The sequence below is a fragment of the Sphingopyxis panaciterrae genome (assembly GCF_011762125.1).
In the GTDB taxonomy this organism is placed as follows: domain Bacteria; phylum Pseudomonadota; class Alphaproteobacteria; order Sphingomonadales; family Sphingomonadaceae; genus Sphingopyxis; species Sphingopyxis panaciterrae.
On sequence record NZ_JAASQN010000002.1, the window covers coordinates 227,085 to 342,427 of the forward strand.

The 115,343-nt window shown below is 64.9% G+C and carries 95 protein-coding genes and 2 tRNA genes (2 of these 97 cut by a window edge); 30 read left to right on the forward strand and 67 right to left on the reverse strand.

What is annotated here, in order from left to right; translation table 11 throughout:
- On the forward strand, positions 1-251 hold the final stretch of the coding sequence (locus FHR22_RS08770) for an alpha/beta hydrolase family protein (RefSeq protein WP_166941208.1). It extends 628 nt beyond the left edge of the window; the window shows 251 of its 879 coding nt (coding positions 629-879); its start codon lies beyond the left edge, outside the window; it ends in the stop codon at positions 249-251.
- A 211-nt stretch (positions 252-462) separates the two neighbouring features.
- Here the strand turns inward: FHR22_RS08770 and FHR22_RS08775 are convergent, their stop codons facing one another.
- The 4 genes from FHR22_RS08775 to FHR22_RS08790 all read right to left on the reverse strand — a co-directional run bounded on the left by FHR22_RS08775 (position 463) and on the right by FHR22_RS08790 (position 3,792).
- Positions 463-1,806, reverse strand: coding sequence for a sensor histidine kinase (locus tag FHR22_RS08775; RefSeq protein WP_166941210.1), 1,344 nt, complete (start codon positions 1,804-1,806; stop codon positions 463-465).
- Positions 1,803-2,537 carry a response regulator gene (locus FHR22_RS08780; protein ID WP_166941212.1) on the reverse strand — a complete coding sequence of 245 codons (735 nt, stop codon included), beginning with the start codon at positions 2,535-2,537 and terminating at the stop codon, positions 1,803-1,805. Before FHR22_RS08780 ends, FHR22_RS08775 begins: the two co-directional genes overlap by 4 nt.
- Positions 2,538-2,670: 133 nt before the next feature.
- A complete protein-coding gene (locus tag FHR22_RS08785) occupies positions 2,671-3,297 on the reverse strand; it encodes a CREC-EF hand family protein (protein WP_341786586.1) in 627 nt (208 codons plus the stop codon).
- A 321-nt stretch (positions 3,298-3,618) separates the two neighbouring features.
- Complete coding sequence (locus FHR22_RS08790) at positions 3,619-3,792, reverse strand: DUF1328 domain-containing protein (protein ID WP_166941215.1); 174 nt, start codon at positions 3,790-3,792, stop codon at positions 3,619-3,621.
- Between the two features lie 232 nt (positions 3,793-4,024).
- On the opposite strand from FHR22_RS08790, the gene FHR22_RS08795 reads away from it, so the two are divergent.
- From FHR22_RS08795 to FHR22_RS08805, 3 genes are all read left to right on the forward strand, one after another.
- Positions 4,025-4,549 carry an FKBP-type peptidyl-prolyl cis-trans isomerase gene (locus FHR22_RS08795; RefSeq protein WP_166941217.1) on the forward strand — a complete coding sequence of 175 codons (525 nt, stop codon included), beginning with the start codon at positions 4,025-4,027 and terminating at the stop codon, positions 4,547-4,549.
- A gap of 509 nt (positions 4,550-5,058) precedes the next feature.
- Positions 5,059-7,209, forward strand: coding sequence for a prolyl oligopeptidase family serine peptidase (locus FHR22_RS08800; RefSeq protein ID WP_166941219.1), 2,151 nt, complete (start codon positions 5,059-5,061; stop codon positions 7,207-7,209).
- A gap of 37 nt (positions 7,210-7,246) precedes the next feature.
- Positions 7,247-8,689, forward strand: coding sequence for an amidohydrolase family protein (locus tag FHR22_RS08805; protein ID WP_166941221.1), 1,443 nt, complete (start codon positions 7,247-7,249; stop codon positions 8,687-8,689).
- Between the two features lie 238 nt (positions 8,690-8,927).
- Here the strand turns inward: FHR22_RS08805 and FHR22_RS08810 are convergent, their stop codons facing one another.
- Complete coding sequence (locus tag FHR22_RS08810; RefSeq protein WP_166941223.1) at positions 8,928-11,252, reverse strand: CDC48 family AAA ATPase; 2,325 nt, start codon at positions 11,250-11,252, stop codon at positions 8,928-8,930.
- Positions 11,253-11,413: 161 nt separating this feature from the next.
- Here FHR22_RS08810 and FHR22_RS08815 point away from each other — a divergent pair, with 161 nt between their 5' ends.
- Positions 11,414-12,292, forward strand: coding sequence for a LysR substrate-binding domain-containing protein (locus tag FHR22_RS08815; protein WP_166941225.1), 879 nt, complete (start codon positions 11,414-11,416; stop codon positions 12,290-12,292).
- Between the two features lie 54 nt (positions 12,293-12,346).
- On the opposite strand, the gene FHR22_RS08820 is transcribed toward FHR22_RS08815, so the two are convergent.
- A tRNA-Thr gene (locus FHR22_RS08820) sits at positions 12,347-12,421 on the reverse strand.
- Between the two features lie 117 nt (positions 12,422-12,538).
- Here FHR22_RS08820 and FHR22_RS22525 point away from each other — a divergent pair.
- A complete protein-coding gene (locus tag FHR22_RS22525) occupies positions 12,539-12,667 on the forward strand; it encodes a hypothetical protein (RefSeq protein WP_279588426.1) in 129 nt (42 codons plus the stop codon).
- Here FHR22_RS22525 and FHR22_RS08825 read toward each other — a convergent pair.
- Positions 12,657-12,971 carry a DUF1905 domain-containing protein gene (locus tag FHR22_RS08825; RefSeq protein ID WP_166941227.1) on the reverse strand — a complete coding sequence of 105 codons (315 nt, stop codon included), beginning with the start codon at positions 12,969-12,971 and terminating at the stop codon, positions 12,657-12,659. The two genes, FHR22_RS22525 and FHR22_RS08825, sit on opposite strands and share 11 nt — an antisense overlap.
- A gap of 5 nt (positions 12,972-12,976) precedes the next feature.
- On the reverse strand, positions 12,977-13,915 hold the full coding sequence (locus FHR22_RS08830; protein ID WP_166941229.1) for a peptidylprolyl isomerase: 939 nt from the start codon (positions 13,913-13,915) through the stop codon (positions 12,977-12,979).
- A gap of 74 nt (positions 13,916-13,989) precedes the next feature.
- Between FHR22_RS08830 and FHR22_RS08835 the strand changes: the two genes are divergently transcribed.
- A tRNA-Ser gene (locus FHR22_RS08835) sits at positions 13,990-14,080 on the forward strand.
- Positions 14,081-14,110: 30 nt separating this feature from the next.
- Here FHR22_RS08835 and FHR22_RS08840 read toward each other — a convergent pair.
- From FHR22_RS08840 to FHR22_RS08850, 3 genes are all read right to left on the reverse strand, one after another.
- On the reverse strand, positions 14,111-14,818 hold the full coding sequence (locus FHR22_RS08840; RefSeq protein ID WP_166941231.1) for a Crp/Fnr family transcriptional regulator: 708 nt from the start codon (positions 14,816-14,818) through the stop codon (positions 14,111-14,113).
- Positions 14,819-15,006: 188 nt separating this feature from the next.
- Entirely contained in the window at positions 15,007-16,329 is a 1,323-nt protein-coding gene (locus FHR22_RS08845) for a glycoside hydrolase family 130 protein (RefSeq protein ID WP_243853623.1), read from the reverse strand.
- Positions 16,295-18,616, reverse strand: a complete 2,322-nt coding sequence (locus FHR22_RS08850; RefSeq protein WP_166941233.1) for a glycosyltransferase family 4 protein — start codon at positions 18,614-18,616, stop codon at positions 16,295-16,297. Before FHR22_RS08850 ends, FHR22_RS08845 begins: the two co-directional genes overlap by 35 nt.
- Positions 18,617-18,960: 344 nt before the next feature.
- Here FHR22_RS08850 and FHR22_RS08855 point away from each other — a divergent pair, with 344 nt between their 5' ends.
- Positions 18,961-19,722 carry a histidine phosphatase family protein gene (locus FHR22_RS08855; RefSeq protein WP_166941235.1) on the forward strand — a complete coding sequence of 254 codons (762 nt, stop codon included), beginning with the start codon at positions 18,961-18,963 and terminating at the stop codon, positions 19,720-19,722.
- Positions 19,715-20,596: an NAD(P)H-hydrate dehydratase gene (locus tag FHR22_RS08860; RefSeq protein WP_341786587.1), complete on the forward strand. Its 882-nt coding sequence runs from the start codon at positions 19,715-19,717 to the stop codon at positions 20,594-20,596. The genes FHR22_RS08855 and FHR22_RS08860 overlap by 8 nt, the downstream gene beginning before the upstream one ends.
- Positions 20,597-20,832: 236 nt before the next feature.
- On the opposite strand, the gene FHR22_RS08865 is transcribed toward FHR22_RS08860, so the two are convergent.
- The 4 genes from FHR22_RS08865 to FHR22_RS08880 all read right to left on the reverse strand — a co-directional run bounded on the left by FHR22_RS08865 (position 20,833) and on the right by FHR22_RS08880 (position 24,108).
- Positions 20,833-21,423: a DUF1989 domain-containing protein gene (locus FHR22_RS08865; RefSeq protein WP_166941239.1), complete on the reverse strand. Its 591-nt coding sequence runs from the start codon at positions 21,421-21,423 to the stop codon at positions 20,833-20,835.
- Complete coding sequence (gene gntA / locus FHR22_RS08870) at positions 21,420-22,109, reverse strand: guanitoxin biosynthesis heme-dependent pre-guanitoxin N-hydroxylase GntA (RefSeq protein ID WP_166942571.1); 690 nt, start codon at positions 22,107-22,109, stop codon at positions 21,420-21,422. Before gntA ends, FHR22_RS08865 begins: the two co-directional genes overlap by 4 nt.
- An 80-nt stretch (positions 22,110-22,189) precedes the next feature.
- Positions 22,190-23,401, reverse strand: a complete 1,212-nt coding sequence (locus FHR22_RS08875; protein WP_166941241.1) for a family 1 glycosylhydrolase — start codon at positions 23,399-23,401, stop codon at positions 22,190-22,192.
- On the reverse strand, positions 23,398-24,108 hold the full coding sequence (locus FHR22_RS08880; protein ID WP_166941243.1) for a phytanoyl-CoA dioxygenase family protein: 711 nt from the start codon (positions 24,106-24,108) through the stop codon (positions 23,398-23,400). Before FHR22_RS08880 ends, FHR22_RS08875 begins: the two co-directional genes overlap by 4 nt.
- Positions 24,109-24,247: 139 nt before the next feature.
- Between FHR22_RS08880 and FHR22_RS08885 the strand changes: the two genes are divergently transcribed.
- The 8 genes from FHR22_RS08885 to FHR22_RS08920 all read left to right on the forward strand — a co-directional run bounded on the left by FHR22_RS08885 (position 24,248) and on the right by FHR22_RS08920 (position 34,749).
- Positions 24,248-26,473, forward strand: a complete 2,226-nt coding sequence (locus tag FHR22_RS08885; RefSeq protein ID WP_166941245.1) for a TonB-dependent receptor — start codon at positions 24,248-24,250, stop codon at positions 26,471-26,473.
- Positions 26,460-27,356 (forward strand): hypothetical protein, encoded by an 897-nt coding sequence (locus FHR22_RS08890; protein ID WP_166941247.1) that lies wholly within the window; start codon positions 26,460-26,462, stop codon positions 27,354-27,356. Before FHR22_RS08885 ends, FHR22_RS08890 begins: the two co-directional genes overlap by 14 nt.
- Positions 27,356-28,903 (forward strand): carboxylesterase/lipase family protein, encoded by a 1,548-nt coding sequence (locus FHR22_RS08895; RefSeq protein WP_166941249.1) that lies wholly within the window; start codon positions 27,356-27,358, stop codon positions 28,901-28,903. Before FHR22_RS08890 ends, FHR22_RS08895 begins: the two co-directional genes overlap by 1 nt.
- Complete coding sequence (locus tag FHR22_RS08900; protein ID WP_166941251.1) at positions 28,900-30,249, forward strand: MFS transporter; 1,350 nt, start codon at positions 28,900-28,902, stop codon at positions 30,247-30,249. The genes FHR22_RS08895 and FHR22_RS08900 overlap by 4 nt, the downstream gene beginning before the upstream one ends.
- A gap of 66 nt (positions 30,250-30,315) precedes the next feature.
- Entirely contained in the window at positions 30,316-31,122 is an 807-nt protein-coding gene (locus FHR22_RS08905; protein WP_166941253.1) for a phytanoyl-CoA dioxygenase family protein, read from the forward strand.
- Positions 31,119-31,937: a phytanoyl-CoA dioxygenase family protein gene (locus FHR22_RS08910; RefSeq protein WP_166941255.1), complete on the forward strand. Its 819-nt coding sequence runs from the start codon at positions 31,119-31,121 to the stop codon at positions 31,935-31,937. The genes FHR22_RS08905 and FHR22_RS08910 overlap by 4 nt, the downstream gene beginning before the upstream one ends.
- Complete coding sequence (locus FHR22_RS08915; RefSeq protein ID WP_166941257.1) at positions 31,934-32,803, forward strand: phytanoyl-CoA dioxygenase family protein; 870 nt, start codon at positions 31,934-31,936, stop codon at positions 32,801-32,803. Before FHR22_RS08910 ends, FHR22_RS08915 begins: the two co-directional genes overlap by 4 nt.
- Positions 32,800-34,749 carry a glycoside hydrolase family 5 protein gene (locus tag FHR22_RS08920; RefSeq protein WP_166941259.1) on the forward strand — a complete coding sequence of 650 codons (1,950 nt, stop codon included), beginning with the start codon at positions 32,800-32,802 and terminating at the stop codon, positions 34,747-34,749. Before FHR22_RS08915 ends, FHR22_RS08920 begins: the two co-directional genes overlap by 4 nt.
- On the opposite strand, the gene FHR22_RS08925 is transcribed toward FHR22_RS08920, so the two are convergent.
- The 5 genes from FHR22_RS08925 to FHR22_RS08945 all read right to left on the reverse strand — a co-directional run bounded on the left by FHR22_RS08925 (position 34,750) and on the right by FHR22_RS08945 (position 41,765).
- Entirely contained in the window at positions 34,750-35,526 is a 777-nt protein-coding gene (locus FHR22_RS08925) for a GntR family transcriptional regulator (RefSeq protein ID WP_166941261.1), read from the reverse strand.
- Between the two features lie 54 nt (positions 35,527-35,580).
- On the reverse strand, positions 35,581-37,134 hold the full coding sequence (locus FHR22_RS08930) for an AMP-binding protein (RefSeq protein ID WP_166941263.1): 1,554 nt from the start codon (positions 37,132-37,134) through the stop codon (positions 35,581-35,583).
- A 12-nt stretch (positions 37,135-37,146) separates the two neighbouring features.
- Complete coding sequence (locus FHR22_RS08935) at positions 37,147-38,271, reverse strand: DUF5938 domain-containing protein (RefSeq protein WP_166941265.1); 1,125 nt, start codon at positions 38,269-38,271, stop codon at positions 37,147-37,149.
- A gap of 32 nt (positions 38,272-38,303) precedes the next feature.
- The gene (locus FHR22_RS08940) at positions 38,304-39,074 is read right to left on the reverse strand and encodes an SDR family NAD(P)-dependent oxidoreductase (protein WP_166941267.1); all 771 of its coding nucleotides are present in this window, start codon (positions 39,072-39,074) and stop codon (positions 38,304-38,306) included.
- 78 nt (positions 39,075-39,152) lie between these two features.
- Positions 39,153-41,765 carry a TonB-dependent receptor gene (locus FHR22_RS08945; RefSeq protein WP_341786588.1) on the reverse strand — a complete coding sequence of 871 codons (2,613 nt, stop codon included), beginning with the start codon at positions 41,763-41,765 and terminating at the stop codon, positions 39,153-39,155.
- A 182-nt stretch (positions 41,766-41,947) separates the two neighbouring features.
- Here FHR22_RS08945 and FHR22_RS08950 point away from each other — a divergent pair, with 182 nt between their 5' ends.
- A complete protein-coding gene (locus FHR22_RS08950) occupies positions 41,948-44,626 on the forward strand; it encodes a winged helix-turn-helix domain-containing protein (RefSeq protein WP_166941269.1) in 2,679 nt (892 codons plus the stop codon).
- Position 44,627: 1 nt separating this feature from the next.
- Here FHR22_RS08950 and FHR22_RS08955 read toward each other — a convergent pair whose 3' ends face one another.
- The 11 genes from FHR22_RS08955 to FHR22_RS09005 form a co-directional block, all read right to left on the reverse strand.
- A complete protein-coding gene (locus FHR22_RS08955) occupies positions 44,628-45,725 on the reverse strand; it encodes an amidohydrolase family protein (protein ID WP_166941271.1) in 1,098 nt (365 codons plus the stop codon).
- A complete protein-coding gene (locus FHR22_RS08960) occupies positions 45,722-47,299 on the reverse strand; it encodes a serine hydrolase (protein ID WP_166941273.1) in 1,578 nt (525 codons plus the stop codon). The genes FHR22_RS08955 and FHR22_RS08960 overlap by 4 nt, the downstream gene beginning before the upstream one ends.
- Positions 47,296-48,435 (reverse strand): YkvI family membrane protein, encoded by a 1,140-nt coding sequence (locus tag FHR22_RS08965; RefSeq protein WP_166941275.1) that lies wholly within the window; start codon positions 48,433-48,435, stop codon positions 47,296-47,298. Before FHR22_RS08965 ends, FHR22_RS08960 begins: the two co-directional genes overlap by 4 nt.
- Entirely contained in the window at positions 48,432-49,472 is a 1,041-nt protein-coding gene (locus FHR22_RS08970) for an N-acetyltransferase DgcN family protein (RefSeq protein ID WP_166941277.1), read from the reverse strand. Before FHR22_RS08970 ends, FHR22_RS08965 begins: the two co-directional genes overlap by 4 nt.
- A gap of 20 nt (positions 49,473-49,492) precedes the next feature.
- Complete coding sequence (locus FHR22_RS08975) at positions 49,493-51,682, reverse strand: TonB-dependent receptor (protein ID WP_166941280.1); 2,190 nt, start codon at positions 51,680-51,682, stop codon at positions 49,493-49,495.
- The gene (locus tag FHR22_RS08980) at positions 51,679-52,830 is read right to left on the reverse strand and encodes a dipeptidase (RefSeq protein ID WP_166941282.1); all 1,152 of its coding nucleotides are present in this window, start codon (positions 52,828-52,830) and stop codon (positions 51,679-51,681) included. Before FHR22_RS08980 ends, FHR22_RS08975 begins: the two co-directional genes overlap by 4 nt.
- A 78-nt stretch (positions 52,831-52,908) precedes the next feature.
- Complete coding sequence (locus tag FHR22_RS08985; RefSeq protein ID WP_166941295.1) at positions 52,909-53,919, reverse strand: dipeptide epimerase; 1,011 nt, start codon at positions 53,917-53,919, stop codon at positions 52,909-52,911.
- Positions 53,919-55,898 carry a serine hydrolase domain-containing protein gene (locus FHR22_RS08990; RefSeq protein WP_166941297.1) on the reverse strand — a complete coding sequence of 660 codons (1,980 nt, stop codon included), beginning with the start codon at positions 55,896-55,898 and terminating at the stop codon, positions 53,919-53,921. Before FHR22_RS08990 ends, FHR22_RS08985 begins: the two co-directional genes overlap by 1 nt.
- Before the next feature lie 554 nt (positions 55,899-56,452).
- Positions 56,453-57,865, reverse strand: coding sequence for an efflux transporter outer membrane subunit (locus FHR22_RS08995; RefSeq protein ID WP_166942577.1), 1,413 nt, complete (start codon positions 57,863-57,865; stop codon positions 56,453-56,455).
- Positions 57,865-61,056 (reverse strand): multidrug efflux RND transporter permease subunit, encoded by a 3,192-nt coding sequence (locus tag FHR22_RS09000; RefSeq protein ID WP_166941299.1) that lies wholly within the window; start codon positions 61,054-61,056, stop codon positions 57,865-57,867. The genes FHR22_RS08995 and FHR22_RS09000 overlap by 1 nt, the downstream gene beginning before the upstream one ends.
- Positions 61,053-62,234 carry an efflux RND transporter periplasmic adaptor subunit gene (locus FHR22_RS09005; RefSeq protein ID WP_166941301.1) on the reverse strand — a complete coding sequence of 394 codons (1,182 nt, stop codon included), beginning with the start codon at positions 62,232-62,234 and terminating at the stop codon, positions 61,053-61,055. Before FHR22_RS09005 ends, FHR22_RS09000 begins: the two co-directional genes overlap by 4 nt.
- A gap of 156 nt (positions 62,235-62,390) precedes the next feature.
- Between FHR22_RS09005 and FHR22_RS09010 the strand changes: the two genes are divergently transcribed.
- On the forward strand, positions 62,391-62,975 hold the full coding sequence (locus FHR22_RS09010) for a TetR/AcrR family transcriptional regulator (protein ID WP_166941303.1): 585 nt from the start codon (positions 62,391-62,393) through the stop codon (positions 62,973-62,975).
- A 237-nt stretch (positions 62,976-63,212) separates the two neighbouring features.
- Here FHR22_RS09010 and FHR22_RS09015 read toward each other — a convergent pair whose 3' ends face one another.
- From FHR22_RS09015 to FHR22_RS09025, 3 genes are read right to left on the reverse strand one after another with little or no spacing between them, the layout of a single operon-like run.
- Positions 63,213-64,241, reverse strand: coding sequence for a pyridoxamine 5'-phosphate oxidase family protein (locus FHR22_RS09015; protein WP_166941305.1), 1,029 nt, complete (start codon positions 64,239-64,241; stop codon positions 63,213-63,215).
- The gene (locus FHR22_RS09020) at positions 64,238-64,627 is read right to left on the reverse strand and encodes a hypothetical protein (RefSeq protein ID WP_166941307.1); all 390 of its coding nucleotides are present in this window, start codon (positions 64,625-64,627) and stop codon (positions 64,238-64,240) included. Before FHR22_RS09020 ends, FHR22_RS09015 begins: the two co-directional genes overlap by 4 nt.
- Positions 64,624-65,310: a protein-S-isoprenylcysteine O-methyltransferase gene (locus tag FHR22_RS09025; protein ID WP_208417597.1), complete on the reverse strand. Its 687-nt coding sequence runs from the start codon at positions 65,308-65,310 to the stop codon at positions 64,624-64,626. Before FHR22_RS09025 ends, FHR22_RS09020 begins: the two co-directional genes overlap by 4 nt.
- Positions 65,311-65,733: 423 nt before the next feature.
- Between FHR22_RS09025 and FHR22_RS09030 the strand changes: the two genes are divergently transcribed.
- A complete protein-coding gene (locus tag FHR22_RS09030) occupies positions 65,734-66,879 on the forward strand; it encodes a GGDEF domain-containing protein (protein ID WP_166941309.1) in 1,146 nt (381 codons plus the stop codon).
- A 22-nt stretch (positions 66,880-66,901) separates the two neighbouring features.
- On the opposite strand, the gene FHR22_RS09035 is transcribed toward FHR22_RS09030, so the two are convergent.
- From FHR22_RS09035 to FHR22_RS09080, 10 genes are all read right to left on the reverse strand, one after another.
- On the reverse strand, positions 66,902-68,011 hold the full coding sequence (locus tag FHR22_RS09035; RefSeq protein WP_166941311.1) for an NAD(P)-dependent alcohol dehydrogenase: 1,110 nt from the start codon (positions 68,009-68,011) through the stop codon (positions 66,902-66,904).
- 15 nt (positions 68,012-68,026) lie between these two features.
- Positions 68,027-68,908, reverse strand: a complete 882-nt coding sequence (locus FHR22_RS09040) for a helix-turn-helix domain-containing protein (RefSeq protein ID WP_166941313.1) — start codon at positions 68,906-68,908, stop codon at positions 68,027-68,029.
- 3 nt (positions 68,909-68,911) lie between these two features.
- Positions 68,912-70,123, reverse strand: coding sequence for a cytochrome P450 (locus FHR22_RS09045; RefSeq protein WP_166941315.1), 1,212 nt, complete (start codon positions 70,121-70,123; stop codon positions 68,912-68,914).
- A 2-nt stretch (positions 70,124-70,125) separates the two neighbouring features.
- Positions 70,126-72,348, reverse strand: a complete 2,223-nt coding sequence (locus FHR22_RS09050) for a TonB-dependent receptor (protein ID WP_166941317.1) — start codon at positions 72,346-72,348, stop codon at positions 70,126-70,128.
- 125 nt (positions 72,349-72,473) lie between these two features.
- Positions 72,474-73,490: an aromatic ring-hydroxylating oxygenase subunit alpha gene (locus FHR22_RS09055; RefSeq protein WP_166941319.1), complete on the reverse strand. Its 1,017-nt coding sequence runs from the start codon at positions 73,488-73,490 to the stop codon at positions 72,474-72,476.
- The gene (locus FHR22_RS09060) at positions 73,487-74,650 is read right to left on the reverse strand and encodes an ATP-grasp domain-containing protein (RefSeq protein WP_166941321.1); all 1,164 of its coding nucleotides are present in this window, start codon (positions 74,648-74,650) and stop codon (positions 73,487-73,489) included. The genes FHR22_RS09055 and FHR22_RS09060 overlap by 4 nt, the downstream gene beginning before the upstream one ends.
- Positions 74,643-75,893: a cell division protein FtsA gene (locus tag FHR22_RS09065; protein ID WP_166941323.1), complete on the reverse strand. Its 1,251-nt coding sequence runs from the start codon at positions 75,891-75,893 to the stop codon at positions 74,643-74,645. Before FHR22_RS09065 ends, FHR22_RS09060 begins: the two co-directional genes overlap by 8 nt.
- Complete coding sequence (locus FHR22_RS09070) at positions 75,883-76,731, reverse strand: MBL fold metallo-hydrolase (RefSeq protein WP_166941325.1); 849 nt, start codon at positions 76,729-76,731, stop codon at positions 75,883-75,885. The genes FHR22_RS09065 and FHR22_RS09070 overlap by 11 nt, the downstream gene beginning before the upstream one ends.
- Positions 76,728-77,735, reverse strand: coding sequence for an NAD-dependent epimerase/dehydratase family protein (locus FHR22_RS09075; RefSeq protein ID WP_166941327.1), 1,008 nt, complete (start codon positions 77,733-77,735; stop codon positions 76,728-76,730). Before FHR22_RS09075 ends, FHR22_RS09070 begins: the two co-directional genes overlap by 4 nt.
- Positions 77,732-78,724: a 3-oxoacyl-[acyl-carrier-protein] synthase III C-terminal domain-containing protein gene (locus FHR22_RS09080; RefSeq protein WP_208417598.1), complete on the reverse strand. Its 993-nt coding sequence runs from the start codon at positions 78,722-78,724 to the stop codon at positions 77,732-77,734. Before FHR22_RS09080 ends, FHR22_RS09075 begins: the two co-directional genes overlap by 4 nt.
- A 102-nt stretch (positions 78,725-78,826) precedes the next feature.
- On the opposite strand from FHR22_RS09080, the gene FHR22_RS09085 reads away from it, so the two are divergent.
- Positions 78,827-79,501, forward strand: a complete 675-nt coding sequence (locus FHR22_RS09085; protein ID WP_166941331.1) for a TetR/AcrR family transcriptional regulator — start codon at positions 78,827-78,829, stop codon at positions 79,499-79,501.
- On the opposite strand, the gene FHR22_RS09090 is transcribed toward FHR22_RS09085, so the two are convergent.
- From FHR22_RS09090 to coxB, 19 genes are all read right to left on the reverse strand, one after another.
- Positions 79,455-80,759 (reverse strand): sugar MFS transporter, encoded by a 1,305-nt coding sequence (locus tag FHR22_RS09090; protein WP_166941333.1) that lies wholly within the window; start codon positions 80,757-80,759, stop codon positions 79,455-79,457. The two genes, FHR22_RS09085 and FHR22_RS09090, sit on opposite strands and share 47 nt — an antisense overlap.
- 66 nt (positions 80,760-80,825) lie before the next feature.
- Entirely contained in the window at positions 80,826-83,315 is a 2,490-nt protein-coding gene (locus FHR22_RS09095; protein WP_166941335.1) for a glycoside hydrolase family 3 protein, read from the reverse strand.
- A gap of 90 nt (positions 83,316-83,405) precedes the next feature.
- Positions 83,406-84,611 carry an MFS transporter gene (locus tag FHR22_RS09100; protein WP_166941337.1) on the reverse strand — a complete coding sequence of 402 codons (1,206 nt, stop codon included), beginning with the start codon at positions 84,609-84,611 and terminating at the stop codon, positions 83,406-83,408.
- The gene (locus tag FHR22_RS09105) at positions 84,604-85,668 is read right to left on the reverse strand and encodes a LacI family DNA-binding transcriptional regulator (RefSeq protein WP_166942584.1); all 1,065 of its coding nucleotides are present in this window, start codon (positions 85,666-85,668) and stop codon (positions 84,604-84,606) included. The genes FHR22_RS09100 and FHR22_RS09105 overlap by 8 nt, the downstream gene beginning before the upstream one ends.
- A 177-nt stretch (positions 85,669-85,845) precedes the next feature.
- On the reverse strand, positions 85,846-87,345 hold the full coding sequence (locus tag FHR22_RS09110) for a tryptophan halogenase family protein (RefSeq protein WP_166941339.1): 1,500 nt from the start codon (positions 87,343-87,345) through the stop codon (positions 85,846-85,848).
- Positions 87,342-88,373, reverse strand: coding sequence for a cupin-like domain-containing protein (locus tag FHR22_RS09115; RefSeq protein WP_166941341.1), 1,032 nt, complete (start codon positions 88,371-88,373; stop codon positions 87,342-87,344). The genes FHR22_RS09110 and FHR22_RS09115 overlap by 4 nt, the downstream gene beginning before the upstream one ends.
- Positions 88,366-89,085 (reverse strand): SapC family protein, encoded by a 720-nt coding sequence (locus FHR22_RS09120; RefSeq protein ID WP_166941343.1) that lies wholly within the window; start codon positions 89,083-89,085, stop codon positions 88,366-88,368. Before FHR22_RS09120 ends, FHR22_RS09115 begins: the two co-directional genes overlap by 8 nt.
- Positions 89,082-90,644: a tryptophan halogenase family protein gene (locus FHR22_RS09125; RefSeq protein ID WP_166941345.1), complete on the reverse strand. Its 1,563-nt coding sequence runs from the start codon at positions 90,642-90,644 to the stop codon at positions 89,082-89,084. Before FHR22_RS09125 ends, FHR22_RS09120 begins: the two co-directional genes overlap by 4 nt.
- A 106-nt stretch (positions 90,645-90,750) precedes the next feature.
- Positions 90,751-93,759: a TonB-dependent receptor gene (locus tag FHR22_RS09130; protein ID WP_166941347.1), complete on the reverse strand. Its 3,009-nt coding sequence runs from the start codon at positions 93,757-93,759 to the stop codon at positions 90,751-90,753.
- 170 nt (positions 93,760-93,929) lie between these two features.
- A complete protein-coding gene (locus FHR22_RS09135) occupies positions 93,930-94,820 on the reverse strand; it encodes a class I SAM-dependent methyltransferase (protein WP_341786590.1) in 891 nt (296 codons plus the stop codon).
- Entirely contained in the window at positions 94,813-96,210 is a 1,398-nt protein-coding gene (gene thrC, locus FHR22_RS09140) for a threonine synthase (RefSeq protein WP_166941351.1), read from the reverse strand. The genes FHR22_RS09135 and thrC overlap by 8 nt, the downstream gene beginning before the upstream one ends.
- A gap of 87 nt (positions 96,211-96,297) precedes the next feature.
- On the reverse strand, positions 96,298-96,942 hold the full coding sequence (locus tag FHR22_RS09145) for an SURF1 family protein (RefSeq protein ID WP_166941353.1): 645 nt from the start codon (positions 96,940-96,942) through the stop codon (positions 96,298-96,300).
- On the reverse strand, positions 96,935-97,330 hold the full coding sequence (locus tag FHR22_RS09150; RefSeq protein ID WP_243853624.1) for a DUF983 domain-containing protein: 396 nt from the start codon (positions 97,328-97,330) through the stop codon (positions 96,935-96,937). Before FHR22_RS09150 ends, FHR22_RS09145 begins: the two co-directional genes overlap by 8 nt.
- Position 97,331: 1 nt before the next feature.
- A complete protein-coding gene (locus FHR22_RS09155) occupies positions 97,332-98,207 on the reverse strand; it encodes a cytochrome c oxidase subunit 3 (RefSeq protein ID WP_166941357.1) in 876 nt (291 codons plus the stop codon).
- 80 nt (positions 98,208-98,287) lie between these two features.
- Positions 98,288-98,845 (reverse strand): cytochrome c oxidase assembly protein, encoded by a 558-nt coding sequence (locus FHR22_RS09160; RefSeq protein ID WP_166941359.1) that lies wholly within the window; start codon positions 98,843-98,845, stop codon positions 98,288-98,290.
- A complete protein-coding gene (locus FHR22_RS09165; protein ID WP_166941361.1) occupies positions 98,842-98,991 on the reverse strand; it encodes a hypothetical protein in 150 nt (49 codons plus the stop codon). Before FHR22_RS09165 ends, FHR22_RS09160 begins: the two co-directional genes overlap by 4 nt.
- Positions 98,988-99,899 (reverse strand): heme o synthase, encoded by a 912-nt coding sequence (locus FHR22_RS09170; protein WP_166941363.1) that lies wholly within the window; start codon positions 99,897-99,899, stop codon positions 98,988-98,990. The genes FHR22_RS09165 and FHR22_RS09170 overlap by 4 nt, the downstream gene beginning before the upstream one ends.
- A gap of 62 nt (positions 99,900-99,961) precedes the next feature.
- Positions 99,962-101,644, reverse strand: a complete 1,683-nt coding sequence (gene ctaD / locus FHR22_RS09175) for a cytochrome c oxidase subunit I (RefSeq protein WP_166941365.1) — start codon at positions 101,642-101,644, stop codon at positions 99,962-99,964.
- A gap of 16 nt (positions 101,645-101,660) precedes the next feature.
- A complete protein-coding gene (coxB, locus tag FHR22_RS09180) occupies positions 101,661-102,797 on the reverse strand; it encodes a cytochrome c oxidase subunit II (protein WP_166941367.1) in 1,137 nt (378 codons plus the stop codon).
- Positions 102,798-103,029: 232 nt separating this feature from the next.
- On the opposite strand from coxB, the gene pyrE reads away from it, so the two are divergent.
- From pyrE to FHR22_RS09205, 5 genes are read left to right on the forward strand one after another with little or no spacing between them, the layout of a single operon-like run.
- On the forward strand, positions 103,030-103,620 hold the full coding sequence (gene pyrE, locus FHR22_RS09185) for an orotate phosphoribosyltransferase (RefSeq protein WP_166941369.1): 591 nt from the start codon (positions 103,030-103,032) through the stop codon (positions 103,618-103,620).
- The gene (locus FHR22_RS09190; protein WP_243853625.1) at positions 103,617-104,381 is read left to right on the forward strand and encodes a pyridoxine 5'-phosphate synthase; all 765 of its coding nucleotides are present in this window, start codon (positions 103,617-103,619) and stop codon (positions 104,379-104,381) included. Before pyrE ends, FHR22_RS09190 begins: the two co-directional genes overlap by 4 nt.
- Positions 104,378-104,779 (forward strand): holo-ACP synthase, encoded by a 402-nt coding sequence (gene acpS, locus FHR22_RS09195; protein WP_166941372.1) that lies wholly within the window; start codon positions 104,378-104,380, stop codon positions 104,777-104,779. The genes FHR22_RS09190 and acpS overlap by 4 nt, the downstream gene beginning before the upstream one ends.
- 6 nt (positions 104,780-104,785) lie before the next feature.
- Positions 104,786-105,628, forward strand: coding sequence for a signal peptidase I (gene lepB / locus FHR22_RS09200; RefSeq protein WP_166941374.1), 843 nt, complete (start codon positions 104,786-104,788; stop codon positions 105,626-105,628).
- 12 nt (positions 105,629-105,640) lie between these two features.
- Positions 105,641-106,750 (forward strand): AI-2E family transporter, encoded by a 1,110-nt coding sequence (locus tag FHR22_RS09205; protein WP_166941376.1) that lies wholly within the window; start codon positions 105,641-105,643, stop codon positions 106,748-106,750.
- 32 nt (positions 106,751-106,782) lie between these two features.
- On the opposite strand, the gene FHR22_RS09210 is transcribed toward FHR22_RS09205, so the two are convergent.
- Positions 106,783-107,328 (reverse strand): FKBP-type peptidyl-prolyl cis-trans isomerase, encoded by a 546-nt coding sequence (locus FHR22_RS09210; protein ID WP_166941378.1) that lies wholly within the window; start codon positions 107,326-107,328, stop codon positions 106,783-106,785.
- Between the two features lie 499 nt (positions 107,329-107,827).
- On the reverse strand, positions 107,828-108,034 hold the full coding sequence (rpsU, locus tag FHR22_RS09215) for a 30S ribosomal protein S21 (RefSeq protein ID WP_003047635.1): 207 nt from the start codon (positions 108,032-108,034) through the stop codon (positions 107,828-107,830).
- A 273-nt stretch (positions 108,035-108,307) separates the two neighbouring features.
- Here rpsU and FHR22_RS09220 point away from each other — a divergent pair, with 273 nt between their 5' ends.
- The 3 genes from FHR22_RS09220 to FHR22_RS09230 all read left to right on the forward strand — a co-directional run bounded on the left by FHR22_RS09220 (position 108,308) and on the right by FHR22_RS09230 (position 110,714).
- The gene (locus tag FHR22_RS09220) at positions 108,308-109,072 is read left to right on the forward strand and encodes a class II aldolase/adducin family protein (protein WP_166941380.1); all 765 of its coding nucleotides are present in this window, start codon (positions 108,308-108,310) and stop codon (positions 109,070-109,072) included.
- Between the two features lie 27 nt (positions 109,073-109,099).
- Positions 109,100-109,645 carry a (2Fe-2S)-binding protein gene (locus FHR22_RS09225; protein ID WP_166941382.1) on the forward strand — a complete coding sequence of 182 codons (546 nt, stop codon included), beginning with the start codon at positions 109,100-109,102 and terminating at the stop codon, positions 109,643-109,645.
- A 112-nt stretch (positions 109,646-109,757) separates the two neighbouring features.
- Positions 109,758-110,714 (forward strand): RcnB family protein, encoded by a 957-nt coding sequence (locus tag FHR22_RS09230; protein ID WP_243853626.1) that lies wholly within the window; start codon positions 109,758-109,760, stop codon positions 110,712-110,714.
- 266 nt (positions 110,715-110,980) lie between these two features.
- Here the strand turns inward: FHR22_RS09230 and FHR22_RS09235 are convergent, their stop codons facing one another.
- Together FHR22_RS09235 and FHR22_RS09240 are read right to left on the reverse strand one after the other, a co-directional pair.
- Positions 110,981-113,374: a serine/threonine-protein kinase gene (locus tag FHR22_RS09235; protein WP_166941384.1), complete on the reverse strand. Its 2,394-nt coding sequence runs from the start codon at positions 113,372-113,374 to the stop codon at positions 110,981-110,983.
- Between the two features lie 56 nt (positions 113,375-113,430).
- A complete protein-coding gene (locus FHR22_RS09240; RefSeq protein ID WP_166941386.1) occupies positions 113,431-114,003 on the reverse strand; it encodes an ECF-type sigma factor in 573 nt (190 codons plus the stop codon).
- A 91-nt stretch (positions 114,004-114,094) separates the two neighbouring features.
- Here FHR22_RS09240 and FHR22_RS09245 point away from each other — a divergent pair, with 91 nt between their 5' ends.
- Positions 114,095-115,343: the 5' portion of a YadA family autotransporter adhesin gene (locus FHR22_RS09245; protein ID WP_166941388.1), read on the forward strand. 809 nt of this gene lie beyond the right edge of the window; 1,249 of the gene's 2,058 nt are visible here — the first part of the coding sequence; the start codon lies at positions 114,095-114,097; its stop codon lies beyond the right edge, outside the window.

Genomic DNA, 115,343 nt, shown 5'->3' on the forward strand with positions numbered 1-115,343 from the left:
TCATCGCCGGGAAGGACCGCTTCGATTTCGTGAAGGCCGCGCCGGAACTCGCGGCGACCAACCTCTTCATCCTGACGTCCGACGACGGTCTCGCGCCGATGAGCGACGCGCTGGCCAAGGCGATCAAGGCCGATGGCGGCGCGCGGTTGACGACCGCGCATGTCGCGACCGATCACAGCTGGTCGGACGCGCGCATTCGCCTGCAGACCGAGATATTGACCTGGCTGGCGACGCTCAAATCGGCCGGGTAAGCTACCTGCACGTTCAGCGGCAATGGCGGCTTTGGGGTGGTGAGCGGACGTTTCCACATCGACTAAACCGTCGCCCCCGCGAAGGCGGGGGCCGCTGGCAACCTTGCGCCAGGCCGACGGCGGCCCCCGCCTTCGCGGGGGCGACGGCTATAATTTATAGCCGCTTGCAGACATTCCTGCCGGATCCGCAACCGATCCAATCGCCAGCAAATTAAACCACCGGCAGCGCGATCACCGCATCGAGCCCGCCGCCATCCCGGTTGGCAAGCGTCAGCGTGCCCCCTTCCCCCTCGGCGATATCGCGCGCAATCGATAGGCCTAGTCCGGCCCCTCCGGTCGCGCGGTTGCGCGATTGCTCGCCGCGCGCGAACGGTTCGACGAGCGTCCTGATCTGCTCATCGGTCAGCCCCGGCCCGTCGTCCGACACGATGATCCGTGCCATGCCGTCCACCACGGCAATCGACAACCGCGCCCGCACGCCATAAGCCAGCGCATTGTCGACAAGGTTGCGCAGCGCGCGCCGCAGCAGCATCGGCCGCGCCATGACCGCGGCGTCCGCAATCTCGGCAAGGCCGGCATCCTTGCCCTGTTCGCCATAGTCGGCGGCCAGTTCACGGGCCAGCCCCGCCGCATCGATACGCTCCTGAATCTCGGTTCCCGCCCCCGACCGCGCAAGCGCCAATATGTCGGCGAGCATCGCGGTCATTTCCTCGATCGATGCAATCATCTTGTCGCGCAGCCGGTCGTCATCGACCTGCTCGACGCGCACGCGCAGGCTGGCGAGCGGGGTGCGCAGGTCGTGCCCTACCGCTCCGAGCATCCGGTCCTTGTCCGACAGCATCGTCGCGATCCGGGCGCGATAGGCGTTGAAGGCGCCGATCAGCTCGCGCACGTCGGACGGCCCCTCTTCCGCAAGCGGCGTCGCGTCGCGAAGCGCCGGATTGGAGCGCGCGGCGCGCGTCAGTTCGCGCAGCGGCCGCGCCGCGCGCCACCCGATCAGCACGATCGGAACGAGCAGCAGCAGGTACAGCGTCAGCGTCTGCCATATGAGAAAACCCTGCAGGCGATTGCCGCCGGCCTGGATACGGCTGCGGACCGCGAAATAGCGCTCGCCTACCTTGGCCGAAACAACGACCGTGCGACTGGGATAATCGGGTCGTTTCACACCCGGCCGCTGCGGCAGCACCCAGGCATCGACCGCCTCGGCCTTCAGATCGGCCTCATCCAGCAGGCCCGCGACATAGGCGGCCAGTTCGGGCATCCGCTTCGCGCCGGGCAGGACCGGCGGCGGCCGATCCGAAATCACCAGTTTCTGGACGCGTTCGCGGCGCGGCCGCTCTTCGTCATCGCGCCCCCGTAAGACGTCACCGCGCCGGTCGCGTTCGATCGCATCGATGATCCGCCCGGCCGCCATGCCGCCGCCATGCGCCAGCACCTGCTGCCGCTGCCCGCGTGCGAGCAATGTGAAGTTGATCGCCTGCGCGACGAACAGCATCAGCGCGACGGCGACGAAAAGCTGGCCGATCAGGCTGCGCGGCCACAGGCGAAAGCTCATGCCGCAGGCCCCATGCGCTTGACCTCGCACGCGAGCGTATAGCCGCCGCCCCACACGGTCTTGACGAGTTGCGGGTGCGCGGGGTTTTCCTCGATCTTCTTGCGCAGGCGGCTGATCAGATTGTCGATCGCGCGGTCGAAGATATCGGCCTCGCGCCCGCGCACGAGATCGAGCAGCCGGTCGCGGCTCATCACTTGCCGCGGGTGACGCACCAACGCGTGGAGCAGATGATATTCACCCGACGACAGCGCGACCTCCTGTCCCTCGCTGTCCACCAGCACGCGTTCGACCTCGCGCAGCACCCACGGCCCGAAAGCAAAGCTTGTCCCGCCCGGATCGAGCGCGCGGCCGCCCTGCTGCGTCCGGCGCAACACGGTGCGGATGCGCGCAACCAGTTCGCGCGGGTTGAACGGTTTGACGACATAATCGTCAGCGCCGATCTCCAGCCCGATGATCCGTTCAGTATCCTCGGCGCGCGCGGTCAACAGGATCACCGGAATGCTGCTCGTCTCGCGCAGGTGGCGGGTCAGCGAAAGCCCGTCCTCGCCCGGCATCATGATATCGCTGACGACCAGGTCGACCGACTGCGCGCGCAAGACCGAGCGCGCCTCGGCGGCGCTCGCGGCGTCGGTCACGGCAAAGCCCTGCGCTTCCAGATATTCGGAAAGCGGCTCGCGGATCGACGGTTCGTCGTCGATCAGCAGAATGCGCGGCGTGTCGCTGTCGGTCATCGTTTATCCGTCACATGATAGTTCGCCCACCGGTCCGACGGACCGGTGGGCGATAGCTGGCAGGGACCGGCAGCAAAGGCAATGCCGGGAGGGGGATGGCCTGTCGGTTCACCGCCGGCCCCTGCCAAATGGCTTATTCGCCGGCGGGAGGCGTCGCCGCCGCGCCGCGCTTGGCACGCCATTCGGCCGATTTCGCCTTCCACGCTTCGCGCTGCGCCTGGCGTTCCTCGGCGGTCACCTGACCATCCTTGTTGGCGTCGAGGCGGTCGAAACGCGCCAGCGCCGCGGTCTCGAACTCGGCCTGCGTGATCGCCTTGTCGCCATTGGCGTCGGCCTTCATCCAGCCGCCGCGCATGCCGTGGCCGCCGCGCTTGCCATGATGGCCGCGCATGCCGTCACGCTTGCCGTCGCCGGCTTCGCCAGCGGCAACGCGCTTTTCCTTGCGGTCGGCGCGCTTGGCGGCGCGATCGGCACCATGCTGGTCCCATTCGGCCTTGCTGACACTGCCATCCTTGTTGGCGTCGAGCGCGACAAAGCGCTTCGCCTGCATTTCGGCATGGCGCGCCGCGCGGTCGGTCGCGTCGATCTTGCCATCCTTGTTGGCGTCCATGCGGGCGAATTTCTGCGTCGCATGCGCCTGCGCCTCGGCGCGCGTCAGCACACCATTGGCATCGGCGTCACCCATCTTGCCACCCGGGGCGGCGAATGCGGGCGCAGCGACCAGCGCGGCACCCAGCGTCAAAATTGCGATTTTCTTCACGTAACGAACTCCTTGTCATGGGACCTCAAGGGGGAGATGCGGTCCCGATGACGCCCTTCTAGGCACCATTTGTCCCAAGCCGTTGCCGGATGAACGGAAAATTGTCGCAAAATGTCGCAAGATGGCAGCGCTGTTCATCCCGGCGCAAGCGCCCGGCACAGGGGAATGCCATATCCGCCAAAACGAGTAAGCCCCGTCGCATTTCTGCGGCGGGGCTCCCTGGGTCCGTCCGAAGACAGGACCGAAATCTACCCGGTCTTTCGATCAAGTAGACAGATGAAACGCGGCGGCTCCCGGATGGTTCCGGGAGCTCTGCAATCTTCAGCTGATTTTTTTCGCCGCCGCCGACCCGAGGATCAGGAACAGGACGACCAGCGCCAAGCCGACGAAGAACAGGATCTTGGCAATCCCGGCCGCCGCACCGGCTACGCCGCCAAAACCGAGGACCGCGGCAAGCAACGCGATCACGGCGAAGATCAAAGCCCATTTGAACATGTCGATTCTCCTTCACTGCGCGGAAGCGAGATGCGCGGAGCCGGCATCCGAAGCGGCGCGATTGCGCCGTTCCGGAAGGACATGCGGCCGGCAGCCGCTTCTCATTTCCCTATTTACTGAGTGCGATAGGTAAACGATGACCGGTGAGGAAAGTTCCTGCGAGCGCGAAATCGCGCTCGGCATCCGCGGCCCGTTCATGCATGAGGAGGCGGACGAAACAAACGGAGTGGATATGCGCGCGACATCTGTGCTTTCTGTGCTTGGCGTGATGCTGTCAGCAGCGAGCCTGACCCTGGCCTTTTCAGTGACCGCCACCGCTCAAGAGGCTGTGAAGCAAAAAGCCGGCCAGCCGGGCAGCACGGCGTGGCTGAACCGTCAGGCCGCGGCGCTCGCTGAACGCAATGCAGGAAGCGGCTGGCACATGACGCCCAGCGGCCTGCGCTGGCGCCGCGTTGCCGGCGACGGCAGCGGCGCCCGCCCCGGCCCGGCCGACATGGTCACTGTACATTATGTCGGCACCTTCACCGATGGCGAACCATTCGACAGCTCGGTAGCACGCGGCGAGCCCGCGACATTTCCGCTGGGCGGCGTGATCAAGGGTTGGCAGGAAGGCGTCGCGCTGATGGGCGTCGGCGACAAGGTCGAATTCGCCATTCCCTATCAGCTCGCTTATGGCGCCGGCGGCAAGGGACCGATCCCCGGCGGCGCAACGCTTCTGTTCACCGTCGAACTGCTCGCGATCGAGCCGGCTGTCTAGCGGGCACGGCCCTGCGCTCATGATTTGAAATGGAATAATACCCCATTTCGATCAAACCGGGCTCCCGAGCATAGCCCCGCGCGTTTTGATGGGCGCGCCCATCTTGATGGGCGGCCTGCAAATTGGCGGCAATTTCGGTCGCTGGCAAGGATCGGCCAAGAGCTGCGAGGACAGATGCCCCTTGAAGCCAATGTCTTTTTTTGGCTGGGCAGCCGGCGCGCGGCCTTGTCCGGTATGCAAATCCTTCGCGTCCATGCTGGTTGAACCGCGCGGCCGACAATCGAGACCAAGCTGCTATACCATTCCCGACACCGCGGTCACAGCCGCAGAAAGCCTCCCGGCACGTTGGGCTGGGCGGCTCGCATCCGCACGCAGCTTATGTGGCAGAACCCAACGCGATGGCCCGACGCCAGTCATTCCAGTTCAGAACAATATATGTCGAATTAAGAAGTGTCCGGCCTAGCGGCATTATGGGATATATTATACGATAATCTCATAAGGAGGGGAACATGGGGCGGACTTCCATTTTCATGACGGCGGTATCCGGGCTGATGCTGCTCGCGGCGCCGCAGGCGCATGCCGAGCCGGAGGCGCCCGCATATACTGCGTCGCCGATCACCTATCCCCCGACCCGGCGCGACGCCGTTGTCGAGGATCATTTCGGACAGAAGGTCGCGGACCCCTATCGCTGGCTCGAGAACGACGTCCGCACGGACAAGATGGTGGAAGCATGGATCGAAGCCGAGAACAAGGTCACCAATGCCTACCTTGAAACGCTGCCCGGCCGCGACGTGTTCGCGAAACGGCTGAAAGAGCTGTTCGACTTCGAAAGCTTCACCGTGCCGGTAAAAAAGGGTGGCCGCTATTTCTACCGGCGCAATTCGGGCCTTCAGAATCAGGCGGTGCTGTACGTCCGCGATAGCCTGAACGGCCCGGAGCGCGTGCTGATCGACCCCAACACATGGTCGAAGGACGGCGCTGATGCGCTGGCCGAACTTTCGGTATCGAGCGACGGCAAGCGCATCGCCTATGCCGTACAGGAAGGCGGCGGCGACAAACGCACCTTCCGCATACTCGACGTCGCCAGCGGGAAGACGCTGGCCGATGAGGTCAAATGGGCACGCTTCACCACGATCGAGTGGATGAAGGACGGATCGGGCTTCTTCTATTCGCGCTTTCCCGAGACGAAGGGGTTTCAGAGCGTCGCGCATAACCACAGCGTCTATTTCCACCGGGTCGGCACGCCGCAGTCGCAGGACCGGCTGATCCATGCCACCCCGGATGAACCCAAGACCGCACATTATGGAGGCATCACCGACGACGGGCGTTATCTGACGATTGTGTCCGACAATGGCTCGATTCAGCCGAAGCTGAGCGTGGTCGACCTGCAGAGCAAGGACTGGGCGGTCCGCCACATCGCCGGCGACTATCGCAGCAGCTGGTTCTATATCGGCAATGTCGACACCAAATTCTATATCGTGACCAGCGCGGGTGCGGAGCGATTCAAGCTGGTGTCGATGGATATCGCCGCAGCCAATCCGGTCGCGACCGACGTCGTGCCCGAACAGGCCGCCACGCTGAAATCCGGCAGGCTGGTAGGCGACACGCTGTTGCTGAGCTATCTGGTCGACGTAAAGTCCGAAGTTCGCCGTTTTGCGCTCGACGGCAAGCCGGCCGGCACCGTACCGCTGCCCGGCATGGGGGTCGCGGGCGAGATCAGCGGAAACCAGGGCGACCCGGAGAGCTTTTTCGAGTTCAGCAGCTTCAACCGGCCAAAGACCATCTACCGTTATGACGCGGCAACCAACAAGATAAGCGCCTGGGCAACCCCCAAGGTCGATGCCGATCTGGACAATATCCTCGTCGAGCAGCGTTTCTACCAGTCCAGGGATGGCACGCGCGTGCCGATGTTCGTGGTGCGGCGCAAGGATGTGACCGGGCCGGCGCCGACGATCCTGTATGGCTATGGCGGCTACTCGCTGGTCTTTCCGCCCGAATTCTCTCCCGAGAAGCTCGCCTGGGTCGAACAAGGCGGCATCTATGCGGTCGCACATATCCGCGGCGGCGGCGAATATGGTGAAGCGTGGCACGACGCCGGCCGCCTCACGAAGAAGCAGAATGTATTCGACGACTTCATCGCTGCCGGCGAATATCTGAAGGCACAGAAGATCACGCCGCCCAAGGGACTGGCGATCCAGGGCGAATCCAATGGCGGCATGCTGATCGGCGCGGTCGTCAATCAGCGACCCGATCTGTTCGAAGCGGCGCTGCCGATGGTGGGGGTGCAGGACATGCTGCGCTTCCACAAATTCACCAACGGCATCTTCTGGACGACCGAATATGGCTCGCCCGATGTCGAGGCCGATTTCCGGAACCTGTATCGCTATTCGCCTTATCACAACATCCGCTCGGGCGTGACTTATCCGGCAATCCTGGCAGTGACGGCCGATACCGACGACCGCGTCATTCCAGGCCACAGCTTCAAATATGTCGCCGCGTTGCAAGCCGCCGACATCGGCCCCAAACCGCACCTTGTCCGCATCGAGAGCCGTGCCGGCCATGGCCGCGGCAAGCCGGTCGACAAGATCGTCGCGGAGACGGCCGACATGTGGGCATTTGCAGCGAAATGGACGGGATTGCAGGTCGGACCGGCCAAATGATCGAATGCAGCCCGCAAGCAGACCAGGGGAAACGAGAATGAGAAAACTACGGATCGCCGCGCTGCTGCTCGCCGCCGCGCTGACCTCTACGCCAGCTCTGGCGCAGGACGGCAACATGGCGCCGGAGGCACGGCCAATTTATGATCGCGATCAATGGCTGCCGAAGTCGGTGCCGACGTCGGACGAGGTTCTGCGCATCCCGGTGCCGGCCGGTTATAACGCACCGACGGGATCGTTCGTGCTGGTCGGCGGGCGACTTTTCGACGGCACCGGCAAACCGGCGCGGCCCGCTACCATCGTGGTCCAGGGGAAGACGATCACCGCGATCATCAACCCCGGTGACAAGAACTGGCCTGCGGACGCGGTGGTCTATGATGTCGCCGGCAAGACGGTGATGCCCGGGCTGATCGACCTGCACACCCATTTGACGTTCATGAGCGAAGACGATCTGGCGAGCGTCTACACGACCAGCAACATGAGCGGCGCGGAATCGGTCATGCACGGCGTGCGGCGGATGGGTATCTTTCTCCAGGCCGGCATCACCACCATGCGCGACGTCGGGTCCCATGGCGACGCGCCGTTCGTATTGAAGCGGCTGCAGGCGCAGGGCGAAATTCCCGGCCCACGCATTTTTGCCGCCGGCCAGCTCATCACGCAAACCGGCGGCCACGGCGCGATCCACGCTATCGGACCCGGCTATCCCGAGATTAATAACAGCAACCTCAATTCGATGGTTCGGGTCGCCTCGGGTCCCGATCAGTGGCGCGAAGCGGTGCGCGTGCAATTCGCCAAGGGCGCCGACCTGATCAAACTCGCCAGCGAATACAGCCAGGAAGAGATCACGGCAGCCGTCGACGAGGCGCACTCGTTGGGTCTTCCCGTCACGGTCGACAGCGAAACCCAGTATATCGACATGGCGATCAAGGCCGGCATTGACTCCATCGAGCATCCGCTGCCGCGTAGCGACGCTGCCATTGCGTTGATGGCAAAACGCGGGATCGCATCGGTACCGACGTTCGTGCCCTATCGTCTCGTCATGCGAAACTCGGGCGGCTATTTCGGTTCGACCTCGCGCCGGTTCGAACTGAACGAAGACAGCATTCTGGAGATGGGCCGGAAATTGCGCCGCGCGGGCGTCAAGATGGGGATCGGCCTAGACCTGATCTCGGACTGGCCCGAGCATCTGCCGGGCGCCTACATCAACGAGCTGGAGAGCTTTGAGAAGATCGGCTTCACCAAGGCCGAGGCGCTCGTGGCAGCGACCAGAACCAGTGCCGAAATCATCAAAATGGGCGACCGGCTCGGCACGATCGAAGTCGGCAAGCTGGCCGATATCATTGTCGTAGACGGCAATCCGGATGAGGATTTTTCCGCGATGCGAAAGGTCAAGACTGCATTCGTAAACGGCCGATTGATGCTGCAGGACGGTCGGCTTTATAAACCCGCGCACGAGGAGGTGCCGCTGCCGGCGCCGAAGTAAAAATCAGCCTGTCTCGCGGTGAGCGGCTCGTACGACGAACCGCTCACCGCGAGAGAAGTGTCGCTCGGCACGCACGCCAAACGTGCATGAGCGACCGCCCTCCGCTGCAGGCGAATTATCGTGAACAGCCGGGATGAAGCCTAACGCAGCCAATTCCCGATTAGCGAGGGGCTCTGACCGCTACTTTTAGCGCGTTATAACATTGCCGTTCCCCGCGACCGTCGGGATGACGCATTGTTCATTCCTTGTCGACTTCCTCGTGCTTGCGCTCGCGAACGGGCTTGAGCATGCCGGGCGCGAAGAAGCCGATCGGATCGACGCTCATCGCCGCCTGCTTGATCTCGCCCTGGATCTTTTCATAATCCTTCTCCATCGCTTCGGTCACCGAAGCGCGAGTGTCTTTCAGCGCCGCTTCGAAATCCTCCATCGTTACCGTATCGCTGGCCAGCGAGCGCTTCAGCGCGGCAAGGCCGGCGCGGCGGGTCAGATCCTCGAGGTCGGCACCGGTGAACCGCTCCGACCGTTCGGCGAGCGCCGCCAGATCGACATCGTCCGCCAGCGGCATCTTGCCCGTCTGGATTTCGAGGATGCGGCGGCGGCCTTCCTTGTCGGGGACCGAGACATAGATCAGCTCGTCAAGTCGCCCCGGACGCAGCAGTGCCGGGTCGATCAGGTTCGGGCGGTTGGTCGCGCCGATGACGACGACCGACTGCATCTCCTCGATCCCGTCCATCTCGGCGAGGATCGTGTTGACGACACGTTCGGTCACCTGCGGTTCGCCCGACGTCCCGCTGCCGCGTGCGGGGACGAGGCTGTCGAGTTCATCGATGAACACGATCGTCGGCGCCACCGCGCGGGCGCGAGCGAACAGCCGCGCGATCTGCTGCTCGCTCTCGCCATACCATTTCGACAGCAGGTCGGACGATTTGATCGAGATAAAATTGGCGTCGGATTCGCGCGCCGCCGCCTTCGCCAACAAGGTCTTGCCGGTTCCGGGCGGGCCATAGAGCAGAAAGCCCTTCGCCGGCCGGATGCCGAGGCGGCGAAACGCCTCGGGATTCTTGAGCGGCAGTTCGATCCCTTCGATCAGCTTGTCGCGCGCCGCATCGAGTCCGCCGATGTCGCTCCAGCGGGTTTTGGGCGCCTGCACCATCACCTCGCGCATCGCCGACGGCTGCACGCGTTTCAGCGCATTGTTGAAGTCCTCGCGCGTCACGCGCAATTCCTCGAGCACCTCGGGCGGGATCGTGCCTTCCTCGAGGTTGAGCTTGGGCATGATCCGCCGCACCGCCTCGATCGCCGCCTCGCGCGTCAGCGCCGCCATGTCGGCGCCGACGAACCCGAAGGTCGTCCGCGCCAGTTCGGCCAGGTCGACATTTTCGGCCAACGGCATGCCGCGGGTGTGGATGCCCAATATCTCGCGGCGTCCGCTCTCGTCGGGCACCCCGATCACGATTTCGCGGTCGAAACGGCCGGGGCGCCGCAGCGCCTCATCGATCGCATCGGGACGGTTGGTCGCGGCGATGACCACCAGATTGGTGCGTGGCTCGAGCCCGTCCATCAGCGTCAGCAGTTGCGCGACGAGGCGCTTTTCGGCTTCGCCCTGTACCTGGCCACGTTTGGGCGCGATCGAATCGATCTCATCGATGAACAGGATCGACGGTGCGGCCTTGGCCGCCTGTTCGAACACGTCGCGAAGCCGCTTTTCGGACTCGCCATAGGCGCTGCCCATGATTTCCGGCCCATTGATCAGGAAGAATTGCGCGTCGCTTTCATTGGCGACGGCGCGCGCCAGACGCGTCTTGCCCGTTCCCGGCGGCCCGTGCAGCAGCACCCCGCGCGGCGGATCCACGCCCAGGCGCTGGAACAGCTCGGGATAGCGGAGCGGCAGTTCGACCATTTCGCGCAGTTGGTCGATCGTCTCGCCCAGCCCGCCCAGATCGTCATAGGTAACGTCGGTGCGCCGCGAATCCTGCGGCTCCTGAAACTCGGGGAGGAGTTCGACCTCGGTATTCTCGTCGATGAAGACGACACCCTTGGGGTTCGCCGACACGACGAGCAGGCGCACTTCGGCGAGCGCATAAGCGGGCGCGTTGAGCATCTGGCGCAGCTGCGGCGGCATGTCGCCGGCCGAAACGCGCTGCTGCCCCGCGGTTGCGACCGTATCGCCGGCGAGGAGCGGCCGGCCGAAAAAGCTGCGCTTCAGCGCATTGGCGGAGCCCTGGAGGCGAAGATTTTCCTGTGCGGGAGCGAACACCACGCGCGTCGCCGGGCGCGTCTCGACGCGGTTCAGCATCACCATGTCGCCCGCGCCGGCACCGGCATTGGCGCGCTGCAGGCCATCAAGACGCACGACTTCCAGCCCTTCGTCCTCGGCATAGGGCGCCATGACGCGCGATACGGTCTGGCGCTTGCCGCTGATCTGGATGACATCGCCCTCGGTCACGCCGAGTTCGGACATCGCGGCGCGCGAAATCCGCGCGATCCCGCCGCCGCTTTCCTCGGCGCGCGCATTGGCAACCTGAAGCTTGACTTGCTTTTCTTTCACCGATGCATCGGCCAAGATGTGTCTCCCTCAAAAAGGTCAGAACGGCGAAGATAGGATGGTCGTTCCCGATTTACGACCCCCCGGCTTCTCCGGACCGGTCGATGCTATTATATCGCACTGCACAATAATTCTGGCGTGACGTGCCGGGCCATGGCATCAATACAGCCGAAACGAACATGGCACGCCTTCCTCCCCTCAGCAGCATGGAAGCCTTTCTGGAGGTTGCCCGCCATGGCACGGTGAAAGCGGCCGCGATCGAACTTGGCCTGTCGATGCCGGCGCTGTCGCGGCGAATCCAGACGCTCGAACATGCCGTCGGCCGTCCGCTCTTCAACCGCCATCATTACGGGCTCAGCCTGACCGAGGCGGGGCGCGAGCTGCAGGACCAGCTGTCACCGATTCTCGACGAATTGCGCGGTGCGATCAGCCGCGCGGGCAGCCCCGGCGCATCGCTTCGCCTCCACCTTAACGTCCTGCCGCTGTTCGCGCAGCAACGGCTGTTTCCGCGCCTTCCCGAATTGCGGCGCGAACATCCCGAACTGCACATCGACATCGAAACCATGTCGCACGCCGAGGCACGCCTTGGCGAAGGGATCGACGCCGCGATCGCGCTGTCGCGCGCAATCGACCCGGCGCTCTATGCGGCGCGGCTCGATCAGGACAAGGTCTTCCCGATCGCCGCGCGTGCGCTGAGCGACGGCAATCGCCCGATCACCGTTCCCGAACAGCTTCAGCGGACGACGATCCTGCTCCACCGCGAAATGCCCGAGACGTTCAGCGAATGGAAGCAGGCGATCGGCATGCCTTATCTGGAACCGGCGGGAATCGATTTCTTCGATTCGGGGCCGCTGATGCTCGAAGCCGCGGCGCAGGGCATCGGCGTCGCCTTCATGCACGGCCATCATTTCGACGACGCGCAGGACCCGCGCCTGATCCGCTTGTTCGATTTCGACGTCGACAGCCCGTATAGCTACTGGTTCGTCTGCCGACCCCGCGCGCTGCGCCAGCCCGCGGTCAAGCTGTTCCACGACTGGCTGCTCGCGGCGAAAATCTGAAGTGCGGGCCGGGTTAAGCGGCGTTGACGCGCTTCTGCATATCAAGCTGGAAAATGGTGCTGCTGGACAGGATTGAACTGTCGACCTCGTCATTACCAATGACGCGCTCTACCACTGAGCTACAGCAGCAACCGGTTCGCCCGCAAAGCGATGTTGCCGGGCAGGCGCGGCCTATGGCTGGGCGCCCTTCGCCTGTCAAGGTGCGAGGCTTGACGACACGCCGATTTCGGAGGCATGGACGGCGCCGTGAGCAAAACGCCCTCCCCCGCCGACCTCGAACGCGAGCGCCGCTTGGCCGAAGCGCTCCGCGCCAACCTGCGCAAACGCAAGGCGCAGGCGCGCGAAACCGGTATCGAAAACCCGCCTAAAGACTGACGGTCACCGTCACCTCGTCGCCCTCAGCCAACCCTTCGGCCTTGCGCACCGCGGCCTTGACGGGGAGCAGCCAGCCGCCGCTTTCGCGGTGCGGAAAGACCGACGTCTTCCACCGCGTATCGCCGATCACCGCCTCGACCCGCGCCGAACCGAAGCCCTTGCGCCCGTCGAGCCATTGGCCGCCGATCGCCGCCAGCCGGATGCCGTCGGCCACCTCGCCCGATATCGTCACGAAAAACCATGCCGCCGGCGCCGTCGCGGGCTGCCAGCGCCAGAGCGGGGTGATGACCGTGAATTCCTCCACTGGCGCTACTTCGCCGCGACCGCGCGAACGGGAACCGGGATGTTGCAGATATCGGCACCGCCAGCAGGCCTGATGAAAAACGGATCGCGCCGGTTCGCGCGCGCATCGGCATATTTCGCAAAGCTCTCGCTGTCGGTCGACAGATATTCGAACTTTGGCTGCCCGGCTGCGGGCAGTTCGGTCGCGAGGCGGATCGAGGTGATCGGTACACGTTCGGCCTCGTCCTTATAGAAACCCAGCGCCTCCGACCCGCGCGGCAGGCTCGACAGATGCTCGATCCCGCTGACGACGCGCCCGACCAGCGCAATATTGCGGTCGAGATGGCGCGGCGCATGCCCGATGACGGCATAAAGTTCGGCGCCGCTGCCGGTATCGGGCGACATGTTGCGGCCGACCCCGACCATGCCATAGCAATGCACGGGCCAGCGCCGCGCCGAATCGGGCGTGCCTTCGGCGGCGACCGGCCACCCCGCCTCGAAAGACGTATAGCGCTGGATATCGCTGTGCGGGATCAACAGATTGCTGAACCGCTGCCAGCGGGGGGCGTCGCCGCGCATGACATAATCATTTTCGGAAACCACCGCCAATCCCGCGGGCAGCGGCTTCTTCTCGGTCGGATCGCCCCATTGCGCGACATAATTGTCCTGCACGCGGGTAACGCTCGTTCCGTCCCACCAATGGGCGGCGGCGAGCTTGCGGATATTGGCGATCCATCCCTGGCTGAACGGCGGCGGCATCAACTGGATGACGACGCGGCGCGGCTCGCCCGCGGCGCCGGGCGCCAGATCCATCACCAGCAGATCCGACGGCGCGATCGGAACCCAGTCCCGCGCCGGTGCCGCGGCCGCAATCTCTCCCGGCGACGGAATTTCCGCTGGCTCCCCGGCATGAGCGGGCAGGACGAACGAAGCGGCGGCGGCAGCCGTCAGGAGCATCTGTCTCATGCCGTCTGTCTGCCACGGCCATGCGACTTGCGAAACCCCGGCCAAGCGATTAGGGCGCCCCTTCCAGAGCATGCGGAGCGGTGGCCGAGTGGTCGAAGGCGCTCGCCTGGAAAGTGAGTATAGGTCAAAAGCCTATCGTGGGTTCGAATCCCACCCGCTCCGCCATCAACACCCGACATGTTTCTTATCGAAATCTCAGCCCTGCTCGCGCCCTCCGAACAGGGATGCGGCCCGGTCTGCCGCCAGATCGACCTCGCCGAGATGGAGATAGCCGGGGTTGAAGGCCGCGAGCGCCGCGAGTTCGGCGAAATCGGGGATATAGAGGCGCAGGTTGCGAAGCTCGACCGCGCATCGCCGCCGCAATTCCTGCACCGTCCGGTTCACATGAACCTGCGTCAGCCCCGTCGCCTCGGCGAGCTGCCACTGGGTCAGCAGGAAATCGCATTCGCCGCCGCCCGACGCGGGCATCCCGCGCTGGCGGGCGAACAGCTCGCACATCAGCTGCGCGACCCGCTCGATCGCATTGCGCTGGCCGATGTTGATCGTCCATTCGCGCTGAATCGCCGCGGTGACGATCTCGCTCCAGCACAATGCCTGCGCCAGGTTCGGGCATTGGTCGAGCAGCGCCACCGCCTCCTGCCGCCCGATCTCCGCGACGGCGAGCCGCCGGACTGCCGACAGCGAATGATCGGCGCGGGCGACGGTAAACAGGTCGAGGTCGCACGATTGCCCGGGCAGGACGAGCGCGAGTATCTGGCGCCGGCCATCGGGCAATTGCTTGTATTTCTGCGCCCAGCCCGACAGGACGACACGCAGCGCCGCCGGACGTTCGCCTTCGCGCACAAGGTCGGCACCCTTCAGATAATCGCGCGCATTCCGGGCGAGGCTCGCCTCCCAGGTCATTCGTTCGCGCGGGGTCAATAATCGATTCAAAATCTGGCTGAACGTCACTCTGGAAACCCCCGCTATGAGGGCCTGATGTGCGGTGCGAAGACGTCCGACATTCACACAGGTTAAGTTTGCAAATTCACCGCCGATTTTAGCGGCGCTCGTCGCAGCCCGGCGCCAGCGCGCCTGCCTTCGCGCCGCGATCAGATCATCAGATCTACCAGATCGGATATCGTCGTGGTGGCAAAGCCGATCGCGCTGTCGGAGATGCCGTAAGGAATGAACAGCTCGTCGCCGACGGTCAGCGCGCCGCAGGTATAAACGACATTGGGGACATAGCCTTCGCGGTCGCTTTCCGCCGCCGTCAGGATCGGGCACGCGGTCCGGCCAAGCACGTGCGACGGGTCATCGCGATCGAGCAGCGCGGCGCCGAGGCTGTATTTCCGCATCGCGCCGACGCCATGGGTCAGCAAAATCCACCCCGCGCCGCATTCGATCGGGCTGCCGCAATTGCCCATCTGGACGAACTCCCACGGGAAGGCGGGGCTGAGCAGCGGCCGCCCTTCATCGTCCCAGTCGGTCAGCGTGTCCGACGACAGCAAGGTGATATTCTTGCCATCCTGCCGGCCAATCATCAGATAGCGCCCGCCGATCTTGCGCGGGAACAGCGCCATACCCTTGTTGCGCGCCGCGCGCCCCGACAGCGGATCGAGGCAGAAGCTGGTGAAATCGCGCGTCCGCAGCAATTCGGACCGGATCGCGTGCCCCGAATAGGCGGTATAGGTCCCCAGATACTCGCGGCTGCCGTCGTCGTGGGTAAACTGGACGAGCCGCAAGTCCTCCAGCCCGTTGCGCTGCGCCTCGGTCATCGGGAACAACACGCTGTTCGAAATCGCACTACCCGGCTGGCGATGCACCAGCGTTGCATCGTCAGGTTCCAGATGGTGCCGATCGTCGGGGACCGCCGCCATCGCCGGCCCCGATTGCGGCCACAGGCTGAAATCGCCGTCGGGGCCGATGATCCCCTCGCGAAACGCGACGGAGCTGATATGTCCCTCGCCCACCGCGCGCATCGACATCACGAATCGCAGCTGCTTCGGCCCAAGCCCGCTCTGATCGGGATGCGGCACGACGCTCGGGTTCATCAACGCAGCGGCGGCATAGCTGTATTCGTGGCAGAAATAGGCGCCGATCAGGCGCCGCTTGACCGGCGAGACATCCGTCTCGTCGAGTTCCAGATCCTCAGCAATCTCGGCAAATCGCCCGTCGAAAATGCGGCCGATCTGCCAGTGGCGTTCCGAAAAATCCTTCCAGACCAGATCGAGCTCGACCTCCGCCTGCTCCTCATCAAGGCGCAATATGTCGGCCACCAGCTGCGCCGCGCGCGACGGCTCCGACACGCTCGCCTGCCAGGCGAGATGGAACGGTCGCAGCACCACCCGCGATGGGTCGGCAGTCAGTTTTTCACGCAGGATACGCAGCGGCGAATGATCAGGTCTGCAAATCAGCATGGGCGATTTCGACATCCTCTCTGGCGCCCCCCGACCAGAATAGGGTGTCCATCATTTGATAGGCAAGGTGAAATGCCAGCGTCGACTCGGCCCCGACGTTCGAATTGACGCCTTGCGGGGTCAGCCCGTCGCAACAGCGTCCCGTGCGCACCGATGCCAGCGGGACGCCGCGGTCGTTCGCGCCAAGGAACCAGCGGTAGGCGGCTTCGGCATATTCCCGCCACATCTTGGCGCCGGTCTTCTCGAACGCCGCCCCGCACGCGCCGATTGTCGCCCAGGCTTCGAGCGGCTGCTGGTCGAAGGGCAGCGTTTCGCCAGCCAGACCGAAGCCTTGGGAGCCTATGGCGCGGAAATGGCCGCCCGCAGCAGTCTGGCGGTCGCAGAGCCACTCGAGCATCCGCAGCCCCTTGCCGGACCAGTCAGCGCGGTCGCATCGGGCGCCCGCCCTGATCAACGCCTCGGGCAATCGCGCATTGTCATAGGCGAGCATCGGCTCGAACCAGTCCCACCCGGCGGTCTCGCCGGGGCTGGCCAGTCCATCCAGAAATGCCCCGCCCGTTTCGACCAGCGCGCGCGCGACCATATCGTCGGGGAAACGCGCCAGCAGTTCCTCCGCCCCGAGCGTTGCAAAGGCGATAGCGCGCGGACTTCTCACGTTCGCAAAACCCTCGCCCGCCCGACCGAACCAGCGGCGCCCCCATTCTCTCAATTCGTGCGAACGGGCATGCGCCGCGCAATGACCGAGTGCCCAGATCGCCCGCCCGTTGCTGTCGTCGGAGCCCCGCTCTTCCAGCCAACGCCGGTCGTAACCCATGAAATTGCGAAACCCTCGCACCTCATCGTTCCACGCATGCTGGATGAAACTGGCGAAGCGGAGCAGCTGCGCGTCGGTGGACGGGCCTTTTTCCATGCCGTTGAACAGCATCAGGGCGCGGGCATTGTCGTCGACGCAATAGCCGTGCGCGCGATCGGGAACGATCCCGCACCCATGCTGCAATATGCCGACATCGTCACACATCGCCCCGACACCATCGAGCGATGGGGCCGCCCGCCCGGCCTTGGAGGTGTATCTCGCACCGGCAACGACCTCGCCAACCAGTATCGCGCTTTGCCGGATAATCTCCGGCCACGCGGTACGACGGCCGCGATCATAGGCGCGCGCCTGCAGTGCGCGCCGGTCGTCGGGCGACGCCAGCAGGGCGAGCACGGCGGCGGCGATCGCGTCGCTGCTGCCCCGCGGAACCAATATGCCGACGTCGTCCGCAAGCAGCTCGCGCGCATGAATGAACGGCGTCGACACGACCGCCCGCCCCAGCGCGACGGCATAAGCAAGCGTGCCCGACGTCACCTGCGCCAGGTTCGGGTAAGGCGCGAGATAGATGTCGCAGATTTCGATCTGGTCGAGCAGTTCGGCGGTATCGAGGAAGCGATTCTCCCATGTGACGTTCGCGCCGACGCCCAGCTCTTCGGCCAGCGCCTTCAAGCTTTCGCGATAGGCTTCGCCCTCCGCCGCGACCAGATTGGGGTGCGTCGCCCCGACGATCCGGTAAAGGATATCGGGGTGCTCGGCCGCGATCACCGGAAGCGCGCGGATGGCGGTTTCCAGGCCCTTGCCTTGCCCCAGCAAGCCGAAGGTGGACAGCACCGGACGGGCGCCGATCGCCAATGTCTCGCGTAGCGGCGAATGCGCCACGAAATCCCGGACCGGCGTGCCATGTTCGATCAGCGTCACCGCGTCCGGCCCCGCCCCATAAATGTCGATCAGCGTTCGCCGCCCGAATTCGCTCATCACGATCAGACGCGACGCATGCGCGACGATATGGTCCATCACCCCCCGCTGGGCATCGCTCGGTTCGGCAAGCACGGTGTGAAACGTCACGATCAGCGGGACCGCGATCCGGTCGACAAGGTCGAGGATCAGCTCGCCCGCCGTGCCGCCGAAAATCCCGAACTCGTGCTGAAGCCAAACCGCATCGGCGCCGCTCCGTTCGATTGCCGCTGCCGCGTCGCGATATGACGCGCGATCCGCCGCGTCGATGTGCGCCGCAATCGCCGGGTCGCTGCCGGGTGATGCATCGGCGCGCATCGCATAGACATCGACCCCGATCTCGGGATTTTCGTGCGCGAGGTGATCATAGATATCGGCGGTATAGGTCGCGATGCCGCATTGGCGCGGCCGGAAACAGCCGATCAATGCGATGCGGGGCCCCGCCAGGCGCGGTGTGTCGGCAAGAGCCGCTCCGATATGAACATCCTCTTCGGGAAAGCGCGGGAGAAACTTGTCTTCAAAGTCATATTTCATGGCCAGCCTCTTTTTCCGTTGCGGAACGTGCCTGCCTTGGTCGGCGCCTCGGCACTTTGCGCCTCATCTTCTCCCTAAAAACATCACCGCTGGCCGCGCGCTATGCCGTCCGCCATCGGTTTTCCTTCGATGTAGAAGGAGCGGCTGGCCCGCCCATGATGACGGGCCCAGCCTGACACATTGACCCCTGGCGCGCTGCCGGGTTCCCTCCTGCTGCGACGGTCCGGCTGTTTTTCGCCGCGACTTCAACATAGGTTATGATGATCGGCGGTACCCACGCCTGATGGCGCAACCGGCGCGGGCGCCTTGCGTTGCCTTTGCATGACCCCGATCGATTTTCCCTCATGACCCCGCGCTGGCCCTCGATCCTCTGGGTCGTCCGCCATGGCCAGAGCGCGGGCAATGTCGCGCGCGATGCCGCCGATGCCGCACGCGCTCATCGCATCGCGCTCGACCACCGCGACGTCGATGTCCCGCTGTCCGACCTCGGCAGCGAACAATCGCGCGCGCTCGGCGAATGGTTTGGCGCGGGCGAAGAGAACGGCCGGCCCGAGGTCATGCTGGCGTCGCCCTATCTCCGCGCGGTCCAGACCGCCGAAATATTCCGGGATGCTGGCGGCTGCGCGCCCGACGAGCGCATCTGCATCGACGAACGGCTTCGCGAAAAGGAATTCGGCATCCTCGACGGCCTCACCCGGTTCGGGATCGAGGCGGCGCATCCCGAACAGGCCGAATTTCGCAGCCTGCTGGGCAAATTCTATCACCGTCCGCCGGGCGGCGAGAGCTGGTGCGACGTCATTCTCCGGCTTCGTTCGCTGCTCGATACGGTGTCGCTCCATTATGGCGGGCGCCGCGTGATGATCGTCGCGCACCAGGTGGTCGTGCTCTGCCTGCGCACGATCATCGAAAATCTTGGCGAAAAGGAGATTCTCGCCATCGACAAGGAAGGCGACGTCGCCAATTGCGCGATCACCGAATATCGCTTCGACCCCGCCGCCGGCCGCGACGGCAACCTGCTCCTTGCGCGCTATAATGTTACCGCGCCGATGAAGGGCGAGGTTCCCGTCACCCGCGAACCCGATGCGATGGTCGCCGCACGTGGCTGATCCGGCCGCGCTCGACACCGGCTGGCTGAAGGCGCATCCGCTTCCCGCGCACGCCGACGACATCGACAAGAATGACCGCGGCAAACTGCTCGTGATCGGCGGATCGCGCCGCGTCCCGGGTGGCATCGGCCTGACGGCGGAAGCGGCCTTTCGCGCCGGCGCAGGCAAGGTGACGATCGCGACCATCGCCGCGGCCGCGATTCCGCTCGGCCTCGCCTTTCCCGAATGCGCGGTGCTGGCGCTCGGCGAAACCGCGGAGGGGGAGATTGCCGCCAATCCGCCCGGCGCACTTCTCGCCGAGCTCGCATCCTACGACGCGCTGATCATCGGCCCGGCGATGACCGACGATACGGCCGCCGACGCCCTGCTAGCGCAGTTGCTTCCCGCGCTTCCCGACCGGATGTTTCTTTTGGTCGATGCGGCGGCCCTGCGGGCGGCGGGCAATCATCGGGAGACGCTGTCGCAGCGCGGCGCCCGCACCGTCTTCACGCCGCATCAGGGCGAACTCGCCGCGATGCTGGGGATCGGGAAGGCCGCTGTCGACGCCGATCCGCTCGCCGCGCTCGAAACCGCAGCCGAACGTTTCGGCGGCGCCGTGATGGTAAAGGGCGCGACGAGCCACATCCGGGCGGGCGATGCCTGCCTCGCCTATGCCGGCGGCGGCATCGGCCTTGCAACCGGCGGCTCAGGCGACGTGCTCGCGGGGTTGATCGGCGCGCTCGGGGCGCAGGGGCTGGCACCGCTGCAAGCCGCCGCATGGGGAACCTGGCTCCACGGTGAGGCGGGCCGCCGCCTTTCGGAAACCATGGGTCCGATCGGCTTCCTGGCGCGCGAGCTTCCCGCGCTGGTTCCGGGCCTGATGCGCGGCGTCTGACGCAGAGGGAATGGCAAAAGGCCCCGCCTTGCGGCGGAGCCTTCCGGTCTCATGAGCATATGGCTACGCTGAAGAGACGAGCCCAACAGGGCCGTTCCGGTTCGTGCGGAACGGCTGGAGTATCGCGATGATATGGCAGATCCGGCGGCCGTCAACCGCGTCAGGCGTCAATCGCGGGCGGTTTATTCGGCGAATATGATCTGCATCAAGATTGCGGAAAACTCCGCCCCGCCGCGCTAAGGAATCCGGTCCTCGATCGCATAGTGGATCGGCTTGAAGCTGCCGCCGCAGCTGTCATAGGCCGAACAGGCGGTCAGCCCGATGACGAGATCGTCGAGCGCGCGCAGCCGGATATGATCGCCCGCTACGGTGCCGGGCTTCTCTACCCGGATCCGCCCCTGCGCATCCACCGGAACATTCATGAAGATGTTGAAGGCGACCGGAATCGCGTCTGGCTCGACACCAAAGGGTGCGAGCGCCGCGGCGAGATTGCCGAAGCAGCCGCGATGGACCGGCTTGTCGGCATAAAAATGGCGAAAGGTCGCCTCGCTGCACGGGGTGAGCAGAAAATCATGCGTCCCGACGCTATCCTCGATGATTTCGAGCAGCGGATGGGAGCGGTTCGACCACAGCCGATTGCCGGCCGTCAGCCGGATCGTCTCCTCATAATCGAAGGTCCGCCCGTTCGAGAGCATTTCGCACGGATCGCCCTGCCGGCACGCGATCAGATCGCTTACCTGCCCGCCTTCTGGATCGATGACGCGCAATATCTCGCCCTTGCCCAAGACGAACGCCGTGCCGCTGCGCGGTGGAATCTCGCGGATCATCCGGTGTCTCGCGGATCGCGAAAGGGACAGACCCATTCCTCGCCGACCAGCCGTCCGCTATATTGCGCGGCCTCGCTCGCCTCGCCGTGCCGCGCAAGCATCGGGTTGATGCTGCCCGCCAGCTTCGCATCGCGATCGAGGATCCGTTCGCGCATCCTTTCGTAACGCCCTTCGGCGCGAAGCTGCTCGAACTGGTCGTGCAGGTTGAAGACGAGCACCGGCCGCGAAAAGCGCCGCGCCGGACGCGAGGCACGCGGATGCAGGCCGACGACGAAAAACGCTTCACCGCCAAAGCTCAGCGAGAAATGCGGATTATCGGGATCGGCGCAGACCCGCGGATCATGCGGCAGCCCTTTCCACGCATCCTTGTCGCTGAGCGACTGGACACGGTCCCACAGCGCCGCCTCGAATTCCCGTTCGTCGAGGTCGCCAGGGCCATCGAAAATCACCGCCAGGCTTCGCAATCCCGACGGGTCGCGGCGATAGGCGGCCGCCCATTCGAGCAGCTCGCGATGAATGTCGAGGTCATTCCACCCGCTGGTGAGGTCGCGCGCCGGAACGATCTTCAGGCACCCGCTCGCCAAGGCGGCCTTCGCCCCCACGCATGGGAAATCCGGCGCGGTGATGAAGTCGGAAAAGGCGTCGGCGACAGGCGAAGCGGATCGGGGCGGCGGAAAGGCTTTCATGGAGCAGACAACTTCCGACAAGCCGAAAGGCTTCATCGCGCCTCCTAATGCAGATCATGATTCCACACTTTTTCCCGGCGCTATGCTCCCTCACCGGCGGCCAGCGCCGCCAGAACCGCTGCCGAAGCCTTGACGCGCCGTTCGCGCCGCGGGCCTTCGACCGAAACCAGCCCGAAGCGCTGGCCATAGCCGAGCATCCATTCGAAATTGTCGAGCAGCGACCAATATAGATAGCCGCGCACGTCGGCGCCCCCAGCCATCGCCCGCCGCACCCCCGCCACCGCGGCGGCGATGAATATGCCGCGGCGCGCATCGTCCCCGCCGACATAGCCGTTTTCGGTGACGATGATCGGCACGTCCCAGCGACCGGCGATCCATTCGCATACCGCGCCGATCGCCTCGGGCCGGTCTTCCCAGCCCATCGTCGTCGCGACCGATCCGGGATAGAGCCCGACGCTGCCGTCGGCGCGGCTCGTCATCCGTGAATAGGTCTGGACCCCAACGAAATCATCCTCGCGCGCGGCGTCGAGGAACGGCGCATAATAGGTTTCGCGACGGCGGTCGCGGAACGCTTCGCCGCCGGGTTCGGCATCCTCCTCGGAAATGGCGAGCGTCATGCCGACCGCCACGCCCGGCCGTTCGGCACGGACCGCGGCGCGCGCGGCGCGATGCGCGGCGAGACCGTTGCCGAAAATCACCTCCTCATCGACATGGAGAAAGAAGGCTGACAGCGGCGCGCCGAGCACGCGCTCCGCCGCCGCGCGCTGCTCGGCGGTCGCGCGTCCGCGAAAATAGGGCGCCGCGATCGCCGGCAGATTAAGCTCGTTGATCGTGCAGACGAGCGCGATCCCGTCGAGCGCCCGGACGACGCGCGCCGCCTGCTCGGCAAAAAGCTGCGGAAATTCGGGTGCCGCCAAACCACCCAGCCGCGCCAGCCAGCGCGGCTGGGTGAAATGGTGGAGCGTCACCACCGGCGCGATGCCGCGCGACAGGCAGGCATCGGCCATGCGGCGATAATGGTCGAGTGCGGCCTCGGACACATGCCCCCGCTCGGGCTCGACCCGCGCCCATTCGACCGAAAAGCGATAGGCGTTGAGGCCAAGCCCCGCGACGATCGCGATATCCTCTGCATAGCGGTGATAATGATCGGCGGCGTCGCCCGACGGCTCGAGGAACAGCGACGGCTGCGCATGTTCGAGCGCCCAGCAGTCCGAATGGACATTATTCCCCTCGACCTGATGCGCCGCAGTTGCCGTCCCCCACAGGAAGCGCGGCGGCAATCGACCGGTCATGCGCGCGGATCGCGGCTGGAAAAGTTGAAGATATAGGCGCGGCGCGGCCGGTCCTTCGTGCGATTGCCCGACGTGAAATGCGGCGTCCCGTAATTATGCACCGTCGCGCCCCCCGCCTTCAGCGGGCAGGCGACCGCCGCATCGAGGTCGAGCGCCATTTCGGGATGGCGGATCGCCAGCAGGCGCTGGCTGTAATCGGCATCGCCGCCCGCGATATAATGGTCGAGCAGCGGGGCGCGATGCGCGCCGGGGACGAAATGCATGCAGCCGTTTTCCGCATCGACATCGTCGAGCGCGACCCAGAATTGCACATATTCGTCAAAGGGGATCGGCGTACCGGCCGGCGTGAAGGGCATCTGGGCGTAACTATAATCCTGATGCCATGGCGTCGTCGCAAGCTGGCCCGGTTCCTTATAGATCAGCATGTCGAACACCTGCTTCGGCTCGGGAACTCCCAGCAGCGCGCGCGCGATGTCGCGCGCCGCGTCGAGCGCCGGATTGTCGCGAAAGACGGGATGATAGGCCGAAGGAATCATGATCTGGCGCGTCGTCAGCCCAAGCGGATTGTCGGTCGCGCTCACGTCGATCTCGCCCGCGAGCATCGCGTCATAAACCCGCGCTATGTCCCCGATCGCTTCCGCATCGGCCAGCGCGGGGATCGCAAGGAACCCGTCGCGCCGGAAACCCTCGACATCGATCTGCTGCATCGCTCTTCCTTTTTCGCGGCGTCCCGGAACGGTCCCGCCTCGCTCTATTTAGATTAAATCGAACCATTGACAAAATACAATATTCGGTCGAATCTGACGCATATTAAAAATAACGATAAATTTTCTGGGAGAGGGACATATGCCGAAAATACGGTCGATTCTTGCCTGCACGGCCGCGATACCGCTGTGCCTCGCAGCCGCACCCGCGATGGCGCAGGACCAGCCCGAAACCGCCGCGCGCGACGATTCGACGATCGTCGTCACCGCCCAGAAACGCGAGGAGCGGCTGCAGGATGTGCCGGTGTCGATCGCGGTGATCGGCGGCGATACGCTGGACGATCTCAAGCTCAACGCCTCGACCGACCTGCAATATATCGTCCCCGGCCTCGTCTCTCCGGCGCAGTCGGGACCGCGCAACTTCGGCTTCTTCATCCGCGGCGTCGGCACCAACACCTTCAGTTCGGAAACGATCGAGCCCAGCACCGCCTATGTCATCGACGGCGTCGTGATGGGCCAGAGCGGCGCGACCCTCGTCGACCTGCCCGATATCGAGCGGATCGAGATACTGCGCGGGCCGCAGAGCACCTTGTTCGGCAAGAATGCCAGCGCGGGCGTGATCAACATCGTCACCCGCCGCCCCTCGGACACGCTGACCTTTCGCGCCGGGGTCAGCCTCGGTTCGCCCGACAATGATCTGCATGCCTATGGCTATGTGTCGGGGCCGCTCGCCGACAGCTTGCGTTTCTCGGTCTCGGCGCGGCGCAGCTACCGCGAGGGCTATATCCACAACGAGCCCGACGGCCGCCGCCTCAACGATCGCGACGAATTTGGTTTCCGCGGCAAGCTGGAATATGAACCCTCGTCGGCGGTGCGCGCGACATTGACCGGCGACTATTGGGAAAGCAATTCCAACTGTTGCATCTGGACCGTCCAGCGCTTTCCCGACCCCGCTTTTCGCTATCCGTGGGAAAATACGACCGTCGGCATCATCGGCGACGACCTGGGCCGCGAAAACCAGAAACAGTCGATCAACGGCGACGTCTTCACCCATGCCAAAAGCTACGGCGCCTCGCTCCAGCTCGACTGGGACATCGGCGGCGGCCACACGCTGACCTCGATCAGCGCCTGGCGCGGGTTCGAAACCGTCGACGGGCTCGATTCGGACTCGTCGACCGACAATTTCCTCGACATCAACTATGGCGACCACAAACAGCGCCAAGTCTCGCAGGAATTGCGCATCGCGTCGCCGGCCGGCGGCTTCGTCGATTATGTCGCGGGCCTCTATTATTTCCGCCAGACCGTCGACAGCTACACCAACCAGCTGTTCCCGACGCTCTTCTTCCTCCCCTTCTTCAACCGCGAGGTCGATGTCGACGTCGCGACGCGCAACATGGCGGTGTTCGGACAGGCGAATTTCAACTTCACCGACCAGTTGACGCTGACTCTCGGCGGCCGCTGGCTCAACGAAAAGCAGCGCGTCGACAAGGCACGGCTCGACACGCTGACGCTGGCGACCGACAGCGCGAGCGTCAGCGGCAGCGACGACGCACTGACCTGGCGCGCCGCGCTCCAGTATAAATTCACCCCTGACATCATGGGCTTCGCGTCGGTGACGCGCGGTTACAAGGGCGGCGGTTTCGACAGCAATATCGCGGTAAAGGCGCTGCTTCCGGTCGGTCCCGAACGCCCGACCAGCTATGAAGTCGGCCTGCGCACCGCATTCCCCGACGCCGGCCTGACCTTCAACCTCACCGGCTATTATGCCGACATCAAAGGATATCAGACCGCCAGCCGCGACCCGATCGCGCTGACCTTCCCGCTCACCAACGGCGATGCGAAGACGCGCGGGTTCGAGGCGGAGCTGAGCTGGCGCCCGATCCGCGACGCCGACCTGTTTCTCAGCGCCGGGGTGGCCTACACCAAGGCCAAATGGGGCGATTTTCCGGGCGCGCCCTGCGCGGGGGGCCAGACGCAAGCGCAGGGCTGCATCGGCGGGGTCCAGGACCTGACCGGCATGCCGCTGCCCTTCGCGCCCAAATGGGCCTATAATGTCGGCCTCGACTATGCGCAGCCGGTCGGCGGTTCGCTGAAGCTCAGCACCAGCGTCAATTTCAACTATCGTTCGAAACAGGTGATCGGCTTTCCCAACTATGTCGATGTGAACGAGCCCGGCTATGGCCTGCTCGCCGCGACCATCGGCATCGGGGCGGCGAACGACGCATGGAAGCTTTCGGTGTTCGGCAAGAATCTGACCGACGAGAATTTCCGCACCTTCGCCTTCAACAACACCAACGGCACGCTCAACCAGTATCGCGTCTATGAATCGCGCCGGATCATCGGCGCGGCGCTCGATGTCGCATTCTGAACCGGCGAACACGAACGACGGCAGCGCGGCGGCGCCGCGGCTGCTCGCCGGCATCAGCTTCCTGACGCCGGCCGAGCTGCCCGAATGGTCGGAAGGGCCGCGGGGTGACCGCGCCGCCATCTACGCCGCGGTCAAGGCGGCGGGCTATGAAGCGATTCAGACGCTCGAACCGCAAGCGGCGATCGACGCGGGACTGATCCCGACGGGGCTGATGCGCATCTTCGACGATGTCGACCAGATGGCCGACGCCGCGATGAAGTGGCACGACGCGGGCTGCGACTGTTCGACCGTCCAGCTCGGCACCGGGCTGGAAAGCGACCGGGAGATGCTGCGGCTTGCCGAGGCGATGCTCGATATTTCGGCGGCGCTCGATCATCCCATCTATCTCGAAACGCACCGCGCGACGATGACGCAGGATATCCGGCGCACGCTCGACCTGATCAAGGAACTGCCCGAACTGCGCTTCAACGGCGATTTCGGCCATTGGTACATCGGGCACGAACTGACCTATGGCGACATGGATATGAAGTTCGACGCGATGCGCCCGGTGTTCGAACGCACCCGCTTCATGCACCTGCGCGTCTCGTCGAACGCCTTCGGCCAACTGACCGCGAGCGACCCCGCCGAAGCACGCCATCTCGACTATTACCGCCGCATGTGGACCGCGAGCTTTGCGGGCTTCCTGCGCGATTCCGCGCCGGGCGACTATTTCGCCGTCCACCCCGAATTGTTGCCGGCGCGGGCCTTCTATCCCAAGATGGTGCCCGGCCCCGACGGGGCAATGCGCGAGGAGAGCGATCGATGGACCGAGTCCGCCTTTTTGATCGAAGTCGCGCGCCAATGTTTCGCCGAAGCCCAAGCAGCCGTGTGCATCGCGACCTGATGCGCATTGGCCTGGCCGTGATCGCCGCCGCCTTGCTGATCCCGTCCGCGCATGCCCGCTCGCTCGCGGGCGAGGCGGTGGCGCTGACCGCCCCGGCCGGCACGCTCGAAGGCCGCGCTCACAATGGCGTCGAAGGCTTCGCGGGCATCCCCTATGCCGCACCGCCCGTCGGCGACCTGCGCTGGCGCCCGCCCGCCCCCGCGACGCGCTGGACCGGAACGCGCGCCGCCGCCGAATTCGGCAACGACTGCCCGCAGGTCCGTTTCGACGGCGATGCGGCGCCCTCGACCCAACCGATGAGCGAGGATTGCCTCTACCTCAACCTCTGGCGCCCCGCCAAAGCCGCGCGCAAGCTGCCGGTGATGGTGTACATCCACGGCGGCGCCTTCGTCGCCGGATCGGCGGCATCGCCGACGCTCGACGGCGCGAACCTCGCGCGGCGCGGCGCGGTCGTCGTCAATTTCAACTACCGCCTCGGCCGCTTCGGCTTCTTCGCGCACCCTGCATTGACCGCCGAAGCGGGCGGCACGCCACACGCCAATTTCGCCTTCCTTGACATGATCACGGCGCTGCACTGGGTCCGCGCGAACGCCGCGGCCTTTGGCGGCGATCCCGGAAATATCACCATCTTTGGCGAGTCCGCCGGCGGGGCGGCGGTGGACTTCCTGATGGCCTCGCCGCTCGGCGAGGGGCTGTTCCACAAGGCGATCGTCCAGTCCGGCGCCAACCGCGAACCCTATGCCCGCCTGTCGACCGACCGCCCGACGCGCATTTCGGGCGAGAAGGCGGGCACGGCCTTCGCCGCCAGGGCCGGATTGACAGCGCCCGACGCCGCCGCCTTGCGCGCGCTGCCCGCCGATGCGGTGCAGGGTCAGCTCGCAATGTGGGACATGCAGGCCGACCGCTTCAACGGCCCGATCATCGACGGACAGAGCGTCCTCGCCGACCCGATCGATCGCTTCACCGCCGGCAATGTCCCAAAAATCCCCTTCATCGTCGGCACCACCGGCGCCGAACTCAGCGAAGAACCCTTTGCGTCCGCGATGATGGATTATCTGAAAAGCCAGCTCGGCGAAGCCGACCTTGCCGAGTTCCGCCGGGCCTATGGCGATCCCCTGCCCCCCGCCCTGATCGACGATTATTTCTTCAACGAAGCCGCGCGCGGTTACGCCCGCATCATGCGCGATCATGGTGCACCCGCGTGGCGCTATATCTTCGATCATGTTGCAGAAACCGACCGCGCAAAGCGGAAGGGCGCAGGCCATGCGAGCGAACTCGCCTATCTGTTCGGCAACCTGCCCGCCTCCGCCGGGCCGTCGGACCGTACAGCGGCGCGACTGATGGGCGATTATTGGGTCAATTTTGCCAAGCATGGCGACCCGGACGGACGCGGCCTGCTCCACTGGCCGCAGGTCGACCGCAAGGACAATCTGCTGCGCATCCACGCCGGATCGGCGGCAATCGATCAGGATAGCGACGCCCCGCGCCTCGACGCCGTCGAACGCACCGCGAACACCCGCCGCGCCACGGAGAAGACAAAGCCATGAGCCAGCACCGGCTGAGTACCGCGAAGAAGATCGGCTTCACCCTCGGCGACTATGCCAGCAATATCTATTGGCAGAGCGTCTCGATCTTCCTGCTCTTTTTCTACACCGACGCGGTCGGCATTCCGGCGGCGACGGCGGGGCTCATCTATATGGTCGCGTCGATCATCGACGCGCTGTCGGATCCGGTGATGGGCGCGATCGCTGACCGCACGCGCAGCCGCTGGGGCCGTTATCGTCCCTATATCCTCTTCGGCTGTGTCCCGCTCGGCCTCGCCTTCATCCTGCTCTACTGGCGCCCGGCCGTTTTCGAGGGGACGGCGCTGGTCCTCTGGATGCTGTTCACCCACATCGTCTTCCGCCTAGCCTATACCGTCGTCACCATCCCCTACACCTCGCTCAACGCGCGGCTCACCGACAACAGCGACGAACGCTCGACGATCGCCGGCTGGCGGATGATCTTCGGCGTCCTCGCGGCATTGACGATCATCTATTTCACCTTCCCGCTCGTCGCCCGCTTCGGCGGCAGCAGCGCGACCGAGGGTTTCACCTGGGCCGCCGCGGTCTTCGCGGTCGTCGCGACGCTGTTCTTCCCGCTCGTCTTCCGTATCACCCGCGAACCGCCTGAAACGCCCGGCAGCGAACCCCGGCTCAGCCTCGGCGGATATTGGCGCGCGCTCGCCCCGAACACCGCGTTCTGGGTGCTCATCGCCGCCACCGTCGCGGCGTTCGTCTGTTCGGTCGCGCTCGGCAAGTCGGTGCTCTATTATTTCAAATATGTGCTGAACGACGAACCCGCATCGCGAACCGCCCTTGTCGGCATGTCGGCGGTCGGGCTGATCGCCATCCCGATGTGGGTGTGGATAACCAAAGTGATCGGCAAGCGCGGCGCCTGGTTCGCGGGCACCGCCGTCGGCCTCACCCTGCTCACCATCTTCGCGGTCGGCGACTTCGGCACCCCGCTGGTGATGACCGTCTGGCTGCTGGTGTGGAGCCTTGGCACGCTCGGCATGGCGCTTACCTTCTGGTCGATGCTGCCCGATACCGTCGAATATGGCGAGTGGAAGACGGGACAGCGTACCGAAAGCTTCATCTTCGGCCTGTTCCAGTTCTTTCTGAAAGTCGCGCTGGGGGTCGGCGCCGGGCTGTTCGGCTGGCTCCTCGAACGCGTCGGCTATGTCGCCAATGCCCAGCAAAGCACCGAGACGATCGCCGGGATCAAGGACATCATGATCTGGCTGCCCGGCGCGGGCTTCGTCCTCGGCGGCATCGCGATGATCTTCTACCCGATCCGCAAGGGCACCCACGAAGCGATCGTCGCCGAGCTGGCGGCGCGCCGGAGCGCATAAAATAGATCTAAAAATAGCTTTAAACGACAAAATAGATATATTATAGCGACTCGCAAGGAGAGAGTCATGGATGCCGAAGCGCGCCTGAAGGCTTGGAACAAGCAAGGATTTTTCGTGATCCGCGGCCTGGTCGATGCCGCCGCCGCCAAGGCGGTCGAGGATGAGGTGATCGCGCGCATCCGCGCCCATCCCCCCGAAAGCCACCCGGGCGAGACGATCTATCAGGCCGGCACCAGCGACTATGCGATCTTCCCCGAAAAGGAACCGAGCCCGACGGCGCGCAATCCCGAAGACCGCATCGCCAAGGTCTTCAACTGCCATACCGAAGGCATGACCCGCAAAATCGCCGGGAGCGACGCCGTCGCCGACGTCGTCGAAGGCCTGCTCGGCCCCGACATCGACTGTTTCCAGAGCCAGTTCATCTTCAAGAACCCCGGCGTCATCGGCCAGCCCTGGCATCAGGACAGCTATTATTTCCGCTTCGACCGCCAGCCGCAGGTCGGCGTCTGGCTCGCATTGAGCCGCGCCACCTTGGAAAATGGCTGTCTGTGGGTGCTGCCCGGCTCGCACAAGGGCCCGATCCACGACCATGTCCCCGACCGCCGCCCCGCCGCGAACCGCGCCTATACCGAAATCGTCAGCGAGGACGACAGCGCCCGCGAACCGGCGCTGATGGAGCCCGGCGACGTCCTCTTCTTCCACTCCTATCTGATGCACATGTCGACCGACAATGTCGCCGCCGAACGCCGCGCCGCGATGGTCTATCACTTCGCCCGCGCCGGCACAGAGGCAATCAATCCCGAAGCCGCGGCATCGCTCGCACCCGTCAACCGCTGGATCCCCATCCGCCGCAAGGAGGCCGAAGCCGCATGACCGCGCCCTATCGCATTCACCCGCAGAACCACGGCTTTTCGTGGACCGACGCACCCGACACTCCGATGCGTCTGGTGACAGCCGAGCAGAAAAAGCAGTTCGACGAGCAGGGCTATTTCATCCTGCGCGGCGCGTTCAGCGATGCCGAACTCGATACAGTAGAGGCGGCGATCGACCCGCTCGAACATCAGCATGAAATGGCGATCCGCGCGAAGGAGGAAGGCCGCGAGGGCATTTCCACCGCCGACGCGATCACCTTCACCGGCCATGTCGTCAAACAGTCGTCGATCCTGAAATCCTTCGCGGCGCATCCGGTGATCGCCGACGTCTGCCACGATTTGATCGGCCCCGACGTCCGCCTCTATTGGGACCAGTCGGTCTATAAGAAATCGGGCGTGCCACAGGAATTCCCCTGGCATCAGGACAATGGCTACACCTTCATCGAGCCGCAGCAGTATCTCACCTTCTGGATCCCGCTCGTCGATGTCGACGTCGACAATGGCTGCCCGTGGATCGCGCCCGGGCTGCACAAGCTCGGCACGCTCGAACATTGGATCACCCCGATCGGGCTCAAATGCCTCGAAGAGGCCGAGGATGCCGTGCCCGCGCCCGGCAAGCGCGGCGACATCATCATCTTCTCCTCGCTCGCCCCGCATCGCACCGGCCCGAACCTGAAGGCAGGAACGGTGCGCAAGGCCTATATCCTCCAATATGCTCCCGACGGCGCCGAGGCGTGGACGAGGGACGGCGCGCGTGTGCCGCAGACCGATCCCGATCGCCAGTTTCCGATCCTGAAGGACGGGAAACGGCCGTGACCGCCGACGAACTCGCCGCTTTTGCCGAAGCCTTCCGCCGCGATGGCTTCGTTCATGTTCCCGGCGTAATCCCCGCTGACGAACTCGCTGTCTACGCCGCCGCGGTCGACGAAGCGGTCGCCAAACGCAAGGCAAACGACACGCGGACGCTCGACGAGAAATCGCCCTATGAGCAAAGCTTCCTCCAGTGCCAGTATATCTGGGAAGATTTCCCCGGCGTCCGCCCGCTCACCTTCCACCCGAAAGTCGGCGAAGTCACTGCGGCGCTGCTCGGCGCCGACCGGGTACGGCTATGGCACGATCAGGCGCTCTACAAGGAGGCCGGCGGGCGCGAGACCGAGGCGCATCAGGACCAGCCCTATTGGCCGATCGTCGAACGCGACACCGCGACCGCATGGATTCCGCTGATGAAGGTCGATGCTGAAATGGGCTGCATGGGCTATGTCCCCGGCTCGCATCAGGGCGACGCGGAGTTTATCGACATCTTCGGCACCCCCGGCGACGGCAAGCGCCTTGTCGACAAATATGCCGATACGCCGCCGGTGTTCATCGAATGCGAACCGGGTGACGTGATCTTCCACGGCGGCTACACCACACATATGGCCAAGGCGAACCGCTCCGACCACACACGCCGCGTCTATACCGCCATCTATTTCGCCGACGGGTCGCACCGCGGCGGCACGCGCGCGCACCCGTCGGTCGACCGCGACGCGATCCCCGACGGCGGCATCATCGACGGCGGGGCCACCCCGGTCACCTGGCCGCTCGCGGGCGGACGCATTCCCGCCCCCGAGCCATGGCCCGACAGCGGCCTCGAATGGCGCGAGCGCGCCGAACGGCTCGGCATCATCCCGAAGCGCGCATGACCGGGCCGTTCGTCCGCCAGCACGGCCCGCTCTTCCTCGATACCGATGGCGGACAGGTGATGCTGCGCGGCGTCAATCTTGGCGGCGACTGCAAGGTTCCGCCCGGTCAGGGCACCGACGTTTATAGCGATTTTTCCGATCACCGGACGGTCTCCTTCATCGGCCGCCCCTTCCCGCTCGCCGAGGCCGACGAGCATCTCCGCCGCATCGCCGGCTGGGGTTTCAACACGCTGCGCCTGCTGACGACCTGGGAGGCGGTCGAACATGCGGGGCCGGGCGAATATGACACCGCCTATCTCGACTATCTGACCGAAATCGCGCGCAAGGCCGGCGAGCATGGCCTCTTCCTCTTCGTCGACTTCCATCAGGACGTGTGGAGCCGCATGTCGGGCGGCGACGGTGCCCCCGGCTGGGCGTTCGAGGCGGTCGGGCTCGACTTCACCCGATTCGACGCCGCGCGCGCCGCGCATGTCATGCAGGCGCGCTACGACTATGCGTCACCCGAAAAGCTGCAGGCCGCCTATCCGCAGATGAGCTGGGGGTCGAACTATCGCCTGCCCGCCAACGGTATCATGTGGACGCTGTTCTGGGCAGGACGCACCGTCACCCCCGATTTCCGGATCGGCGGCGTCAATGTGCAGGATTATCTGCAGGGCCATTATCTCGGCGCGGTCGATCAGGTCGCGCGGCGGCTCGCCGCGATGCCGCACGTCCTCGGTTTCGACAGCCTCAATGAACCGAGCCTCGGCTGGGCGGGACAAGCGATCGCCTATCGCCATCTCGCCATGTCCGAAACCAACCCCGAACGTCCACGCATCGGCCCGGCGCTCGCGCCGCTCGATGCTATCGCGATGGCGCGCGGGCTGAGCGTCGAGGTGCCCGTACTCACCCGCGACGCCGCGGGCGCCGCGGTGCCGACGACGACGCAGGTCTTCAACCCCGGCGGCGTGTCGATCTGGCGCGACGGGCACGGCTGCCCGTTCGAGGCGGCGGGGCTCTACCGCATCGCGGACGGCACCACAGTCGCGACGGGCGAAGACCGGCTCGCCGCGATCGATCCGACGCACGACATCTATCGTCCCTTCTTCCACCAGGTCGCCGACACGATCCGCCGGCACCAGCCGGGCTGGACCCTGTTCGCCGAAATGGATGTCTTCGCGCATATCGCGGGCCGCCGCTTTCCGGCCGACCTGCCCGAACGCACCGTCAATGCAAGCCATTGGTACGACATGGCCATGCTCTATCTGAAGCGCTTCGACCCCGCGAACCACCGCGACGCCGCCACCGGCGATGCCGAGCGCGGGTCGGAGGCGATCGCCGCGCGCTATCGCCGCCAGCTTGGCAGTTTCGCCGCCGAGAGCGCCCGATTCCCCGGCGGTGCCCCGACATTGATCGGCGAATTCGGCATCCCCTACGATCTGTCCGAAGGCGAAGCCTATGCCCGCTGGGCAGCGGGCGAGCGCGACGGCGTGTGGGATCAGCACGAAGCGGCGCTGAGCCTGATGTACGACGCGATGGATGCGCTCGGGCTCCATTCGACCCAGTGGAACTACACTGCCTCGAACCGCAACGATCTGCGCGTCGGCGACGGGTGGAATCAGGAAGATCTGTCGATCTTCTCGCGCGACCAGCAGGACAGCGCGAACGACGACGGCGGCCGCGCCGTCGCGGGGTTCAGCCGCCCTTATGTGCGGCGCACGCAGGGCCGGCTGTCATCGGTGTGCTTCGACCGCAAGACCCGGCTATTCACCGCCGAACTACAGGCCGACGCCGCGATCCGCGGCGTGACCGACCTCTACATACCCCGCATCCAATATCCGAATGGCTTCGTCGTCCGCTGCGAAGGCGTGCCGGCCGAAATCGACATCGATGCGGCGGGTCAGCGGGTTACGATCCGGGCGACCGCCAGCGGCGCGATGCAAATCGAGATCGAAGCCGCCGGCTGATCAATCGGCCGCGCGGCGCCGCCGCTTCTTCCCGCCCTCAAGCTTCAGTTTTTCGATGATCGAATTGCGCACTGGCTCATTGGCGGCAAAATATTCGTCGATCAGCGCCAGCGCGCGTGGCTTGTCGCGCGCGACCAGCGCGTCGACGATCGCGCGATGCTTGCCCAGCACGTCCTCGTCGGCGCTCGCACGGCTCTCGCTCGGCGACGCGAACAGGTTGACATAGCGTTCGAGCCGGAAGCCGATATCGCCCAGCATCTGCATCAGCAGCGGCGAACGGCAGCCCGCGAGCAAGGTGCCGTGGAACTCCCAATAGGTGCGCTGCCATTGCTCGCGCGACTGCGGATCGCCGCCCGGCTGCGCGACCTTCGCCTTCGACGCGCGGTGGAGTTGAACCACCACGCTCTCCTCCCACGCATCGTCGGCGAGGTCGATCGCCATCTCGATCGCCAGCTTGTAGAGCCGCTGGTAGACCGCACGCACATCGTCATAATCGTCGAGCGACACGGGCGCGACCCGATAGCCCTTTTGATGCTCGTGGATGACGAGCCCGCTTTCGGACATCAGCAGGATCGCTTCGCGGATCGGGCTATGCCCGACGCCATAAAATTGGACGAGATGCTCGACCTTCAACCGCTCATGCGGTTCGAACACCCCGCGCACGATGTCACGCCGCAGCCAGAAGGCGGCCGCCTTCGACGGATTCTGCGCCGGATCGAACGGACCCGATATACCCTGGTCCGAAAAGGTCGAAATCGATGGAATGTCGGTCGTCACAGACAATATTCCATACGGACTATCGCACGATAGTCCAGCGCCGCGAACGATCGATCAGCCGCCGCGTACCTGTTCCCGTTCGGCGAGCTTCTGCGCGCGAATATCCTTCTTCAGCACCTTGCCGACTTTCGAACGCGGCAGGTCGTCCCATATCTCCAGCTCCTTCGGCGCCTTGACGCTGCCGATCGCCGCCTTGACGTGCGCAATCAGCGCCTGCGGACCGGCGCTTTGCCCCGCGCGAAGCTGGACCACAGCACAGACGCGCTCGCCCCATTTGTCATCGGGCAGCCCGAACACGGCGCCGTCCTGGACCGCCGGATGCGACAGCAGCGCCTGCTCGACCTCGGCCGAATAGACGTTGAAGCCGCCGGTGATGATCATGTCCTTGGCGCGGTCGACGATGAAGAGGAAATTGTCGGCATCAAGGTAGCCGATATCGCCGGTGCGGTGCCAGCCATTCACCGTCGCCTCGGCGGTCGCGGCGGGGTTCTTGTAATAGCCGTCCATCACCAGCGAACCGCGCACGCCGATCTCGCCGCGCTCACCCTGCGGCAGCGCCGTGCCATCGTCGCCGAGGATCGCGACCTGCACCAGCGGCCCCGGCCTGCCCGCCGACGACAGCCGGTCGCGGGCCACCGATCCGTCGGCACGGAAATGATCTTTCGGCGCCATCATCGAAATCATCATCGGCGCCTCGGTCTGCCCGAACAATTGCGCCATCACCGGGCCGAGCTTGCCGATCGCCTCCTCCAGCCGCGCCGCCGAAATCGGCGCCGCGCCGTACCAGAAGCATATCAGCGAAGAGAGGTCGGTCGCCGCCAGATCGGGATGGTCGATCAGCATATAGATCAGCGTCGGCGGCAGGAAGGTGTGAGTCGCCCGGTGCCGCGCGGCGAGCGTCAGGAATTCGCCGATATCGGGATAAGGCATGATCACGATCTCGCCGCCATGCGCCATGATCGGAAAGGCGAGCACGCCGGCCGCATGGGTCAGCGGCGCCATCGCCAGATAGACCGGCCGCCCTTCGAACGGATAGCCCATCAGGGTCAGCGCGGTCATCGCCTCGAGATTGCGATTGGTCAGCATCACGCCCTTGGGATGGCCCGTCGTCCCGCCGGTTCCGGGCAGCATTGCCAGGTCGCTGACGGGCGCCGCCGTAAATGGGACGTCGGCAACGCCCGCCAGCCACTGGTCGAGCGATGGCGCAAAGGGCTGCTCGGCATCGAGGCAGACGATGACCTCCAGCTTTGGCAGATCCTTTCGCAGCGCATCGACCAGTTCGGCGAATTTCGAATGAAAGAACAAGGCGTCGCAGTCGAAATTGTCGAGGACATAAGCATTCTCGGCAGCTTCGTTGCGCGGGTTGATCGGGCACCACACCGCGGCGGCGCGCGAAATGGCAAAGACGCAGGCGAAGGCGACCGGATCGTTGCCCGACAGGATCGCGACATGCTTGCCCGGCGTGATCCCCGCGCCGTTCAGCCCGCGCGCGACACGGTGGGTCAGCGCCTGCACCGCGCCATAGGACAGGCTCTTCCCGTCCATCGTCAGGCAGGGCGCATCGACGCCGAGCGACGCCCCCTTGTCGAGCCAGTCGACCAGCCGCATCAGCCCTTCTCCTCAGTCGTGGACCGTGACGATCGGTTTCAGGACGAGCCCGAACTGGCGCAGCGCGCCCAATATCTCGCGGTGCCCGAAAGCCTGGCAGGCCGAAGCAAATCCGGTGCGGCGCGGCGGCTGCTGGAGCAGGTTCGCCGCGGCCCATGCCTGCATCAGCCCGGTCTGCTTATAATTGCAATTGCCATGGATCAGCACATGCGCGCGGCCAAGCGGGCCTGACGCATAAACAGAATCGATGCTCGTGTTGAGGCGCGGATTTTCGCGCGGCGGCATGTCGCCCTGCACCGATTCGGCCATTTTCGCGAGCGCCGCTTCCTGCTCCTTGAACGGTAAGGGCTTGATATCGGTATCGATCATCTTGGTCATGGCCACAACATTGTCCATGACCTCGCGCGCAAACACCCCCCCATAAACCTTCACGGTCGACACCCGCGGATCCTGCTTGAACCAGATCGGGTGCGAGGTGCCACCCCACGGCAGCGTCAGCGCGGTAGCATGCTGGCCGGGGACTTGGCATTCGGTCGCGGTCAGCGTCGGCCATTGAACATATTGATTGTTTTCAAGATAATACCAGTCGGCCTTCAGGATCGTGAAGATCGTCTGGACCGAGGCATAGGTCGGGAACCCCTTCCACAGCACCAGCATGTCGAGCGTGTCGAGCCCCGGCATCGTCTCCAGCGCGATATTCGCCGCAATCTCGCCGGTCGTGTACATTTGCGCGACGCAGGGCGACAGCAGCAGGCCTTTCTTGGCGAAGGCATCGCCCCATTTTTCCTGCGCCAGCAGCATCCAGTCCTGCTCGCCGGTGGTGTCGAGATAATGGACGCCGGCGTCGAGGCACGCCTCGACCGTCTCGGGGCCATATTTGATGAAGGGACCGACCATGTTGCACACGACACTGGCGCCCTTGAACAGCTTGGTCAGCGCCTTCACGTCATGCTCGACCTCGACGACCTCATAGTCGGCGGTCTCGATGCCGGGGACCTTGTCCATCACCTCCTGCACGCGCTGCTTGTCGCGCCCCGCAGCGATGAAGGGAATGCCCAGCTCGCGCAGATATTCGCAGACAAGACGGCCGGTGTAGCCCGAGGCGCCATAAACGATGACAGGTTTCTTTTTGCTCATAACCCCGATCCCTTTTTCATTGATTTCATTGGTCAAACTGCGGTGTAGCCGCCGTCGACGATCAGCTCGCTGCCGCACATATATGCGGCATCGTCGCTGGCGAGGAACAACAGCGGGCGCGCGATCTCGCGCGGCGTGGCCATGCGGCCATAAGGAATCGCGGCGACGGTCGCGGCGGCGAAACCCGCGGCATCCTCGCCCAGCGTCCCCACCGCATCGGCGACCAGCTTGGTTTCGCAATAGCCGGGGTGCAGCGAGTTGATCCGCACCGGCCAGCCCTTGCGCGCGCAATCGACCGCGACCGCCTTGGTCAGCATCGCGACCCCGGCCTTGCTGGCATTATAGGCCGGGAACAGCGGCTCGGCGACGTTGGCGGCGATCGACGCGACGTTGACGATCACCCCGCCCCGTTCCTTCATCACCGCGATCGCGGCACGGACGCCCAGGAAGACGCTCTCCAGATTGACCGCCATCAGCCGTTGCCATTCGGCAATGTCGGTATCGACGACCGACTTCAGGAACCCCATGCCCGCATTGTTGACCAAGATGTCGAACTTGCCCTCGCGGCCGGTGATTTCTGCAATCAGCGCCGTCCATCCGGCTTCATCGGCCACGTCCTGCCGCCGTGCCTCGGCCTTCAGCCCTTCCGCCCGGATCGCAGCGGCCGCGGCCTCAGCCTCGTCGGCATCGATATCGGTGATCGTGACCGATGCCCCTTCGCGCGCGAATTCCTGCGCAGCGGCGAGCCCGATGCCGCGCGCGGCGCCAGTAATCAGGACCGTCTTGCCCGTAAAACGCATCATCCGATGCTCCTCTTGTAAAATGGCCCGGGTCGGGAACGGCGGGCGGGAGGGGTGCCCGCCGTTCCCTGCTCCGGAGGTTCAGAAACTGAACGTCGCTTCGACGCCGTAGGTACGCGGCGTGCCGCGGTTCAGATAATCGAGCCCGAAGACATCGATATTGAGCCCGTAGGTGTAATAATATTTGTTGGTCAGATTCTTGACCCACGCGCTGACCGACAGATTGTCGTTGGCCTTGTAGGTCAGGCGGCTGTTGACGAGCCAATAGCCCGGATTGCCGCAGGTGAAGGCCACCCCGGCGGGCCGCACCGCTCCCGGCGCGCCGGGCTTGTCGCAGGGGTCCAGCCCATAGTCGCCAAAGGCGTCGAAATAATATTTGCCCATGTAGCTCGCATCGCCGCGCAAGGTCAGCTTGCTGTCGCCATGGTCGAAGATATCCCAGTCGAAGCCCGCGTTGAATGTGACCTTCGGCGCGTTCGGAAAGGGGTTGCCGTTGACGTTGCGCGTGAACTGGGTCGCCGGGTCATTCGGATCGACGACATTGCCCTTATATTTGCTGTTGAGATAGCCGAACGAGGCATTGAGCTGCACGCCGTCGACCGGCGCGACGGTCAATTCGGCCTCGCCGCCCCAGACCCGGCCGTTGGCGCTGCGGGTAAAGGTGGTGGCGCCGACCACCTGCGTCGTCTGCTGGTTCGAATAGTCATAATAGAAGCCAGCCAGGTTGAGCTGAACGCGGCGGTCGAGGAATTGCGTCTTCAACCCGCCTTCATAGGCATTCACCTTCTCGGGCTGAATGTAATAGACCTGGTTGGTGCCCTGATAGGCCAGCCCGTTATAGCTGCCGCTGCGATAGCCGCGGCTATATTGGATATAACCCATGACATCGTCGGTGAACTTGTAGCTGATGTTGGCGCGGCCGGTCAGGCGGTTCGCCTTTTCGCTAAGGTTCATCTTCGGCAGGTTGGGGTCATAGGGGAAGGCATAAGGGATCAGATTGACCGCGGGCGTCGTGCCGTCGAGCGCGTAGACGAAGGTGCTGCCGTTCCGGAACTTCACCTTGTCCATCGTGTAGCGCAGGCCCACCGCGAGGGTCAGCTTGTCGGTCGCTTTCCACGTCAGGTCGCCATAGATCGCCTTCGACGGGCGCTGGATATCGAACTGCTGTTTGCCCAGAATGGGTCCGAACGGTCCCGCGCCGGCGGCCAGGCAGCCCTGATAATAAGCGCCGCCGGCCGGGAAATTGCCCGTGTTGTTGATCGCGGCGTCGGTCTGGTAGGCGACCAGCGTCCGCGCGTCGAAAAAGCCGTTCGGGTTGACGACGACCGGATCGCAGAAGCCCGCCGATGTCGGGGTCAGGGTCGGATCGAGCGCGAATGCGGGCAGCACGCGGATCGAATCGGGGGTTCCGATCGCGGTGTTGTTGTAACTGCCCGGAACGCCGAGCCCCAGCAGCATCGGCCGGAGCGCGCCGAAGAAGTCGGGTTCGTTCCGCGTCTTGATGGTGTCCTTGCCATAATAGAGCCCGCCGACGAAATCGATACTGTCGTCGGAATAGTTCAGGCGCAGATCCTGGTTGAAGTTCCTGCTGCTGCTGTTGAACCGGATCGAGCAGACGTCCAGCGGCGAGCCGTCGCAGTCGTTGGGCGAGATGCTATACTTGCCCGTGTCATAACCGGTGATCGAGGTCAGTGTAAAATAGTCATTGAGTTCCAGCGCGATGTTGAGCGCGACACCCTTTGACGAGGAGAGCGACTTGCCGCCCTGATCGGCGGACACCTCGTTCTTACCCAGCGCGCGGCCGCCGTTCTGCGCAGGATTGAAGCGCGAATAGCCGACGATATCTTCGCCATTCGCAAACTGGCCGATCGAATAGGCATTGGCCGTCCAGGGATCGTCCTTTGCGGCATAGACTTTCAGGTTGATGTCGAGCGTGTCGGTCGGCTTCCAGCGCAGCGAAATGCGGCCGGCCATCGAATCGGTGTTGGCGACATGGCGATCCTGCGCGGGATTATATTGCCAGCCGTCGCCCTTTGCGACCGTCCCGGCGACGCGGATGCCGAGGACGTCGGGGATCAGCGTCTTTTCAAAGCCGCCCTCGACCGTCTTGGTGTCGTAATTGCCATAGCCGATCGTGAAATAACCTTCGTCTTCGCCGAGCTTCGGTTTCCGGGTGAAGAAGCTGATCGCGCCGCCCGTGGTGTTGCGGCCATAAAGCGTGCCCTGCGGGCCGCGGAGCACCTCGACGCGGTCGATATCGTAGAGCTGCCCGCCGTGGCTGGCGCGGAAGCTCTGATAGACTTCGTCGACATAGACGCCGACCGGCGACGCGGTCGACGCCGAAAATTCATTGGCGACCGAAATCCCGCGCAGCGAGAAATTCGGCTGGGTCTTGCCATAGGGGGTCGAGATCTGGAGGCTCGGCACCGCGCCCATCAGGTCGGAGGTTTCGTTGATCCCGCGCGCCGCGAGCGCATCGCCACCGATCGCCGACACCGCGGCGGCAACATCCTGCAACCTCTGTTCGCGTTTCTGCGCGGTGACGACGATTTCGGCGATCCCGCCGCCGCCCGTTTCGGCGGCTTCGGTGGTTTCAGCCGGAGCCGCGGGTGCCTCTTGCGCCGATGCGGCGCCATGCCATCCCATCAGCATGGTGGTCGACAGGCAGGTTGCCAGAATAGCTTTGTTGGTCACGCCTTCTCTCCCATGGTTGGAGACCCGTTCTGCGTCAGGTCTTCGTCGGGATGGAGGCTATGGCGACTGGCGGCGGCGCGACAGATAAGGCGACGGGGGGAGCGATGGGGGGGATGACCGCTTCATCTTGCCGATCGCGCGCAGGCGCGATAGCCAGTGGGGACAGATGGAGGGGCAGGCATATGACCATCCAGCCGGGATCGAGGACAGACGCCAGGGCACCGCGCGAAGCGGCAGGCGCGCATGCGGCCGCGCCCTTTATGCCGCGCAAGTTCACGCCGCCGCGTTTTCCCGCCGACCTCGTCGGGTGCGACCGCCGCGCAGGCTGGCTCGACGTGCTGGCGGAGCATGAGATTTGCACCGTCCGGGCGCCCGCGGGATATGGCAAGACCGCCTTTTGCGCGACACTGTTCGCCGAGGCGCAAGCGGCGGGCTGGTACGCCGGCTGGGTGTCCTTCGACCCCGAAGACAATGAATCCGCCGTGATCGGCCATATATTCGAAGCCATCCGGCTGGCACAGGGCGCGGCAATGGACAACGGCTTCGCCGCTGGTCCCGCGTCGCCCGCACTTCTTGCCGCGATGCTGGCGCGCCTGATCGATGCGAACGACGGTCCGCTGCTGCTCGTCCTCGACGATATCGACCGCCTGACCGACGCGCGCGCGATCGAGGTGCTCAACCGGCTGCTTCGCCATCCGCCCGAAAAACTGCGCCTCATCCTGTCGAGCCGCTCGCGGCCCTCGGTGCAGACCGATGCGGCGGCAAGCCGCGGCATGCTACTGCGGATCGGCGGCGCCGAACTCGGCCTGTCCGATGAGGAGATGCTGGCTTTCCTGCGCCATGCGGGGACGGCGATCGACATGCGCGGCTGCGCCGACCTCAATCGCTTTCTCGAAGGCTGGCCGGCGGGGGCGAGGCTGGCGGCGAGCCGCCCTGCCCCGCTCGCCATGTCCGACCGGCCGCTGCTGACCGGCCGCATCGCCGACCATCTGGCGTCGCTGTTAGACGATCTGCCGGACGCCGCGTCGCTTTTCCTGCAACGCTGCGCAGCCGCACCGCGCCTCAACGCCGACCTCTGCCGCCTGCTCGGCGGCGACAAGGAGCCGGCAACGCTGCTCGACGACCTCGCGGCACAAGGGCTGTTCATCGATGCCCTGGCGCCGGGCGACCAATGGTATCGGCTCCATCCCGCGTTCCGCGCCGTGCTGCAGCGCCGCCTTGCCGCGCGCGATCCGGCGCAGGCGGCCCAGCTCCACCGCGTCGCCGCCCGCTATTATGCCGCGCAGGATTTCACGGCCGAGGCGATCGAACAGCTGTTTGCGTGCGGCGACCTCGATGAAGCGGCAACACAGGTCGCGGGTCTTGCCATGGCGATGATCGAACGCGGCGAAATCGAGCCGCTGTCGCGCTGGATCGCTCAATTGACCCCCGCGCAGATCGACGCGCGGCCGGACCTCCAGCGCGCTCACGCCTGGCTCCTGACCCTGACCGCGCACCCGGACGCCGGTGCCGCTATCGCCCGGCTCGAAGCCGGCGAGGCGGACGCGCTGACCTTTTTTCATCGCGCCTCTGTCAAAGACTGCCCAGAAGAGGTCATCGAAACCTGCGACCGGCTGCTCGCATCGCCCGGCGCGCTTTCGGCGTTCGCCATGGCCATGATCCGCGTCGTGCAGGCCCAGGGCGCGCTAAAGCGCGGGCTGTTCGGCCTCGTCCACGACACCATTCGCCCGTTGACGCTCGGCGGCGCCAAACACCCCCTCGACCTGCCGCTCGCGCTTGCCATCTGCCTGCGCGCCGCGACCTCGCGGGCGCAAGGGCAGCTTGGCGAAGCCGAGCGCGTGCTCAGCGCCGCGCGCCGCGACATCGCCGAACCCACGCTCGCCACCGCGCTGATCGATGCGGCGCTTGCCCGCTGTGCCTATGAACGCGACGAACTCGACAAAGCGGCCGGACTGGCGGCCAGCGCCCTCCCCCTTCTCGCGCAGAGCTGTTTTCAGGACGCGCTCCTCCACGCGTTCCTCGTCAGCATCCGCACCGCGGCGAGCCTCGCCCAACCCGACCAGGCGGCCGCGCTGATCGACCGTGCCGAGGTAATCGCCTTCGAACGCGGCTGGGCGCCGCTCAAGGCGCTCTGCATCATCGAACGCGCACGGCTGCGGCTGCCGCAGACGATCGACCCCGAAACGGTCGTCGCCATCGCCGACGAGGATGCGGCGGTGCGCGATCCGCTGTCGGCGCCGGGCCGCGCCTTTGCCCTGCTCTCCGAAATGCGCGCCTATGAAGCGATCGCACTCGGCGACCGCGCGCGCCTGACCCTCATCGCGGAACGGCTGTTGCGGCTCGCCTCGCATGCCGACGATGCCGAACTGCGCGCCTCGGCGACGCTGTTCAACATCCTGCCGCAGCTCAGCGGGCGCTGCGACAAGATGGTCGCGCTCGAAATCGTCCGCTTTCTCAACCACGCCGCCAGCGTCGGTTTCCGCCGCACGATCGTCGACGTGCTCGACGTGACCGGGGTGCGCGCCGTCCAGAATTTCTGCAGCGAGGCCTATTCCTCGGGCTCGTTCCTCGCGCTGCTCAAGCTCGCCGATCCGTCGCGCCGCGACCACCGGCTCGAAGGCCAGCATGTCACCGCGCCGGGCGAGGATTTCTCGTTCCTCACCGAACGCGAGATCGACATTCTGGGGGCGCTGAAGGCGGGCGAATCGAACAAGGAAATCGCGCGCGCCCTGGGTCTCGCCCCCGAAACGGTGAAATGGCACCTCAAAAATGTGATGCGCAAACTGCGCGCGGCGAGCCGCGAGGAAGCGGTCCAGAACGCCGCGACGCTCGGCCTGCGCATGGCCGAGCAGGCCGGCTGAATTACCGGCTCAACGTGCGGCGGCGCGCCTCCCGTGTCCGTATCCACTCGGGCCGCAGATAAGGCGCCAGATTGCCGCAAAGCTGCGTCCATTCGGCCGGCGTCACCGGCAGCACCGTCTGCTCGCGCGCGAAATATTCGGCCGGCGACGCCAGCGCGGGCCAGTCGCTGGCAAGGACGAAGCGATCGAGCCCGGTCTTGCGCATGCCGGCGACATAGGCGGCGCGCATCTCGTCATGCGTACGCGTTTCGGTCGATTTCCCGGCTCCGGGAAGCTTCGCCGGATCGAATTGCATCACCGCCGAAATGTCGAGGACAAGGCGGGCCGTCCCCGGCGCCTTGCGGGCAATCGCATCGCCATAGACTGCCAGCGCGTCGAGCGTGGGCTGGTCGATCCCGGCATAGCCGCCGCCATGCGCGATCTGGATCGGCAGGTCGCCCGCCTGCGCAACGACGCGGTCGATGAAGATGTTTACGCCCGCCGCGTAGAACGGCGCCGCGCCGCGCAAGTGGACGACCAGCGGCATCCGCGCCTTGTTTGCCGCGGCGAAGAAATGGCCGAGCGCTTCGACCTGTTCGGCGTTCGCCGTATCGAAACCGCTGTTGCCAAGGTGCAACTTGACCCCCGATGCGCCGGGCTGCCGCGACCAATAATCAAGCTCGTCCAGCGCATTGGGGGCGAACGGATTGATCCCCACGAAAGCGAAGAGGCGCCCCTTCGACGCCAGCGCCGCATCGACGTTGAAGCGGTTTTCGGCGCGCATGCGCTCCGCCCGCACCGCCGGCTCCATCGGCACGGCGGAAAAGCCGAACATATAGCCGGTGGATAGCAGCACCCCCTTATCGATACCCGCCCGATCAAGTTCGCGCAGCGCGTCGGCGCCCGTGCGTTCGGCGAACAGATCGGCGGCAATCCCGTCGAAAATATCGGGTTCGGCGGCCTGCATCGCGCGCAGCTGGTCGGTGATCAGCTTGCTCTGGATATGCATATGATGGTCGGCCCGCGGCGCCGGATCGGCGCGCGCCGCCTCCTGCGCCAGCACCGGAGCAGCGCCGAGCGCCAGCACGGCCGCCGCCAGCAGGGCGGCGACGCGCCTCACTTCTTGTCCTCGACGGGCTTCAGGTCAAGGTCGTGATAGTCCCAGCTGAAGTCGGCAATCTTGCTCACCGCCTTCATCGTCACGCCGGTCACCTTGCCCTCGGCATCGAGCGCGAAGGTCACATAGGCAGGCTCGATGGCCGGATCGTCGAAATCGGTGACGAAGCTGTCATATTGCCAATGCTTGAGCCGCCCTGCCATCCGCGGGGTCGAGGTGAAGTCGATCGTCAGCCCCTGCGGCGTCGCGGCGACGACGATATCGCCATACCAGCGATCGCGGTAACGCCCGGCATAGCGCGCGGGGTCGAGCGACGGCCCGACCTTGGCCGGTGCGGCCTGCGTCTGCGCCAGATATTGCCGTCCGCCTTCCAGCCGCTCCTTATACCAATCCTGCCACTTCGTGGTCCAGCCATAGTCGGGTGACCCGAGATAATGGTCGAGCAGCTTGTACGTCAGCCCGAGCAGCATGCCGCTTTCTTCGCTGTTCATCATGATCGCGAAACCGACGTTCTTGTCCGGGATCATCACGACGCGCGTGATCGATCCGAAGACGCCGCCGCCGTGCGAGATGATCTGGTGGCCGCGATAATCCTGCACCTGCCAGCCGAGCGCGTAAGATTGCATCGTCGGTTCGGCGGGCTTGAGCGCGTCGGGCAACGGCGAGATCGGCATCATCGTCACCGGCTTCCACATCTCGGCCGCCTGCGCTTCGCTGAACAGATGCTTGCCGCCGGGCAGCGCGCCATGCGCAAGCTGGATCTTCAGCCACGCCGCCATATCGTCGGCGCTAAGCGCGAGTCCGCCCGCCGGGGCGCCGTTGCGGCCCAGCTCGTCGCGCTCGTTCAGCGCCTGCTGGTCGCCCAATCCGCGCAGCGGCCCCGACAATCGCGCATGCGGCCATGACCGGTTCGCTATGCGGAACCGGTCTTCGCTGTCGCTCGTCGCATTCTTCATGCCGCCGGGACGCAACACGCGCTCGCGCATGAAGGCTTCCCACGTCTGACCGGTGACTTCCTCGATCAGCTGCCCGGCGACCGCGTAAAGGATATTGTCATAAGCGTAGGCCGAACGGAAACTCGTCGCGGGCTTGAGGAAGGCGACACGCTCGACCGTCTGCTTGCGCGTCAAATGGGTGCGCGGCACGAACATCAAGTCGCCCTGCCCGAGCCCCAGCCCGCTGCGATGGACAAGCAGGTCGCGGATCGTGATCTCGCGCGTCACCCACGGGTCGTACATGCGGAACCATGGCATATGCTCGATGACCTTGTCGTCCCAGCCGATCTTGCCTTCGTCGACAAGGATCGCGAGCGCCGCCGCGGTCATCGCCTTGCCGGTCGATCCGGTCTGAAAGATCGTTTGCGCATCGACCGGCGCGCGCTCGCCGATCTTGCGTACGCCCCAGCCGCGCGACAGCGTCGTCTTGCCCTGTTCGACGATCGCGATCGACACGCCCGGCGCGCCGATTTCCTGTCGCAGCGCCTCGACCTTTTCGGCAAGGTCCTTCGGCGGCTCGGCCCACGCCGGAACGGCGGCACCGAGCAACAACGGCAGGGCAATCAGGCGACGGGCTTTCATGGCAGAATCTCCGATGAAGGAAGCGGGGCACGGCGCAGCAGGCGGTAGACGCCTACGGTCAAAAGCGGCGCGACAAAGACGATCAGGAACAGCCAGGCGAGGAAGCGATAGCCGCTGGCGATCAGGTCGACGAGGCCGATGCGCCCCGCGACGAACATGCACCCGGCCAGGATGACCGCACCGATCGCGGCGCGCATCCCCGGAGTGAGTGCCGGACGCCCGCGGCTCTCGACCGCCCCCGAAATCCGCTCGTTGATCGCATGCACCGACCCCGCCCCGCTTTCGAGCAGCGCGGCGAAAATCATCACCTGGAACAGCACATGAAACCCCGGCACCGTCATCTGGCGCAGCAGGAAATCGGACGGCAAGGTCTCGGCGCCGATCGCGGGATAAAAGGCCATCATCGCGACGAAAAACAGGATCGCCGGCAGCATCGACAACGGCCCCGCAATCAGCCCCGCGACCAGCGCATCGCGCTGGCTGGTCAAATGGCGCAAAACCGGCAGGATCACCACCGCGCCGACGATATTATAGCTCGCATAGGTGAGCCCGCCCGCCATCCAGTTGCCCGCTGGCGGCGGTGCCTGTGCGAACCCCTGCCCGATCAGCCCGCCGAAGCTGGCGAGCGCAAGGACGAGGAACAGGCCATAGACGGCATAGAGCAGGATCGAGATATATTTGAACATCTGCTCGACGGCGCCGGTGCCCCACGCGACCACCGCGACGATCGATACCGCGAGCAGCAGCGATCCCAGCCATTCGGGCCAGCCAAAGGTTGCCGCCCCGATCGCCCCCGCCGCGGCGCCGAACACCGCGAGGATCAGAATGACGAAGATGATGTACGCCGCCTCGAACGCGACCCAGGCCGGACCGAGCAGCCCCTTGAAAAAGCTGCGATAATCATAGGCGCCCAGCGCCCGCGCCAGCGCAAAGGTCAACGCCGCGACGACGCTCCACACCAGCGTCGCAAGCAGCATCGCGGCCAGTCCGCCCCATGGCCCCGACGGCACGAAATATTCGGCCAGTTCGCGCCCGGTGGCATAGCCGCCGCCAATGATCACCGCCTTCAGCGCGAAACCCGGCAGCAGGAAGCGCTGGAACCAGCTTCCTCCCGCTGCCGGATCGCCCACACTCATGCGAGACAATTGTCGACGAGCGCGTCGAACGACGCGCCGCCGCGGATCGGATCGGCGACCGGCAAACCGAGCCGGTCGCGTTCGGCCGCCATCAATGCTTCGGCCCCTTCGGCGTCGAAGCTTGACGTGTTTAAGCTCACCCCGCCGCAACGGATCGCGGGATTGGTGCGGCTGCCCAGGCGGATCGTCATGTCGATGACATCCTCCACCGACGGCAGGGCAAAGCTTTCCATGCCGAGGATCGTCTTGCGCGTCGGATCGTGACAGACGATGAACATATCGGGCTGGCTGCCGTGCAGCAGGCCGAGCGATACCGGCGCATAAGCGGGGTTGAACAGCGACCCCTGCCCCTCGATCACATCCCAATGGCCTGCGGGGGCGTCGGGGCTCAGCATTTCGGCCGCACCCGCCTCGAAATCGGCGATCACGGCGTCCATCGGCATACCCCCGCCGGCGATCATGATCCCCGTCTGGCCCGTCGCGCGAAAATCGGCGTCGATGCCGCGCGCCACCAGCGCGCGATGCAGCGCCAGCGCGGTATATTTCTTGCCGAGCGCACAGTCGGTGCCGACGGTCAGCAGGCGCTTGCCGCTCCGCTTGCGCCCGTTACCGACCGGAATCCCGGCTGGCGGGGTGCGGATGTCGATCAGCCGCTGTCCCGTCCGCCGCGCCGCCTCGGCCAGCGCAGGAACGCTCGCCAGCCGGACGTGCAGCCCGCTGACGATATCGAGCCCCGCCTCCATCGCTTCGACCAGCGCGGCGATCCAGCTTTCGCCGATCACTCCGCCCTGGTTCGCCACCCCGATCACCAGCGACCGCGCACCCGCCGTCCGCGCTTCGGCGGGTGAGAGGCGCGTCAGGCCGGCAGTCACCGTGCAGCCGCCGATCGCCAGTTCACCGATGCAGCGATCGGGTGCCCAATCCGCCAGACCGAAAGCGGTCTTGGCATAGCCCGCCTCGGTCGTGTCACCAAGGAAGAGCAGATAGGGCTGCGGCAGCACGAAATTGTCGGTGAGCCTGCCCGTCGGCGCATTCATCTTTTCCAACTCCAATTCGCTCAGAAGGCCATGTCGACCGCGACGCCGATCGTCCGCGGTTGCAGCGGAATGCTCGACTGATAGGCTTGGGCCCCGAATGCATTAAGCACATAGGAGCGCTGCGTCGATGCGCGCTCGTTGGCCAGGTTGCGGGCGTATATGCGCAACGTCCAATGGTCGTCGAAGGTGACCGCCGCATTGGCGTCCAGAGCCGTATAGGCATCCGACCACAGATTGTCGGGGCTGCTCGAGGGCAAGGAAGCGAGCTTCGACGAATGCCGCACGCCGACACCGACCCGGCCGGTCGCATTGCCGCCGATCGCAAAGCTGTAATCGGCTTGCACCGACCCGGTGAATTTCGGCACGCTGGGCAGGCGCGCGCCGTCGACGCCCGAAATTTCGGGGGCATCGGCGGTCAGCTTCGCATCGGCATAGGCCGCGCTCGCGACCAGCGACAACCCGCGGGCCGGCCGCCAGGTCACGGTACCCTCGACGCCCTTGCTGACGGCAGACGGACCATTGGCCTGCCCCGTCACGCCGCCGAACGGCTGGACGACCTGGATGTCCTTCCAGTCCATATAGAAACCGGCCACTTCGACCGCGAGTTGGCGGCCCAAATTGCCCTTGAAGCCGACCTCGTAATTGACCAGCGTATCGGCTCTCACCTGCGGCGGCACCCCGGGGAACACGACGTTCGGGCCGCCGGGACGATAGCCATTGGCGACGCGGGCGTAGAGCATCGCATCTTCGCTGATGTGGAACTGCGGGCTGATGCTGTAAATGAACACATTCTCTTGGGACTTGCCGGTGAAATTGGCCGGGCCGATGAACGGGCCGCTGCTGATCTGCTGGAAATCCTGTTTGTTCTTCGCGTAGCGAACGCCGCCGGACAGGGCGAACATGTCACCGAAATAGGCCGTCGCATTGGCGAATACCGCCGCTTCCTTGAACGTCGAGGGCAGTGATATGATGGCGCCCGGGTCGAGCGCATTGGGCTCGCCCGAAAAGTCGAAGGTCCGCACCAGCTGATGATTCTCGCTGTCTTCCTTCGTATAGAAAGCGCCGATCAGCCACTCGAAGCGATCGTTGCTGGGCGAGGCGAGACGGATTTCCTGGGTGAACTTCTTGAGATCGAGCCCGATGCTGAACGGCGCGAGGCCTTCGGGTACGGCGCCCTCGGTGAGCTCGTCAAACGCGATCCCGAAGACCAACGTCGCATCCTGCACGCTGTCCGTGCGCGTCTTGCTATAGGTCGAAACCGACGTCAGCGTCGCAAAGCCGAGATCATAGTCGAGCACCGCCGAATAATAGTTTATGCTCTTGTGGAAGGGCTCGGGCAAAAAGGCATTATACGACCAGCCATCGCCGAGCGGGACGCCATCGACGGTCGAGATGACCGCATTGGTCGCGTTCGCGTCGATCGTCTGCCAGATGCCGCCGAGGCGCACCGTGAAATCCTCGGTCGCGTTCCAGAGCAGGCTCACCCGGCCGCCCACCTGCTCGACCGAATTGGCGTCCTTCAGCGCCGGATTGTTGACCGAACTGACGTAACCCGGCGTCTTGCGCCACGAAAAGCTGCCGGTCACGCCCAGCTTGTCCTGGATGATCGGCGCATTGACCATGACCTGCGCCGCCCAGCCCGGATTGCCCGCATGGTCGATGGTGAAGGCTTCGCCGCCGGCCTTGACGCTGAAATCGGTCGTGCTCGGCGCGACGGTCCGGTATTTCAGCAACCCGCCGATCGAGCTGGCGCCGTACAATGTTCCCTGCGGCCCGCGCAGGATTTCCAGCCCGGCGATGTCATAGGGCATCAGGTCGAGCGAATAGGTCGCGCTGCGCGCATAAAGGCTGCTCGACCCGACCGGCGCATCGTCGAGATAAATGCCCACGGCCTGCGCCGAGCCCACCGGCGCGATCCCGCGCAGCGAGATGATCGAGGTGCCCGGTTGCGTGCTGATCACCGTCATTCCGGGAACATAGCCCGCATAATCGACCAGCGACCCCGCGCCTTGCTCGCGCAGCGCATCGCCGTTGACGACGGTGATCGAGATCGGAACATCCTGCAGCGCTTCCTCGCGCTTCTGCGCGGTAACGACGATGACGCCGTCGTCCGCTTCGGCCGCAGCCAAAGCCGCTTCCTGCGCCTGCGCCGGCAATGCCGCGGCCAGCGCGATCAGGCTGCCCGCCGTCAATATGATCTGTTTCCTCATGACTTCACCCCCCAGGTTTGAGCAAGCAGCCGGCGGAAATTGCCGCCGAGCACCGCCCGGATATTATCGTCGGAATAGCCCCGCCGGATCAGCTCCTCGGTCAGGTCGAAGACCTTCTTCGGATGATCGAAACCGTCGATGTCGATCTTGTCGCGAAACGCATAGCTGCCCTTGTAGCCGGCCTTCAGCGCCGCATATTCTTCCGGCTTCATATCGTCATAGCCGTTGAGGTCGGCGTCCGACCCGATGCCGACATGGTCGATACCGACCAGCTTCGCGACATGGTCGATATGGTCGACCATGTGCCCGACATTGGTCGGATCGGTCGTGCGGATGAACATGCGCACCCCGGTGATCCCCATCACCCCGCCCTTCGCTGCGAGCGCCTTGATCGCCGCGTCGGTCTTGACCCGCGGATGGTCGATCAGCGCACGCGCGTTGCTGTGCGTGATCGCGATCGGCCCCTTGGCGATTTCGATGGCGTCGAGCGTCGTCTTGTCGCCGCAATGCGACACGTCGACCAGCATGCCTTCCTTTTCCATCGCGGCGATGATCGCGGCGCCATAGTCGCTGACCCCGCCGTCGACGCGCTCGGTGCTGCCCGATCCGATCATATTCTGGCTGTTATAGGTAAGCTGCGCGCAGCGCAGGCCAAGGCGGCGGAACAGCGCGACATCTTCGACGCTCTCGAACTGCTCGGCATTCTGGATGCCCATGATCACCGCGCATTTGCCGTCCTTCTTCGCCTGGTCGAGATCGGCGACGCCGTCGACCAGCGTGAAGACATGGCTGTTGCGCCCGGCGAACCCCTGCCAGCCGGCTAGATATTCGAGCGCCTGGCTCTTCGCGTCCGGCCCGCCAAGGCCATAGGCGTTGTGAAAACCGGTGATACCGCTCGCGCGGAACTCGGCTGCTTCGGCGTCGGTCAGCCGATGCGCGATATAATCGGCCGACATCGTGATCTTGAGCGGCGCGAGCATGTCGATGACCAGCGACGAGCCGACCAAGTCGACCGCCCGGCGCGAATAGGTCCGGCCCGGCGCCGCCGCAAAGGCATAAGCGCCCCGGTTGATCATCGGTACCGACACAGCCGCCGTCACCGCGCCGGCGACAAGCGCGCGACGCGTCAGCGGGAATGATGACGTCATTCCACCCTCCACCCTTGAAATTAGTATGAGCCGACTATTGTCCTGATCAGAAAAATGTCAACCCATTTAGGACAAAAATTAAGCGCCACCCCAAATCGCTTCGGGGCAATCGATCATGCCGCCGTGATAGACGACCCCCGGCTCGCGATCGCGCGCCAGAAAGATCGGTCCATCGAGGTCGACGATGTCGCAAAGCTGGCCGACCAGATAGGACGGCGCCATCGACAGGCTGCTGCCCATCATATTGCCGACCATCACCTCGAGCCCCAACCGCCGCGCCTCATGCGCGATGGCGAGACCCTCGGTCAGCCCGCCACACTTGTCGAGCTTGATGTTGACGACGTCGAACCGCCCGACCAGCGCCGCGGTGTCGCCCAGTGTCACCGCGCTCTCGTCGGCGGCGAACGGCAACGGCCGCACTAACCCGTCAAGATCGGCCTCGCGCCCCCGCCGCAGCGGCTGTTCGAGCACCGCCACCCCGTGTGCGACGAGCACCGGCAACAGTTCGGGCAGCGTCTCGATCGTATAGCCCTGGTTGGCATCGACGCCGATCCACGCATCGGGACGCGCAGCACGGATCGCGGCAACGCGCGCGATATCCTCTTCGACATCGCCGGTCAGCTTGACCTTGACCGGCGTCGCGGGATCGAATGCCAGCGCCGCCTTCGCCATCACCTCGGGCCGGTCGGCGCCGAGCGTCATCGTCGAACGCAGCGGCTTCGGGGCATCGAGCCCGGCGAGCGCCCACGCCGGACGCCCCGCCTGCTTCGCCTCCAGATCCCAAAAGGCACAGTCGAGCGCGTTGCGCGCGCCGCCCGGCGGCAGAAGCTGCTGGAGCGCCTCACGCGTCGCCCCGCCTTCGATCGCGGCCCGCACGCGCTCCGCCTCGGCGACCATATGATCGATGTCATCGCCGAGATAATAGACCCCTGCCCCCTCGCCGCGGCCGACATGCATCCCGTCCGAAATCTCGGCGACAAGCAGCGCGGTCTCGGTGAACACATGCCCCGAAATGCGGAACGGCTGGTGATAGGGAAAGCGCTCGACCCGCAGGTCGAGCGTCAATTCCCGGATGCGCTGCGTCGCCATCAATAGACCATCCCGAAGCCATAGAGGTGGAAGGCCAGCGTTACCCAGACCAGCAGCAGTCCGGCGAGCATGAGAAGCACCGCGCCGAGCTTCATCGTCCAGCGCCGCTTGTCCTTGATGCTGAGCCACAGGTGCCAGCCCGCCGTGGCGAGCAAGCCAAAGGCGGCAACCGGGGTCAGAATGCGCAGCAGCTGGATCAGCCAATCGAGCGGACCGCCGATCGAACCGATATCGGCCGAGAAAGCCGAGATCAGCCCCAGCCAACCGGCCACCGCAGCAAGGGCGAGCCACGCAAAGAGCCGCGACAGGCGATAAGCGCGCCGCGCCTTGCCTTCCAGCGCGAAGGTCGCGCCGAAGCTCCGCCGCACCAGCGCCCGGACCGGCCAAGCCAGCGCCGCGAGCAGCACGATGCCAAGCGCCGCGAACAGCGCCGGGACCAGCCACGCGGCGTTGGTTCCGGCGGGTGCGGGTTCGAGCACGGTGAACGGCGACATCGGATCGATGCTGACGCGCACGACGCGCCCGTCCTTCACTTCGGCGGCCAGCCGCTCGCCCGTCCCCGTGTCGCGCCAGACGAAGGGCTCGACCTCGACCCAGTCGCGTGCGCCGGCGCTCAGGCCGTCGAGCGCCGGAATGGCGATCTTGCCATCTTCTGTCGCGACGATGCTCGTCTGCCCGAGCAGGCCAAGCAGGCTCAGGAAATTGGTGAACGAACCGCGGCTGCTGACATAATGGCCGGCCATCATCGCGGCATGCTGGCGCGCCGTCTTGGCATCGACCTGGCCCGGCTTTTCTTCACCGGGCAGGTAACGATCGGCGAATTTGTGGAACAGCGCACTGCGCACCGCGCCCGCGGCGCCTTCCTTGCCGGCGCTGTTCATCGATACGAAGACGCCGATATCGGCGTCGGGGAACAGCCACAAATAGCTGTGGAACCAGACGGTATCGCCGCCATGCGCGATCGCGCGGTGACCGTTGACCCACTGTTCGTAGAAACCGAGCGCCATGCTGTTGAGCGGACCGACGCCGGGTGCCTTGAAATCATGCATCATCTTCGCGGTCTCGGGCTTCAGCAGCCCGGCGCCGTCATTGAGATGCGCGATCATGAACTTGCCCATGTCCGCCCCGCTCGCCGACAGGCTGCCTGCGGGCGCCGGGATCACGATCTCGAACGGCTGCGCCTTCGCGGTGACGTCGGGATAACCCTTCGCCATGAACGGCACGAGGTTCGCCGGCAGCGGCTGGCGAAAGCTCGCATGCGTCATGCCGAGCGGTTTGAAGATATGATTTTCGATATAATTGTCGAACGGCTCGCCGCTGACGCGTTCGACGATATAGCCGGCGAGTGCGGTCGCATAGTTCGAATAAGCGGGCGTCGTGCCCGGCGCGAACACGCGATCGGGCAGTGCCAGCGGCATCTGCTTCTTCAGCGCCATCGCCGCCTTGGGGTCGCTGCTAATCAGATAGCGCACCGACTCCTGAAAGCCCGCGGTGTGCGTCATGATGTTGCGCAGCGTGATCGGCTTGCCCTGATAGGGCGGAATCTTGAAGTCGAGATAGGCGTTGACGTCTTTGTCGAGGTCGAGCTTCCCGGCCTCGACCTGCTGCATCACCGCGGTCCAGGTGAACAGCTTCGACACCGAACCCGGCCGGAACAGCGTCGTTTCGGGCAGGACCGGCGCCCGCTTCGCGACATCGGCAAAGCCATAGCCCTTTTCGAGCACGACCTGGCCGCCGCGCACGACGACGACGACCGCCCCGGGGATGTTCCCGCGTTCCAATGCATAAGGCAAATAGCCGTCGAGCCAGGCCTCCAGATCGGCGGGGTCGAGCGCCGCGGGCTGCGCCGTCTTCGGCGCCGGCGGCACCGCGGTGCTCGCGGCCTTTTTCGCCGGCTCGGGCGGTATCGGCCCCTGCGCCGCCAGCGGCAGCGCGACCAGCGCCGTCAAACCAATCATCAGCTTGCGAAGGAAACGCATTCGTCTTCCCCTTTTTCGTGGCGCGTTATGTGCCGCGCATCCCCTATCCCTGGGCGAACATAAGTTGGCCCGATGCGGACATAATGATCCTGATTGGAAAATTGTCAAACGGGAAATGAAATATCGATGACAGGCGACGGCGCGCAGCCGCCTGACCGCGAAATCGGGCGCGGGTGTTCGGGGCGAAAGAAGGGGTTGTCTGAAAGGGGGAGAGGAGCGGATGTTCGGCCCCTCACCGTGTACCCCGGCGAAGGCCGGGGTCCAGAGCGGTACCACGCGGCGCTGGCTCTCCAACGCTCTGTACCCCGGCCTTCGCCGGGGTACACGCTATATACACCAGAAATCAGCCGCTTTCTACTCTCCCCTCGTCATCCCGGGCTTGACCCGGGATCCCGCTTTTTGGGGCTCCAGCAGTTTTGGAGATCAAGCGGGACCCCGGATCAAGCCTGTCCTGAGCCTGTCGAAGGGTCCGGGGTGACGATAATGGGAACGGCAACTACCAGCCGCTTCCAAACGTCATTTCTTGATCACCCGGACATGATCCGGGACCCCGCTCAGGAGACCGCCGCATCCTGCCAGCCGCCGCCGAGCGCCAAGAACAGCGACACCAGATAGGTCGCGCGCTGCTGCTCGGACTGGGCGATGCTCGCCTGAATCTGCGCGAGCGAGCGTTCGGCGTCGAGTACGACCTGAAAATTCTCGCGTCCCGCTTCATACCGCAGCCGCGCGATCCGTGCCGCCTCGCCCGCCTCACCCGCGGCGCGGCGCAGCGCCGCCAGCCGATCGAGTTCGCCGGCATAGGCGGCCAGCGCGCTTTCGGTTTCCTCAAGCGCCGACAGCCAGGTGCCGTCGAAGGTCGCCAGCGCGCCGTCGGCGCCCGCCTCCGCTTGCTTCAGCCGCGACCGCGCGACTTCCATATTGGGGAAGTTCCACGAAATCAGCGGGCCGAGCGAAAAGCGGAAACCGTCGGATTTGCCGAGCCCCGAGATCGAGCTGGCGGTCGAGCCGATCGATCCGCCCAGGCTGATGCTCGGATAGAGGTCGGCGGTCGCGACATTGACGCGCGCCGATGCTGCCGCGAGTTCGCGTTCGGCGCGGCGGATGTCGGGCCGCCGCGCGAGCAGCGAAGCGCCGTCGCCGACGGGTATCGGCCGGTTGAGCTCGGGCGGCGCTTGGCATGCGAGCACCGCGGCGGCAGGTGCCTCGGCGGGCGGTTTTCCGGTCAGTACCGCAAGGCGATAGAGCGCCGCCGAACGCTGGGCATTCAGCGTCGGGATCGTCGCGCGCGTCTGTTCGAGCAGCGCGCCCGCCTGCCCCGTCTCGAGCCGTGTTGCGCGGCCGCCCTCGAACAGGCGGCGCGTCAGGTCGAAGGTCCGCTCCTGAATGCGCAGCGTATCCTCGGCCACCGCGATCTGGCGGTTGAACGAGCAGACATCGGCATAGGCGCGCGTCGTTTCGGCGGCGACGGTGATGCGCGTCAGGTCGAACGCCGCCTGCACCGCATCGGCATCGGCGCGGCTGGCGCGGATCGCGCTGCCGACGCGGCCGAACAGGTCGACCTGATAGCCGACGTCGAGCCCGACATCATAGCTTTCGCCTTCGACCGTGCCCGCTCCCAGCGGATTGCGCTGCCGGGCATAGGTGCCGCCGGCGCTGACGCTGGTGGTCGGCAGGCGACCCGCCCGCGATTCGCGCAGCACCGCGCGCGCCTGCGCCAGATTGGCGGCAGCGACGCGCAGGTCGGTGTTGGCAGTCAGCGCTTCCTGAACGAGGCCGTCGAGCGTCGGATCACCGAACAGGCTCCACCATTCGCCTGGCGGCTGATCGCCGGTGAAGGCGGGCGACTTGCCGGTTTCCAGGAACGGCGCCTGCGACGGCGCCGCCGGGGTCGGCGAGACATAGGCGGGACCGACGGTGCAGGCCGAAAGCGCCAGCGCCGCGGTGCCGATAAGCAGGTTACGGGTCATCATTGCGCCTCCAGCGGCGTATCTTTGTTCTTGTCTTTCGGGCCCATCATCCGCTTCGCCTTGTCGCCCAGCTTGCGGCAGACGACGTAGAAGATCGGGGTGAAGATCAGCCCGAAGACGGTGACGCCCAGCATACCGAAGGTCACCGCGGTGCCCAGTGCCTGCCGCATCTCCTGCCCCGGTCCGCTCGCGATCGCCAGCGGGATGACGCCGAAGATGAAGGCAAAGCTTGTCATCAGGATCGGGCGCAGGCGCGACCGCGCGGCGTGGACCGCGGCGTCGAGCGGGCTCATCCCGTCCTGTTCCTCGGCCTGCTTCGCGAATTCGACGATCAGGATCGCATTCTTCGCGGCCAGCGCGATGAGCACGACCAAGCCTACCTGCGTCAGGATATTATTGTCCATCCCGCGCAGATTCACCCCAAGCATTGCCGCGAGGATACACATCGGCACGATCAGGATCACCGCGAGCGGCAGCGGCAGCGATTCATATTGCGCCGCGAGCACGAGGAAGACGAACACCACCGCAAGCAGGAAGATCAGCACCGCGCTGCTCCCCGCCGCCTTCTCCTGATAGGCAAGGCCGGTCCATTCATAGGCGAAACCGCTTGGCAGCGTCTTCGCGGCCAGCCCTTCCATCGCCTCCAGCGCCGCGCCCGACGACACCCCCGGCGCCGCCTGTCCCTGCAATTCGACCGCGGGGAACAGATTGTAACGCACGACGCGGGTCGGCCCGCTGTCGTTGCGGAAGGTCGCGACCGACGAGAGCGGCACCATCTCGCCCGACGTCGAGCGCACCTGCAGGCGGCCGACATCCTCGATCTTGCTGCGCGCGCTCGGTTCGGCCTGCGCCGTCACGCGGAAGGTGCGGCCGAGGAAGTTGAAGTCATTGACGTAGTTCGAGGCAAGATAGGTGCCGAGCGCGGCATAGACCTGGCTCGGGTCGACCCCCAATATCTGTGCCTTGTCGATGTCGACTTCGGCGAAGATGCGCGGGCTGCCGGTGTTGAAGAGCGAGAAGACCTGCGTCACGTCGGGCACCTGCTGCGCCCCGCCCATCATCGCCATCGTCGCCTGTTCCAGCTCGCGATAGCTTTGGCCGCTGCGCGCCTGGAGCATCATCGTGAAGCCGTTGCCGTTGCCGAGCCCCTGCACCGCGGGCGGCGCGATCACGAACGCCTGCGCTTCGGGAAGCGTGTTGGCGAGCAGCCCCGAAAGCTGGCCCGACAGCGCCGTGGCGCTGAGGTCCTTGCCGCGCACGCCCCAATCCTTCAGGCGAATGAACATCGTGCCCGCGTTCGAGGCGGTCGAAAAGCTCGACCCGTCGAGCCCGGCGAAGGTCGCGATGCTGTCGATCCCGTCCATCTTGGCCACGGCCTTCTGCGCGCGCTCCAATACTTCGCTCGTGCGGTCAAGCGACGCGCCCGGCGGCAGCTGGACCACGCCGATCAGCACGCCCTGGTCCTGATCGGGAATAAAGCCCGTCGGGGTCGCAGTCAGGCGCCAGCCGGTCAAGGCGAGCAACACGGCGTAGATAACCAGCATCATGCCCGTCTTGCGGATCAGCGACGCCGTCGTGCGGCCATAGCGGTCGGACAATTTGTCGAAGCCGCTGTTGAACTTGTCCGCCGCGCGGCGAATGAAGCGCATGACCGGGTTCTTCGGCTCGGCATGATGTTCTTCGTGCGGCTTCAGGAACAACGCCGCCATCGCCGGCGAAAGCGTCAGCGAGGTCAGCAGCGAGAACACCGTCGCCGCCGCGATCGTCACCGCGAACTGCTGGTAGAAGATGCCGGGAATGCCGGGAACGAAGGCGGTCGGCACGAACACCGCGACAAGCACCAGCCCGATCGCGATCAGCGCCCCCGACACCTCGCCCATCGTGCGATGCGCGGCCTCGCGCGGGGTCAGCCCCTCGCGAATATGCTTCTCCACCGCCTCGACGACGACGATCGCGTCATCGACGACGATGCCGACCGCAAGCACCAATGCGAACAGCGATAGCGAGTTGATCGAGAAGCCGAGCGCAAGCTGCACCGCAAAGGTCCCGACCAGCGCAACGGGAATCGCGACGATCGGAATGATCGCGGCCCGCCACGTCTGGAGGAACACCAGCACGACCAGCACGACCAGCACGATCGCTTCGAGCAGCGTTTCCTGCACCGCGGTCACCGACGCCTGGACATATTCGGTCGGGTTGAACGGAATCTCATATTCGAGTCCCGGCGGGAAATCCTTCGACGCGTCCTCGACTTCTTTGAGCACGAGGTTGGCGGCGTTCAGCGCGTTGGCGCCGGGCTGCTGGATCACCCCCATCCCGACGCCCTGCCGCCCGTTGAACACGCCGCGCACGCCATAATCCTGCGCGCCGAGTTCGACCCGCGCGACATCCTTCAGCCGCGTGATCGCTCCGTTCGTGGTATCGGTCTTGACGACGATATTCTGAAACTGTTCGGGCGTAACCAGACGCCCCGGAACCTCGACCGGCAGTTCGAACGCGGGATTGCCCTTGCCATAGGGCGGCGCACCGACCGAACCGCCCGCGACCTGGACGTTCTGGCTCTGCATCGCCGCGACGATCTCGGTCGCGGTCATGTTGCGCGCCGCCGCCTTGTCGGGGTCGATCCACACGCGCATCGAATAAAAGCCGCCGCCGAAGATCTGCACCCCGCCGACGCCTTCGAGCCGGAGAAGCCGGTCGCGGAGCGTCGAGTTCGCATAGTTGCCGACATAGTCGATATCGATCGCCGGATCGGTCGACTTCAGCGCGACGATCATCAGGAAGCCCGATTCCTGCTTGTTCACCTGCACGCCGATCTGGCGCACCTCCGCGGGCAGCCGCGGTTCGGCCAGCGCGACGCGGTTCTGCACCAGCACCTGCGCGGCATCAAGGTCGGTGCCCGGCTTGAACGTCACGGTAATCTGCGCCGCGCCCTGCGTCGACGACGACTGCAGGTACAGCATATTTTCGACGCCGTTGATCTCCTGCTCCAGCGTCGATGCGACGGTTTCGGCGATCGTATCGGGCGAAGCGCCGGGATAGGCGGCGTTGATGCTGATCGTCGGCGGGGCGATCTCCGGATATTGGGCGAGCGGAAGCTGCGGATAGGCAAAGGCGCCGATCAGCGTGATGAAGATCGCAATGACCGCCGCGAAAATCGGGCGGTCGACGAAGAAGCGGCTGAAATTCACTTGGCCGCTTCCTTGTTCGCCGGCGCCTTCTTCGCCTGACCCGCGGCCGCGCCCTTCGGCGTTACGATCTTGCCGTCGGGGGCAATCCTGCCCTGCTGGGTCTTCGCGGGCTTGCCGGGCATCGCCCGCTGGATGCCGTTGACGATGACGCGGTCCTTCGCGGTCACCCCCGAACGGATCACGCGCAGGCCATCGACTACCGGGCCAAGCTGGACCGGGCGCGCCTGCACCACATCCTTCGGACCCATGACATAGACGATGCGGCGCGCGGCGTCGGTGACGATCGCGGCATCAGGCAGCAGGAACGCCGACCGCGGCGCCGATGCGGCGAGCTGGAGCTGGCCGAACAGGCCCGGGCGCAGCTTGCCGTCGGGGTTCTGGACCACCGCGCGCACGGTGATCGTGCCCGACCCGTTGCTCAGCGCATTGTCGACGAAATCGATGCGGCCGTTCAAGCGATAATCGTCTTCGCCCTGCAACCGGATGCGCACCGGCGAACCGTCGATCGCGTCGCCACGGCGTTCATACTCCAGCAGGCTCGCTTCCGAACCCTGGAAGGTGAAATGCAACGGATTGGTCGACACGATCGTCGTCAATATCGTCTGGTCGGCGGTGACCGAATTGCCCGGGTCGACCAGCCGCTGAGACACGCGGCCCGAAATCGGCGCGGTCACGCGCGTAAAACCGACGTTGAGCTCGGCGGCGCGGATCGCGGCGCGATTGGCCGCGACATCGGCCTCGCTCGTGCGCACCGCCGCGCGGCGCTGTTCGACCTCTTCCTTGCTCGCCGCCTGCGAAGCCGCCAGCGTTTCCGATCGCGCCAGTTCGGTGCGGGCATTGGCCAGCGTCGCCTGCGCGCGGACAAGCTGGGCGCGCGACTGGTCGAGCAGCGCCTGCGTCGGGCGCGCGTCGATCGTGAACAACAGTTGCCCGGCGCGCACATATTGGCCGTCGGTGAAGTGTGCGCGCTGCAGATAACCCGATGCGCGCGGCCGCACTTCGACGCTGTCGACGGCTTCGAATCGGCCGACATAATCGTCCCATTCGGTGATTTCGCGAACGAGCGGAGTCGCGACGGTTACAGGCAGGGCCGGCGGGCCCTTTTGATCGTCGCCGCCGGAGCAGGCCGACATCGACAGGGAAAGAAACAGCACGGGCACGAGGAGAGCTGAGCGCATGGTTTTGGACCTATGTCTTTTTTGTAAGGGCATGTTCCGACACCGCGCTGCAGGGAGGGGGGGCGCTGCGCGATGCCGGACAATGCCGACTAAAGCCGAAGCCAAAATAAGTCAACAGCTGTTGATTTACTTCAAAGCCTATGCAAAGGCGCCAGCATGGACCCGACCACATCCATCAAAAAGCGCGACGCCGTGGCGACGCGCGCCGCGATCCTCGCCGCCGCGCGCCAGCGCTTCCTCAGCGAAAGCTACGACAGCGTCGGCCTCCGCGATATCGCCGGCGATGCGCGCGTCGATGTTGCGCTGATCAGCCGCTATTTCGGCGGCAAGGAAGGGCTTTTTCGCGACGTCCTGTCCCATGACGACAAGCCGGATCTTTTCCGCGAGCCCCGCACGATCGCCGAGGTCCCCGGCTTCCTCGCCCAGCTCGTCGTCGAGGATGGCAGCGACGACCGGCAGCTGCGCATGGAAATGTTCATCATCATGCTGCGTTCGGCCTCCTCGCCCAAGGCCGGCCAGGTCATCCGCGACCTCGTCCACCTCGATGTCCTCGGCCCGCTCACCGAATTGATCGGTGGCGACCAGGCCGAACTGCGCGCCAATATGCTGCTCGCCATCCTGATGGGCATCGGCGTGCTGTCGACGATCATGATGGTCGACAATTTCGGCGGCACCAGCACCGACCGCGACGAATGCATCGAACGCTTCCGCTGCCTGTTCGAAGCCGCCCTGACCTGCTGAGCTTCGCAAGGGCGTAACGAAACGGATGACGGTTTTGGGGTGGGGGCTGCCATGAGCTCCACTCACCTTCGTCATCCGCGGAGGAGACCCGTGGCTCTTCCGCCTTGACCCGGGATCCCGCTTTTTTTGAAGTTAGCGCAGGTTTCGACGTCCAGCGGGACCCCGGATCAAGTCCGGGGTGACGAAAAAGGAAACGGCAACTAATCGCCGCAACCGGGCATGCTCTCGCCCGCCTCTTCAATAGAGATTATCCTTATAATCCTTGGCCAGCCCGCGCTCCATCAACCCCGGAACCGACACCAAGGCCCCGGCAAGGCGCGCCGTCAAACTCTTGTTCTTGTTGAGCTTGACATGTTCGGCGAACATCTTCGCCGGCCGGATATCGGCGGGCGCCGCCGCTGTAGGCCACAGCCGCGCGCGCTGGAGCGCGGCGCTCGTGCGCATTTCCATCGCCACTTCGTCGATGCGCGCGGCGAGCAGCGGCGTCTTGTCGCGCACCGCAAACGCCGTCCGCGCCGCTTCATCGACGGTCAGCCGCGCCCGTCCCCGCACCAGCGCGACCGCCGCCGAACCGGGGATCAGCAGCGCGGCGGCGATTTGCGGCTGGACGATGATATTGCGAAAACTGTCGGCGCGGCGATTGCCCGGCCGGTCGGCGAACCACAGCCCGCCTTCGTCCAACCGCGCCATGCAGCCGGCGGGATCGCCTTTCGGGCTCAGGTCGGCGCCGCCGCCGGCGTCGACCGTCGCGAGCGCCATAAAGCGGCTTGCGTTGACAAAGGCGCCGGTGTCGCCGGGCCATTCGCCCAGCGGGGTGGCCGACCAGAAATCGGATCGGATCAGCGCCTTGGCGCAATGGCCATAGCATTCCTCAACCGCGATCCGCAGCACGCCGTCCTCGATGCCCGCGACGCGGCCGTTGACCCGCAGCGTCTCGCCGACCCCGGGAATGAGGAAGAGCGAGCCAAAGCCGGCACCTGTGACCGCCAGCGCGGGATCATCGATCAGGTCGAGCGGGATTGTCAGGGCGGCCGGATCCTCGGCGGACGCAAAACCTTGCGCGCCGCCGCCCAGCGTCATTGCAATCCCTTGGGCAATCCCTTGGACAACCCCCTGGCCGGCGCCGAAACCCGCGAACATCAGCGGCGACGATGCGAGCCAGCGTCGCGCACTCGCGTCTACATGGTCGATTACCTTCAAATTCACCGGTGGCGGCGTCTTGCCGATCACGGCTTCGAGCGCGGCGATGCTGTCGAGGAAGGTCATTGGATGTCCTTTGGCGCAAGCGTCAGGAGGATGCGCATCGAACAGAGCGCGCAATCGAACGCCGAAGCGGCGCCCTGCCTCGCGGCTACGCAGGGTGGAACGCGTCCCGTGCTGCGAAGCAGATTGGTGAGCAGGACTTCATCCTCCGACGGGCTGTCTGTGTCGCCAATCGCAAAAGGGTGGTCAAGCGCCTGCTCGTAAAGATGCAGCAGGCTGTCGAAGGCTACCGCCAGCATCGGGCATTGCCGTTCGGACAGCAGTGCGTGCAACCTTGGCTGCGTCGCCGCCCCCTCGTCGCGCGCCAATCGCCAGCAACGCGCCGCGGCGCTGACCAGTTCGGCGGGGTCGCTCGCAGCCGCCGCGCCGTCGATTACGACGTGCATCATGACGCCGCCTTCGGCCACAGCCGCCCCGTCCGGCGGCAATAGGCCTCCCAATCGGCGCCGAAGCGGCCATGCATCATCGCCTCCTCCTGCGGCACCCGCAGGAACCACATCGCGGCGAAGGCGGGCACCACCAACGCGCCCGCGATCCAATTGTGGATCAGCAGCGGCTGCGCCAGCGCCGAAATCCAGATCGCGGCGTACATGGGGTGGCGAATGCGGTCATAGATTCCGCCGGTGACCAGCGCGTGCGCATCATGCACCTCCAGTCCTGGGCTCCAGTTGCGGCCAAGGTCGGCGTGGCTGCGCCAGAATAGCCACAGGAAGGGCAGTTGCAGCGCCGCGCCGGTCGCGGTCGCCCAATCGGGCAGACGATAATCGGCAAAAGCAAAAGCCGCCGTCGCGAGATGGAGCAGCGGCAGCAGCATCATCGCGGCGAACATGGCTACCAGCAGCAGCTTTTCGGGCAGCTGCTTGCGAGCATCGACGACAATATTCGACCGGTTGCGCACCGAATGCGGCGTCCGAATCACGACCGTCGCCGCAAAGGCCGCCAACCAGACGAGCGCCCCCCAGCCATTGTCGCGCCAGCGCCACAAGGCGAGGATCAGCAGCACGAGGCCCGCCACCGCAGTCGCGAGCGCGGGAAAGCTGGTCATCATCGATCGATCGCGTCGTCCGGTCATCGCCTTTTCCTTTCGTGATCATACCGAGCGTAAAATCATCCTATGAACGGCCGTTTTCGGCCGGTAGCTGCCACTACTAAAAACCGTCGTCCCCGCGAAGGCGGGGGCCGCTGGCAACCTTGCGCTAGGCCGATGGCGGCCCCCGCCTTCGCGGGGGCGACGGTTTTAGTCGGCGCGGGAACGTCCGCTCCCCACCCCAACGCCGCCACTCTCCTCGGCCGACATCACCGTCTCTCCTTCACCGCCGCCGCACACCAAACCACCTCGAAAAGCCTCATGGCATATTTGCGAATGATTCTCAATAACAAATATTCGATAGCGTAAGCAAATGATATCCCTACCTCTTTCCGGCCGCGCGAACGCGATCGCGATATCGGGCAGAAAACGGCTTAAATCTCACGATCCGCGCCCGTTAAATGTCGCATGACCATCAAAGCGACATCATCGAACGAGCCGGTAGGGCGGCTCCTAGATTGGCTGGGGCTGCGCAACCCGCACAGCGGCGCCCCGATACGGGAGATCCCGCCGCCGGGGGGGCGGGCGACGGGCGATCTGGCGCAGCAGGCGCGGCATCGGCTCGCGCAGGCCATCATGTCCTTCCTGCTCGATCATGATCTCGACATATCGGCGTCCAACCTGTCGCTCGCGCACAGTGTTTTCTCGGGCACCAATCCCGGCCTGGCGCGCCGCATCAACGCCCGGATCGCGTCGGGCGAAGGCATCAGCCAGTCCTGGCTCGACGAACTCGCGAAAGAGGAAGCGGCCGCGCTCGACCATAGCGAAATCGACCGCATCGTCGCGCGCCTCGAATCGAACCTCGACGCCTTCCAGACCCACACCAAGGCGGCGCGCAGCGTCACCAGCGACTATGGCAGCGAACTCGAACGCCATGTCCTCGATCTCGAACATCTCGAACATCTCGAACAGGTGCAAAAGACCGGCCAACTCGTGTCAAATCTCGCCGATCTTGCGAAAGTCATGCTCGAACGCACGCGCCGTGCCGAAGATGATATGCGCAAGAGCGAGGACGAAGCCAAGGCGCTGCGCCGCAGCCTTGCGCGCGCGCGGCGCGATGCCGAAATCGACTATCTGACCGGCCTCCCCAACCGCCGCGCCTTCGAAGTCCTGCTCGAACGCCACCACGCCGAAGCCCGCGGCGCGTGCGAACCGCTGAGCGTCGCCTTCTGCGACATCGATGAATTCAAGCGCGTTAACGACATTCACGGCCACGAAGCCGGCGACCGCGTAATCAAACTCATCGCCGATACACTATCGAAGATATCCGACGATCATTGCCATGTCGCGCGCCACGGGGGCGAGGAATTCGTCATGCTGTTCCGAGGTCTGCCGCCAAGTGAGGCAGCAAAGCGGCTCGACGAAGCGCGTCAGGAGCTCGCCGAACGGCGGCTGATCAACCGCAAGACAGACGAGCCGTTCGGCCAGATCACCTTCTCGGGCGGCGTCGCCGACGTCTTTGGTTATAGTGAAGTCCGCGAAGCGCTCAAAGCCGCCGACGACGCCCTCTATCGCGCGAAGCAGGCGGGGCGGAACCGGATCGAACTCGCCTAATCTCCTGACCGCCGGGCGCGGTTCAGGGGATCAGCACAGCCTTGATGCACTCGCCGCGCGCTTGGGCGGCGATCGCATCGTTGATTTCGGCGAGCGGGAAGGTCTTGATCAGCCGATCGAACGGAAAGCGCCCGGCGGCGTGATGCGCGATCAGTTCGGGGATGAAGGTCTGCGGATCGCTGTCGCCCTCGATGATCCCGATGATGCGGTGCCCCGGCGTCATCAGCGCGGTGATGTTGACGCTGATCGCCGCATCGGCCTTCGCCGGCACCCCGACCAGCCCGATCGCACCATGGCTGCCGAGCGAGGCAAGCCCCGCCTCGATCACCTCGGTACGCCCGCTGCTGTCGAACCCGAAATCGACGCCCTCGGGCACCACCGCGCGGATCGCTGCCGCGATATCGCCGACGGCCGGGTCGATCACATGCGTCGCGCCCAGTTCCTCGCCGATCGTGCGCCGCGCCGCGACGGGCTCGACAAGGATGATCGTCGTACAGCCCTGGATCACTGCCCCCATCACCGCCGCGAGCCCGACCGGCCCGCCGCCGAAAATCGCGATGCTCGACCCCGCCGGGCAGGCCAGCGATCGCATCACCCCGCCTGCCCCGGTCTGGAACCCGCAGCCGAGTGGCCCCAGCAGTTCGAGCGGCGCCGCGCTGCCGTCCACCTTCACCACGTTACGCGCCCGCGTGATCGCATGGCTCGCAAAGGAAGACTGGCCGAAGAAATGCGACCCCACCGGCCCCTCGGCGTCGGACAAAGCCTTCGATCCATCCTCGAGCCGCATCCCGGCATAGTTGAGCGGCACAAAGGTGCGGCAATAGCTCGGCAGCCCCTCGTCGCAGCGCGGACAGGCGCCGCAGCTCGAAAAGCCGAGGACGACCTCGTCGCCGACCGCCAGCCCGTCGACACCCTCGCCGACCGCCTCGATCACCCCGGCGCCTTCATGGCCGAGCACCGCGGGCAGCTGATAGGGAACGAACTGGTCGCGAAAGATCAGGTCGGTGTGGCAGAGGCCGACCCCGGCGATGCGTACCCGCACCTCGCCCGCGCGCGGGCCATCCAGTTCCAATGGCTCGATCGAAAAATCGGCGTGCGGCGCACGCGCCACCGCTGCGGTGCTCTGGGTCATGTGTCCTCCGTAAGATCAGTGCTGAAGTCGCCGTTCCTGCTGGCGATAATCGCTCGGCGCAATGCCGAACCAGGCGCGAAAGGCGCGGCTGAAATGACTCTGGCTGGTAAAGCCCGCCGCCTCGGACAAGGCGACCAGGCTAAGGTCGGTCTGGACGAGCATCTGCTGCGCGCGGTCGAGCCGCGCCTTCATCACATATTGGTGCGGCGAGATGCCCGTCGCTTTCTTGAACAGGCGGCAGAAATGCGACGGCGTGACCCCCGCGACCGCCGCCATCGCCTCAAGGCTATGTTCTTCCTCGGGATGCGCGAGCACGGCGTTCATGATCTTGTGGAGGCGGTAGGCGGAGAAATCGGACACCGGAATATCGAGCGGATTGCCGTGCGCGGGTGGTCCCGACAGGATATGCGCCTTCAGCGCCCCCACCATTGCCGAAACATAGGCGGTCCGCTCCTCGGCCTGCGGAGCATAAAGCTCGGCGAGAATCTGCCGCGTCAGCGCGACACCAAGCGGGTCGGCAAAGGCGAAGCGCATCCGGTTGAACTGTTCGGCATAGGGTTGCCCCGCCAGCACGTCCGACGACATCGACAGCGTCACGACGTCGAGCTCGCCGTCGACCAGCCATCCGGTCGGCTGTCCGGCGGGGACGATCGTCGCACAGCCGGGGATCGAACTCGTCTCGGTCCAGCCGTCGCGATCCCACGTCTTCACCTGCGGCTTACCGGCGATATGAACGGTGAAGATCGGCTGCGGCAGCGCCGGCAAGGTATAGCTGCCGACGAACTGGCGCCAGCGGCAAAGCGACCAGCCATCGCCGATCGATCCCATCTCGACGTCGGGCGCGCGGCCGAGGACGTCGCAGATGATCTCCTTATTCTCCCATTCCGCTACCTGCATGACCTATGTCACCAGCCTGACCTCGAGCCGTTTGAACCCGTTGATGAAGTTCGACCGCACCCGGCTGGGCGCGCCCGTCACTTCGAAGCGGCGAACATGCCGCGCCATCGTCGCAAAGGCCAGCCGCAATTGCATCTCGGCAAGCCGCGACCCGACGCAGACATGCGTGCCCGCGCCAAAGGCGAGATGCTGGCGGACCGGACGCGTCACGTCGAAGCGATCGGGATCCTCGAAAATCGACGGATCGCGGTTGCCGCCAGGGTAGAAGACAACCACCTTGTCGCCCTTGCGGATCTGCTGCCCTCCCAATTCGGTATCGCGTGTCGCGGTGCGGCGCATGTGGATGACGGGGCTCGCATAGCGGACCATTTCCCTGACCGCGTTTGGCAACAGGCCGGGGTCGGCGCGGATGGCATCCCATTGATCGGGATTGTTCGCAAAGGCGATCAGGCTGTGATTGATCGAATTGCGCGTGGTTTCATTGCCGCCGACAAGCACGAGGATGAGGTTGCCGACGAAATCGCCGAGCGAAACCGGCTCGCCGTGTATCTCGGTGTTCGCAAGCAGCGAGGCGATGTCGGCACCCGGGTTCGCGCGGCGCTCCTCGAACAGTGCGGAAGCAAATCCGATGAATTCCGCCATCACGGCCTGCATCGCTTCGGGCGACTGCCGAAAATCGGGATCATCCTCGCCGACAAAGGCATCGGTCCAACGGTGAAGATCGTGCCACATTTCGGCCGGAACGCCCAGCAGCTCGGCAAGGGTCAGCAGCGGCAGCGGAACGGTCAGCAGCGGCAGGATGTTCACCGTCTCGTTCAACGGCACATCAGCGAACAGCCGCTCGACGCGTTCGGCGATCCGCGCCTCGATCCCTTCGAGCCGCGCGGGCGACAGCGCGGGCATGATGAACTTGCGATATTGGGTGTGCGTCGGCGGATCGTGCGAGATGAAGGGGATGCCGATCGCGGCCTCCCCCGCCCCCGTTAACCCGACCTCATTCTCGTTGAAGATACGATGCCCGCCATTTTCATGGGCCGAGGAGAAGAGATCGGCCTGCCGCGACACGGTCAGGATATCATCGAAGCCCAGTACCGCCCAGAAACCCGCGCCGTCGCTTTCGGGGTTCCAGTGGACCGAGCCCGCGGCACGCAGCGCCGCGACCTCGGCATAGGGCATGCCGCCGACATAAAGGTCGGGATCCTTGAGGTCGGTCATCGTCAGAAGCTGTAGCGAACGCTGACGCCATACGTGCGCGGCGCGCTCGGGACGAGGAAGTTGAACGGCAACCCCGCCCCGCGCAAGTCGAGTCCATAGCCATAGGTCTTGCGGTCGAAGAGATTGTTCGCAAAGGCGCGAACCGTCAGCGCATCGTTCGACCAACTCAGCGAGGCATTGACCTTCGCATTCGCCCCCTGTTGCAACTCGCTGTTCACCTGCGGTGTGCCCGGCGCGTTGATCTCGTTGAACGGCGAATAAAATTGCCGGCTGGAATAAGCGACGTTCGGCGCAAAGGTCAGCGCGCCGCCGCCGATTTCAACCATGTCCCATTCGAAACCGAGCTGCGCGGTGAGTTTTGGCGCAAAAGGCAGCGAATTGCCCGACAGGTCGGCGCCCTGCAACGTCAGCTCTTTATATTTCGAGTGGAGCCAGCCCAGCGAGGCGTCGACGCGGAAGCCATCGGTGGGCCGCAGCGTGGTTTCGACTTCGAGCCCGTAAACCTCCGACGCCGGCGCGTTTACGAGGAAGGACACGGGCCCCGCCCGCGTGTCCTGCAGCTGCTGGTTCGAATAGTCATAATAGAAAGCCGAGGCGGCGTAGGTCAGCAGGCGCCCGCCCGCCCGGCCCTTGATCCCGATTTCATAGGCGTTGACCCGTTCGGGCTCGATATAGCCGATGCCCGCCGATGAGGTATAGCCGCCGCCATTGACCGCGCCGGCGCGGTAACCGCGATTGTAACTGGCATAGACGAGCGGGCCGTCGTCGAAGGTGTAGCTGAGCGCGATACGGCCGGTCAGCGCATTGTTGGTGTCGACCAGCGCAAAGCGCGCGTCCGGATCATAGGGACACGTGCCCGCAACCCCTGCGCAGGGCACCGTCGTCGCGAGCGGTGTTTGCGGATCGTCGACCCCGCCGACGAACAGATAGGCGAAGGCATCGTCGTAACGCGACTTATCCTTGGTGTAACGCGCGCCCAATGTCAGCACGAGCCGGTCGGCAAGATCGATGTCGGCTTGCCCGAACACCGCATAGCTTTTGCGGACCTGCCGGTAATGCTGGAAGAAACCGCCCGCCGGGGGCAGCGGCAGGTTGAACGTGTTGTTGGTGATATTGCGGTCCCAGCCATAGAAAAGCCCGCCGACAAAGGTGATGCCGTCGCCCTCATAATTGGCACGCAATTCCTGGCTGAACTGGCGGTAGTTCGAGCGCCAGTTGATATCGAGCAGGTCGATCGGCGATCCGTCGGCCGCCTGCTGCAGATCCTGCTTGCCACCGTCATAGCTGGTGATCGAGGTCAGGCTGAGCGTGTCGCTGAGTTCGAGCGCGATATTCGCCGAGACGCCCCAGGCGTCGGTCCTGTTCTCGCCGATACGGTTCTCGTTCGTCTCGAAGAAGCCGAGGCCGGTGCGCACCGGTGCGAACCCGTGCACCGCCGCCTGCGTTCCCCGATCACGACCGGCATAGGCGCGCAGCACGATATCGAGCGTCTCGGTCGGCTTGACGCGCAGCGACGCGCGGCCCTGCAACGTGTCGACCGACGCCGCATCGCGGCCGCCGGGGAAGACATTCCTGATCTGCCCGTCGCCCTTGGCATAGTTCACCGCAAGGCGGAGCCCGGCGACATCTTCAGCCAGCGTCGCCTCGGCGGCGCCCTGCGCGGTGAAGGTGTCGTAATTGGCATATCCGACCTGCAGATAACCGTTAGTGCCCGAAAGCCCCGGCTTCTTCGTGATGAAGTTGACCGCGCCGCCCGTCGTGTTGCGGCCGAACAGCGTCCCCTGCGGCCCGCGCAGCACCTCGATCCGGTCGAGATCGAACAGCCCCATGCCGTGGCTGGTGCGCGGCGCCAGATAGACGTCGTCGAGATAGACGCCGACCGGCGAGGCCTGGTTGCTGTTATATTCGTTCGCCACCCCGATACCGCGCAGCGAGAAGTTCGGCTGCGTATTGCCATAGGGGCTGTTGATCTGAAGATTGGGGACGGCGCTGCCGAGTTGCGCCGAATTGGTGATGCCCCGGTCGGCCAGCGTGTCGCCGCCCAGCGCGGTGACCGCGAGCGGCACGTCGAGCAAAGACTGTTCGCGGCGCTGCGCGGTGACGACGATGTCGCCGTCGCTGGCGCCTTCATCGGCGGCCGGTGCAGCCCCTTGCGCCATCGCAAGGGTCGACGTCGAAACCGCAAGAAGCGTTAAGAATATGCGCGCAAAAGGCTGTGCAGCCATGATCCTTCTCCCATAAACCGGGCCTCTGCGAGCCCTGTCAGAAGGAAAAACTAGCCCGGTGGACGCCGCATGGCTTTAGCGTGGCTCGCGGCGGGTTTTGACATTTCTTGCGCGCGGCGAGCTCCTCACAGCATCGCATCGACCGGCGTATCCTGCCCCGCCGGAATCGCCTCGCCCTGCCACAGGCGGAAGAGGCGGCTGCCCAATATATCCCCCGGCCCCGCGGCGAAGCGCGGGAAGCCGAAAGTCGTCATCACCTCCGACTGGCTCGCCAGCGCACGGCGATCCTGCGCGACGACGGGTGCGAGGAACAGTCGGATTGCTGCCTGCTTAAGCCACCCCGGCGCAATCCCGCGCGGCGTCGTGAAGCAGGCGAAGGGCATGAAGCTATCATCAGTCGCGGGCGTGAAAAAAGCGGTGACGCACAAGGTCAGCTTCTCCGGCCCCTCCCAGCGCGCCTGCACCGCCGTCGGCGGATGGTAGCGCGAAATGCTGCGCGACCGGTCGCGCTCGAGGAAGCGCGACATCAACCCCAGGTCGGGTTGCTGCTGCTCGATCACCATCGCGATATCGCGGCCGCCGCTTTCGACGAGCAGCGACACGGGCAGCCTTTTGTCGCGGCGCCGGATGAAGCCATGATGCAGATGATTGGTGTGGAACGGGTCCATCACATTTTCGATCGCATCGAACGCGCGCCCGCGCCACGTCCCCTGCTGCCACCAGAAATGATCGTGGCCCGCCGCGCCGAGCGTCGGCGGCAGCGGCGGTTCGGCTGGCGCATCGGCGCCGAGCGTGACGAAGATGCCGCCATGCCTCTCGGCGACACGCAGCGCATCGGCGCGCAGCCCTTCGGTCTTCTCGCCGTCGATCCGGCATCCCGGTACCGCAAGACATGCACCCGCCGTGTCGAAGCGCCAGCCATGATAGGGGCATTCGATCCCGCCCTGACGGACGCGGCCCTCGGACAGCGGAAAATTGCGGTGCGGACAGCGATCGACGAGCGCCCCCGCCTTCCCCTGTGCCCGGAACAGGGCGATCGGCACGCCGCAGACCTTGAGCCCGCGCACGGTCCCTTCCTTGAGCTGCCGCGACAGCGCGACGAGGTGCCACGCGTTGCGGACGGCGTCGGGCAGCTTCATCATGGCAGATCTTCTCCGTCCCACGCGATATCGGCGACCGTCGCGGCGCTGGCGCTGGTTCCGTCGGCCATGCCCTTGAAGGTGAATCCCAGTCCATCGATAAATGCGCCCAGCGCGGGCCGGCGATCGCCGGGCCGGCCGATCACGTCGCGGCCATTGCGCAGCGCCGCAACCCACCCGTGCAGATCGCGGCGGCGCAACGCCACGGCGAGACCGAAGCTGAGCATCGCGGGCAACAAGTGGCGCGGCTGCCCGTCACCCGCAAGGCATCCCTCCTCGCTGCCGTCGATGGAGGCGGCCAGCCTGCCCTCGCCCGCCAGGAAATGGACGCCGCTCGTCGCGCGCGGGTTGCATTCGATCAGCCAGGGCTGGCCTGCGACGTCGAAGATCACGTCACAGGCGATCTGTCCCGTCAGCGACAGATGTCCGGCTAGCGTCACCGCGGCCTCGCGCAGTGCCGCCGCCCTCGCGCTATCCAGCGCCTCGAACCCGAAGCTCGCGCCTCCGCCGAGGCGCCAGTCGGAACGATAGGCCGCGAAGGCGCGCAAAGCGCCATCGCGCGCGACGGCATAGAAACAGGCCTCGGAGCCGACGATACGGCGCTGCGCGATCCATGGGCGCTCGGCCGACGGTCGAACGCCGCGCAACCTTTCGCGCGCCGGCCCGACCAACGCCGCCTCGCCGAACCGGCTGAAACAGGGCTTGAAAACCCACTCGCGCGACCGCCCGGAAAAAGCCGCGACATCGGCTTCATCTCTCAGAATATGGGTCTCAGGTACCGGCATGCCGAGCCTCGCGGCAAGGCGAGCGAAACGATATTTGTCATGTAGTTCGCGCAAGCTCGCAAGCGGGGACTGGAACAGCTTGCCAGCCAGCGGCCGGGCCAGTCCGGGCGCCGCGAGATAAAAGGCTTCCTCGCACGTCGGCACCACCAGATCGACGTCATATTCTTCGACCAACTGCGCAATCCGCGCGGCGAAACCCGCCGGGTCGGCGCGCGGTGCGGGGTAGGATCGGAATGCCCCGGTGCGACCCGACCAGCCGCTGATCCGCGCGGGGACGCTATCGGCGCAGATGGTGCGATAGCCCGCGGCCGTAAAGTCGCGCGCGATATCAAGCGCCGCGGCGGCGCGCGCGCCGGTGACGAGCACCGTCCTAGCCATGCCACATCACCCTCCGCCGCTTGGGAAAGGAAACGGCCGGCGGCTCCGGCGACAGCGTCACGGGTACCGGGATGCCGAGACGATCCTGCAACAGCCCAGCCGCATCAGACGCGCGGCCGGCCGGGCATTTCGGGTCGACACGCAACTCGACCCCGCGCGCGGTGCCGATGGCCTGCCAGGCCGCCGGCACCCCCACGACGCTATCGACGCAGTTCGCCACCGCATCAGGCGTGACTGCAAGCGTTCCCCAGCGCCAGATGTCGCCCACGCGACCGGCGACCGGCCGGACGACGCGCCCGGCGTAACCGCAACGGCATGTTTCGCCGGTCGGCTCGATATAATCGTCGAGCCGGACGCGAACGACCGGCTGGCTGTAATGACGCAGGTCGGTAATCACCGGACGGTATCCTTTCGTCCCGTCAACCGGTTCAAGTTCGACCGCGAGGCTATGCTCGTTAAGATGGAGCGCACCCTCAAGACAAGCCGCCCCCAGGAAGCCCTCGGTCGCCTGATAGATCGACCGTGGCCGGACGCCGACGGCTTCGTTGACCCATTCGATTTCGGCTGCACTCATCGGTTCCGAACCGAAGAAAATGTGCCGAGGCCCGGTTCTCTCGACATCCGACCGCTGCCAAAGATCGGCAAGCGCCAGCAGGTGGTGCGGCGGGGCGATCAAAATGGTCGGCGCAAATTCGGCCAGCTTGTCGCGTGTCTCGCTGGTCGGCAGCGACAACGGAAAATGGGCGAAAGAAAAGAAGCGGCCGCCGACATCGCTGTAAAGATTGCTGTTGGCACGCAGATGGAGCGCGATCCGCTGCGGCCGCAGCATCGCGCCGAGCGGCAGGAGGCGCGCGAGGCTCTGTCCGATATAATCCGCGCGTTCCGCCGCGTTCGCGATAAACAGCCCGCGGCTGCCGCTCGTGCCCGTCGACCAGCCGACGCCAAGTCCTTCGATCGCGCCTTCCGCCGACCCGGTTTCGGCAGCGTCGGCGGCGCCGCATAGCCGGTCGTGGTCGAGCCCAAGGCTGTTCCACGCCCCATAATCGCGGCGCATGTCCGCCGGAATGACGACCGGGAACGCGTCCGGCGCACGCCCCGCCCATGCGGCGAGCGCCGGCGTCTTTTGCAGCGCCGGTTGCAAGGCCGCCCACTGCCGTTCGCGCAGCCGCGCGAGCCCATCGGCGGACATGCGGAGCGCCCGGCGCGTCCGCATGATCGAAGCGATCGTCGCGCTAGACCGCATCGCCAGCTTCATACGCAGCCGCGGCCTGCGCGCAATGCGACGGCAGGATGGCAAGGCCCGGGTTGTTCACCAGCGCGGCGTGAAGATGGCCCAGCGTCGCACGATAAACCCCTGTTTCACCGAGCAGCGCGGTGGTCAGGCGCGGCGGCGGGACGCAGCGCCGGATCGCATCGATCGACCAGGCCGCATCGCCCGCGAGCAATATCGCGCGGCCGGCCTCGTCACGCAGCGCGAGCCCCCAATGGCCGGCGCAATGGCCGGGCAGCGGCACCGCTATCAGGCTGCCGTCGCCCAATATGTCGGCGCCTTCGGCGAAGGGCGCAAAATCGGAGGGAAGCGCGACCCGCGGTGCCTCCTCGAAGAAGGAGCAATCGGCATCGCATTGGGCGGGCACCAGCGCAGAAAGCAATCCCTGTCGCACGCGCCGAAAGCGTCCGGGACGGCGCAATTCGGCTAGCCCCGCCGACGAGCAGTAAAGCCGCAATCCGGCTAGGTTCCGTATCCCGGCCACATGATCGCCGTGGAAATGCGACACGATGACCGCGGCGATTTCGTCCGCCGCAATGCCATGACCGCCAAGCCACGTGTTCCAGGCGAGATCGGGCGAAATCGCAACGGGCGTCGTCCAGCGGTACAGCCGCTCGGGAAACGGCTCCGTCGCATCGAGGAATGCCGGATCATAGCCGGTGTCGAACAAGATCGCGCCGCGATCGGGGTGACGGATCAGCCCGACCATCGCCGGAAAATCGGTGGCGCATAGGCTGGCGCCGCGCATCGTCATGAAGGCAGGGTGCCGGCAAGAACCGCGCGCCAGCCATCGCAGTTCGACGCGCTTCATGGCTGCCTCCTTGTTCGCGCCAGCATCGCCGCCTCGGCAAGCAGCGTTTCCAATCCATCGTGGCTCGGGCGAAAGCCCAGCAGCCGTTCGGCTGGCGCGATGTCGAAACTCTGCGAAAAAGCCAGTGTCGCGAGCGTATAGCGCGTCAGGACCGGCTCCTCCGCCGCGCGCGTCATCCGCGCCGCCGCCTCGGCGATCACGGCAAGACCATGCGCCAGCGGTACCGGCAGGTCGATAAGCCTGGGACTGGTCCCCAACACCGCCGCCAACCGCTGCGCAACATCGCGCACCGCGACGGGGCGGCCGCCGGAAATATTGATCGCGATGCCGCCGATATCGGGCGCGCGCTCCTCGGCGAGCAGGATCGCTGCGGCCGCGTCGCGCAGATCGGTAAATTCGACTAGCGCCCGCCCGCCCCCGGGCAGCGGCATCCGCCGTCGCGCCGCGAAGGCTGCAAGCTTCGGCAGGATCACCCGGTCCCCCGGCCCGACGAGTGCGCGCGGGCGGATCGCAGAGCAGGACATCGCGGCCGAATCGGCGGCAAGCACCATCTGCTCGGCGACATATTTGGTCCGTGCATAATGATTGAGCGCCGGATCGGCGGGCGCGGCGTCGAGACCGATGTTCTCGCGGTGCCGGAACGAGGCGAAAATCGACGGCGAGGAAATGAAGATGAAGCGCCCGCAACCCGCCGCGGCCGCCGCGTCCAGTAACCGCGCGGTCGCGGTGATATTGGCGCGGACAAAAGCGCTTTTCGGCCCCCAACTCGCCGACAGCGCCGCCGCGTGTATCACCGAGTTCGCCCCGGCGACCAGCGGGCCAAGATCGCCCGCTTCGACCAGATCGGCCGACACGAACCGCGCGCCAAGTTCTTCGAACAAAGCGGCCTTTTCGGTCGAACGCCCCGTCGCGACGACCTGATGCCCGCGCGCCAGCGCCGCGCGCACCACCGCCACCCCCAGCCCGCCAGTGGCGCCGGTGACGAGGATCTGCCGTGCCGTCAAACGCGCAGCACCATCGCGCCCGCACTGATCCCCGCCGCCGTGCCAAGCATCAGCACCGTCGATCCAGGCGCGATCCGCCCGCTTTCCAGGCCGTGCGCGAGCACCGTCGGGATCGACGCCGCGATCTGGTTTCCTGTGTGTGCGAAGATATCGATCACCCGCTCGGGACGCGGCTCGAAAAGCCGGCGGACATGCTCGACCCCCGGCGCGCTCGCCTGATGGCAGACGACGGTGTCGATATCGTCGATCGTACAACCGGCGTCGGCGAGGACGCGCGCGAGCACAGCGGGCAGGCAACGCGCCGCCGCCTTGAAGATGCCGAATGCGTCCATTTCGAAACGCGAGCCGGCAACAAGTGCATCATAGCCTTCCTCGACGCGCATGCGAGTCCCCCCGGCGCGCAGCCGTGCCAGCGCATGATCGGCGCCGTTGGTGACGAAATGCGACGCGAGCAGCCCGGCGGGTCCGCCGGACGCGACTTCGACCGCCAGCGCCGCGGCGCCGTCGCCGAAGATCGACATCGTCTTGGGCTGCGACGGATCGAGGCCCGCCGAAGCGATATCGCTCGAAAAGACCAGAGCGCGCCGCCAACGCCCCGTGGCAATACCCATCGCCGCGATATCGAGCGCGGTCAGGAAAGACAGGCAGGTCTGGTTGACGTCGAAGGCGGCGATGCCCGAGCGGCCCAGCCCCAGCCGGTCCTGCACCAGCGCCGCCGTCGACGGGATCGGTTGCTCCATCACGCCGCAGCCGCCGATCAGCACGTCGAACGCCGTATCGCCCCATCCGGCGCGCGCCAGAGCGGCTTGTGCGGCAGCCGCCGCCATCATCGAACTGGTCTCGTTCGGGTTCGCGACATGCCTTGCCCGGATACCGAACTGTCCCTCGGTCCATCCCGCGGGCTGGCCGAAACGCGCATCCAGTTCCTCCGAGGTCTTCACGCGCTCGGGACGATAGGCGCCCCAGCCAGCGAGCTTCATCGGGATCATAGGCCTTCTTCCCATCATCATCCCGCAACTTCTACCCGATTAATTATGCACTGTTCAATATAAAAATTAGACGCTGTTTAATTTCGGTGCTAGCGCGAACACATGGCACGACGTTCGGACCATAGCCCCAAGGAATTGCGTCAGCTTTTGGTGGCTTGCGGCCATGCGCTGATGGCCGAGACCGGCTTTGCCAAATTTTCAGCGCGCGCTGCGGCGCGGCGGGCGGGCTACACCGTCGGGACGATCTACAACGTCTTCGGATCGCTCGATTCCTACCTGCTGGCGATCAACACGCGCACCTTCTCGCTCTGGGCGGACTGGCTCGAAGCGGCGCTCGCGCGCTGCGATGACGGCGATGCGCGCATCGAGGCGCTGGTGCGCAGCTATTTCTCTTTCGCCGAGCAGAACCGGCATTGCTGGATGGCCATTTACGACCATCGCCGCCCTGTGGACCTGCCGCTCGACGAGGCCGATATGCGCGAACGCCATCGGCTGACCGCGATCGTCGACCGCGAAGTGACCATCGCGCTCGGCCGCGACGAGGGTGAAGCGACGCGCCGCCTCGTCCGCTCGCTCATTGCAACGGTCCATGGCCATTGCGCGCTGCACCTCGGCGGCAGCTATGCACTGATGGACGAGCCCGATCCCGAGACGCAGGCCGTCGTCCGCGCCCGGGAGATTCTGCAGGCGAATCTTGACCCCGCCTGGGCGTCTGCGCCGGTCTTGAACCCTACGCCGTCGCCCGGCGCGTCGCCCACAGCCCGAAACTCGCGATGATCGCGTAACAGATCAGCGGCACCGCCAGGGCGAGCCGGATATTGCCGCTGACGTCCGCCACCGTTCCGAACAGATAAGGGACGAGCGCCCCGCCGATGATCGCAGTGCACATGATGCCCGATCCTTGCGGCGTCTGCTCGCCGAGCCCCTCGGTCCCCAGGCTGAAGATCGTCGGGAACATCAGCGAATTGCAGAAACCGACCAGAATCAAGGCCCAACCCGACAGCGCGCCCGTCGTTACCGCCGACAGGATGATCAGCGAAATCGCCCCCGCCGCAAAGGTCGCAAGCACGCGTCCGGGCTTTGCCAGCCGCAGAATGAACGCGCCGACCAGCCGGCCGACCAGCGAGCCCGCCCAATAGACCGCGACCAGCTTGCCCGCCGTCTGGAGATCCAACCCCATCACGCCCGGATCGCCGAGATAGGCCATCAGATTGGAACCGATCGCCACTTCGGCGCCGACATAGACGAAGATGCACAGCGCGCCGAACTGGACGCGGCGGTTGTGGGTGAGCAGGCCCCAGGTGCCCTCAAGTTTCACGGCGTCGGTCTTGGCGTGGTCGAGCGCCGATCGATACATCCAGAACACCGCCGCGATGACCAGCATCAATATGCCGAGCCACATATACGCGGTGCCGATCGATGCGCCCTCGGCGACACGATAGGCGTGAAGCTGCGCCTCGCTCGCGGTCTCGGGATCGATCGGCTGCGAATTGCCGAGCAGGAAGGTCGCGCCGCCATAAACCATCAGGGTGACACCGATCGAATTGAACGACTGTGCAAAGGTCAGGCGGCTGTGCGAGGTTTCGATTGGTCCCAGGGTCGTGATCACCGGGTTCATCGCCACCTGGAGGACGGTGATCCCCGCACCGATGCCGAAGAGCGCGGCGAGAAAACCGGTGTAGGACGCTGCGGCCGAGGCCGGAATGAACAGAAAGGACGCCGCCGCCACGATGACGAAGCCGAGCACGAAGGTTCGGATATAGCCGAGCTTCGACATAATGATGCCGGCGGGGATCGAAAAGGCGCCATAGGCGATGAAGAACGCCATCTGCACCAGATTCGCATCGGCATGCGTCAGGTGGAACATCGCCTTGAACTTGCCGACCAAGAGGTCGTTGATGTTGGTAACCCCGCCGAGCAGGAAGAACACCGCAAAGGCCAGGATCAGCACCACCCTTGTGCTGCCGCCGCTCTTGCCCGCGCCCTCGACCGGGTTCGGGTCCGTATTCCTCGCGACGTTCGGCGCCAATGCCATGTCCTTCTCCCCAGATTGCCTTGCGGACCGGCAACGCGACCCTTGTTTGTGCTAGCTTTCCCTTGCTTAGCCCTGCGCCGCAGACGGACAAGGCAGATTCTCGCCGACGGCTTCGACATTCGTATTCAACAATGTCACCGTGAGCCCCTTGTCACCGGTCACCGTCGCCGCATAGCTGAGCCGCGTCAGATCGGCGCCCGCATCGGCGAAGCAGCGCAGCGGCACCTTGATCGTCGACACCTGCCCTTTCGGCGCCGCGGTGACCATCGCCGAAATGTCGAAGGTCACGCCGCCGAGCGCCAGCTTCACCGATCCCTCTCCCACTGAGTCAATCCGCCAGTCGAGCCGCAGTGCAAAGCTATTGTTGAGCTGACGCGTCAGGTCGGCGCTCGGTCCCGACAGGTTGAACGATGCGGGACCGGTCCAGACGAATGACTTGCCATCCTCCTGCGCCTTCACATCGACCGAGCGCGCTTTCAGCAGGCCATAGCTGCTGTCGACCGGCGCCGATTCGACCTGCCGCGAGCCGCCAGCATCGACGATCGACAGCGTCCACGGCGCCCGGGCGCGGCCGCCCGAGAAATATTTTTCGACGTTGAGCATGCCTGCGATATCGACACCGACAACCTCGGACAGCGCCGGGACGCTGGTTTTGTCACCATAGCCAAGGCCATAACCAACCGCGAACTGCGGCTTTTCGACCGGCGAACGCGCGTCGGCGGGCCAAGCAAAGGGCAGCTTTCCGGTAAACCCGCGCGCCGTCCTCCCATCCTTGCCCGCGACCAGCACGTCGGCGACCCCTGCAGCCTGCGATCCCGGCAGCCAGCCTGCAACGAATGCGTCGGCGGCATTGATTTCGGGGTTAGTGAACATCGGGCGCCCCGAGAGGAAGAGCGCGACGACAGGGATACCCGCGGCCTTCAGCTTTTTCAGCGTCGCAAGATCCTTCGCTTCGGCGGGCTGGTAATCGAGCGTCGGCACGTCACCCTGAAACTCGGCATAGGGCTCTTCGCCGAACACGACGATCGCGACATCGGGCTTTCCGGTATAGCTGCCGTCGGCCGACAGCGTTGCCTTGCCGCCCGCTTCGCCGACCGCCTTGTTCAGCGCTTCCCAGATCGTCTGACCGTTCGGGAAGTCGGCATGAGTTACATCGGTGCCCTGCCAGCTGATCGTCCATCCGCCTGACTGCATCGCCATATTATCGGCGCCGGGGCCGGCAACGAGCAGTTTCGCGCCTGGCTTGATCGGCAAGACGCTGCCATTGTTCTTGAGCAGGACCAGTGACTTGGCGACCGCTTCGCGCGCGACGGCAAGATGTTCGGGGGCGCCGACCGCGGCGAAATCGCCGCGACTTCCATGCCCCGCCTCGAACAGCCCCAGCTTGTATTTCACGCGCAGGATACGACGCACCGCATCGTCGAGCCGCGCCTTGCCGATCCGGCCGTCCTTCGCCTGGGCCAACGTCGTTTCGTAAAGCCCCTTCCAGCTGTCGGGGGCCATGAACATGTCGAGCCCGGCGTTGATCGACTGAGCGCAGTCGGTGACGCTGCATCCCGCCACCTGGCCGTGCCCGTTCCAGTCGCCGACGACAAAGCCGGCAAAGCCCATCTTGCCCTTCAGCGCATCGGTCAGCAGCCCCTTGTTGCCGTGGTGCTTGACCCCCTGCCAGCTCGAAAAGCTCGCCATGACCGTCAGCGCCCCGGCATCGATCGCGGCGGGATAGCCCATGGCATGCTTCGCGATCAGTTCCTTCTCGTCGATCTTGGCATCGCCCTGATCCTTGCCCTCGAAGGTTCCGCCGTCGGCGAGGAAATGCTTGGCAGTCGCCGCGACATGCGTACCGTCGACGGCCTTGCCCGCCACCAGCGGCCCTTGCAGGCCCAGCACCATCGCCTTGGCATATTCGGCGATCAGTTTCGGGTCCGAAGCATAGCCCTCATAGCTGCGGCCCCAGCGCAGATCCTGCGGCACCGCCAGCGTCGGGGCGAACGTCCATTCGATGCCGCTCCCCGCGATCTCTGCGGCGGTCACCGCGCCGATGCGCTGGATCAGTTCGGGATCGCGCGCCGCGCCGAGCCCGATATTGTGCGGGAACAGTGTCGCGCCGGGAATATTATTGTGGCCGTGGACGGCATCGACACCGAAGATGATCGGGATAGCGATACCGTTCGCCTGCGCCCTCATCGACACCGCGCGGAAATCACCGACCAGCTTCGCCCAGTCGGCCGCGCTCGACCGCTCGTTACCGTTCGGGCCGCTGTTGCCGCCGGCCAGGATCGATCCGAGCGGATAGGTTTCCAGATCCTTCGGCGTAATCGTGCTGATATCACCCTGGATCAACTGGCCGACCTTCTGCTCGACCGTCATGCGCGCGAGAAGCGCATCGATTGCCGCCTCTATCCTGGCATCGGTGATCGCGGCAGGGCTTTTCGCCGTGGGCCAGAGCGCGGGATGCACGTTGGCCGCGTCCGCGCCGGCGGTTTCGGGTGCCGCTGCGAAGGCGGTGCCCGCCAAAAGCAGAGTGGTCGCCACAGCTATCGCCTGTCGCCGCATATCTCTCCCATTCCTCATTATCTGATCATCAAATGTGAACGTTATCAATCATTCTTTCGCATAGCATGCGAATGAAATCAAGGGGCTGTTTCAGTACGCTTGGGAGGGGCGCGGCATGGTTGCCAACAGAAGGACGGCGATGCCGGTCAGCGCAGCCAGCAGCAGGAACAGTGCGCCGAAACCGAAGCCCGGAACCAGCGAAATCGTCAACCATGGCATGATGAGCGACGGCACGGTGTTGGTGAGGTTGAAGATGCCGAGGTCGCGTCCGCGATGTTCGGCGCGCGGCAGGATGCGCAGGGTTTGGCTGGCGTGCAGCGACAGAAAGACGGTCGTCGCGACGCCGAATACCAGATAGCAGGTCTTGGCGAGATCCGGCCCGTCGGCGAAGGCCATGCCGAGCATCCCGGCCGCCGACACCGCCGCGCTGACCACAAGCGGCCGGAACGGCCGGTCGTTGCGATCGGCCCATCGCCCTGCGACGAGCGCGATCGGCACCGCAATGGTCAACGCAAAGCCGAAAATGCGCGCCTTTTCGTTATCATGCATGCCGGGGTCGATCGAGCGGAACCAGAAATAGAGATAGGCGAAAAGCGCCGCCTCGGCGATCTGGACCAGCAGCCGCGCCAGCCACATCCGTACGGCGGGTCCGCTCGGACCGCGGTCGTGCATACCGTCGGCTGTGCCGGGCGCCGCGGCGGTGAGTTCGGGAAAAGGCCGCGGCCGGCCAAACAACAGTACCGGCAAGATCGCGCCGGCAACGAGCATGGCGATGACCACGAGCCGCGCTTCGGCCGACACCAGTCCGGGCATGGTCACGAGCGCGCCCGACCAGGCACCAAGCGCGGGAGAAAAGGCGAGCAACCCGCCGAGCAGCCCCTTCTGGTCGTCGGGAACGCAGTCTCCCGCCCACGCCGCGAGCGGCCCGAGGATCATGTTGAGCGCCAGTTGCCATGCGACGATGATACAGATCAGCGTGCCGACGTCCCGCGCCAGCGGTACCGCAAGCAGCAGCACAATGGTAAGCAGGAGACCGGTCGCGACCCAGATGCGCCGGCTGCCTGTCCGGTCGCTCAGCCAGCCGAAGGCGACTCCGGCAACGCTGGCGGCGATGGCGCCGAAGAAGGTGACATAGCCAAGCGACTGGACGTCGGCGTCGCCCGCAAGCGCAGTCATCCGCGCGGGCAACCAAATGGTCAGGAAGGGAACATAGGCCATCGCGCCGCCCGCAGCGGCAAGGGCATAGAGCAGGAGGAAGCGAAGCGACTGGCGGCGCGACGCGCCCGCGTCAGCCATTGCGGTCCGCAGGCGGCGCGCCCGTCGATCCCCGCTGAACGAGACTGCCGCTGACCACTGTCGGCTTGTCCGGCCTCGGCCCGCCGCGCTGCGCCGCGATGATCAGTTCGACCGCGCGCGAGACGGTATCGGCAACGGGCTGGTCGACGGCGGTCAGCGGCGGCTGGGTAAAGCGGACGATGGGCGTGTTGTCGAAACTGACGATCGACAGCGCGCGCGGCACGTCGAAGCCGCGTGCGCGCGCAACCTCGAGCGTCGCCAGCGCCATCTGGTCGCTGCTGGCGATGATCGCGGTCGGCGGCTGCGCGGAATCGAGCAATTGCCGTGCCGCATCCTCCCCCGACGCATAGCCAAAGTCGCCCTCGATCAGGAGGTCGTCGACCGGAAGATTGGCTTCGGCCATTTCAGCTTTCCAGCCGTCTATGCGCCATCCGCTCAGATTATATTCGGGCGATCCGGCGATAAAGCCGATCCGGCAATGCCCGAGGTCGATCAGGTGCCGCGTCGCGAGCCGCGCCGATCCTTCGTCATCCATCGTCAGCGCGATCCCGGCTTCACCGCCAAGCGAGCCGATGCGCGCAAAAGCTATCTTCTGGTGATGGAGCAGCCCGACGATGAGCGGATTGTCGGAATGCGGCGGGGTCAGGATCACGCCATCGGGCTGCAAAGCCGCGATCGTAGCGCGCAATTCGCGCTCGACATGGTCGGTGTGCGTATCAACGAGTTCGAAGATCATGCGATAGCCGAGCTCGGCGCATTTCAGCATGCCGCCGAGCAGCATCTGGTCGACCCAGTCGACGCCCTGCCGCCCGCGCCAGTCGGCGATCGTGCGTTCGCGGTCATTGATCGCCAGGATCAGATAGGAACGCGAACCGCTCATCCGTTGCGCCGCGATCGACGGCACATAACCGAGCTTGTCGATCGACGCCTGCACCCGTTCCTGCATTTCGGGACGGACATTGGGTTCGCGGTTGATGACGCGACTGACCGTCTGCAGCGATACGCCCGCATCGGCCGCCACATGCTTGATCGTCACCGATTGACGCCGACGCCCCATCAATCATTCTGCCTTACATTCGCTTCGCAACAGGGCCTGCTAGCCGCATCCTCGCCGCATTGCCAGACACGAACCCTGTCGATTTTCATCATTGCCGGATATCCGCACGCGTCAATGCGCCCGCGGGGCAACGCGACGCGCCCGCACTCGCCAGCATCAGGAACGATGCGGCAACAATCATGCCGGTGCGGGAACCTCTGCCCCGCAGTAGCGGGCGACATAGGCGTGATGATCCGGCAAAGTCGCGACGGTGTTCGTCACATTGTCGCGAAGCGTCTGGAACAGACGTTCGAGTTCGTCGTCGCGCAATTTTCCGGCGATCGGGTGATAGCTTTGCGGCTCGATCCCCTGCCCCATCATCACCTGCACCCAGCTGTTTTCAGCGAACAATTCCTCATTCTTGCGGAAGACTCGGCCGGTTTCGCGGAACAATTCGATCTTCTGTTCCAGCGAGGCGGGGATCGGCATGTTCGCGACATGGCGCCAGAAGGGGCTGTCGCGGCGGTTCGTCGCCTTATAGTGCAGGATGACGAAGTCGCGGATCTGTTCGATGTCCAGCCGCTGCTGGTCGTTGAATTCGGCGGCGTCACGCTCGCTCACGCGTCCGTTCGGCATCATCCGGATGAAACGCAGCACCGCGCGCTGGATCAGATGCACCGTCGTCGCCTCGAGCGGCTCGACGAAACCGCCCGCCAGCCCCACGGCGACGCAATTGCGGAACCATTGCCGGCGCCGCACGCCGCCGCGGAACTTGATGTCGAAGGGTTCGATCCGCGGCGTGCCGACGCTCGACATCAACCGGTCATAGGCGGCATCGCGCGATAGATAGCCGCTCGAATAGACGATGCCCGCCCCCATGCGATGCTGGAGCGGGATGCGCCACTGCCAGCCGGCATCATGGGCGATCGCCTGCGTATAGGGCGGCGGCGGGCCGAGATGATCGGACTGGACCGCGATCGCGCTGTCGTTCGGCAGCCAATGGCCCCAGTCTTCGAAACCGGCGTGCAACGCGCCGTCGATCAGCAGCCCGCGAAACCCCGTGCAGTCGACGAACATGTCACCCTCGATCCGCCGCTCGCCGTCGAGATGTAATGCCGCGATATCACCGCTTTCGCTGTCAAGTTCGACACGGGCAATTTTCCCCTCGACGCGCTTCGCGCCGGCCTCTTCGGCGAGCTTGCGCAGGAAGCGGCCGTAGAGCGTCGCGTCGACATGATAGGCATAGTTCATCCGGTCTTCGGGCAGGTGCGCGAATTTGCCCTGCAATCCGGCGACGAGTTCGAGGCAATAATCGTCATAGGACTGTTCGTGCCCGCGCGTCTTGCCGTGCAACCAGAAATGCTGGAATCCCGCCGACCAATGATCCTTCCCCGACAGGCCGAAGCTGTGGAAATAGCGGTGGCCGTCGTGCTTCCAATTGTCGAACAATATGCCGAGCTTGAAGGTCGCCTGCGCCGCGCGCATGAATTCGGGTTCGGGAATGCCGAGAATGCGGTTGAAATTGACCAGCGGCGGAATCGTCGATTCACCGACCCCGATCGTCCCGATCGCCTCGGATTCGACGAGCGTCAGGTCGACCGTATGCCCCATCGTTCGCGCGATCGCCGCCGCCATCATCCAGCCGGCGGTCCCGCCGCCAGCAATCACGATGCGACGGATCGGCTTTTCTTCGTTCATCGGCTTAATGTCCTCAGCAAGAAGGCGCGCAGCCGCCCCGCACTCTCGCGAGTGAGCGGGGCAAGGATGCCGCGGGCCGGTTCGGGGATATGATCGGTCGCCTGGGGGCCATTATCGAACACATAATGGTCGAACATCGCCCGCCAGACCGCCTTGTCCGCATCGGGCAGGTCGCGGATCGCGAGGATTGCATGGTTGAGCGCGTCCTGCGGCTGGCCCAGCCAGGCGGGGCTACGGCGCCACCAATAATTGACCAATATGTTGAAATCCTCGAGCCCCTCGACATGGTGCCACCACATCGACGGGATGAAGATTGCGTCACCCGGTTCCAGTTCGGCCGTCTGCGCCTCGGCCATCGCGTCGACGAAGCCCGGATGCGCGCCCAGGTCGGGGGCATCGAAATCGACCATGCTGACGACGCGGCCCGCCGGCGTGTTGTCGATCGGCCCCAGATAAAGATTGGCGAACTGGTGCGGCGGAAACAAGGTAAAACGGCGGCGGCCGGCGGCGCAGCAGGCCAGATTGTCGGGAAAATCATTATGCGCCGCGATCCGCGTGCGCGTCCCGATCCAGATGCTTTTCAACGGATCGCGCGTCCCGAGATCGATCGGATTCGCTTCGTCGAGCCCGTCGAAATGCGACGGGATATCGATCGAGGCGAGATAGACGGTGCGGACGTCGCCGGCCTCCTCTGCCTTGTCGATGCCCGCAAAAATATCGCCGAGCTTGCCCGTCCCGACGCGAAAATTCATCGCCATATCGGCATCATAGAACAGGCGCCCGTCGTGCCCGGGCGGACCGATCGATACTTTGAACGGCCGATCGCGCGCGTGATCGAGCAGATAGCGCCGCACCGCCCGCCCGCCCTGCTTGCCTGCCGCCACCAGCGGCCAGTCGGCAACAACGCCGCGCAGGACAAAGGGCTCGCGCGCGCCTTCCAGCAACGCGTCGAGCCCCGCCCCTTTTTTCCATTCGCGCTCGGCCACTTTAGCCAAGCGGTCGTAAATGGGCCGGTCGCGTTCAGCCACTGGCCAGCCTGCAGTTCTTGCGCGCGACGAGCGCCGAAAGCTGCGACAGCGACGCCAGCGCCATGAAGATCGGCATCAAATGCCCGCCGGCGTGCAGGCGGCCCAGTGCGTCGGCATCGAGCGCTTGCAGCTTTGCCTCGTCGATGATGTGAAAACCGACGAGCGAATGCACCGATCCATCGTCGAGCGTTACCTCAAGGCTGAACGGCTCGAGCAATTCAAAGTCGCAGAGCGCGTCGAAAAACGCCCCGCTCGCGCGATAGCCTTCATCCAGATCGCCAAGCCGCCCGGCGATATCGTCCAGATACGGTGTGGCGACGCCATCGACGTCGAACAGGCGCACGCCTTCGCCATCTGCCGCGATGCGGGGATGGCCAAGGTCGATATGGACCTGCCCCGGCCCGTCACCGCTAGCCGGGCGCCCGATCAGGAAAGGCTGGATCGCGAGCGACAGCGGGCGATAGCGCGCGTCCCAGCGGTCGCCGTCGAGGAACAGATTCTCCCCGGCCTCGAACCCGAACATCGCGAGCGCGGTGAAATCGCCCTGCCCCATTTCGCGCCGGAACAGGATCGGGAAATGCCCCTGCACATTCCGGAATTCGTTGGGCACGGTCAACGTCGCCATCACCGCGTCGCCCAGGTCGGCCCCGGCATCGACGCGCACGCGAAGCTCGCGGTGGGCATGGCTGTCGAGAGTGGCGTGCTGGGTCATTCGACTCTTTCTGGTTCGGCCGCGGCGCGATCAGCGGCCAGGGCATCAAGATATATCCGGTTCGTCGGCAACCCGGCGGCAAGCGTCCGCGCGCGCTGCCGCATCTCGGCGAGCGCCGCGGTGGCCCGGTCGGTCGCCGGCCAGCCGGCGGGCGCGGGAAAGCCCATGCCATAGAGAATATATTGATGGCTCTGCGCCGAGAATATCTCGTCGACATAGGGAAAGTCCCACGCCGACGGCGGCTGGTTTTTCCACAGCGCCAGCATTTCGGTGAGGTGCGGCGGGATATGCTGGGGGTCGCGATGCGCGCGCCAATAAGGCTCCTCGCGGCGGCTCAGCACATAATGGAGCTTCAGAAATTCGACGATGCGGTCCCAGCGGTAGCGGAACAGCTTGTTGAAACGGCCGGCGTGAATGTCCATCGCGGCGCGATCGGCCGGGAAATTGTCGGTGAGCGCGCGCAGTGACAATTCGATGAGGACGATCGCCGAGGCTTCGAGCGGTTCGATGAACCCCGCCGCGAGCCCGATCGAGATGCAATTGCGCTCCCAAAAGCGTGCCCGGTGGCCGGTCCGGAAGCTGATATGCTTGAACGGCACCCCGAATGCCTTTGTTTCTGGAGCCGCGCCCGGCAGCTCGCGCGCGATATAGTCGCGGAGGATGGTTTCCGCGCGCTCGGCATCCATGAAGCGGCTCGAATAGACGCAGCCGATGCCGCGCCGCGACGGCAGGCCGATGTCCCAGATCCAGCCCGCCTCATGCGCGGTCGCGATCGTCTGCGACGCAATCGGGCTGCCCGGCGGCACCGGCACCTGCGATGCGATCGCGCGGTCGTTGAAGGCATGCTCGCTGCGGTCGATCCATTCGACGTCAAGCGCGTCGCCGATCAGCAGCCCCTTGAAGCCGCTGCAGTCTATGAACAGGTCGCCCGCGATCTCGCGCCCGCTACGCGTCGTCAGCGCGGCGATGTCGCCGTTGTCGGCGTGCCTGACCCCGGTCACATGATCGAGGATGTGGGTGATCAGCGGACTTTGCTTCGCATGCCTCGCGAGCAAGGCGCCGAATTTCTCGGTCGCGAAATGATAGGCATAGTTGGTCGCGCCCTGATAGTCGGGCATCGCACGCTGGCGCGGCGCGAGGTGCAGGTTGCAGACCGCCGCCTGCGCGCTCATCGCCGCCGCAAAGGGCTGGTCGGGCGCCGAGGTTTGCCATGCCGCCAGCAACTCTCCCGTCGGCACCGCGGGCGGCGTCGTGAAAGGATGAAGATAGCTGTCGCCCGCCGACCCATCGAGCCAGCCGTCGAAGCGCGAAGCCTGCTTGAACGCCCCGTCGCAGGCGGCAAGGAAATCCCCCTCGTCGAGCCCGATCGTCGCCAGCGTCTGGCGGATCGTCGGCCAGGTCCCTTCACCAACGCCGACGATCGGGACATCGGGCGCCTCGACCAGGGTGATCGACAGCGGCGCCGCCTTGGCGCGGCGCGAGCTGGCGATCAGCGACGCCGCCAGCCAGCCGGCGGTGCCCCCGCCCACGATGACAACCCTCTCGATCATGTCATTCATTGTAACCGATCCTAGGCCCACGACTGCCCCGCGTCACGCAAAAGAGCCGCGCCTGTCGACGGCGCGGCTCTCTCGCCTGCGAAGCCGGCGGACGGAGCCGCCTGCGCTAGAAGCTGAACCGGACCCCGGCGGCATAGCGGGCAAAGCCGGGCTGGACAAAGGTCACATTATTCTTGTGCCGCATATGTCCGCGCCGCCCTTCGCCAGTCAGGTTGATCGCCTCAACGAAGCCCGTGATGCCCGGAATGAACTCATAGCTCGCGCTGGCGTCGATCTGCCAATATTCCTCGATATAGGTCGGGTTCGGCCCCGAACTCTGGAGGAACTTGTCGCGCCAGTTCCAAGCGACACGCGCCTGGAGCCCGTTCTTGTCATAATAGGCGACGGCATTGGCGCTGTCGCTGAGCCCGGTCAGCGCGAACTGCGGCACCGTCACCGACGCGGGCTTCGCATTGTCATAGATCGCGTCGCCGTTGACGATCGTATAGTTCAGGATGACACCGAAGCCCGTATCCCAGAAGCTGTGCTGGATCGCGAACTCCCAACCGTTGATCGATGCGGTGCGGTCGTTGTTGACCGGCGTCGTGATCTCGAAATTGACGAGCGGATCACCCGGTGCCGCGTTGATCGTATTGCCGGTCACCGTGTCGGGGAAGGTGTTGATGATATATTGCCGGATTTCCCCAAGCGTTGCGTCGGCCCCCAGCGCAGCGAGTGCCGCCTGCCAACGCGGGCCATTGACCGGGGTGGTAATTCCGGGCGAGTTATAGTCGATCCGCGTCGAGGAGATGAAGTTACTGACATCCTTATGGAAATATCCGACGGAGAGATAACTGTCGCGGCCGTAATACCATTCGGCCGACAGGTCGATGTTCTTCGACTTGTACGGGATCAAACCGGGGTTGCCCAGCGAACCCGTGCCGCCGCCGACGCGGAACAGCGTATCGATCGTCCGGCCGCCCTGCATGCTGGCATAGTCGGGGCGCGTGATCGTGTGGCTGTATGACGCGCGCAGTTTGACATTCTCCATCGGCGAGATGTCCAGATCGAACGCCGGCAGCCAGTTGTCGTACGAGCCCTTGAAGCGCGTGAATGCGCTTTCGTCCGAAAAGACGACATTGAATTCATTCTCGCCCACCCAGGTACTGGTCACCGGCACCGGCACCAGTGCCGCCGAGGCGATGTCGGTGGTTTCGTAGCGGATGCCGGCAACGAAATGCGCGGGATTCTGGAAAAGATCGAACTCGGTCGCGACCTGCAAATAGGGCGCGATCGTCTTTTCCGAGATACGCCGGTCGGTATTGAATACGGCCAGACAGGTTCCCGGCTGCGCCACCCCCGTCGCGGGATTGCTGCACGCCTGATAATTCTGCTCGACCAGATCGGCCATCCGCTCGAAATCAAAGCTGTAGAAGCTCTGGATCATGCCGTCCTGCGCCAGGCCCGGGAATTTATCGGGAAGCGTCACCAGCTTGAAAATATCGTCGGGAATATCCGACGCTGGCCCCGCCCCGCCCCAGGTGTCGTCGTTCTGGATCGTTCCGAAGGCCGAGCGCACCTTGCTGTCGACATAGGAAACACCGAAATCGATGCTGTCGAGAAAACCGCCGTCATGATCATATTTGCCGCGGAGCTGAACCTGGTTGATCCGGTTCCGGAAATAGGCGTTGCGGAACGCATTGCCGGTGGGCGTGATCAGCGAGGTATTCAGCGGATCGATGCCCGGATGCATGCCATAGGAAATGATCGGAAGGTCATTTTCGAAATTGATCGTCTGATTGGCGACGCCGAACACGGCATTGCCCAGCGACATGCTCGATCCGAACCGGTTGACCGGCTTGACCTCGGCGGTCGAATGATGCGCATCGAGTTCGATCGTCACGCCGCCCGGCGCTTCCCAGCCCAGATTGAAGCCGAGCGACTTATTCTCGGCCCGATTTTCCTGAAGCGCACCGCTATAGGACAGGTCCTTGCCGACCTGGCAATTATCGGGCGCCGGCGGCGATGGCGCCACGCAGCCCGGATCGGGCGGCCCGAATTTCTCGGAATAGAAGAGCGGCCCCGCAACCGGGCCATCGGTCCACGCACTCGACGTGTCGCCATGGTTGAACCACACGCCGACATTGCTGTTTCGCGTTTCGACAGTGTTGCGCGAATAGATATAATCGATCGTGGCCGTCAGGGAATCGCTCGGGCGGAATTGCAATACCGCCTGACCATTAATTCGCTCGCGGTCGATGTCGTTGAGGTCGTAGGATGCGTTTTGCGCCACCTGATAGACGTCGTCCGGACCCGGCCGGTTGGTGATATTTGCAGCCCCCGCCGACCCGGGCTGCGCCAGCGAACCCCAATTATTCTCGCTACCCAGATAGCCGTCGCGCCACCCGACGTTCGCCGAGTTCGTGCTCGATTTGCGCCGCTGGTACGAACCGGCAATCATGATACCGATCGTATCGTCGGCAAAGGTACTGCTGAAGATGCCCGACACTTCGGGGGTAACCGGATTGCCCTGGTTGCGCGACGTGTCATACACGCCCTTGACCGACAGGCTGCCGCGCATTCCCGGATTGTCGAGCGGGCGCGGGGTGCGGATGTTGATGGTCGAGCCGATACCGCCCGACTCGATCGTCGCACGGCCGCTCTTGTAGACTTCGACCGCAGCGATGCCTTCGGAGGCAAGATTGGCGAAATCGAACGAACGCGACGACGGCGCACTGCCGCCATCGCCGATTGTCGCGGTCGGCACCTGACGGCCGTTGACCGTCACCAGGTTGAATTCGGGACCGAAGCCGCGAACCGTCACCAGCGACCCTTCACCGTTGTTCCGGTCGATCGACACGCCGGTGATGCGCTGCAGCGATTCGGCGAGGTTAGTGTCGGGGAATTTGCCGATATCCTCGGCCGAAATCGCGTCGACGACGCCCTGCGCCTCGCGCTTGATCGTCGCCGAGGCTTCGAGGCTGGCGCGGATGCCGGTGACGACAATCTCGTCGCCATTCACTTCCCCGTCGGCAGGCGCTTCCTGCGCCGCTGCCGCCTGCGCGATGCCCATCAGGGACAGCGCGGAAGTACTGACCAGAATTTTGGCAAGCCACTGCTTTTGAGACGCCCGCATCCCTTTTCCTCCCAAATCAACCGCTCATTTTTCGGCGGTATTCCCGTTATGTGAACGTTATCTAAATGGGAACGTTATCATTGTCAACGCGTCGGCTGTCCGATTCCGGACATAATGCTGCGCATTATGTGCAGCAAACGTATGCAACATAATCTTGCGAGTGCGGGTGGTCAGCGGGTCCAGCGCGCGAAAATCGCCGTAGGCAGCAACAGCCCCCGCGCTTCTTCGCGCACCGCCAGTTCGCCGCATTCGACGGTTCCCGGCAAATCGGCGAAAAGCTGCGCCAGCAGTTCGCCGATCGCGAGGGCCGACATCCGAACGGCATAGACGGTCAGGAAAAGCGCGCGACTGTCCTGATCGAGCAGTTGGCGGCAATCGGCGAGCAAGGGCGCCAGTCCTTCCTCGATCTGCCACCGCTCGCCACCGGGACCGCGGCCGAATTTTGGCGGATCGAGCAGGATCGCGTCATAGCGCCGTTCGCGCCGCACCTCGCGCGCGGTGAATTTCCCCGCGTCGTCGACGATCCAGCGTACCGGCTTTTCGCCCATCCCTGCGAGCGCGGCATTTTCGCGCGCCTGCGCGACCGACTTCTTCGACGCGTCGACATGCGTCACCGACGCCCCCGCCGCGGCGAGCGCCTGGCTGCCGACGCCGGTATAGCCGAACAGGTTCAGAAACGCGGGGTCGGCCTTGTCGGCGACCCGTTCGCGCAGCCAATCCCAAACCGGCGCCATGTCGGGAAAGAAGCCGAGATGGCGGAACGGTGTGCACGACGCGGTGAAGCGCGTCTCGCGCCAGCCGAGCGGCCAGCCCTCTTGCGGCACCGGCTGGTTATAATACCAGCGGCCGCCGCCATCGTCGTCCGACGCCGGGATGAACTCGCCGTCGGCCGCCTCCCATTCGCTGGCCGGTAGCGCGGGCTGCCACATCGCCTGCGGCTCGGGGCGGATGAAGCGATAGCGGCCGTAGCGTTCCAGTTTGCGTCCGCCGCCGCTGTCGACCAGTCCATAATCGTCCCACGCCTCGCCGACGAGCGTGACGAGGGGAAGCGGGTCAGCCACGCGCGGCTTCTGCCAGGACATAGGCCTTCACCGCATCATAATCGCCCGGCAACTTTTCATAGCGCTCTTCGCGGTCGAACAGATTGCCGAGACGGCCGGGAAGCGGCGGGCGAACGCCGGTCGCGCGTTCGACGGCTTCACGGAATTTCGCCGGATGCGCGGTCGCGAGCGTAACGATCGGAATCGCGGGATCGAGATCGAGGCTACGCGCCGCCGCCAGGCCGACCGCGCTGTGCGGATCGATGATCTGTCCGCCATGTTCCTGCGCCCAGCGCAGCGCGAGCGTCATCTGGTCGCCGTCGATCCGCGCGCTCGAGAAGAGCGCGCGCGATCCGGCCAGCATGTCGGCGGGGATCGTCATCGCCCGATGGCGGTCGAAATCGCCCATCATGCCGGTGATCGCGGCGCCGTCGCGGCCCGACAGGTCGAACAGCAACCGTTCGAAATTGCTGCTGACCTGGATGTCCATGCTCGGCGTCGCGGTCGCGGTCACGCTGCCGGCGCGATAGTCGCCGCTGGTGAGCGCGCGGTGGAGGATATCGTTGACGTTGGTCGCGACGACCAGCCGCGCGATCGGCAGCCCCATCTGCGCCGCGACATAGCCCGCGAAGATGTCGCCGAAATTGCCCGTCGGCACCGAGAATGCTACCGGACGGTCGGGCCCGCCCAGGCGTACCGCGGCGTAGAAATAATAAACGACCTGCGCCATCAGCCGCGCCCAGTTGATGCTGTTCACCGCCGACAGCGTCACACGGCTGCGCGCTTCTTCATCGCCGAACAGCCGCTTCACCATGGCTTGGGCATCGTCGAAGCTGCCCTCGATCGCGATATTGTGGACGTTCGGCGCCAGCACCGTTGTCATCTGACGCCGCTGGACATCGCTGACTCGGCCTTCGGGATGCAGCATGAAGATCTGGATATGCTCGCGGCCCGCGACCGCCTCGATCGCGGCCGAGCCGGTGTCGCCCGATGTTGCGCCGACGATCGTGATATCGGTCTCGCCGCCCGCAAGGAATTTTTCGAACAGCTGGCCGAGCAATTGCAGTGCGACGTCCTTGAACGCCAGCGTCGGGCCATGGAAGAGTTCGAGCAGCCAGTGGCGGTGGTCGAGCTGGACCAGCGGGGTCACCGCACCATGACCGAAACGGCCATAGGCGGCGCGGCACAACTCGCGCAACTCTTCCTCGGTCAGCACCGCCTCGACAAAGGGGCGCATGACGCGAACCGCGGTTTCGACATAGTCGAGCCCGGCCAGCGCGCGAATGTCGTCGATCGCCATTTTCGGCCAGTGCGCCGGTACATAAAGCCCGCCGTCGCCGGCGAGGCCGGCAAGCGTTGCGGCACGAAAGTCGAGGGTCGGCGCGGAGCCGCGAGTGCTGATATATTCCATGGCGGCCAAGCGCCTAGAGCGATTTCAAGCGAAATGGAACATTTCACCGCCAGGGAAATGCGGAAAAATTATCCGCGCTGGACAAGGTCAAGGCCGCAAGCGGCGCCGGACAGCCAATATATAGATGACGAGCGCCGCCGCAGCGAACAGGAACCACTGCCCCGCATAGGCCAGATGATTGTTCGGCGTGTCGGCGGCCGAGGGCACCGCGCTCGCGCGCAGCCCTTCGGCCGGGACGTCGGCGACGAGCATCGCGCGTGCCGGAGCCGGCTTTCCGGTCAGCCGCTGGATGACGCTGGGCTGGTCGGGACCCGGAACCACCGTCCCCTGCACGATGCCGCCGGTCCATTTCGGCGGCGCGAAATCGTCGCCGATCCCGATGTCGACCAGCACGCCCGGCCCCTCGGCGCCGGTGCGGCAGTCGGCGATCATGCGGATCCCGGCCTTACCCGCGCGATCGGTGCCGCTACGCGGATCCCAGCGCACGGGTTCGAGGCAGACGACGCTGCTCTTGCGATAGAGCATCGCGTCAGGCACCGGCGGCAATTCGGGATAGGTGACCAGCGACGACATCGCCATATTGCGTTCGTACAGCGCGATCAGCGCTTCCTTTTCGCCCTTGCGCTGCAATTGCCAGACGCCGAGCGCGATCATCACCGCGACGGCGACGAGAACAAGGATCGTCGGAACGATCGGCCAGCGCCGTGCAGCCCCTTCGGTGGCTTCAGTCATGCGGTTCGTCCATGCGGCGTCCTTCCGCTGCCTTGCGCTGATGCTCGCTCGCGAGCAGCGCGCCCTTGCCGAGCCTCAGGCCGTAGATCACGGCGGCGGCGGTCAGCGGCACCCACAGGATGATATGCACCCACAAAGGCGGTGCAAAGAGTGAATCGAGCGTCAGCGCGAGCGCGATCAGCAGCGCACCGATGATCAGGGTCAGGAAGGCCGCGGGTCCATCGCCGACATTATAAGCGCCATAGTCGAGCCCGCATGCATCGCAGCGCGCGCGAAACTTGATCGGGCCGTCGAACAGGGTCGGCGCACCGCATTCGGGGCAGAGGCCGAAAAGGGCAGCGCGCCAGACCGGCGGCTGCCCTTTTTGTGTTTGCTCGTCGACCGGCAATTTAGTGCGCGGCGACCGGCGCGCCCCAGCCGCCCCAGACATAGACGATGATGAACAGGAACAGCCATACGACGTCGACGAAGTGCCAGTACCACGCGGCGGCTTCGAAACCGAAATGCTGCTTGGGCGTGAAGTGGCCCTTGTAGGTGCGGACAAGGCAGACGATCAGGAAGATGGTGCCGACAAGCACGTGGAAGCCGTGGAAGCCGGTCGCCATATAGAAGGCCGACGTATAGTTGATCGTGCCGAAGGGGAACGGCGCCTCGGCATATTCATACGCCTGGATCGAGCTGAAGGTCAGGCCGAGGAGGATCGTCAGCCACAGGCCCTTTTTGAGACCCTCGCGATCGCCGTGGATCAGCGCGTGGTGCGCCCAGGTGATCGTGGTGCCCGAGCAGAGCAGGATCAGCGTGTTGAGCAAAGGCAGCGAGAAAGCGTCGATAACGTGGATGCCCTTTGGCGGCCACATGGTGATCGCGGCGGCGCCGTCCTGCCCGAAAAGCGAAGAGACCGCGCCATCCACAATCTCGACCGGCACCGGGAAGAGCGAGAAATCGAACCACGCCCAGAACCAGCCGACGAAGAACATGACTTCGGAGGCGATGAACAGGATCATGCCGTACCGCATATGAAGCTGGACGACCGGGGTGTGGTCGCCGGCATGCGCTTCATTGATGACGTCCGACCACCAGCTGAAGAAGGTCGCGATCACGCCCATGAAGCCGAGGCCGAGCACCCATTTGCCGACGCCGCCGAAATAATCGGCGTGCATCGCCATCACGAGCCCGAAAAACATCACCAGGGCAGCGACCGAACCGATGAGCGGCCAGACGCTGGGATTTACGAGGTGATAGTCATGATGTTTGGCACCGGACATTGCTTATTTCCCGTTTTGCAGCCCCAGCGTCGCGATTCCCCATCGCCCGCCGGTCTTGAAAGACTCTGTCGATCGCGGCCTTAGCTCGCGTTTTTGTCCCCGTCTACAGGGTGGAAGGTGTAGCTGAGGGTGATTTCCTCGATGTCGCGCGCGTCGGGGTCGTCCTTGATCTTGGGATCGACGAAGAACAGCACCGGCATGCGCACCTGCTCACCCGGTTTCAGCGTCTGCTGGGTAAAGCAGAAGCACTGGATCTTGGTGAAATATTTGCCAGCGGCGTCGGGGGTGACGTTAAAACTCGCCGTGCCCACGACCGGGTGCGGCGACTGATTCTCGGCGATGAAGATCGCCATGTCGCGCGCGCCGATACTGACCGTATCGGTCGGATGTTCGGGATAGAATTTCCATGGCAGCTTCGGCGAGACATTGGCGTCGAAGCGGACCGAAATGGTGTCGCTCAATATCTTGGGCGTCTCGGCCGCGGCCACCGGGTCATAGCGCTGCGTCGTGCCGCCAAAGCCGGTAACGCGGCAGAACAGATTGTAGAGCGGCACCGCCGCGAAACCCAATCCGACCATCGCGACGGCGAGCAGCGCGGCCAGGCTACCCGTCTTGGCGTTGCGCGACATTGCGGTCATTTGGGCATCACCATGCGCGCGATCGTGATGAAGAAGAACAGGAAAGCGAGGCCGCCGAGCAGCCACCCCATCAGATTCGCACGACTGCGCTGACGCCGGCGATATTCGGCTTCGTCGAAAGGGTCCTGCCGCGGTTCGTCAGTCATAGCGTCCACCAATGGTCGGCGACGACCGCGCCGAACAATATGAAAAGATAAGCAATCGAGAAAGCGAAGAGCCGCTTTTCCGGCTGCATCGAATCTTCCTCGCGCGACCGCCGCGTGCCGACCTGGATCGACAGCAAGACGAACAGGGCGGAAAGGATGACCGCGGTCCAGCCATAAATGGCACCGGTAAACCCAAGCGGCCACGGTGCGATCGCGGCCGCCGCCATGATCAGCGCATAGAAGAGGATCTGGCGCCGCGTCGATTTCTCGCCGGCGACCACCGGCATCATCGGAATGCCCGCGGCGGCATAGTCCGAGCGGACGAACAGCGCGAGTGCCCAGAAATGCGGCGGGGTCCACAGGAAGATCAGCAGGAAGAGGAGCACCGGCAGCGGCGCGATGCTGCCGGTCGCGGCGACCCAGCCGATCAGCGGCGGAAAAGCACCCGCCGCGCCGCCGATGACGATATTCTGCGGCGTCCGCGGCTTGAGCCACATCGTATAGACAAAGACGTAGAACAGGATCGAGACCGCCAGCAGCAACGCCGCCTGCCAGTTCGACGCGAACAGCATCAGGAAGACCGAAAAGGCGGCGAGCCCGACCCCGAACTGCAGCGCAGTCTGCGGGTCGAGGCGCCCGGCGGGAAGCGGCCGGCCGGCGGTCCGCTTCATCTTGGCGTCGAGCCCCGCCTCATACCATTGGTTGAGCGCGCCCGATGCCCCGGCCCCCAGCGCAATCGCGAGGATCGAGGAGAAAGCGAGCACGGGGTGAACGCTGCCCGGCGCCGCAAGCAGGCCGCACAGCGCGGTGAACACCACTAGCGACATGACGCGCGGCTTGGTCAGCGCGAACAGATCGCGCCAGTCGGCGGGAAGCGTCGTTTCGCCATGGGTCAGGCTCTGCGCCATGATAACTCCAGGCCGGAAAGCTATCACCCCCTGCCAAGGCTATCAGCAGGGGGCGAAACTTGTCAGGCGATACGCGGCAGTTCGTTGAACTGGTGGAACGGCGGCGGGCTCGACAGCGTCCATTCGAGCGTCGTCGCACCTTCGCCCCACGGATTGTCGGCGGCACGCTTGCCCGCGAACAACGAGTAAAGGATGTTCACGAAGAAGAAGATCATGCCGACGCCCATGATCACATAGCCGTACGACGAAATCAGGTGCCAATGCGCATAGGCTTCCGCATAGTCCGGATAGCGGCGCGGCATGCCCTGCTGGCCCAGGAAATGCTGGGGGAAGAACATGACGTTCACGCCGATGAAGAAGATCCAGAAGTGCAACTGGCCGAGCACTTCGCTGTACATCCGGCCGGACATTTTCGGGAACCAGTAATAGAAGCCGGCGAAGAGCGAGAAGACCGCGCCCAGCGACAGCACATAGTGGAAGTGCGCAACGACATAATAGGTATCGTGCAAATTGGTGTCGACGCCGCCATTGGCGAGCACGACACCGGTCACGCCGCCGACGGTGAACATGAAGATGAAGCCGAGCGACCACATCATCGGCGTCTTATAGGTCATCGAGCCGCCCCACATGGTAGCGATCCAGCTGAAGATCTTGATCCCCGTCGGGACCGCGATGACCATCGTCGCGGCGGTGAAGTACATTTTCAGGTTCACGCTCATGCCGACCGTGAACATGTGGTGGGCCCACACGATGAAGCCGACGACGCCGATCGCAACCATGGCGTAGGCCATGCCGAGGTAACCGAACACCGGCTTCTTGCTGAAGGTCGAGATGATCTGGCTGACGATGCCGAAGCCCGGCAGGATCATGATGTACACTTCGGGGTGGCCGAAGAACCAGAAGAGATGCTGGTAGAGCACCGGATCGCCGCCGCCCGTGGCATCATAGAAGGTGGTACCGAAATTGCGGTCGGTCAGCAGCATGGTGATGGCAGCAGCCAGAACCGGCAGCGCGAGCAGCAGCAGGAAGGCGGTGACGAGCACCGACCACACGAAGAGCGGCATCTTGTGCAGCGTCATGCCAGGCGCGCGCATGTTGAAGATGGTCGTGATGAAGTTGATCGCACCGAGAATCGACGCCGCACCTGCGAGGTGAAGCGAGAAGATCGCCATGTCGACAGCGGGCCCGACCGAGCCGCTGGTCGACAGCGGCGCATAGACGGTCCAACCAGTGCCGGCGCCATTGCCGCTGCCGCCCGGAACGAACAACGAACCGCACAGCATGACGAATGCAACCGCCGTCAGCCAGAAGGAAACATTGTTCATGCGCGGGAACGCCATGTCGGGCGCACCGATCATCAAAGGCACGAACCAGTTGCCGAAACCACCGATCATGGCAGGCATGACCATGAAGAACACCATGATCAGGCCATGCGCCGTGATCATCACGTTCCAGAAATGCTTGGCCGCGGTCAGATCCTGCGCGCCGCCGAGCGCCTGCGCCCAGGTACCCAGATACTGGATGCCCGGATGCGCGAGTTCGAGGCGCATCAGGCCGGACAGGCCGCCACCGACAATGCCGGCGATGATCGCGAAGATCAGATAGAGGGTGCCGATGTCCTTGTGGTTCGTCGACATGAACCAGCGGACGAAAAAGCCCGGCGTGTCGTGATCATGGTCGTCATGCGCATGGGAGTGGCCATGTTCGGCGCCATGCGCGGGTGCAGTCGCTGCGATATCGGTCATCTGTCGGACCCCTTGATTATTTCTTGGCGGCCGGAGCGGCGGCGGGAGCCGCAGCCGGCGCTGCTTCGGTCGTGGCGGCGGCCGGCGATGCCGGTGCGGTGGCGGGCGCGGCGGCAGGCACCGCACCGGGAGCCGGTGCGGCAGCAGCGGGGGCCGCGGCCGCAGGTGCTGCGGCTACGGGACCGGCCGGATTGCCACCCTTCGAGCGGACCCAGGCTTCCCACTTGTCGACCGGGAGCACTTCGACGGCGATCGGCATATAGCCATGATCGACCCCGCACAGTTCCGAACACTGACCATAATAAACGCCGACCTTGTTCGCGGTGAAGGTCGTTTCGTTGGCGCGGCCAGGGACCGCGTCCATCTTGGTCCAGAAGGCCGGAACCGCGAAGCTGTGGATCACGTCGGCACCGGTGATGATCAGTTTCACCTGACGGCCGACCGGGACGACCATGCGGTTGTCGACGGCGAGATGGTAGGGCTCGCCCGCGGCGATGGCCTTGTCTTCGGGCAGGATCTTCGAGACATATTCGCCGATGCCCTGATCGGGATAGGCATAGCCCCAATACCATTGGTAGCCCGTGACCTTAATCGTCAGCGCGTCCTTCTTCGGCGGTTCATATTGCGCCGCGAGCAGGCGGATCGACGGCACCGCGATCACGGCGAGGATCAGCACGGGAATTGCGGTCCAGATGATTTCGATGAAGGTATTGTGCGTCGTCTTCGACGGCACCGGGTTCGCTTTCGCCCGATAGCGGAACACGACCCAGAGCAGAAGGCCGAGAACGAGCAGCGTGATCACCGTGATGACCGGCAGCAGGATGACATGGTTGAACCAATAAGCCTGCTCGCCGATCGGCGTCACCTGCGGCTGGAAGTTGATCCCTGCATCGACCGGCTGACCGACCCCGGGGGTCGGCTTCATCGGAACATAGGTGGCATCACCTGCCGCCTTTCCGGCGTCCGCCGCCGGAACCGCTGCCGAAGCGACAGCCGCCGGAGCCGCTGCGTCGGACGCAGCGGGTGCTGGAGTCGTGGCTACGGTCGCAGCAGGCGCTGCGGCGGGCGTCGCCGCCGGCGCCTGCGCATGTCCCGCGCCCATCGCGCCGAGCGATAAAGCCGCCGCGATTACAAGGGTTTTCAAGCTCTTCATAAGGATAGTGCCGCCCGTTGCTTGTTGTTATTCTGATGCTTCATTCCCGCCGCTCCGACCGCCGGACATAGGCCCGGACACCCGTCGGGCGGGCTGAATCTCGCGGGCGCTATAGACCCGCTTGCCGCTTGCCTCAAGCATCTCTAACACTATTTTACAGCGGACAAATTCTGGCCGCCCAAACCCGGTTGCCCGCTCTGGGCGACGATAGGAACAAAAGACCGATCTCCCGATGACCGATGATGACATCCTGGCGGAATTCCGCGCTGCCGAGGCCCTGCTGCAGGGCCATTTCCTTCTCTCCTCCGGCCGCCACAGCGAATATTATCTGCAGTGCGCGCGCGTTTTGATGGACACGACGCGCGCCGGCCGACTGGCGAGCGCACTCGCGGCGAAGCTGCCGCGCGACCTTCGCAATGCGATCGACATCGTCGTCTCGCCGGCGATGGGCGGGGTGATCATCGGGCATGAAATGGGCCGCGCGCTCGGCAAGCCGGCGATTTTCGTCGAGCGGCCGACGGGGACCTTCGAACTGCGCCGCGGCTTTGCGATCGACCCCGGTGCCAGGGTGCTGATGGTCGAGGACGTCGTGACGACGGGCCTGTCGTCGCGCGAGGCCATGGACGCCGTGCGCGCGGCAGGCGGCGACGTGATCGCCGAGGCGGCGCTCGTCGACCGTTCGGCGGGCAGCAACATCGACCTGGGCGTGCCCTTCTATCCGCTCGTCGCGATCAATTTCCCGACTTATGCTGCGGACGAGCTGCCGCCCGAACTCGCGGACACCCCGGCGGTCAAGCCGGGCAGCCGGAGCGTGGCGGCTTGAGCACCGCAGCGCCTCCCCTTCCCCTGGCCTCCCGCCTGCGGCTTGGCGTCAACATCGACCATGTCGCGACGATCCGCAACGCACGCGGCGGCGAGCACCCCGATCCGGTGCGCGCGGCCGAAATCGTGGCCGCGGTCGGCGGCGACGGCATCACCGCGCATCTGCGCGAGGACCGGCGCCACATCCGCGACGACGATCTGGCACGCATCCAGGCCGCGACCGACCTGCCATTGAATCTCGAGATGGCGGCGACCGACGAGATGCTCGAAATCGCGCTGCGTCACATGCCGCATGCCGCGTGCATCGTGCCCGAAAAGCGCGAGGAACGCACGACCGAAGGCGGGCTGGACGCGGCGGGACAGCATAATCATCTCGCGCCGATCGTCGCGCGGCTGGGTGACGCCGGGATCCGCGTCAGCCTGTTCATCGAACCGGATCCGCGCCAGATCGAGGCAGCGATGCGGCTGCGCGCGCCCGTCGTCGAATTTCACACCGGGCGCTATGCCCATGTCGAGGGCGAAGAACGCGCGGCCGAACTCCGCCGCCTCGCCGATGCTGCGGCACTGGCATGGAAGAACGGCATCGAACCGCACGCCGGTCATGGTCTCACCTATGACAATGTCATTCCCGTCGCCGCAATCCCGCAGCTCGCCGAGCTCAACATCGGACATTATCTGATCGGCGAGGCGATCTTCACCGGGCTCGAAGATGCGGTGCGGCGGATGCGTACGCTGATGGACGAGGCGCGGGGCGCACCGTGATCATCGGCCTCGGTTCCGACCTCTGCAATATAGAGCGTATCCAGAATTCGCTCGACCGCTTCGGCGAACGGTTCGAGAATCGTGTCTTCACCCAGGTCGAGCGCGCGAAGGCCGCGCGCCGTCCGTTCACCCGCGCCGGAACCTATGCGAAGCGCTTCGCCGCCAAGGAGGCTTTCTCGAAAGCCGTCGGCACCGGCTTCAAGCGCGGCGTGTTCATGAAGGATATCGGCGTCGTCAACGCGCCTTCGGGGGCGCCGACGCTGGCCCTGACCGGCGGCGCCGCCGAGCGGCTCGCGCAGATGATCCCGGCGGGGCACAGCGCGCATATTCACCTGACGCTCACCGACGATCATCCATGGGCACAGGCCTTCGTCATCATCGAAGCAATCAAGGACTGACCATTTATGGCGAAGCAGACGGGCAAGGATGACGGAAGCTGGGGCAAGCTGATCCGCGATATCGTGGTGATCCTGTTGCTGGTGCTCGGCATCCATAGCTGCGTTGCCAAACCCTTTTACATCCCGTCCGATTCGATGATGCCGGTGCTGCGCAACGGCGACCGGCTGATTGTCAGCAAATATCCCTACGGCTGGTCCTATTCGTCGGTCAGCTTCCACCTCGCGCCGAAAATCGCCGGGCGATTGTTCGGCAAGCTGCCCGAGCGCGGCGATATCGTCGTGCTCGAACATCCGGTGACGCGGATCGACTATATCAAGCGCGTGATCGGGCTGCCCGGCGATACGATCGAATTGCGGGGCGGCGCACTGATCATCAACGGCAAGCCGATCAAGCGCGAGGTGCAGCCGCTGCTGTCGATCCCGGCCGACGCGAACACCCCCGGCCCCGACAGCAGCCTCGACCGCTTCGTGACGCGCGGCGCGGACGGGCGGTCGGCCCTCGAACTGCCGATCGTGCGCGAGACGCTCCCCGGCGGCGCGACCTTCGACACGATCGACATGGGCCCCGGCTATTCGACCGACGATTATGGCCCGATCAAAGTCCCCGCCGACCATGTCTTCCTGATGGGCGACAACCGCGACGGCAGCGCCGACAGCCGGGTGGGCACCGACCGCAAGGGTCTTGGCGGCCCCGTACCGTTCGATGCCATCGCCGGCCGCGCCGAGATCATCAGCTTTTCGACCGATGGCACCGCCGAATGGTATAATCCGCTAAGCTGGTTTCAGGCATTGCGATCGGGACGCGCGGGAACCGATCTGCGGCCGGAGCGTGACGCCAAGGCAAAGTAGGAGCGCGACGGCATGGTGGAACGCAAAGAGCGGGCGCAGGCCCGTGCCAAGGCCGCCGCCAACGCTCCCGGCCCCGGCCCTACCGAGATCCGCAGCCAGCTCGTCCGTAGCGAGTTGTTAAGGGCCAGCGTCTGGATCGGCCTCGCGCTGCTCGTCGGCGCCTGCATCATCCTGATCCAGCCGATCCTGCTGATCTTCGCCGGCATCGTCATGGCGTCGATGCTCGACGGCGGCACCCGGCTGCTCGGCCGTGTGCTGCCGATCGCGCGCGGCTGGCGCCTGCTGATCGTCTGCCTGTCGCTCGTCGTCTTCATGGTCTGGACCATGATGTTCGCGGGCTCGCAAATCGCCGACCAGGCCGCGACCCTGCAAACGGTCGTCATGGGACAGGTCGAGCGGATCGCCGCCTGGGCGAGCGAGCATGGCATGGGCAATCTGCAACTCGACACCAAGACGATCACCGAAAATCTTGCCGGAACCTTCGGCCGCGTCACTGCGGCGGTGGGCACCGTACTCGGCGCGCTGACCAGCCTTGTCATGGTCCTCGTACTCGGCATCTTCATCGCGATCGAGCCCCGGCTCTACGAACGCGGCGTCGCATGGATGCTGCCGATGAAGAGCCGCGAGAATTTCTATATCACCACCGCGCGCATGGGCTTTACCCTGCGCCGGCTGATGGCGGGCCGCCTGCTCGGCATGGCGGTGGAAGGCATCGGGACGTGGCTCGCCTGCCTGGTGGTCGGCATTCCGATGGCGGCACTGATGGGGCTGCTGACCGGCCTGCTCGCCTTCATCCCCAATATCGGCGCGATCGTATCGGGCGTGCTGCTCGTTCTCGTCGGCTTTTCGGCGGGGACCGATACCGGCCTGTGGGCGATCGCCATCTATTTCATCGTCCAGACGGTCGACGGCTATCTGATCGTGCCGATGGTCGCGAAACAGACGGTCGACCTCGCCCCCGCGCTGGTGCTCGGCGCGCAGATCTTGTTCGGGGCGCTGCTCGGCATCATGGGGCTGTTCCTCGCCGATCCGATCGTCGCGATGATCAAGGTCGCGCTGGAACGCGAGGCCGAACGCAACGCCGGGGCATTGCCCAAAGAAAAAGCGGCGGCAAGCCCCTAGCCTGCCGCCGCTTTTGAACGCCAAGCCGAACCTTACGGCTGCGGCGCACCCGGAGGCGGACCAACGGGGCCGCCTGGTCCAGCCGGACCACCGGGGCCGCCCTGCTGCTGCATCTGCTGTTGCTGCTGCATCATCTGCTGCATCGCCCGCACTTCGGCTTCGGTTTTGAAGTCGAGCAGTTCGACGTCGAAATGCAGCGTGCTGCCGGCCGGGATCGGCCCCGTCTCGCGGTCGCCATAGCCGAGCTGCGGCGGAATGACGATCTTGTACTTGCCGCCCTTCTGCATGCGGGTCAGCGCGTCGGAAAAACCGGGCACGACCTGTGCGACCTGCATCGGCGCCTGTTCATTGGCGTCGAACACAGTCCCGTTGTCGAGCTTGCCTTCATATTTGACGAGCACGACGTCGGCCTTGGTCGGGCTGGCGCCCGTCCCCTCCTTCACGACTTCGAAACCGATGCGCGGCGTGCTGTGGATCGCGAAAGCAATCGCCACCGCGATCAATCCGGCCAGTCCGAACCACAGCAGCCACAGGCCGCCCTTGCTTACCGGACGCAATGGAATCGTCGTCACGCTCATAATCTAGTCCTTCCCCTGCCCCGCTCGGGGGCTGATGTCGGCGACGCCTATAGGCGGTGCGGCGTGGAGGGGTCCAGAGGCAATTGAGTGCGGCGCGCAGCAAATGCAGTGATGGCTTTGGGGTGGGGAGCTGTCATCGAACCTCGTCATGCTGAACTTGTTTCAGCATCCATGGCCTGAGGGTTCAATCCGGCGCTGCGTCGAAGGAAACGGCAGACCATGGCCCCTGAAACAAGTTCAGGGTGACGAAGCAGGAAATGTCCCGTTTCAGCCACTTCCTTCGTCATCCCCGGAGGAGATCCGTGGCTCTTCCGCCTTGACCCGGGATCCTGCTTTTTTGAGGGTAACGCAGGTTTCGACGTCCAGCGGGATCCGGATCAAGCCCGGGGTGACGAAAAAAAGGAATGTCCAACCGGCCGAACCCCGCCACAACGAAAAAGGGCGCCGCAGTTGCCCGCAGCGCCCTTTTCACGAACTGGATCCCGAACGGGAGACGGTCCTACTTGATCCCGTCGCGCTCCATCCGCTTGCGCTCCATCTTGCGGGCGCGGCGGACGGCGGCGGCGCGTTCGCGCGCGCGCTTTTCGCTGGGCTTTTCGTAGTGACGGCGCAGCTTCATTTCGCGATACACACCCTCACGCTGCAGCTTCTTCTTGAGCGCGCGAAGGGCCTGGTCGACATTATTGTCGCGAACGATGATCTGCATACGCCGTGTCGTCTCCTGTTCGTCAAAACGATTAGGCCACCGGTGGGTCCGGTTCGCCATAAACCGCCGATATTCGGGCAATAAAAAGAGCGCCGCGAAAGCGCGACGTTCCGATGCCGGGGCAACTAAAGGGATTCGCGCCGAAATGCAAGCCCCAACGCGGTGAACCGCGCCAGTCCTGCCGCGAGACCGCCTGCCCACCGCCGGGATTGTGCCCGGCGGGTGGCTTGTGCCATAGGTAGCAGGACGAAACCAAACTATAAGGGACAGGCCATGGCGACCCAGCTCAAGCGCAACAGCAAATATAGCGAAGCCGAATGGACGGCGCGGCAGGAGCTTGCCGCCTGTTACCGCATCTTCGCGATGATGGGCTGGGACGAAATGATCTTCAACCATATCACGGTGAAACTGGAGGATCAGGAGGGCGCCTTCCTGATCAATCCCTATGGCATGCACTTCAGCGAAGTCACCGCGTCGAGCCTGATCAAGATCGACATCGACGGCAACAAGCTCGACGAGGATAATCCCTGGCACGTCAACAAGGCGGGCTTCGTCCAGCACAGCCTCTTCCACCGCGTGCTGCCCGACGCGCATGCGATCATCCACACCCACACGACGGCAACCATGGCGGTGTGCGGGCTCGAGGGCGGGCTGCAACCGACCAATTTCTACGCCTGCAATTTCATGGGCCAGCTCGCCTATCACGACTTCGAGGGCGTGACGGTGCGCGAGGAAGAAGGCGCGCGGCTGATCGAGCATCTCGGCGACAAGCGCATCCTGATGCTGCGCAACCATGGCCCGGTGGTGATGGGCAAGTCGCTGTCCGACGCCTTCATCAAATATTGGGCGCTCCAGCGCGCATGCGAGATCCAGCTTGCGACGATGAGCATGGGCAAGCCGATCCTCGTCGGCGAGGACGTCATCAAGGTGCACCAGCGCGACCTCTATATGGCGGCCATCCCGGGCCAGTCGGGCAAGGCGGAGTTCGACGCGATGGTGCGCAAGGTCGACAGGATCGACACAAGCTGGCGTGACTAATTTCACCGCTGCGCTAACAGAAGCCGCATGACGCGATTCTCGGTCAACGACCGCCCGGTCGAATATCGCATGGACCCCGAAACGCCCCTGCTGTGGGCGCTGCGCGACGCATCGAACCTGACCGGCACCAAATATGGCTGCGGCACCGGCGAATGCGGCGCGTGCACCGTCGACATCGATGGCGAGGCGATCCGCAGCTGCCTGGTCACCATCGCCGAATGCGAGGGCCGCTTCGTCACGACGATCGAGGCATTGTCGCGCGACCGCAGCCACCCGGTCCAGCAAGCGTGGGTCGCCGAGCAGGTGCCGCAATGCGGTTTTTGCCAGTCGGGGATGATCATGGCGGCGGCCGCGTTGCTCCGTACCAACAGCAATCCCAGCGACGCCGAAATCGATGCCGCGATCACCAACATCTGCCGCTGCGGCACCTATCCGCGCATTCGCGGCGCGATCCGCCTCGCCGGACGGGTCCTCCGCGGTGAAGAACGGATCGCCGCCGCACCGCCTCCCGGCATCCGGCCCGAGGATGCCGCGCGCGCGGTCCCCGCGATGCGCACCGCGCCGGGAAGCTGAACCTAAGGCAACATCGCGGTTCAGCGATGGATCATCTTGCTTGCGGTAACTTTCTCTTCATCTTCCCGGCTGGTGCCTCCAGCGTGCGGGACATGAATTGGAGAATGGCGAGATGAAGAAGATGTTCGGAGGGTTACTGATCGCTGCGACAATCCTGACCCCCATCGCTCCCGCCGCGGCGCAGGCCTCCGGCGAGCGTATACAGGTAGCGCAGCGCGAACGCGGCGACCGTGGACCGCGCGGCCCCGAAGCCCGGCGGGGCGACAACCGGGGCGGTCAGGCCCGTCCTGAGCGCCAGCAGGTCCAGCGGCCGCAGCCGCAACGCCAGCAAGTGCAGCGCCCGCAGCGAAGCGAAGCGCGTCAACAGCAATGGCAGCAGCGCCAACAGCGCGGCAACGACCAGCAACGCCAGCAGTGGCAACAGCGTGGCAATGATCAGCAGCGCCAGGCACAGCGCCAGCAATGGCAGCAACGCCAGGCCGAGCAACGCCAGCGCGGCACTTATGACCGCAACCGCGACGGTCGCGTCGATCGCCAGTGGGACCGCGACCGCAACGGCCGGGTCGACCGGCAATGGGATCGCAACCGCAACGGCCAGGTAGACCGGCGTTACGACCGCAATCGCAACGGTAATCTCGATCGCCGCTGGGACCGCGACGATAACAACCGCGTCGACCGCCGCTATGATCGTAACCGCAACGGCTATGTCGATCGCCGCTACCGCGACGGCCGCAACGATCGCTGGGACCGCAACCAGAATCGCTGGAGCCGCGATTGGCGCAGCGACCGCCGCTACGACTGGCGCAGCTATCGCGACCGGAACCGCAGCTATTATCGCATGCCGCGCTATTACAACCCGTATCGCGGACGCAATTATACGCGTTTCAGCATCGGCTTTACGCTGGGATCTTTGTTCTACAGCCAGCGTTACTGGATCAACGATCCCGGCTATTATCGCCTGCCGGCCGCCTATGGCGGGTATCGCTGGATCCGCTATTATGACGATGCGCTTCTGGTCGACACCTATTCGGGCGAAGTGGTCGATGTAATCAACGACTTCTTCTGGTAATATTCCTTTCGGTTATCAGATGAATAAACTGAAGGGGCCGGTTCCGCCGGCCCCTATTTTTTAGGGGCAACGAGGTTATCGCTCTGGTTATCGGGTTTTCGTTCACGACATCGGGAATGCCCGTGTTGTGGTCGCAGAAGCCGGATGGGACCGAAGTCGGCTGTTCGACATCGATAATCAAACGAATGCCGCCGATCGATTTTGGCCGAAGCAGGCGAAAGCATCAAAAAACGCAAGCAGATCGGCTATCATGCTGCCATGTGCGATCAAGGCTCCTCACGTCTCAAGGCATCGACACTTTGCAGATAACCGGCGCCTGCCGGACCCAGGGCGCGAAATATCGCTTGGGCCTCGTCAAGAACGGCCGCCGCGGCCGCCCGTCGCCCGTTTCGGGCATCGATTTGAGACCGAACGAGGAGCAACGCGCCGTTTTCGGCGCTTTGGCGTCCATATTCGCGTATTTTCGGTTCGACCTCGATCAGCACGGCTTGCGCTTCCGAGTTTCGATCGAGCCGAAGCAGCGCCTCGGCCCGGGCTAGGTCGATAAGCTGCAGCAGCGACCCTTTAGGGCCGAAGTTTGTGACCGCCATCGTCCGTGCCTCATCGATGCTTTTCAACGCCTCGGCGGGGCGCCCGAGCTGGTTGAGCATCCGGCCGTGCTGAAGGAGGTCGACCGCGAGCGAATAGGATGGACCATAAAGTTCGCGACGCATGGCGGCGGCCTTGCCGAACAAGGCTTCGGCCCCGGCAATATCTCCGCGACGGGCGAGGATGCTCGCACGCAATTTTTCCAGCGTCAGCCCTGCGGGTGATCGCATCGCATCCGATCGCGACAGCAGGGTTTCGGCGCGATCGATCACCTTTTCTGCTTCGTTGATCCGGTTTGCCATAACGAGATGCGTCGCCAGATTGGCCGTACGCGTGGCCAGATCGCGGCTGTTGGTGGCATAGGCCTGTTCGGCCTCCGGCATCGTTTCCATGAGCAGGGCGATACCCGCGTCCGCCTTGCCCTCGAGGCGAAGCATATAGGCCTCGGCGCTGGCCGCCTCGACACGTTCGACGCGATAACGGTCGGGCGCGGCGACCCACACCGCCCTCGCCTCCTTCAGCAAACGCCGCGCTTCGTCAAAACGGCGGGTCGCGCCATAGGCCTGCGCCAGCTTGAGCTTGAGGCGCGAGGCGCCGGGGGGATCGTTCCGGCCGATGCCCCGCGCAAGGGCGTTTTCGAGCAAAGCCTGCGACGCAGGAAGATTTTCGGTCAGGATATAAAGATCGGACAGCGCGGCGATGATCGCGGACGATTTCCCGTCATCGGGATCAAGCGAGCCCACCATCCTGCTGGCGGTGCTGTCGATCAATGCGCGCGCGGTGATCGAGTCCGCCTGCCCCCGGTCGCTCGCCTCGCGGAACATCAGCATCATCGCCTGGTTTACCGCTTCGGCGCGCTCGGCCTGCGCCATCGCTGCATCGCGCTCGGCAGCGGCGCGCTGCGCCTGCCACGCGATCCCGATCCCTCCTGCGAGCAGGGCCCCGATGATCAGGCTCGCCGCCGCCACGCCCCAGCGATTGCGGCGAAGATAGCGGCGGATGCGATAGCCGAGCGCCCCCGCCCGCGCCTCGACGGGCAGACAGGCCTGAAACCGCCGGATGTCGGCGGCGAACGCCTCGACGCTCGAATAACGTTGCCCGGGTTCGCGCCGCAGCGCCTTCATCACGATCGCGTCGAGATCGGATGCGATACGCACCGGTTTCCCGCTTTCATCAACCGCTTCGCTCGGCGGACGCGGCTCTTCGTAGAGCATCCGCCGCAGCACGGTCGGCAGCGGCGCATCGCCACCCAGCTGCCATGGCCCATGTCCCGCGAGCAGTTCGTAAAGAAGCGCGCCGAGCGCATAGATGTCGGTGGCGACGGTAATCTCGCCGCCCTCGATCTGCTCCGGCGCAGCATATTGGGGAGTCAGCCCCGCATCGGTTACGGGCCGGGTTTCCTCGCGGGTGTCGAGCAACCGCGCGACCCCGAAATCAAGCAAATGGCCGCGTCCGGAAGCATCGACCAATATATTGGCGGGCTTGATGTCGCGGTGGATCACCAGCCGCGCATGGGCGTAGGCGACGGCGTCGCAAAGTTCGAGGAACAGGCCAAGGCGCGTGGGCAGGTCGGCGCGATGCGCGGCGCACCAGCGGTTGATTTCCTGTCCCTCGATATAGTCCATCAGCATATAGGGACGGCCATCGGGCGCGACCCCGCCGTCGATCAGCCGCGCGATTGACGGATGTTCGAGCCCGGCCAGCATCCGCCGTTCGGCGCTGAACAGCCCGAAACGCTCCGCGGCTTCGGGGCGCAGCAGCTTCAGTGCCGCGCGCTGATCGAAATCGGCGCCATCCCGGTGCGCGAGATAGACTTCGCCCATGCCGCCGCGGCCGATCAGTCGCTCGACGCGAAACCCGCCGACGACCGTACCCGGATCGAGCGAGGCATATTCGGGTGGGGTTTCGGCTTCGGCCCCCGCCGTCAAACCCGCGTCGAGCAGCCCCTCGCCGCCTTCGGCCGCCAGCATCGCGCGCAACCGGTCGGCAAGCAGCGGCTCGAGATCAAGCCTGGCCAGCCTGGCCGAGCGCGCCGCCGGGGTCAGGTCCGTCAGCGTGTCGAAAGCCTCCATGACCCGCAATTGCTCGGGCGTGGTCAGCCTGCGCGGCGGCGCGTTCGACTGTACGGTCAGTTGGCCATCTCCAGTTCGCTATGAATCCAGGCACGGGCGCTGACCCACCAGCGCTGGATCGTCCGGTCGCTGACCCCCATGACCTTCGCCGCCTCGCCGTCGGTCAGCCCGCCGAAGAAACGGCAGTCGACCAGTTTGGCGAGATTGGGATTGATCCCCGCGAGATCGCGCAGCGCATCGTCGAGGCGGACGAGGTCGTGGTCGCCCTCCCCATCGCCGTCGACGACATCGCGCGCCGCCTCCAGCGGCAGCGCGCGCTCGCCACTGCCACGCTTGATCGCCAGCCGCGCCCGCGCTGCGTCGACCAGGATATTGCGCATCGTTGTGACCGCCGCGCCGAGGAAATGTTCGCGGCTTGACCAATCGCCGCGCGTGTAAAGCTTCAAATAGGCTTCGTGCATGATGGCGGTCGTCTGCAGGCTGTCGGGACGACCCGCCGACCATCGCTCGCGGCGCGCAAGCCGGTGCAGCTCGTCATAGAGCGCCGCCATCAGCTCGCCGGACGAAGCGCCCTCAAAATCCTGCGCCGACGATTTTTTTTCAGGCGGCGTGTCGGTCCCGGCCGGCAAAATTCCGTCTCCCCTGATGAAGGCATCTCCAGAGACAGCTTATCGCGCCGTTTCGCCTTCGTCCATCGGGGTTTCGAGCGAGGAGCGTATCATGATCAGGATTTCAAAGCTTTTTCTGGGTGGCAGTGTGGCAGCGGTGGTCGTTGGCATGATTGTTACGCCATCGAGCGCAATTGCTCAGGCAACATGTGACGGCGACGATCCAGCAGATACGGGGGGTTATCTCAATGTAGCCTGCGGCGAAGGCACCAACGCCGGTGGATCCTATAACACCGTTGTTGGCCCTTATGCTCTCGGGACCGGCGAAAACAACACCGCAATTGGTGCCCGAGCCGATGCCAGGGGTGCCGCCGCTGATAGCCTGGAAGGAAATGTCGCTGTAGGAAGCTTTACCGATGCGCACGGCAATACTTCCCGAAATGTCGCGGTCGGAAGGGACGCCGCTTCGGTGGGTGACAATAGCGCCAACATAGCCATCGGCTGGGGCGCCAATGCCAATGCAGACGGTCAGGCGAACATCGCCATCGGCAATGCGGCAAGGGCCGCGAACGCAGCCACCATGGCCCTCGGTTGGGACGCGCAGGCCAACGGCGTGGGCGCGGTCGCGTTAGGCTATCATACGCGCGCCGATCACGTGGCTTCGGTCGCGATCGGCAACGGCTCGACTACCAGTTCCGACTACGAGGTCTCATTCGGTGGCGGCGGCCTCAGGCGCCGGCTGACCAATGTTGCCACCGGCACTGCAGGAACCGATGCCGTCAACCTGGATCAGTTGAACGCTGCATTATCGGCAGACGCCGATAGTCTGTGCCGGCTCGGAACGAGCGCGGGATCCCTTGAATGCGGTCCGAACGCCAATACCAGCTATCCGGGAGCTGGTCGCCGAACGGCGCTGGGCCAGCATAGTCTGGCGATCGGCGACAATAGCAGCACAATGGGCAATTCAAGTGTCGCCCAGAATAGCAATGGCACGGCGATCGGCGCGATGAGTATTGCCTTTCGTGCAGGTGGTACGGCAACGGGAGCAAACAGCTCTGCTTGGGGTGTTTCAAGCAGCGCCTTTGGCCATCTCGCAAAAGCAGGTAGCAACGCTGGCTTTAACAGCGACGGTACGCTGATCCTTTCGGCGATATCGAACGATCGTACCACGGCGATCGGTGCTTTTGCGCAGGCGGGCACGACGGCGAACGGTCAGGCGAACGCCACTGCCGCTGGCTATGATGCCCGGGCCAACGCGGCAAATGCCAGCGCATTCGGCGCCAACAGTCGAGCGACAGCGGCAAATGCAGTGGCGTTAGGCGAAGGCGCTGTGGCCGACCGCGACAACAGCGTTTCGTTCG

What these genes read in the sequence shown, in the direction of transcription:
- FHR22_RS08775 (WP_166941210.1), bottom strand. Translation starts at nt 1,806, where the DNA reads ATGAGCTTTCGCCTGTGGCCGCGCAGCCTGATCGGCCAGCTTTTCGTC.
- FHR22_RS08780 (WP_166941212.1), bottom strand. Translation starts at nt 2,537, where the DNA reads ATGACCGACAGCGACACGCCGCGCATTCTGCTGATCGACGACGAACCG.
- FHR22_RS08790 (WP_166941215.1), bottom strand. Translation starts at nt 3,792, where the DNA reads ATGTTCAAATGGGCTTTGATCTTCGCCGTGATCGCGTTGCTTGCCGCG.
- FHR22_RS08795 (WP_166941217.1), top strand. Translation starts at nt 4,025, where the DNA reads ATGCGCGCGACATCTGTGCTTTCTGTGCTTGGCGTGATGCTGTCAGCA.
- FHR22_RS08800 (WP_166941219.1), top strand. Translation starts at nt 5,059, where the DNA reads ATGGGGCGGACTTCCATTTTCATGACGGCGGTATCCGGGCTGATGCTG.
- FHR22_RS08805 (WP_166941221.1), top strand. Translation starts at nt 7,247, where the DNA reads ATGAGAAAACTACGGATCGCCGCGCTGCTGCTCGCCGCCGCGCTGACC.
- FHR22_RS08815 (WP_166941225.1), top strand. Translation starts at nt 11,414, where the DNA reads ATGGCACGCCTTCCTCCCCTCAGCAGCATGGAAGCCTTTCTGGAGGTT.
- FHR22_RS08830 (WP_166941229.1), bottom strand. Translation starts at nt 13,915, where the DNA reads ATGAGACAGATGCTCCTGACGGCTGCCGCCGCCGCTTCGTTCGTCCTG.
- FHR22_RS08840 (WP_166941231.1), bottom strand. Translation starts at nt 14,818, where the DNA reads ATGACCTGGGAGGCGAGCCTCGCCCGGAATGCGCGCGATTATCTGAAG.
- FHR22_RS08845 (WP_243853623.1), bottom strand. Translation starts at nt 16,329, where the DNA reads ATGTCGAAATCGCCCATGCTGATTTGCAGACCTGATCATTCGCCGCTG.
- FHR22_RS08850 (WP_166941233.1), bottom strand. Translation starts at nt 18,616, where the DNA reads ATGAAATATGACTTTGAAGACAAGTTTCTCCCGCGCTTTCCCGAAGAG.
- FHR22_RS08855 (WP_166941235.1), top strand. Translation starts at nt 18,961, where the DNA reads ATGACCCCGCGCTGGCCCTCGATCCTCTGGGTCGTCCGCCATGGCCAG.
- FHR22_RS08865 (WP_166941239.1), bottom strand. Translation starts at nt 21,423, where the DNA reads ATGATCCGCGAGATTCCACCGCGCAGCGGCACGGCGTTCGTCTTGGGC.
- gntA (WP_166942571.1), bottom strand. Translation starts at nt 22,109, where the DNA reads ATGAAAGCCTTTCCGCCGCCCCGATCCGCTTCGCCTGTCGCCGACGCC.
- FHR22_RS08875 (WP_166941241.1), bottom strand. Translation starts at nt 23,401, where the DNA reads ATGACCGGTCGATTGCCGCCGCGCTTCCTGTGGGGGACGGCAACTGCG.
- FHR22_RS08880 (WP_166941243.1), bottom strand. Translation starts at nt 24,108, where the DNA reads ATGCAGCAGATCGATGTCGAGGGTTTCCGGCGCGACGGGTTCCTTGCG.
- FHR22_RS08885 (WP_166941245.1), top strand. Translation starts at nt 24,248, where the DNA reads ATGCCGAAAATACGGTCGATTCTTGCCTGCACGGCCGCGATACCGCTG.
- FHR22_RS08890 (WP_166941247.1), top strand. Translation starts at nt 26,460, where the DNA reads ATGTCGCATTCTGAACCGGCGAACACGAACGACGGCAGCGCGGCGGCG.
- FHR22_RS08895 (WP_166941249.1), top strand. Translation starts at nt 27,356, where the DNA reads ATGCGCATTGGCCTGGCCGTGATCGCCGCCGCCTTGCTGATCCCGTCC.
- FHR22_RS08900 (WP_166941251.1), top strand. Translation starts at nt 28,900, where the DNA reads ATGAGCCAGCACCGGCTGAGTACCGCGAAGAAGATCGGCTTCACCCTC.
- FHR22_RS08905 (WP_166941253.1), top strand. Translation starts at nt 30,316, where the DNA reads ATGGATGCCGAAGCGCGCCTGAAGGCTTGGAACAAGCAAGGATTTTTC.
- FHR22_RS08910 (WP_166941255.1), top strand. Translation starts at nt 31,119, where the DNA reads ATGACCGCGCCCTATCGCATTCACCCGCAGAACCACGGCTTTTCGTGG.
- FHR22_RS08920 (WP_166941259.1), top strand. Translation starts at nt 32,800, where the DNA reads ATGACCGGGCCGTTCGTCCGCCAGCACGGCCCGCTCTTCCTCGATACC.
- FHR22_RS08930 (WP_166941263.1), bottom strand. Translation starts at nt 37,134, where the DNA reads ATGCGGCTGGTCGACTGGCTCGACAAGGGGGCGTCGCTCGGCGTCGAT.
- FHR22_RS08935 (WP_166941265.1), bottom strand. Translation starts at nt 38,271, where the DNA reads ATGAGCAAAAAGAAACCTGTCATCGTTTATGGCGCCTCGGGCTACACC.
- FHR22_RS08940 (WP_166941267.1), bottom strand. Translation starts at nt 39,074, where the DNA reads ATGATGCGTTTTACGGGCAAGACGGTCCTGATTACTGGCGCCGCGCGC.
- FHR22_RS08950 (WP_166941269.1), top strand. Translation starts at nt 41,948, where the DNA reads ATGACCATCCAGCCGGGATCGAGGACAGACGCCAGGGCACCGCGCGAA.
- FHR22_RS08960 (WP_166941273.1), bottom strand. Translation starts at nt 47,299, where the DNA reads ATGAAAGCCCGTCGCCTGATTGCCCTGCCGTTGTTGCTCGGTGCCGCC.
- FHR22_RS08965 (WP_166941275.1), bottom strand. Translation starts at nt 48,435, where the DNA reads ATGAGTGTGGGCGATCCGGCAGCGGGAGGAAGCTGGTTCCAGCGCTTC.
- FHR22_RS08970 (WP_166941277.1), bottom strand. Translation starts at nt 49,472, where the DNA reads ATGAATGCGCCGACGGGCAGGCTCACCGACAATTTCGTGCTGCCGCAG.
- FHR22_RS08975 (WP_166941280.1), bottom strand. Translation starts at nt 51,682, where the DNA reads ATGAGGAAACAGATCATATTGACGGCGGGCAGCCTGATCGCGCTGGCC.
- FHR22_RS08980 (WP_166941282.1), bottom strand. Translation starts at nt 52,830, where the DNA reads ATGACGTCATCATTCCCGCTGACGCGTCGCGCGCTTGTCGCCGGCGCG.
- FHR22_RS08985 (WP_166941295.1), bottom strand. Translation starts at nt 53,919, where the DNA reads ATGGCGACGCAGCGCATCCGGGAATTGACGCTCGACCTGCGGGTCGAG.
- FHR22_RS08990 (WP_166941297.1), bottom strand. Translation starts at nt 55,898, where the DNA reads ATGCGTTTCCTTCGCAAGCTGATGATTGGTTTGACGGCGCTGGTCGCG.
- FHR22_RS08995 (WP_166942577.1), bottom strand. Translation starts at nt 57,865, where the DNA reads ATGACCCGTAACCTGCTTATCGGCACCGCGGCGCTGGCGCTTTCGGCC.
- FHR22_RS09005 (WP_166941301.1), bottom strand. Translation starts at nt 62,234, where the DNA reads ATGCGCTCAGCTCTCCTCGTGCCCGTGCTGTTTCTTTCCCTGTCGATG.
- FHR22_RS09010 (WP_166941303.1), top strand. Translation starts at nt 62,391, where the DNA reads ATGGACCCGACCACATCCATCAAAAAGCGCGACGCCGTGGCGACGCGC.
- FHR22_RS09015 (WP_166941305.1), bottom strand. Translation starts at nt 64,241, where the DNA reads ATGACCTTCCTCGACAGCATCGCCGCGCTCGAAGCCGTGATCGGCAAG.
- FHR22_RS09020 (WP_166941307.1), bottom strand. Translation starts at nt 64,627, where the DNA reads ATGATGCACGTCGTAATCGACGGCGCGGCGGCTGCGAGCGACCCCGCC.
- FHR22_RS09025 (WP_208417597.1), bottom strand. Translation starts at nt 65,310, where the DNA reads ATGACCGGACGACGCGATCGATCGATGATGACCAGCTTTCCCGCGCTC.
- FHR22_RS09030 (WP_166941309.1), top strand. Translation starts at nt 65,734, where the DNA reads ATGACCATCAAAGCGACATCATCGAACGAGCCGGTAGGGCGGCTCCTA.
- FHR22_RS09035 (WP_166941311.1), bottom strand. Translation starts at nt 68,011, where the DNA reads ATGACCCAGAGCACCGCAGCGGTGGCGCGTGCGCCGCACGCCGATTTT.
- FHR22_RS09040 (WP_166941313.1), bottom strand. Translation starts at nt 68,908, where the DNA reads ATGCAGGTAGCGGAATGGGAGAATAAGGAGATCATCTGCGACGTCCTC.
- FHR22_RS09045 (WP_166941315.1), bottom strand. Translation starts at nt 70,123, where the DNA reads ATGACCGACCTCAAGGATCCCGACCTTTATGTCGGCGGCATGCCCTAT.
- FHR22_RS09050 (WP_166941317.1), bottom strand. Translation starts at nt 72,348, where the DNA reads ATGGCTGCACAGCCTTTTGCGCGCATATTCTTAACGCTTCTTGCGGTT.
- FHR22_RS09055 (WP_166941319.1), bottom strand. Translation starts at nt 73,490, where the DNA reads ATGATGAAGCTGCCCGACGCCGTCCGCAACGCGTGGCACCTCGTCGCG.
- FHR22_RS09060 (WP_166941321.1), bottom strand. Translation starts at nt 74,650, where the DNA reads ATGGCTAGGACGGTGCTCGTCACCGGCGCGCGCGCCGCCGCGGCGCTT.
- FHR22_RS09065 (WP_166941323.1), bottom strand. Translation starts at nt 75,893, where the DNA reads ATGCGGTCTAGCGCGACGATCGCTTCGATCATGCGGACGCGCCGGGCG.
- FHR22_RS09070 (WP_166941325.1), bottom strand. Translation starts at nt 76,731, where the DNA reads ATGAAGCGCGTCGAACTGCGATGGCTGGCGCGCGGTTCTTGCCGGCAC.
- FHR22_RS09080 (WP_208417598.1), bottom strand. Translation starts at nt 78,724, where the DNA reads ATGATCCCGATGAAGCTCGCTGGCTGGGGCGCCTATCGTCCCGAGCGC.
- FHR22_RS09085 (WP_166941331.1), top strand. Translation starts at nt 78,827, where the DNA reads ATGGCACGACGTTCGGACCATAGCCCCAAGGAATTGCGTCAGCTTTTG.
- FHR22_RS09090 (WP_166941333.1), bottom strand. Translation starts at nt 80,759, where the DNA reads ATGGCATTGGCGCCGAACGTCGCGAGGAATACGGACCCGAACCCGGTC.
- FHR22_RS09095 (WP_166941335.1), bottom strand. Translation starts at nt 83,315, where the DNA reads ATGCGGCGACAGGCGATAGCTGTGGCGACCACTCTGCTTTTGGCGGGC.
- FHR22_RS09100 (WP_166941337.1), bottom strand. Translation starts at nt 84,611, where the DNA reads ATGGCTGACGCGGGCGCGTCGCGCCGCCAGTCGCTTCGCTTCCTCCTG.
- FHR22_RS09105 (WP_166942584.1), bottom strand. Translation starts at nt 85,668, where the DNA reads ATGGGGCGTCGGCGTCAATCGGTGACGATCAAGCATGTGGCGGCCGAT.
- FHR22_RS09110 (WP_166941339.1), bottom strand. Translation starts at nt 87,345, where the DNA reads ATGAACGAAGAAAAGCCGATCCGTCGCATCGTGATTGCTGGCGGCGGG.
- FHR22_RS09120 (WP_166941343.1), bottom strand. Translation starts at nt 89,085, where the DNA reads ATGACCCAGCACGCCACTCTCGACAGCCATGCCCACCGCGAGCTTCGC.
- FHR22_RS09125 (WP_166941345.1), bottom strand. Translation starts at nt 90,644, where the DNA reads ATGAATGACATGATCGAGAGGGTTGTCATCGTGGGCGGGGGCACCGCC.
- FHR22_RS09130 (WP_166941347.1), bottom strand. Translation starts at nt 93,759, where the DNA reads ATGCGGGCGTCTCAAAAGCAGTGGCTTGCCAAAATTCTGGTCAGTACT.
- thrC (WP_166941351.1), bottom strand. Translation starts at nt 96,210, where the DNA reads ATGGAATATATCAGCACTCGCGGCTCCGCGCCGACCCTCGACTTTCGT.
- FHR22_RS09145 (WP_166941353.1), bottom strand. Translation starts at nt 96,942, where the DNA reads ATGACTGAAGCCACCGAAGGGGCTGCACGGCGCTGGCCGATCGTTCCG.
- FHR22_RS09155 (WP_166941357.1), bottom strand. Translation starts at nt 98,207, where the DNA reads ATGTCCGGTGCCAAACATCATGACTATCACCTCGTAAATCCCAGCGTC.
- FHR22_RS09160 (WP_166941359.1), bottom strand. Translation starts at nt 98,845, where the DNA reads ATGACCGCAATGTCGCGCAACGCCAAGACGGGTAGCCTGGCCGCGCTG.
- FHR22_RS09165 (WP_166941361.1), bottom strand. Translation starts at nt 98,991, where the DNA reads ATGACTGACGAACCGCGGCAGGACCCTTTCGACGAAGCCGAATATCGC.
- FHR22_RS09170 (WP_166941363.1), bottom strand. Translation starts at nt 99,899, where the DNA reads ATGGCGCAGAGCCTGACCCATGGCGAAACGACGCTTCCCGCCGACTGG.
- ctaD (WP_166941365.1), bottom strand. Translation starts at nt 101,644, where the DNA reads ATGACCGATATCGCAGCGACTGCACCCGCGCATGGCGCCGAACATGGC.
- coxB (WP_166941367.1), bottom strand. Translation starts at nt 102,797, where the DNA reads ATGAAGAGCTTGAAAACCCTTGTAATCGCGGCGGCTTTATCGCTCGGC.
- pyrE (WP_166941369.1), top strand. Translation starts at nt 103,030, where the DNA reads ATGACCGATGATGACATCCTGGCGGAATTCCGCGCTGCCGAGGCCCTG.
- lepB (WP_166941374.1), top strand. Translation starts at nt 104,786, where the DNA reads ATGGCGAAGCAGACGGGCAAGGATGACGGAAGCTGGGGCAAGCTGATC.
- FHR22_RS09205 (WP_166941376.1), top strand. Translation starts at nt 105,641, where the DNA reads ATGGTGGAACGCAAAGAGCGGGCGCAGGCCCGTGCCAAGGCCGCCGCC.
- FHR22_RS09210 (WP_166941378.1), bottom strand. Translation starts at nt 107,328, where the DNA reads ATGAGCGTGACGACGATTCCATTGCGTCCGGTAAGCAAGGGCGGCCTG.
- rpsU (WP_003047635.1), bottom strand. Translation starts at nt 108,034, where the DNA reads ATGCAGATCATCGTTCGCGACAATAATGTCGACCAGGCCCTTCGCGCG.
- FHR22_RS09220 (WP_166941380.1), top strand. Translation starts at nt 108,308, where the DNA reads ATGGCGACCCAGCTCAAGCGCAACAGCAAATATAGCGAAGCCGAATGG.
- FHR22_RS09225 (WP_166941382.1), top strand. Translation starts at nt 109,100, where the DNA reads ATGACGCGATTCTCGGTCAACGACCGCCCGGTCGAATATCGCATGGAC.
- FHR22_RS09230 (WP_243853626.1), top strand. Translation starts at nt 109,758, where the DNA reads ATGAAGAAGATGTTCGGAGGGTTACTGATCGCTGCGACAATCCTGACC.
- FHR22_RS09235 (WP_166941384.1), bottom strand. Translation starts at nt 113,374, where the DNA reads ATGGAGGCTTTCGACACGCTGACGGACCTGACCCCGGCGGCGCGCTCG.